This window comes from Eggerthia catenaformis OT 569 = DSM 20559 (assembly GCF_000340375.1).
Classification (GTDB): domain Bacteria; phylum Bacillota_I; class Bacilli_A; order Erysipelotrichales; family Coprobacillaceae; genus Eggerthia; species Eggerthia catenaformis.
This window is the reverse complement of sequence record NZ_KB446649.1, coordinates 179,681-278,396: the sequence shown is the minus strand read 5'-3', so window position 1 is coordinate 278,396 and position 98,716 is coordinate 179,681. Positions and strand designations below refer to the sequence as shown.

The 98,716-nt window shown below is 32.2% G+C and carries 100 protein-coding genes, 6 tRNA genes, 1 pseudogene and 2 other annotated features (1 of these 109 only partly in view); of the genes and pseudogenes, 90 read left to right on the top strand and 17 right to left on the bottom strand.

The annotated features are described in order from the left end of the window. Positions 1-261 (top strand): Cna B-type domain-containing protein (locus HMPREF9943_RS08535; protein ID WP_004803997.1); only part of this gene is annotated, 261 nt, incomplete at its 5' end. Positions 262-402: 141 nt separating this feature from the next. Then, positions 403-1,455, top strand: coding sequence for a PTS sugar transporter subunit IIC (locus HMPREF9943_RS08530; RefSeq protein WP_004803995.1), 1,053 nt, complete (start codon positions 403-405; stop codon positions 1,453-1,455). Here HMPREF9943_RS08530 and HMPREF9943_RS08525 read toward each other — a convergent pair. Then, on the bottom strand, positions 1,450-1,983 hold the full coding sequence (locus HMPREF9943_RS08525) for a hypothetical protein (RefSeq protein ID WP_004803994.1): 534 nt from the start codon (positions 1,981-1,983) through the stop codon (positions 1,450-1,452). The genes HMPREF9943_RS08530 and HMPREF9943_RS08525 overlap by 6 nt on opposite strands. Positions 1,984-2,096: 113 nt before the next feature. Between HMPREF9943_RS08525 and HMPREF9943_RS08520 the strand changes: the two genes are divergently transcribed. The 3 genes from HMPREF9943_RS08520 to epsC are packed head-to-tail and all read left to right on the top strand — an operon-like array spanning position 2,097 to position 4,449. Beyond that, a complete protein-coding gene (locus HMPREF9943_RS08520) occupies positions 2,097-2,399 on the top strand; it encodes a PTS sugar transporter subunit IIB (protein ID WP_004803991.1) in 303 nt (100 codons plus the stop codon). 57 nt (positions 2,400-2,456) lie between these two features. Next, positions 2,457-3,473: an MmcQ/YjbR family DNA-binding protein gene (locus tag HMPREF9943_RS08515; RefSeq protein WP_004803990.1), complete on the top strand. Its 1,017-nt coding sequence runs from the start codon at positions 2,457-2,459 to the stop codon at positions 3,471-3,473. A 43-nt stretch (positions 3,474-3,516) separates the two neighbouring features. After that, a complete protein-coding gene (gene epsC / locus HMPREF9943_RS08510; protein ID WP_004803987.1) occupies positions 3,517-4,449 on the top strand; it encodes a serine O-acetyltransferase EpsC in 933 nt (310 codons plus the stop codon). 33 nt (positions 4,450-4,482) lie between these two features. On the opposite strand, the gene HMPREF9943_RS08505 is transcribed toward epsC, so the two are convergent. Then, the gene (locus HMPREF9943_RS08505; protein WP_004803985.1) at positions 4,483-5,892 is read right to left on the bottom strand and encodes an aminopeptidase; all 1,410 of its coding nucleotides are present in this window, start codon (positions 5,890-5,892) and stop codon (positions 4,483-4,485) included. A gap of 209 nt (positions 5,893-6,101) precedes the next feature. On the opposite strand from HMPREF9943_RS08505, the gene HMPREF9943_RS08500 reads away from it, so the two are divergent. The 14 genes from HMPREF9943_RS08500 to HMPREF9943_RS08440 all read left to right on the top strand — a co-directional run bounded on the left by HMPREF9943_RS08500 (position 6,102) and on the right by HMPREF9943_RS08440 (position 17,116). Beyond that, entirely contained in the window at positions 6,102-6,398 is a 297-nt protein-coding gene (locus HMPREF9943_RS08500; RefSeq protein ID WP_004803984.1) for a hypothetical protein, read from the top strand. Between the two features lie 61 nt (positions 6,399-6,459). Beyond that, complete coding sequence (locus HMPREF9943_RS08495) at positions 6,460-7,656, top strand: class I SAM-dependent rRNA methyltransferase (protein WP_004803982.1); 1,197 nt, start codon at positions 6,460-6,462, stop codon at positions 7,654-7,656. Beyond that, positions 7,653-8,063 carry a PTS sugar transporter subunit IIB gene (locus HMPREF9943_RS08490; RefSeq protein ID WP_004803981.1) on the top strand — a complete coding sequence of 137 codons (411 nt, stop codon included), beginning with the start codon at positions 7,653-7,655 and terminating at the stop codon, positions 8,061-8,063. Before HMPREF9943_RS08495 ends, HMPREF9943_RS08490 begins: the two co-directional genes overlap by 4 nt. A gap of 79 nt (positions 8,064-8,142) precedes the next feature. After that, positions 8,143-9,909, top strand: coding sequence for an ABC transporter ATP-binding protein (locus HMPREF9943_RS08485; RefSeq protein ID WP_004803978.1), 1,767 nt, complete (start codon positions 8,143-8,145; stop codon positions 9,907-9,909). Next, positions 9,902-11,698, top strand: a complete 1,797-nt coding sequence (locus HMPREF9943_RS08480) for an ABC transporter ATP-binding protein (protein ID WP_004803977.1) — start codon at positions 9,902-9,904, stop codon at positions 11,696-11,698. Before HMPREF9943_RS08485 ends, HMPREF9943_RS08480 begins: the two co-directional genes overlap by 8 nt. A 42-nt stretch (positions 11,699-11,740) precedes the next feature. Continuing rightward, on the top strand, positions 11,741-12,592 hold the full coding sequence (locus tag HMPREF9943_RS08475; RefSeq protein WP_004803974.1) for a patatin-like phospholipase family protein: 852 nt from the start codon (positions 11,741-11,743) through the stop codon (positions 12,590-12,592). Then, entirely contained in the window at positions 12,589-13,050 is a 462-nt protein-coding gene (locus HMPREF9943_RS08470) for a hypothetical protein (RefSeq protein WP_004803971.1), read from the top strand. The genes HMPREF9943_RS08475 and HMPREF9943_RS08470 overlap by 4 nt, the downstream gene beginning before the upstream one ends. 10 nt (positions 13,051-13,060) lie before the next feature. Next, positions 13,061-13,867, top strand: coding sequence for a macro domain-containing protein (locus HMPREF9943_RS08465; protein ID WP_004803968.1), 807 nt, complete (start codon positions 13,061-13,063; stop codon positions 13,865-13,867). Continuing rightward, positions 13,860-14,132 (top strand): hypothetical protein, encoded by a 273-nt coding sequence (locus tag HMPREF9943_RS08460; protein WP_004803965.1) that lies wholly within the window; start codon positions 13,860-13,862, stop codon positions 14,130-14,132. The genes HMPREF9943_RS08465 and HMPREF9943_RS08460 overlap by 8 nt, the downstream gene beginning before the upstream one ends. Before the next feature lie 38 nt (positions 14,133-14,170). Further along, positions 14,171-15,016 carry an undecaprenyl-diphosphate phosphatase gene (locus HMPREF9943_RS08455; protein WP_004803963.1) on the top strand — a complete coding sequence of 282 codons (846 nt, stop codon included), beginning with the start codon at positions 14,171-14,173 and terminating at the stop codon, positions 15,014-15,016. Positions 15,017-15,076: 60 nt separating this feature from the next. Then, a complete protein-coding gene (locus HMPREF9943_RS08450; protein WP_004803962.1) occupies positions 15,077-15,409 on the top strand; it encodes a hypothetical protein in 333 nt (110 codons plus the stop codon). A 1-nt stretch (position 15,410) separates the two neighbouring features. After that, entirely contained in the window at positions 15,411-16,448 is a 1,038-nt protein-coding gene (locus HMPREF9943_RS08445; protein WP_004803959.1) for an alpha-amylase, read from the top strand. A gap of 135 nt (positions 16,449-16,583) precedes the next feature. Further along, positions 16,584-16,841: a hypothetical protein gene (locus HMPREF9943_RS10310; protein ID WP_004803957.1), complete on the top strand. Its 258-nt coding sequence runs from the start codon at positions 16,584-16,586 to the stop codon at positions 16,839-16,841. Next, the gene (locus tag HMPREF9943_RS08440) at positions 16,838-17,116 is read left to right on the top strand and encodes a Dabb family protein (RefSeq protein ID WP_004803955.1); all 279 of its coding nucleotides are present in this window, start codon (positions 16,838-16,840) and stop codon (positions 17,114-17,116) included. The genes HMPREF9943_RS10310 and HMPREF9943_RS08440 overlap by 4 nt, the downstream gene beginning before the upstream one ends. A 70-nt stretch (positions 17,117-17,186) precedes the next feature. Here the strand turns inward: HMPREF9943_RS08440 and HMPREF9943_RS08435 are convergent, their stop codons facing one another. Beyond that, positions 17,187-17,978 carry a Cof-type HAD-IIB family hydrolase gene (locus tag HMPREF9943_RS08435; protein ID WP_004803953.1) on the bottom strand — a complete coding sequence of 264 codons (792 nt, stop codon included), beginning with the start codon at positions 17,976-17,978 and terminating at the stop codon, positions 17,187-17,189. Positions 17,979-18,121: 143 nt separating this feature from the next. Here HMPREF9943_RS08435 and HMPREF9943_RS08430 point away from each other — a divergent pair, with 143 nt between their 5' ends. From HMPREF9943_RS08430 to HMPREF9943_RS08390, 9 genes are all read left to right on the top strand, one after another. Next, the gene (locus HMPREF9943_RS08430) at positions 18,122-19,084 is read left to right on the top strand and encodes a sugar ABC transporter substrate-binding protein (protein ID WP_004803951.1); all 963 of its coding nucleotides are present in this window, start codon (positions 18,122-18,124) and stop codon (positions 19,082-19,084) included. After that, positions 19,084-20,400 carry a sensor histidine kinase gene (locus HMPREF9943_RS08425; RefSeq protein ID WP_004803949.1) on the top strand — a complete coding sequence of 439 codons (1,317 nt, stop codon included), beginning with the start codon at positions 19,084-19,086 and terminating at the stop codon, positions 20,398-20,400. The genes HMPREF9943_RS08430 and HMPREF9943_RS08425 overlap by 1 nt, the downstream gene beginning before the upstream one ends. Further along, positions 20,393-21,067, top strand: coding sequence for a response regulator transcription factor (locus HMPREF9943_RS08420; protein ID WP_004803948.1), 675 nt, complete (start codon positions 20,393-20,395; stop codon positions 21,065-21,067). The genes HMPREF9943_RS08425 and HMPREF9943_RS08420 overlap by 8 nt, the downstream gene beginning before the upstream one ends. Then, positions 21,060-22,352, top strand: a complete 1,293-nt coding sequence (locus tag HMPREF9943_RS08415) for an ABC transporter substrate-binding protein (RefSeq protein ID WP_004803947.1) — start codon at positions 21,060-21,062, stop codon at positions 22,350-22,352. The genes HMPREF9943_RS08420 and HMPREF9943_RS08415 overlap by 8 nt, the downstream gene beginning before the upstream one ends. Positions 22,353-22,481: 129 nt before the next feature. After that, complete coding sequence (locus HMPREF9943_RS08410; RefSeq protein WP_004803945.1) at positions 22,482-22,910, top strand: PTS sugar transporter subunit IIA; 429 nt, start codon at positions 22,482-22,484, stop codon at positions 22,908-22,910. Between the two features lie 17 nt (positions 22,911-22,927). Further along, positions 22,928-23,422 carry a PTS sugar transporter subunit IIB gene (locus HMPREF9943_RS08405; protein WP_004803944.1) on the top strand — a complete coding sequence of 165 codons (495 nt, stop codon included), beginning with the start codon at positions 22,928-22,930 and terminating at the stop codon, positions 23,420-23,422. Positions 23,423-23,436: 14 nt separating this feature from the next. Next, on the top strand, positions 23,437-24,270 hold the full coding sequence (locus HMPREF9943_RS08400; RefSeq protein WP_004803942.1) for a PTS mannose/fructose/sorbose/N-acetylgalactosamine transporter subunit IIC: 834 nt from the start codon (positions 23,437-23,439) through the stop codon (positions 24,268-24,270). Between the two features lies 1 nt (position 24,271). Next, complete coding sequence (locus tag HMPREF9943_RS08395; protein WP_004803940.1) at positions 24,272-25,108, top strand: PTS system mannose/fructose/sorbose family transporter subunit IID; 837 nt, start codon at positions 24,272-24,274, stop codon at positions 25,106-25,108. Between the two features lie 17 nt (positions 25,109-25,125). Then, on the top strand, positions 25,126-25,407 hold the full coding sequence (locus HMPREF9943_RS08390; protein ID WP_004803938.1) for a hypothetical protein: 282 nt from the start codon (positions 25,126-25,128) through the stop codon (positions 25,405-25,407). A gap of 23 nt (positions 25,408-25,430) precedes the next feature. Here HMPREF9943_RS08390 and HMPREF9943_RS08385 read toward each other — a convergent pair whose 3' ends face one another. Further along, positions 25,431-25,736 carry a hypothetical protein gene (locus tag HMPREF9943_RS08385; RefSeq protein WP_004803937.1) on the bottom strand — a complete coding sequence of 102 codons (306 nt, stop codon included), beginning with the start codon at positions 25,734-25,736 and terminating at the stop codon, positions 25,431-25,433. Between the two features lie 127 nt (positions 25,737-25,863). On the opposite strand from HMPREF9943_RS08385, the gene HMPREF9943_RS08380 reads away from it, so the two are divergent. Continuing rightward, entirely contained in the window at positions 25,864-27,132 is a 1,269-nt protein-coding gene (locus HMPREF9943_RS08380; RefSeq protein WP_004803935.1) for a M15 family metallopeptidase, read from the top strand. 23 nt (positions 27,133-27,155) lie between these two features. Here HMPREF9943_RS08380 and brxF read toward each other — a convergent pair whose 3' ends face one another. The 3 genes from brxF to HMPREF9943_RS08365 all read right to left on the bottom strand — a co-directional run bounded on the left by brxF (position 27,156) and on the right by HMPREF9943_RS08365 (position 28,960). Beyond that, positions 27,156-27,575 (bottom strand): BREX-3 system P-loop-containing protein BrxF, encoded by a 420-nt coding sequence (gene brxF / locus HMPREF9943_RS08375; RefSeq protein ID WP_004803933.1) that lies wholly within the window; start codon positions 27,573-27,575, stop codon positions 27,156-27,158. A gap of 131 nt (positions 27,576-27,706) precedes the next feature. Continuing rightward, entirely contained in the window at positions 27,707-27,913 is a 207-nt protein-coding gene (locus HMPREF9943_RS08370; protein ID WP_004803931.1) for a cold-shock protein, read from the bottom strand. A 408-nt stretch (positions 27,914-28,321) separates the two neighbouring features. Continuing rightward, on the bottom strand, positions 28,322-28,960 hold the full coding sequence (locus HMPREF9943_RS08365) for a hypothetical protein (RefSeq protein ID WP_004803929.1): 639 nt from the start codon (positions 28,958-28,960) through the stop codon (positions 28,322-28,324). Between the two features lie 516 nt (positions 28,961-29,476). On the opposite strand from HMPREF9943_RS08365, the gene HMPREF9943_RS08355 reads away from it, so the two are divergent. From HMPREF9943_RS08355 to rplT, 8 genes are all read left to right on the top strand, one after another. Next, positions 29,477-30,694: an aminopeptidase gene (locus HMPREF9943_RS08355; protein ID WP_004803926.1), complete on the top strand. Its 1,218-nt coding sequence runs from the start codon at positions 29,477-29,479 to the stop codon at positions 30,692-30,694. An 80-nt stretch (positions 30,695-30,774) separates the two neighbouring features. Then, entirely contained in the window at positions 30,775-32,370 is a 1,596-nt protein-coding gene (locus tag HMPREF9943_RS08350) for a peptide chain release factor 3 (RefSeq protein WP_004803924.1), read from the top strand. Further along, entirely contained in the window at positions 32,367-32,999 is a 633-nt protein-coding gene (locus HMPREF9943_RS08345; RefSeq protein ID WP_004803922.1) for a phosphatase PAP2 family protein, read from the top strand. Before HMPREF9943_RS08350 ends, HMPREF9943_RS08345 begins: the two co-directional genes overlap by 4 nt. A 50-nt stretch (positions 33,000-33,049) precedes the next feature. After that, positions 33,050-34,144, top strand: a complete 1,095-nt coding sequence (locus HMPREF9943_RS08340) for a glycerate kinase family protein (protein ID WP_004803920.1) — start codon at positions 33,050-33,052, stop codon at positions 34,142-34,144. Beyond that, on the top strand, positions 34,131-34,946 hold the full coding sequence (locus tag HMPREF9943_RS08335) for an RluA family pseudouridine synthase (protein WP_004803919.1): 816 nt from the start codon (positions 34,131-34,133) through the stop codon (positions 34,944-34,946). The genes HMPREF9943_RS08340 and HMPREF9943_RS08335 overlap by 14 nt, the downstream gene beginning before the upstream one ends. Positions 34,947-35,120: 174 nt before the next feature. Next, the gene (gene infC / locus HMPREF9943_RS08330) at positions 35,121-35,675 is read left to right on the top strand and encodes a translation initiation factor IF-3 (RefSeq protein WP_004803916.1); all 555 of its coding nucleotides are present in this window, start codon (positions 35,121-35,123) and stop codon (positions 35,673-35,675) included. A gap of 12 nt (positions 35,676-35,687) precedes the next feature. Then, positions 35,688-35,882, top strand: a complete 195-nt coding sequence (rpmI, locus tag HMPREF9943_RS08325; protein WP_004803913.1) for a 50S ribosomal protein L35 — start codon at positions 35,688-35,690, stop codon at positions 35,880-35,882. A gap of 12 nt (positions 35,883-35,894) precedes the next feature. Next, positions 35,895-36,251 (top strand): 50S ribosomal protein L20, encoded by a 357-nt coding sequence (gene rplT / locus HMPREF9943_RS08320; protein WP_004803910.1) that lies wholly within the window; start codon positions 35,895-35,897, stop codon positions 36,249-36,251. A gap of 338 nt (positions 36,252-36,589) precedes the next feature. Here rplT and HMPREF9943_RS08315 read toward each other — a convergent pair whose 3' ends face one another. Next, positions 36,590-37,213 carry a DUF4230 domain-containing protein gene (locus HMPREF9943_RS08315; protein ID WP_004803908.1) on the bottom strand — a complete coding sequence of 208 codons (624 nt, stop codon included), beginning with the start codon at positions 37,211-37,213 and terminating at the stop codon, positions 36,590-36,592. Positions 37,214-37,312: 99 nt separating this feature from the next. Between HMPREF9943_RS08315 and HMPREF9943_RS08310 the strand changes: the two genes are divergently transcribed. The 7 genes from HMPREF9943_RS08310 (at position 37,313) to pheT (ending at position 43,765) form a co-directional block, all read left to right on the top strand. After that, positions 37,313-37,972: a M48 family metallopeptidase gene (locus tag HMPREF9943_RS08310; RefSeq protein ID WP_004803907.1), complete on the top strand. Its 660-nt coding sequence runs from the start codon at positions 37,313-37,315 to the stop codon at positions 37,970-37,972. Then, positions 37,969-38,685: a TrmH family RNA methyltransferase gene (locus tag HMPREF9943_RS08305; protein ID WP_004803904.1), complete on the top strand. Its 717-nt coding sequence runs from the start codon at positions 37,969-37,971 to the stop codon at positions 38,683-38,685. Before HMPREF9943_RS08310 ends, HMPREF9943_RS08305 begins: the two co-directional genes overlap by 4 nt. A 9-nt stretch (positions 38,686-38,694) precedes the next feature. Further along, positions 38,695-38,973 (top strand): acylphosphatase, encoded by a 279-nt coding sequence (locus HMPREF9943_RS08300; RefSeq protein WP_004803901.1) that lies wholly within the window; start codon positions 38,695-38,697, stop codon positions 38,971-38,973. A 12-nt stretch (positions 38,974-38,985) separates the two neighbouring features. Then, entirely contained in the window at positions 38,986-39,720 is a 735-nt protein-coding gene (gene srtB / locus HMPREF9943_RS08295) for a class B sortase (RefSeq protein WP_004803900.1), read from the top strand. Beyond that, the gene (locus HMPREF9943_RS10105; protein ID WP_004803898.1) at positions 39,721-40,071 is read left to right on the top strand and encodes a diacylglycerol kinase family protein; all 351 of its coding nucleotides are present in this window, start codon (positions 39,721-39,723) and stop codon (positions 40,069-40,071) included. Positions 40,072-40,109: 38 nt separating this feature from the next. Continuing rightward, positions 40,110-40,307 (top strand) — a binding site (T-box leader). Between the two features lie 33 nt (positions 40,308-40,340). After that, positions 40,341-41,375, top strand: a complete 1,035-nt coding sequence (gene pheS, locus HMPREF9943_RS08285) for a phenylalanine--tRNA ligase subunit alpha (RefSeq protein WP_004803895.1) — start codon at positions 40,341-40,343, stop codon at positions 41,373-41,375. Between the two features lie 2 nt (positions 41,376-41,377). Further along, positions 41,378-43,765, top strand: coding sequence for a phenylalanine--tRNA ligase subunit beta (gene pheT, locus HMPREF9943_RS08280; RefSeq protein ID WP_004803893.1), 2,388 nt, complete (start codon positions 41,378-41,380; stop codon positions 43,763-43,765). A gap of 10 nt (positions 43,766-43,775) precedes the next feature. Here the strand turns inward: pheT and HMPREF9943_RS08275 are convergent, their stop codons facing one another. After that, the gene (locus tag HMPREF9943_RS08275; protein WP_004803892.1) at positions 43,776-44,903 is read right to left on the bottom strand and encodes a nucleotidyltransferase; all 1,128 of its coding nucleotides are present in this window, start codon (positions 44,901-44,903) and stop codon (positions 43,776-43,778) included. A 126-nt stretch (positions 44,904-45,029) separates the two neighbouring features. On the opposite strand from HMPREF9943_RS08275, the gene HMPREF9943_RS08270 reads away from it, so the two are divergent. The 12 genes from HMPREF9943_RS08270 (at position 45,030) to HMPREF9943_RS08215 (ending at position 56,227) form a co-directional block, all read left to right on the top strand. Continuing rightward, entirely contained in the window at positions 45,030-45,548 is a 519-nt protein-coding gene (locus HMPREF9943_RS08270) for a YceD family protein (protein ID WP_179191057.1), read from the top strand. 12 nt (positions 45,549-45,560) lie between these two features. Continuing rightward, positions 45,561-45,734: a 50S ribosomal protein L32 gene (gene rpmF, locus HMPREF9943_RS08265; RefSeq protein ID WP_004803888.1), complete on the top strand. Its 174-nt coding sequence runs from the start codon at positions 45,561-45,563 to the stop codon at positions 45,732-45,734. A 134-nt stretch (positions 45,735-45,868) separates the two neighbouring features. Beyond that, positions 45,869-46,297, top strand: a complete 429-nt coding sequence (gene mraZ / locus HMPREF9943_RS08260; RefSeq protein ID WP_004803886.1) for a division/cell wall cluster transcriptional repressor MraZ — start codon at positions 45,869-45,871, stop codon at positions 46,295-46,297. A 1-nt stretch (position 46,298) separates the two neighbouring features. Continuing rightward, positions 46,299-47,246, top strand: a complete 948-nt coding sequence (gene rsmH, locus HMPREF9943_RS08255) for a 16S rRNA (cytosine(1402)-N(4))-methyltransferase RsmH (protein WP_004803884.1) — start codon at positions 46,299-46,301, stop codon at positions 47,244-47,246. Further along, a complete protein-coding gene (locus HMPREF9943_RS08250; protein ID WP_004803882.1) occupies positions 47,233-47,544 on the top strand; it encodes a hypothetical protein in 312 nt (103 codons plus the stop codon). The genes rsmH and HMPREF9943_RS08250 overlap by 14 nt, the downstream gene beginning before the upstream one ends. Then, complete coding sequence (locus tag HMPREF9943_RS08245) at positions 47,531-49,666, top strand: penicillin-binding protein (protein ID WP_004803880.1); 2,136 nt, start codon at positions 47,531-47,533, stop codon at positions 49,664-49,666. Before HMPREF9943_RS08250 ends, HMPREF9943_RS08245 begins: the two co-directional genes overlap by 14 nt. Positions 49,667-49,724: 58 nt before the next feature. Next, positions 49,725-50,696 (top strand): phospho-N-acetylmuramoyl-pentapeptide-transferase, encoded by a 972-nt coding sequence (gene mraY / locus HMPREF9943_RS08240; RefSeq protein ID WP_004803878.1) that lies wholly within the window; start codon positions 49,725-49,727, stop codon positions 50,694-50,696. Between the two features lies 1 nt (position 50,697). After that, positions 50,698-52,041 (top strand): UDP-N-acetylmuramoyl-L-alanine--D-glutamate ligase, encoded by a 1,344-nt coding sequence (gene murD / locus HMPREF9943_RS08235; RefSeq protein WP_004803874.1) that lies wholly within the window; start codon positions 50,698-50,700, stop codon positions 52,039-52,041. Positions 52,042-52,064: 23 nt separating this feature from the next. Further along, the gene (gene murG / locus HMPREF9943_RS08230) at positions 52,065-53,147 is read left to right on the top strand and encodes an undecaprenyldiphospho-muramoylpentapeptide beta-N-acetylglucosaminyltransferase (RefSeq protein WP_004803871.1); all 1,083 of its coding nucleotides are present in this window, start codon (positions 52,065-52,067) and stop codon (positions 53,145-53,147) included. 1 nt (position 53,148) lies between these two features. Then, on the top strand, positions 53,149-54,060 hold the full coding sequence (gene murB, locus HMPREF9943_RS08225) for a UDP-N-acetylmuramate dehydrogenase (protein ID WP_004803869.1): 912 nt from the start codon (positions 53,149-53,151) through the stop codon (positions 54,058-54,060). A gap of 5 nt (positions 54,061-54,065) precedes the next feature. Further along, on the top strand, positions 54,066-54,872 hold the full coding sequence (locus HMPREF9943_RS08220) for a cell division protein FtsQ/DivIB (protein WP_004803867.1): 807 nt from the start codon (positions 54,066-54,068) through the stop codon (positions 54,870-54,872). Between the two features lie 38 nt (positions 54,873-54,910). Further along, positions 54,911-56,227, top strand: a complete 1,317-nt coding sequence (locus HMPREF9943_RS08215; RefSeq protein ID WP_004803865.1) for a replication-associated recombination protein A — start codon at positions 54,911-54,913, stop codon at positions 56,225-56,227. 566 nt (positions 56,228-56,793) lie between these two features. On the opposite strand, the gene HMPREF9943_RS08210 is transcribed toward HMPREF9943_RS08215, so the two are convergent. Continuing rightward, complete coding sequence (locus HMPREF9943_RS08210) at positions 56,794-57,363, bottom strand: nitroreductase family protein (RefSeq protein WP_004803863.1); 570 nt, start codon at positions 57,361-57,363, stop codon at positions 56,794-56,796. 237 nt (positions 57,364-57,600) lie between these two features. On the opposite strand from HMPREF9943_RS08210, the pseudogene HMPREF9943_RS09960 reads away from it, so the two are divergent. From HMPREF9943_RS09960 to HMPREF9943_RS08160, 10 genes and pseudogenes are all read left to right on the top strand, one after another. Then, positions 57,601-57,750, top strand: a pseudogene (locus tag HMPREF9943_RS09960) (winged helix-turn-helix transcriptional regulator); the annotation flags it as partial. 19 nt (positions 57,751-57,769) lie between these two features. Then, entirely contained in the window at positions 57,770-59,161 is a 1,392-nt protein-coding gene (locus tag HMPREF9943_RS08200) for an ROK family protein (protein ID WP_004803859.1), read from the top strand. A gap of 1 nt (position 59,162) precedes the next feature. After that, on the top strand, positions 59,163-60,047 hold the full coding sequence (locus tag HMPREF9943_RS08195; protein WP_004803856.1) for a hypothetical protein: 885 nt from the start codon (positions 59,163-59,165) through the stop codon (positions 60,045-60,047). Between the two features lie 74 nt (positions 60,048-60,121). Further along, positions 60,122-60,197: transfer RNA gene (locus HMPREF9943_RS08190), tRNA-Val, on the top strand. Between the two features lie 19 nt (positions 60,198-60,216). Next, positions 60,217-60,292: transfer RNA gene (locus HMPREF9943_RS08185), tRNA-Thr, on the top strand. Between the two features lie 5 nt (positions 60,293-60,297). Continuing rightward, a tRNA-Tyr gene (locus HMPREF9943_RS08180) sits at positions 60,298-60,381 on the top strand. A gap of 10 nt (positions 60,382-60,391) precedes the next feature. Next, a tRNA-Gln gene (locus HMPREF9943_RS08175) sits at positions 60,392-60,467 on the top strand. A 7-nt stretch (positions 60,468-60,474) separates the two neighbouring features. After that, positions 60,475-60,550: transfer RNA gene (locus HMPREF9943_RS08170), tRNA-Lys, on the top strand. A 9-nt stretch (positions 60,551-60,559) separates the two neighbouring features. Next, positions 60,560-60,633, top strand: a tRNA-Gly gene (locus HMPREF9943_RS08165). 595 nt (positions 60,634-61,228) lie between these two features. Continuing rightward, positions 61,229-61,867: a hypothetical protein gene (locus tag HMPREF9943_RS08160; protein WP_004803855.1), complete on the top strand. Its 639-nt coding sequence runs from the start codon at positions 61,229-61,231 to the stop codon at positions 61,865-61,867. Between the two features lie 216 nt (positions 61,868-62,083). Here HMPREF9943_RS08160 and HMPREF9943_RS08155 read toward each other — a convergent pair whose 3' ends face one another. Then, positions 62,084-63,694 carry a transposase gene (locus HMPREF9943_RS08155; RefSeq protein ID WP_004801298.1) on the bottom strand — a complete coding sequence of 537 codons (1,611 nt, stop codon included), beginning with the start codon at positions 63,692-63,694 and terminating at the stop codon, positions 62,084-62,086. A 552-nt stretch (positions 63,695-64,246) separates the two neighbouring features. On the opposite strand from HMPREF9943_RS08155, the gene HMPREF9943_RS08150 reads away from it, so the two are divergent. The 5 genes from HMPREF9943_RS08150 (at position 64,247) to HMPREF9943_RS08130 (ending at position 70,321) form a co-directional block, all read left to right on the top strand. After that, positions 64,247-64,534 carry a hypothetical protein gene (locus tag HMPREF9943_RS08150; protein WP_004803854.1) on the top strand — a complete coding sequence of 96 codons (288 nt, stop codon included), beginning with the start codon at positions 64,247-64,249 and terminating at the stop codon, positions 64,532-64,534. A 381-nt stretch (positions 64,535-64,915) separates the two neighbouring features. Further along, on the top strand, positions 64,916-65,599 hold the full coding sequence (locus tag HMPREF9943_RS08145; RefSeq protein ID WP_004803853.1) for a hypothetical protein: 684 nt from the start codon (positions 64,916-64,918) through the stop codon (positions 65,597-65,599). A 12-nt stretch (positions 65,600-65,611) separates the two neighbouring features. Continuing rightward, entirely contained in the window at positions 65,612-65,881 is a 270-nt protein-coding gene (locus HMPREF9943_RS08140) for a hypothetical protein (protein WP_004803850.1), read from the top strand. Between the two features lie 2,238 nt (positions 65,882-68,119). Next, complete coding sequence (locus tag HMPREF9943_RS08135) at positions 68,120-69,433, top strand: APC family permease (RefSeq protein ID WP_004803845.1); 1,314 nt, start codon at positions 68,120-68,122, stop codon at positions 69,431-69,433. A gap of 54 nt (positions 69,434-69,487) precedes the next feature. Continuing rightward, positions 69,488-70,321 carry a YitT family protein gene (locus HMPREF9943_RS08130; RefSeq protein ID WP_004803843.1) on the top strand — a complete coding sequence of 278 codons (834 nt, stop codon included), beginning with the start codon at positions 69,488-69,490 and terminating at the stop codon, positions 70,319-70,321. A 33-nt stretch (positions 70,322-70,354) separates the two neighbouring features. Here HMPREF9943_RS08130 and HMPREF9943_RS08125 read toward each other — a convergent pair whose 3' ends face one another. Beyond that, complete coding sequence (locus tag HMPREF9943_RS08125; RefSeq protein ID WP_004803841.1) at positions 70,355-71,635, bottom strand: glucose-6-phosphate isomerase; 1,281 nt, start codon at positions 71,633-71,635, stop codon at positions 70,355-70,357. Next, a complete protein-coding gene (locus tag HMPREF9943_RS08120) occupies positions 71,632-72,015 on the bottom strand; it encodes a CvfD/Ygs/GSP13 family RNA-binding post-transcriptional regulator (RefSeq protein WP_004803839.1) in 384 nt (127 codons plus the stop codon). Before HMPREF9943_RS08120 ends, HMPREF9943_RS08125 begins: the two co-directional genes overlap by 4 nt. Before the next feature lie 100 nt (positions 72,016-72,115). On the opposite strand from HMPREF9943_RS08120, the gene HMPREF9943_RS08115 reads away from it, so the two are divergent. The 6 genes from HMPREF9943_RS08115 to hpf all read left to right on the top strand — a co-directional run bounded on the left by HMPREF9943_RS08115 (position 72,116) and on the right by hpf (position 76,768). Beyond that, positions 72,116-72,727, top strand: coding sequence for a peptidoglycan recognition protein family protein (locus tag HMPREF9943_RS08115; protein WP_004803837.1), 612 nt, complete (start codon positions 72,116-72,118; stop codon positions 72,725-72,727). Positions 72,728-72,774: 47 nt separating this feature from the next. Then, on the top strand, positions 72,775-73,821 hold the full coding sequence (locus HMPREF9943_RS08110) for a Cna B-type domain-containing protein (protein ID WP_276324492.1): 1,047 nt from the start codon (positions 72,775-72,777) through the stop codon (positions 73,819-73,821). 186 nt (positions 73,822-74,007) lie between these two features. Then, a complete protein-coding gene (locus HMPREF9943_RS08105; protein ID WP_004803833.1) occupies positions 74,008-74,244 on the top strand; it encodes a NifU family protein in 237 nt (78 codons plus the stop codon). 196 nt (positions 74,245-74,440) lie between these two features. Further along, the gene (metK, locus tag HMPREF9943_RS08100) at positions 74,441-75,589 is read left to right on the top strand and encodes a methionine adenosyltransferase (protein WP_004803831.1); all 1,149 of its coding nucleotides are present in this window, start codon (positions 74,441-74,443) and stop codon (positions 75,587-75,589) included. After that, positions 75,586-76,128, top strand: a complete 543-nt coding sequence (locus HMPREF9943_RS08095; RefSeq protein ID WP_004803828.1) for a GNAT family N-acetyltransferase — start codon at positions 75,586-75,588, stop codon at positions 76,126-76,128. The genes metK and HMPREF9943_RS08095 overlap by 4 nt, the downstream gene beginning before the upstream one ends. 109 nt (positions 76,129-76,237) lie before the next feature. Further along, positions 76,238-76,768 carry a ribosome hibernation-promoting factor, HPF/YfiA family gene (gene hpf / locus HMPREF9943_RS08090; RefSeq protein ID WP_004803826.1) on the top strand — a complete coding sequence of 177 codons (531 nt, stop codon included), beginning with the start codon at positions 76,238-76,240 and terminating at the stop codon, positions 76,766-76,768. 80 nt (positions 76,769-76,848) lie between these two features. On the opposite strand, the gene mnmL is transcribed toward hpf, so the two are convergent. Beyond that, positions 76,849-77,781 carry a tRNA modification radical SAM protein MnmL/YtqA gene (gene mnmL / locus HMPREF9943_RS08085; protein WP_004803824.1) on the bottom strand — a complete coding sequence of 311 codons (933 nt, stop codon included), beginning with the start codon at positions 77,779-77,781 and terminating at the stop codon, positions 76,849-76,851. Positions 77,782-77,822: 41 nt separating this feature from the next. Between mnmL and HMPREF9943_RS08080 the strand changes: the two genes are divergently transcribed. The 6 genes from HMPREF9943_RS08080 (at position 77,823) to HMPREF9943_RS08055 (ending at position 88,828) form a co-directional block, all read left to right on the top strand. Then, positions 77,823-79,523: an ATP-binding cassette domain-containing protein gene (locus tag HMPREF9943_RS08080; RefSeq protein ID WP_004803822.1), complete on the top strand. Its 1,701-nt coding sequence runs from the start codon at positions 77,823-77,825 to the stop codon at positions 79,521-79,523. Beyond that, a complete protein-coding gene (locus HMPREF9943_RS08075) occupies positions 79,523-81,340 on the top strand; it encodes an ATP-binding cassette domain-containing protein (RefSeq protein WP_004803820.1) in 1,818 nt (605 codons plus the stop codon). Before HMPREF9943_RS08080 ends, HMPREF9943_RS08075 begins: the two co-directional genes overlap by 1 nt. Positions 81,341-81,377: 37 nt before the next feature. Beyond that, positions 81,378-81,575, top strand: a binding site (T-box leader). 38 nt (positions 81,576-81,613) lie between these two features. After that, on the top strand, positions 81,614-84,010 hold the full coding sequence (gene leuS / locus HMPREF9943_RS08070; protein WP_004803818.1) for a leucine--tRNA ligase: 2,397 nt from the start codon (positions 81,614-81,616) through the stop codon (positions 84,008-84,010). A 243-nt stretch (positions 84,011-84,253) separates the two neighbouring features. Continuing rightward, positions 84,254-85,006, top strand: a complete 753-nt coding sequence (locus tag HMPREF9943_RS08065; protein WP_004803816.1) for a DeoR/GlpR family DNA-binding transcription regulator — start codon at positions 84,254-84,256, stop codon at positions 85,004-85,006. A 572-nt stretch (positions 85,007-85,578) separates the two neighbouring features. Next, the gene (locus HMPREF9943_RS08060; RefSeq protein WP_004803815.1) at positions 85,579-87,939 is read left to right on the top strand and encodes a glycyl radical protein; all 2,361 of its coding nucleotides are present in this window, start codon (positions 85,579-85,581) and stop codon (positions 87,937-87,939) included. Next, a complete protein-coding gene (locus tag HMPREF9943_RS08055) occupies positions 87,896-88,828 on the top strand; it encodes a glycyl-radical enzyme activating protein (RefSeq protein WP_004803813.1) in 933 nt (310 codons plus the stop codon). The genes HMPREF9943_RS08060 and HMPREF9943_RS08055 overlap by 44 nt, the downstream gene beginning before the upstream one ends. Before the next feature lie 24 nt (positions 88,829-88,852). On the opposite strand, the gene HMPREF9943_RS08050 is transcribed toward HMPREF9943_RS08055, so the two are convergent. Next, positions 88,853-90,514, bottom strand: a complete 1,662-nt coding sequence (locus tag HMPREF9943_RS08050) for a glutamine--tRNA ligase/YqeY domain fusion protein (protein ID WP_004803812.1) — start codon at positions 90,512-90,514, stop codon at positions 88,853-88,855. Between the two features lie 52 nt (positions 90,515-90,566). Continuing rightward, a complete protein-coding gene (locus tag HMPREF9943_RS08045) occupies positions 90,567-91,202 on the bottom strand; it encodes an HAD hydrolase-like protein (RefSeq protein ID WP_004803810.1) in 636 nt (211 codons plus the stop codon). An 83-nt stretch (positions 91,203-91,285) separates the two neighbouring features. On the opposite strand from HMPREF9943_RS08045, the gene HMPREF9943_RS08040 reads away from it, so the two are divergent. Genes HMPREF9943_RS08040 through HMPREF9943_RS08030 form a run of 3 tightly spaced genes read left to right on the top strand, consistent with a single transcriptional unit; the run spans position 91,286 to position 93,091 of the window. Further along, positions 91,286-91,771, top strand: coding sequence for an SseB family protein (locus tag HMPREF9943_RS08040; RefSeq protein WP_004803808.1), 486 nt, complete (start codon positions 91,286-91,288; stop codon positions 91,769-91,771). 12 nt (positions 91,772-91,783) lie between these two features. Next, on the top strand, positions 91,784-92,434 hold the full coding sequence (locus HMPREF9943_RS08035) for a nitroreductase family protein (protein WP_004803806.1): 651 nt from the start codon (positions 91,784-91,786) through the stop codon (positions 92,432-92,434). Positions 92,435-92,458: 24 nt separating this feature from the next. After that, positions 92,459-93,091 (top strand): hypothetical protein, encoded by a 633-nt coding sequence (locus tag HMPREF9943_RS08030; RefSeq protein ID WP_040402831.1) that lies wholly within the window; start codon positions 92,459-92,461, stop codon positions 93,089-93,091. A 35-nt stretch (positions 93,092-93,126) separates the two neighbouring features. Here the strand turns inward: HMPREF9943_RS08030 and rpsD are convergent, their stop codons facing one another. Further along, positions 93,127-93,732 (bottom strand): 30S ribosomal protein S4, encoded by a 606-nt coding sequence (gene rpsD / locus HMPREF9943_RS08025; RefSeq protein WP_004803801.1) that lies wholly within the window; start codon positions 93,730-93,732, stop codon positions 93,127-93,129. 313 nt (positions 93,733-94,045) lie between these two features. On the opposite strand from rpsD, the gene HMPREF9943_RS08020 reads away from it, so the two are divergent. The 4 genes from HMPREF9943_RS08020 to HMPREF9943_RS08005 form a co-directional block, all read left to right on the top strand. Then, a complete protein-coding gene (locus HMPREF9943_RS08020; protein WP_004803800.1) occupies positions 94,046-95,788 on the top strand; it encodes a septation ring formation regulator EzrA in 1,743 nt (580 codons plus the stop codon). A 75-nt stretch (positions 95,789-95,863) separates the two neighbouring features. Then, the gene (locus HMPREF9943_RS08015) at positions 95,864-97,000 is read left to right on the top strand and encodes a cysteine desulfurase family protein (protein WP_004803796.1); all 1,137 of its coding nucleotides are present in this window, start codon (positions 95,864-95,866) and stop codon (positions 96,998-97,000) included. Between the two features lie 2 nt (positions 97,001-97,002). Next, positions 97,003-98,205 carry a tRNA uracil 4-sulfurtransferase ThiI gene (gene thiI, locus HMPREF9943_RS08010; protein WP_004803795.1) on the top strand — a complete coding sequence of 401 codons (1,203 nt, stop codon included), beginning with the start codon at positions 97,003-97,005 and terminating at the stop codon, positions 98,203-98,205. Positions 98,206-98,288: 83 nt separating this feature from the next. Continuing rightward, positions 98,289-98,716: the 5' portion of an acetate/propionate family kinase gene (locus tag HMPREF9943_RS08005; RefSeq protein WP_004803793.1), read on the top strand. Its footprint extends 790 nt past the window's final position; only the first 428 of its 1,218 coding nucleotides appear in the window; it begins with the start codon at positions 98,289-98,291; its stop codon lies off the right edge, out of view.

Sequence of the window (98,716 nt, the reverse complement as noted above, 5' to 3'; positions counted from 1 at the left end):
GAGAACGGTAAGGAGATCAGGTATACGGTTACTGAGGATAAGGTCAAGGGCTATGAGAGTGAGATTGACAGCAGCAATGCAAAGGATATTAAGATCAAGAACACGCATAAGCCGGAGAAGCCTAAGACTCCAGATAAGCCTAATGAGAAGCCAAAGAAGCCGGACACGGGAGATCATTCAGACATCATGATGCAGATGATCATGATGATGGGATCACTTCTTGGAATAGCACTTATCACAAGAAAGAGAATTAAAGCTTAATCTTAAACATGATAATGAAAAATACCGAACATTTTTGATATGTTCGGTATTTTCTTTTAAAAGAGTTTTTGCTTATTGTATTTTAAATTCTTATATGTTATATTCATGACATATGTCAAGACATATAAGAAGGAGAATTTTATGAGAAATTTTTTTAAGAAAAAGAATATTGAAATATCATTGAAACGTTATGGAATAGACGCTTTAGGAGCAATGGCACAAGGTTTGTTTGCTTCCTTGCTGATAGGTACTATTATAAGCACTTTAGGAACACAATTGAATATTCCTGTTTTAAAAACTATAGGAAGTTATGCTATGAATGCTACCGGAGCAGCAATGGCTATTTCTATAGGATATGCTTTAAAAGCACCTGCCTTGGTTTTATTTTCATTAACTGCGATAGGAATGGCTGCAAATACATTAGGAAATGCTGGAGGACCTTTGGCAGTTTTATTTGTAAGTATTTTAGCGACTGAATGCGGTAAGCTTGTATCTAAAGAAACAAAAATTGATATTATAGTAACTCCGGCTGTTACTATTTCTGTAGGCGTTCTATTAAGCTTATCTTGTGCCACTTTTATTGGAAAGGCAGCAGCTTCAGTAGGAACAGCAATTATGTGGGCTACTGAGCTTCAGCCATTTTTAATGGGTATTATAGTGTCTGTTATTGTCGGTATAGCACTGACATTGCCAATCAGTTCAGCCGCTATCTGTGCAGCCTTATCTTTAACCGGACTGGCTGGTGGAGCAGCTTTAGCCGGCTGTTGCGCTCAAATGATTGGTTTTGCGGTTATGAGTTTTAAAGAGAATAAATGGGGAGGATTGTTTGCTCAAGGGATTGGAACCTCTATGCTTCAAATGGGAAATATTGTTAAAAAGCCGATTATTTGGCTTCCTCCTATTATCGCTTCAGCAATTACAGGTCCCCTTGCAACATGTTTATTTAAGCTTAAAATGAATGGTGCTGCTGTTTCCAGTGGAATGGGGACTTGTGGTATGGTAGGACCTATTGGTGTTTATACCGGCTGGATACATGATATTGCTAAGGGAGCAAAAGAAGCGATTACTATATTTGACTGGATCGGACTATTACTCATTAGTATTGTTCTTCCGGCAGTCATTACATATATAATTGCTAGAATATTTAAAAAATACCATCTGATAAAAGATGGTGATTTAAAACTGGATTTATAATGGTTGTTTAAGGGTTAGAAAGTCATAGTTTAAAGATACCTGAGTAATAGAATAATAGGCTTTATTTAAAGCAGTTAAATCAAAGACTAGAGAGTTATCCTGTTGTTTATATCCATGAATAAGTGTTAAGAAATCATGATTATCAATTAAACAGGAATAGTGTAAAGCCCAGGAAAGATTATGATCAGTCTTTTTGATTATCAGTTGTTTAGAATGATTATTTAAAGCCATAATCATAAAATAAGCAGCTATTGTCTTTTTTAACAAATCAGCATTTTTAGAAAGAATATATTTCTTTGATTGTTTATTAAATAGAATCTTAAGATCATTTTCCAAATAATCAATAGTCTGATAGGTATAATCAAGATGTTCCAACTCATTCAAATAATCGATAATAATATTTATAACTTTTATACCGTTAGCACCTAATCTTTTTTTAAAGCCATCCAGGTTATCATTACATTCACCGGTATTAAGTTCATGATATAAGTCAAACATCATTTTAACTTGTGGATTATAAAAATTCATACAAATCTCCTTTTTATCTACAATAATATAAAATTTTAAAAAATAAGCAAGAAAAAGAAGTATTCAAACAATAAACATGTTAGAATAATAGTAATAACAGGAGGATATGGGATATGAGAATATTGTTGTGCTGTAAAGCAGGTGTGACTTCTAATATGTTTGCGGCCGCCTTAAAAGATGAAGCATCAAAGAAAGGACTGGAAGTCTTAGTGTGGGCAGCGGCAGAAACAGCTGTTGAATATTCTATTAATCAGGCAGATATTGTGCTGGTAACACCACAGTTAAAAAGCTCACTTTCTAAGTTTGAAGATCTGGCTGATGGAGAGACACCGGTCTTACTGATTAGTGATGATGATTTCACACAGTTTAATGCAGAAAAAGTATTAAAGGAAGCACTGGATGCAAAGAAAAAATGAGATTGTTGAGAATTTTTGGGCTATGCCTGAAAATTCTCTGCTTTTAAGGAGTTAAATATGCGAGTTGAAGAAGAACTGTTTTTAAGATTAGTTCCTATTACAGATCGATTAATCAAATATGGATTTTCTTTAGATAAGGGTATTTATTCTTATGAAAAGAATATTATGAATAATGAATTTAAAGCAGAAATATTGATCAAAAAGGGTAAGGTTTATGGAAAGGTTATTGATTTATTTTCTGAGGATGAATATATTCTGATTCATCAGAATCATCCGGGAGTCTATGCTTTAAAAGTTAGAGAAGCATATATAAAATTATTAGATGACATTGCCTTTCATTGTTTTAAGAAGACACATTTTATTTTTAACCAATCTAGAGAAATAGAAGAGTATATTAAGGATAAATATCATAGAGAACCTGATTTCTTATGGGATGATGATAAAAACGCTGTCTTTCGTCATGAAGATCATAAGTGGTTTGGTATTATTATGTCAGTTGATTATTCTAAATTTATTCAAAAAACAGGATTGTGTGAGGTATTAAATATTAAGATTAATCCATTAGATAAAGATGAATTGCTTAAAGCAGGTCTTTACGAAGCTTATCATATGAATAAGAAATCATGGATTTCTATTATTCTTGATGGAAGTATTTCTAATCAACTGATTTATCAGCTGATTGATCAGTCTTATCGCTTAACGGATTCTCATAGAGAGGAAATTAAAGAATGGATTATACCGGCTAACTCGTCATTCTTTGATGTAGAAGAGTATTTGGATGCCCATAAAAGAGCAGTGTGGAAACAGTCTAAAGGTATTCAAAAGGGAGATATTCTCTATATTTATTTAAGTGCTCCTTATTCATGTATTATGTATCAATGTTTAGTTATAGAAGATCATGTAGAAAATGCTTTGGAATCCCATCATATGGGAATATATATTGATATAATTAAGAAATATAAAAAAGGAGATTATTCATTCTCATTTATAAAGAACTATGGTGTTAAGGCGGTCAGGGGACCAAGAAGTATGCCTAAGATATTAAGTGAAATTATTAATAAACAAAAGATTTGAAGCTTTCTTTCTTTTTTTATATACTGGCTAAGAGGGGATTTACATGGATAATAAAATTAATGACATAGTTAATCTGATTTTAGATGACTATCATAAAAGTGATTCAATTATTAATACAGCTGATTTTTTTGATCAGCCTGATACAGATATTATTATTAATATGATTGATAAACTCATTCAGATTATTTTTCCCGGATTTTTTAATGATCGTAAATATAAATTTTATAATTTATCTTCACAGCTGACAGTTATTTTGGAAGATGTTATGTATACAATGACAAAACAGATTGCCATAGCAATTAGACAACTTCCTGAATATCAGGAATGTGAGCAAAGATGTATTGATGAAAAAGCAGAAAAATTAAGTATTGAATTTTTTAAACAGCTTCCTAATATCAGAAAATATACAGAAACAGATGTTGAAGCAGCTTTTGATGGTGATCCCGCAGCTTTTAATAAAAATGAAATTATTTTAGCTTATCCGGGATTATATGCGATTACAGTTAATCGTTTAGCTCATGTCCTTTATACACTTACTATACCAATATTACCTCGTATTATGACAGAACATGCTCATTCTTTGACAGGTATTGATATTCATCCCGGAGCAGTATTGGGAAAGTATTTCTTTATTGATCATGGAACCGGCATCGTGATTGGCGAAACAACAATTATTGGAGACAATGTAAAAGTATATCAGGGAGTTACTTTAGGTGCTCTTTCTACAAGAGGAGGGCAGAAGTTAAAGAATGTCAAACGTCATCCTACAATCTGTGATAATGTGACTATTTATTCGGGCGCTTCTATTCTAGGTGGTGAAACAGTAATAGGAGAAGGCTCAACAATAGGTTCAAATGCTTTTATTACACAATCCATAGATTCACAATCAAAGGTGTCTATTAAGACGCAAGAATTGAATATTCGTTCAGGAAAGAAGGATCTGGATGATGATCAAAATTGGTTCTATATTATTTAATATAGTAAAAAAACAGGTACAAACACCTGTTTTTTAATACATATCTTTTAAGAATGCTTTATAGCCTTTAACAGCTTCATAAATATCAGCTTTACTTGATACTTCACAAGGTGAATGCATACATAGCACTGCCAGACCTGCATCAATGACTTCCATGCCATAATTTGCAGTAATATAGGCAATAGTGCCTCCTCCACCAATATCAACTTTTCCTAATTCAGCTGTCTGGAAAGCAATCTTATGAGAGTCCATTACATTTCTTACTTTAGCCATATACTCAGCATTCGCATCATTGCTTCCTGATTTACCTCTGGCTCCTGTAAATTTATTGAAAACAAGCCCTTTGCCTAAGAAAGCAGCATTTTTAATTTCAAAGGCATTCGCATATAAGGGATCATAGCCGGCACTGACATCACTTGATAACATAGTTGAGTGGGCAAGGCAGCGACGAACGGAGATATCTTTTGTATAGCCCATAAGATTTAAAATTTCAGCTGTTGTATTCTCAAAGAAACGTGAATGCATACCGCTGGCACCGACACTTCCTATTTCTTCTTTATCTACTAATAGAGTACATCCGGTTCTTTTAAGATTATTGCTTTCCAGCATCGCAAATAAAGAAGTGAAAGCACAGATACGATCATCCTGACCATATCCTAGAATCATGCTTTTATCGAACCCTAGATCTCTTGCTTTTGAAGCAGGAACGAGTTCTAATTCAGCAGATAAGAAATCGTCTTCTTCAATATCATATTTTTCTTTCAATAGCTTTAAAATATTAGCTTTAATAGGATCCTTTTCTTCATCCTTTAATAAAATAGAACCGACCAACAAATCAAGATTCTCGCCTTCAATAACTTCAGAAGCTTTCTTTTGTAGCTGTGAAGCAGATAGATGAATAAGCAGATCAGTAATAGTGAATACAGGATCATTATCTTCTTCACCAATGCTTATATTGATAACTGTTCCATCTTTTTTAACAAATACACCATGCATTGAAAGAGGGATTGTAACCCATTGATATTTTTTAATTCCTCCATAATAGTGAGTATCTAGATAAGCAAACCCTTCTTTTTCATAAAGGGGATTCTGTTTCACATCAATACGGGGAGAATCAATATGAGCACCTAATATATTCATTCCCTTTTCAATATCATCTTCACCTAAATGATATAAAGCAACTGTCTTTCCGTTATAACAGGCATAGATCTTATCACCTGCAGACAGCCGCTTATTTTCTTTGATGGCTTCATCTAAATTAATATAGCCATTTTCCTCAGCCATCTTAATAATAAGAGAAGCACATTCTCTTTCTGTCTTTCCTAGATCAAGACATTCTTTATAACGCTCTGATATTTTATTCATTTCTTTAATATCAGCATCATTATAGTTTTCCCATAAAGTTTTTCTTTCCATTTTAACAATTCCTTTCATATCAATCATTTTAAACATTTACCTTATTGATTTCAACTGATAAGATAATAGTATTATTAAGTATCGTTGCTTTATGAGTTACTAGACCGGACTATAGTGATAATTAAGTAAAAACAAAAGAAAGTGAATGTTGAAAGATTTAATCATAATGCTTCTTTTAGACAGGATTTGATGGTTTTGTATTTACAAAGTATGATCAGACAGGAGGAACATATTCTGTGATGATTTATACTTTACATGTGTCTGTTCATAATTTTGCAGTTCTTTTAGATTATTCAGATTTAAGTGAAGCTAATCAGTCAAGTGTTTATATAAGTCAGTTATCACAGAGAAAGAGACCTAAAAAATTATCTAAAGAAGAAAAAGATATTTTAAGTCTGTCTTATTTAGATAAGATAACCGAACTACAGACAGAGCTTCATGAATCGAAACTGAATCCTCCTATTATTTATGTTCCTGAAGAATTTACTGATAGCAGTGAACCTGAAATTTATGATGAAAGGAATTATCAGTAATTGATAATTCTTTTTCTTTAGAAAGAAATAGTGTATAATCGTGAAGAAATGAGGTAACAGGATGAGTCTAGTAACATTAAAGAAGAATGAAGGTCATAGCGTGAAGAATGGAGGATTATGGATTTATAATAATGAGATAGAGAATATTTCAGGAAGATTTATAAATGGCAGTATAGTAGATGTAGAAGATTATGATCATCGATATATTGGTAAAGGATATATTAACCAGAATTCAAAGATTAGAATACGCCTTTTAACGAGAAATAAGGATCAGAAAATAGATGATGATTTCTTAAAAATGAGAATTCGGAAAGCATGGGAATATCGTAAGAAAACCGTAGATATATCAAGCTGTCGTATTATTTTTGGTGAAGCAGACTTTTTGCCTGGATTTGTTGCTGATAAGTTTGAAGATGTATTATCTATTCAGTCGCTTACATTAGGAATGGAAGCACTAAAGCTTAAATTAACAGCTTTATTAAAAGATGTTTTATTAGAAGATGGAATAAAAATCAGAGGTGTTTATGAACGTAGTGATGCCAAGGAACGTACTAAAGAAGGATTAGAAAGAATAAAAGGATTTATTGGTGAAAGCTTTGATACCAAGGTAAAGATTAAAGAGAATGGTATTTCTTATATTGTTGATGTGGAAAATGGACAGAAAACAGGGTTCTTTTTAGATCAGAAATATAATAGACTTTCTATTCATTCAATAGTAAAAGATAGCGATGTACTTGATTGTTTTACTTATATAGGTACTTTTGCTTTAAATGCCGGAGCGGCAGGAGCGAAGAGTGTATTAGGAATAGATGCCAGTGATCTTGCGGTTTCTCTAGCAAATAAGAATGCTAAGCTTAATCATTTAGAAGATAAGGTAAAATTTGAAGTTCACGATGTTTTTGATTATCTTCCTGAACTAATTAATGCAAAGAAAAGCTTTGATGTGGTTATTTTGGATCCTCCGGCATTTACTAAATCAAAGAATTCCATTAAAAATGCTATGAAAGGATATCGTGAGATAAATCGAGAAGGATTAAAGTTGGTAAGAGATGGAGGATATCTGGTAACATGTACATGTTCTCATTTCATGGATAATGAAAGTTTTAAGAAAGCTATTTACCAGGCTTCAAAGAGTATTAATAAACGTTTAAGACAGGTGGAATTTAGGCAGCAGTCACCGGATCATCCTATATTATGGTCAGCAGATGAATCATCTTATTTGAAATTTTATATTTTTCAGGTAGTGAATGAAAAATGATACGAATGCTTATTTGTTGCGGGGGAGGTTTTTCTTCCAGTTATCTCTCTGTTAGAATGCAGAAAGAAATAAAGAATAAGCATTTGGAAGACTATTATCAGATAGATTTTCAGAGTTTTTCTTTAATTGAAGAAAAGATGGATAACTATGATGTTATTTTGTGCTGTCCACATCTCAGAATATCTTTAGAAATATTCTTAAAAAATCATAATTCTACGGTTCCATTTTACCTTATTCCTCCTCGGATGTATGGCAGAATGGAACTGGATGAGATAGTAACAGATGCTTTAGATATTATAGATTTATTTAAAAATAGATCTGCTAATCCGGTTTATTTTCCGAGTGAAAATAATATTTTAACAGTAAAAAGATATAAAGCTTATCATCATGTTCATAAGGGCTTTTAAAGCCTTTTTCTTTTTATGTACATTTTAAGACAAATCAGAATGTCTATGATAATATTATGAAATAAATGAGGAGAAGATTATGGGGTTTAAAAATAAAGTATCACTAATTATGAATTTTATTAAAGGTAGTAAAAGATATTTTATAGCGGCAGTAATATTTGTATCACTTGCTTCTTTATTTGATTTGATTAATCCTAAGATTATTGGTTTTATCGTTGATTCTATTATTGGAAATAAGCCTTCTTCTATGTCATTTATATCAGTAAGTTACTTTAAGTCTCATTTTTATATGCTTGCCTTGATAATTATCTTTATTGCCTTAATAGGTGCATTATTCAGATATCTATTTAATCTGACAAATTCTATTGGTGCAGAAAGATTTACTGAGAATACGAGGAATAAATTATTCTTTCATATCCAGCATTTACCTTTTAGCTGGTATAGTAAAAATAGCACAGGAGATATTATTCAAAGATGTACAAGTGATGTAGAAACAATAAAACGATTTCTTTCTGAACAGCTGACAGGTATGTTTAGAATTATTGTTATGCTTATCTTGTCTCTTTATTTTATGACTCAGATTTCTTTTTTGCTGACGGCGGCGGCAGGAGTCTTTGTTCCTGTGATTGTGTTGTATTCATTATTTTTCCATAATAAGATTAGGAAAACTTTTGAAATTGCTGATCAGCAGGAAGGAAAGCTATCCTCTATTACTCAGGAGAATCTGACAGGGGTTCGTGTTGTTCGCGCTTTTGGCAGAGAAAAATATGAGAAAGAACGATTTGAAAAGCAGAATGATATCTATACCAATGCATATATGAAACTATCAGTTATCTTGTCAGCTTTCTGGGCAATGGGTGATGGTATTTCAGGTTTACAGGTCATGACTGTTGTTATATTAGGTGCTGTTTTTGTGATTAAGGGCTCTTTAACTGCCGGCAGTTACATTGCTTTTATTTCTTATAATGCGATGCTGGTATGGCCGGTAAGAAGACTGGGACGTGTTATTTCAGAAATGAGCCGGGCAGGTGTTTCTATTGAGCGTATTCTTTCTATTATGAATTCACCTCTAGAAAGCGCTCAGCTTCATCCTATTAAGCCTTCATTATTTGAGGATATCTCATTTCATCATGTTTATTTTAAATATGCTCCTGATCTTCCTTATGTCTTAAAGGATATTAATTTTACAATTAAAAAAGGATCTACTGTGGGAATACTAGGAGGGACAGGGAGCGGTAAATCTACATTAATGTATTTATTGGATGCTCTTTATTTGCCTTCTCAAGGTTCTATCACAATAGGTGGATATGATCTATCCGCAATTGATCGAAGTTATTTGAGAGAGAATATCGGAATGGTTTTACAGGAACCTTATTTATTTTCACGTACAATTGAAGAAAATATACGTATTGCTAAGAGGGAAGCAAGTACTGAAGATGTAAGAAGAGTTTCTCGTATTGCCTATTTAGATGAAGCTGTTCATCACTTTTATCAAGGTTATCATACATTTGTAGGTGAAAGAGGAGTTACATTATCAGGCGGCCAGAAACAAAGAGCTGCTATTGCTCAAATGATTATTAGAGAATCTCCTATTATGATCTTTGATGATTCTTTATCTGCAATTGATAGTGAAACAGATAAAAAGATTAGGGAAGCATTAGAAACAAAGATGGATAATGCAACGGTTATTCTTATTAGTCATCGAATCTCTACTTTAAAGAATGCTGATCAGATTATTGTTTTAAATCATGGTGTTATTAAACAGATGGGAAATCATAAGCAATTATCTAAAGAAAATGGAATTTATCAGCAAATCTGTAATATACAGGAGGGACATTATGAATAAACATCCATATTTTGGTATACCGGCTATTCTTGTTTACCTCAGAAAATATTATAAGGCAATGATAGAAATGATTATATTGGGGATATTATCGTCTGTTTTAGATAGTGTTTATCCTTTATTTAATCGTTACGCTTTAGACCATTTTATCGGCTTAAAGACATTGGATACAATTACTTATTTTACTATTCTGTATATCTTTTTATTAGTGATACAGGTTATTATTAATTATGTTTCGAGTTATCTTTGTGCAAAATTGGAATTGGATGTAGGCAGAGATTTAAAGAATATATCTTTTAGTCATTTACAGAAATTATCTTTTTCATATTTTAATACCAATAATATAGGCTATATTCATGCAAGAGTAATGAGTGATACAGATCGTATAGGAACGGTAGTTTCATGGCGATTAATGGATTTTGTTTGGAATTTTGCTTATATCTTATCTGTCTTTATTGTAATGATGATTATTAATATCAGATTAGCTTTTTACTTATTTATGCTCATTCCTGCTTCTGTTTTATTAATTATGTTTCTTCAGAAGCATTTGATTGCTTTAAATAGAAAGATAAGGGAGATCAATTCAAGAATATCGGGCAATTTTAATGAGGGTATTATGGGAGCAAAGACAATTAAGACATTAGTGGCTGAAAAAACTATTCAGGATGATTTTGAAGAAGATACTTTAGAAATGCGTAAGACAAGTATTCATGCAACTCATTATTCAGCTCTTTTTACGGCGACAATCACGATTATGTCGTCTATTGCTTTAGCTGTTGTCTTATGGCAGGGAGGACTTCTTACTAAAGAGAATCTTATGAAAATAGGGACTTTATCAGTTTTTATGTCCTATGCTTTAGGTATGATAGAACCTATTCAATATATTATTGAAGTTTTCTCATCATTGATTCAAACTCAGGCGAATATTGAACGATTTACATCATTAATAGACACAAAGAGTGATGTTATAGATAGTGAAGAAGTAATTAAGAAATATGGTGATATTTTTAATCCTCATCAAGAAAACTGGGAAGATATTAAAGGAGATATAGAATTCAAAGATGTTTCATTTCGTTATCCGGATAGGCAAGAGATGATTCTTGAACACTTTAATCTTAAAGTGCCTTATGGGACTCATGTTGCGATTGTAGGAGAAACAGGAGCAGGCAAGTCAACATTGGTTAATCTTGTCTGTCGCTTCTATGAGCCAATCAAAGGACAAATTCTTATTGATGGCAGAGATGTTAGAGAGCGTTCACAGGGATGGCTTCATTCTCATATTGGCTATGTTTTACAGACACCTCATTTATTTTCCGGAACAATTAGAGATAATTTAAAATATGGCTTGCCGGATGCGTCTGATCAGCAAATTTATCAAGCATTAGAATTAGTCAGTGCATCCCGGTGTGTAGAGAAAATGGGTAATGGTTTAGATGCAGAAGTAGGAGAAGGAGGAGAACTCTTATCTACGGGAGAGAAGCAACTTCTTTCTTTTGCGAGAGCTATTCTTGCGAATCCTACTATATTGGTGCTGGATGAAGCTACAGCTTCTGTAGATACAGTTACTGAACAGGCTATTCAAAATGCGATTAGTAAAGTTATTAAAGGTCGTACATCTTTTGTGATTGCTCATCGTTTATCAACAGTAGTCAATGCAGATATTATTTTGGCAGTTAAGGATGGGAAGATTATTGAATCCGGAAAGCATCAGGAATTGTTAAAAAATAAAGGCTATTATTATAGGCTTTATACATCACAATATCAGGAAAAACTTACACAAGAAGTCCTATAGGACTTCTTGTGATATGATACCAAATAAATGGAGGAAATGATTATGATGGGATTAGTCTTGGAAGGCGGTGCAATGAGAGGAATGTTCACTGCCGGGGTATTAGATGTTATGATGGAAAGTCAAACGGAAGTAGATGGTGTTATAGGAGTAAGTGCCGGAGCAACATTTGGTTGTAATTTTGTTTCCAGACAGATTGGGCGTACAATTCGTTATAATAAGAGATTTGCGAAAGATCCGCGTTATTGCAGCTATCGCTCATTAATCAGAACAGGAAATCTTTATAATGCTCAATTTTGTTATTATCAAGTACCCATGGAATTAGATCCTTTTGATCACTATACATTTAAAAAGAATCCAACATCTTTCTATTGTGTAGCTACACAGGTGGATGGAAAGCCTCTTTATCATTTATGTAAGGAAGGCATTGGAAAAGATCTTCTTTATATTCAGGGATCTGCCAGTATGCCTGTTTTTGCAAGACCTGTTAAAGTAGATGATAAGGAATTATTAGATGGAGGAATCAGTGATTCTATTCCTTTAGAATATTTTGAATCTATTGGCTACAACAAAAATATTGTCGTATTAACACAGCCTCGGGACTATCATAAAGAGCCTTATGAACATATGAATATTATGAAAATGTTTCTAAAAAAGCAACCTGAATTAATTAGTCTATTAGAAAATAGGCATATCCGTTATAATAGACAAGTAGAATATGTTCAAAGTCAAAAAGAAGCTGGCAAGGCTTTTATTATCCAGCCGGAAGAATCATTGAATATAGGCCCTATTGAACATGATCCTAAAGAATTAGAAAGAGTTTATCAAACAGGGCGTAATGTGATGCAGAAACATATGGATGAACTTAAAGAATTTATGAAAAGAGATTTATTATGATATTTTATGATGCAGAAAATAATCATTGCAGACAAACAGCTTTTAAACTAAAAGAGTATTTTAATCAAGAAATTATAGATATTAGAGAATGTTTAAATAATCAAAAATTTCAGTTTTATGAAGAGAATCATTTAGGGTTTATTATTCCTGTTGAGAAAGTTACTTTTTCTAATGATATTGAACTGTTCTTTAAAAATCTTAATATTCAGACAAATAGTTATCCCTATACTTATCTTATTGTCTGTTATAATCATACAACAGGATCTATTGGTAAAGATGTAAATACCTATATGAAAGAAAAGAATCTTGCTTTATGGGCTATGTATGGATTAAAAGATGAACATATAACAGATATACTAACGAATATAAAAGCTAAAAAAATAGGAAACTATTTAAAAAACAGTCTTCCTTCGATCCTTTCTATAGCTTTAAAAGCTTATTTAAAACATCGTAAATAAAGGAGATCTTATGGAATTAAAAGAAGCTATTAAACAGTTTAAAAAAGAAACAACACAAGATAATATGTTAGTGGTATTAGATTGTTTAAAACATCATTTAGATACTTATTATTTAGTGCCTGTAGAACTACCGGATCATATGATTGATGATTCAGTTAATCAGGGTGATATTATTAAAACGAAGGATCAGACATCTTTAAAAATAAAGACATTCGTTTATCAGGATATGCAGGCTTATCCTTTGTTTTTAGATAAAGAAAGTGCTTATCAGCAAATGAAATCTTCTTTTTTAGAAGTTTCTTTGAGAAATATATTAGAGGCTTGTATGAAATATACAAATGGTGTAGTCATTGATCCTTATCAGGACTCACTTTATCTTCCTCTTTCTTTAATAGAAATGATTATTAAGCCTAAAGTACCTAACAGCCGTATATTCTTTAATGTAGGTGCTATAGAAGATTTAGAAGTACAGTCAAGGGTCTTTATTATTGATCAGAGTGATAGACTGAATGAAGGAGAAGCAATGATAAATAATCAGGATATTCAGATTCTTCTCTCTGATAAAGAAGAGTTTTTAATTGGTGACAGTTATATAAATGCTTTAGAAATTGCTAAGCATAACAATATTCATTCTCTTGCGATTCCTTTTCTTAATACTTTTAATTTACATCAGGCGATGGCTTTATGTCTCATTACTATTTCTAAATGGCTTAATGAAAATAAGGACTATAGTTTGGCAGTTATTATTAATTTAGATAATGAAAATCTTTATCATGAATTTCAGAAATTCTTAAAGAAAGGAATCTCACATGGATAATTTTTATAAAGATATAACTATGAATTTTAAATGTCCCGAGGTAGATAAAGATGATTTATATAATGCTTATATATCACTATTATCGCAGGTGAGTGCATTAACTCAGATTTTAGAAGAACAACATATTGATTATAGAGATAATATGTATCAGAGAATGTCTTTAACATTAAAAAACAGAAAGCCGGAACTTATATTGGCAGGTCAAATGAGCTTAAATGCCTATTTAGAAGATATTCAATTATCTAAAATAATTGAAAATGGATGAGGGAATTGCTATTATATGAAAGATGGGAGTATAATTATATGATTAAAATATTAATATCTATTTTATTTGGAATTGTTGAAGGCATTACCGAATGGCTGCCTATCAGCTCAACAGGACATATGATTTTATTAAATAAGTTTATTAGTCTAGAGACAGTAACTTCAGCTAAATTTTATAGTATGTATGAAGTTGTTATTCAATTAGGAGCTATCCTGGCAGTTGTGGTTATTTTCTGGGACAAGATATGGCCATTTCAAAAGTCTGATGAAACACAAAAAGGCATTAAAAAGTATGTTAAAATGCCGATTATTGATTTATGGCTCAAAATTATTTTAGCTTGTCTGCCGGCAGCGGTCATTGGCTTAGCTTTTGATGAATTATTTGAAAAATGGTTCTATAACTACTGGTGTGTAGCTATTGCTCTAATAGTATTTGGGATAGCTTTTATTATTGTTGAAAATAAAAATGAAGATCATAAACCAAGAGTCAAATCATTAAAACAGTTAAATGGGAAAACAGCTTTAGAAATAGGATTCTTCCAGCTTATTGCTGCAATATTTCCGGGAACATCTCGTTCCGGATCTACAATTGTTGGTTCTTTAATGTTAGGTGTTTCAAGAACCACGGCAGCTGAATTTACATTCTTTTTAGCTATTCCTGTAATGTTCGGTGCCAGCCTCTTAAAAATTGTTAAATTTGGATTTGCTTTTTCAATGAGCGAGATTGTTGTTTTATTGACAGGAATGCTCGTAGCGTTTTTGACAAGTCTTATGATTATCAGGTTCTTAATGGATTATATTAAAAAACATGATTTTAAAATCTTCGGCTACTATCGTATAGCTTTAGGTGTTATTGTATTATTATATGGTATTTTTTTAGGGTAAGATTTCTTATCCTTTTTTTTACAGAAGAAATTATGTTAGAATACATGAGGAGGATAACTCATGATTAATAAGATTATACTAATAAGTGAGCATCATTCAAGAAAAGAGGAGATTATCTTATCAGATGCTATATATTGCAATGATTATCTTATCACTTCTGATAAGATAAAAATAGAAGCTATTAAAACGATTATTTATCAGGCAATTACAGATACTTTATTAATACCGATGAAGCCATATCATGGATTATGGTCAATAGAAATAATCACTGATCATGAAGTTATTAGAGAATCAGGGAGCTTAGACGGTTTATCATATCTTGATTTAGATGTGACCGGCTATATTAATGAATTACTGGAAAGTGATTTATTATTATTTGGGGAGAATGAATAGAATGAAACATAAAGTGATGATACAGTATTTTGAGTGGTATTTAAATAATCAACCACATCTATGGAATATTCTGAAAAAAGAAGCAAAAAAATTATCAGATAAAGGGATAACAGCAGTATGGATGCCTCCCGCCTATAAAGGCATAAGAGGCAATCAGGAGGTTGGATATGGAGTTTATGATGTTTATGATTTAGGAGAGTTTCCTTCTAAAGGCTCTATTGAAACAAAATATGGAACAAAAAAAGAATATTTAGAATGTATTGAAGCATGTCATCAGGCGGGATTAAATGTTTATAGTGATATAGTTCTTAATCATAAGATGGGGGCTGACAGCAGTGAAAAAGTACAGGCTTATGAAGTGAATCCTGTTTTGCGAGAACAAATTATTTCAGATTTAGAAACAATTGAAGCTTATACCGTTTATACATTTCCGAAACGTCATGATAAGTATTCCACTTTTCATTGGAACTGGGAATGCTTTAATGGAACAGATTATGATGGATTAAATGATAGGCATAGTAATTTTTTATTTGAGAATAAAGAATGGAATCATGAAGTAGATGATGAGAATGAAAATTTTGATTATCTAATGGGTGCGGATTTAGATTTTAGTGTTGATAAAGTGATTGAAGAATGTAAAGAGTGGGGACTATGGTACTTAAATACTTGTCATAATGATGGTTTTAGATTAGATGCGGTTAAACATATCTCTGCTTATTTCTTTAAAGACTGGCTTTCTTATTTAAGAAAACAGACAGGAAAAGAGTTATTTGCAGTAGGTGAATACTGGCATGGTGATATTAATCATCTGCTTCATTATTTAGATGAAGTGGATGAATCATTATCCCTCTTTGATGTCCCTCTTCATTATAATCTTTATAATGCTTCATCAACAAATGGATCATTTGATATGCGTACTATTTTTGATCATACTTTAGTCAGCTGCAAAAGCAACCATGCAGTTACTTTTGTAGATAATCATGATACTCAGCCTTCTCAGGGATTGGAATCATTTGTTAAAAGCTGGTTTAAGCCATAGGCTTATGCATTAATATTATTAAGAGATGAAGGATACCCATGTATATTCTATGGAGACTATTATGGCATACCTTATAGTCAGATTGAATCAATAAGTCCAATTATTGATGAGATGCTTGCATTAAGAAGAGACCATATGGCAGGAGAAAGACATGATTATTTTGATCATCCTGATCTTATTGGTTGGAGCTATGAGGGTGAAAATAATGATGGCTTTGTAGTTATTATGACCAATGCCGCAGGCGGAACTAAGATCATGTATGCAGGCAAGCAATATAGCGGACAATTATTTACTGATGGCAATCATGATATTCTTATTAATGAAGATGGATCAGGAGAATTTATCTGTGATGATGGCAAGCTTAATATATATAAAGTAAAGGAGACTGTATGATCAGACATATTGTAGCATGGAATTTAATTGATAAAGATGCGGGATTAAAGATTAAAAAAGATTTAGAAGGACTTAAGGATAAGATTGATTATCTTAAAGAGATAACGGTTTATCTCAATTCTTGTTATACAAGTGATAGGGATGTTGTATTAAGCACTTTATTTGATGATGAAGAAGACTTAAAAAGATATGCTTCAGATCCTTATCATTTAGAAGCTGTTTCTTATATTAAAACAGTTACTAAAGATCGTTTGGCTTTAGATTATCAGGAATAAAAAAGTAATCTCAGATGAAGTGAACTCTCCGGTTGAATAACCGGAGAGGGGTACTACAAAGGATTACCTTTTAAATAATATTGAGTTTTTTTAAAGCATAATAAATACCATCTTCATTATTGCTTTGAGTATGATTTTTAATAATCTTTTTTAGCTCATCGGGAGCATTATCCATTAAAAAAGGATATCCTGCGCATTTAAGCATTTCTTCATCATTAAACTGATCTCCAAAAGCAATAGACTTTTTAATATCTATCTGTTTTATTTCACATAGTTTTTTGATAGCATAGGCTTTATTAACACCTTTAGCATTGATTTCAAGAAGAATATCAGAAGATTGTGAAATAGTTACATTATCAAACAGATCTTGAAGCTTGCTTTGAATAGAAAGAATACTCTTAGGATTACACATTAAAAGAATCTTATTTACATCATTTTGAATATTTTCAAGAGATCCTTGAGTACTCAATGCTTCAACAATTCTTTCTTCATGTTTGACTCTAGGATCATTTTTATCTTTAACAATCCATTGATCCAATGAATAAATATTCCATGTACAATCCATTTTATTATTTTCAAGATAAGTAATAATTTGAGAGGCATAATCCTTTGAAAAGCCTTGATTATAAATAATAGTTCTATTATGATCAAGAATCAGCCCTCCGCTATAACAAATAATATCACAATAAATATTATTCTTTTCAATAATCGGATAAATGCCGGAAGGACTTCTGGCAGATACAATCACAAAAGGAATATTCTTGATTTTAAGAGTGTGAAGAGCTTGCATAGTAAGTGGGGTAATCTGATGATGATCATTTAATAAAGTGCCATCAATATCACTAAAAACAATTGTTTCCATAGTCAATCTCCTTTTCATTTATTGTATTTGATTTATTGAATATATCAATAAATCAAATAAGAAATATGACAATTATTTATGATTAATGACAATTGTCATATTAATTATGTGATATTATGAAGAGGGATTAGGAGGGGAATTAAATGAATATAAAAAAATATACAATAATATTCTGGAGTATCTTAAGTTTTATTATTGTAAGCATTATATTTGGTTGTTATAGATATCTTCCGGTATTTTCTAAACAATACAAGATCGGTGCTACTTATATGACTATGAATAATTCATTTTATACAGCTCTTAATGAGCAGGTGGTAAAGAAAGTCAGTGAGAATAGCGATATTCTTTATACCAGGGACCCTGCTTTAGATTCTGCCAGACAGGCTAAGCAGATCAGAAAATTAGTTGATGAAGGGATTGATGGATTGATTATTAATCCGGTAGATGGAAATGATAAACAGATAAATGCGGCTGTTGATTATGCTAAAAAGAAACATATTAAGATTGTTATAGTAGATTCACAGCTGTATAAGAATGACAGTCCTGATACAACCATTTTATCTAATAATTATGATGCGGGTGTGTTATGTGCTAAAGATATGATGAAAGAGGTGAAATCTGCACACATTCTTCTTTTAGAACATCGATCAGCCTATTCAGCAGTGGATAGAATCAGGGGATTTGAAGATACTATTAAAGGAAATAAAAACTATCATATAGCGGCTAGAGCAGATTGTTTAGGGCAGACAGAGTTGGCAATGCCTAAAGTTCAGGAAGTGATTAAAAAAGGGATTTCTTTTAATGTTATTATGGCATTAAATGACCCTAGTGCATTAGGAGCCCTAGCTTCTTTAGAGAATAATAATCTTCATCACAAGGTCTATGTCTATGGAGTAGATGGATCACCTGATGTTAAAAGATTACTAAAGGAAACAAGCTATGTTCAGGCAACAGCTGCTCAGTCACCGCTAACAATGGGACAAAAAGCTATTGAAAGTATTTATAAGTTACTAGCTTCCAAGAAAGTCAGTCGTCAGATTATTGTTCCGGTATCACTTATTACAAGAAAAATGATTAATGATTATGATATTTCAGGGTGGCAGTAATGAATATCACTTATAGCAGAAAAAGACTGGAATTTGTCAGAAAATGCTTGATGGTTTTAAACTTTGCAGCCGTTATATACAATACATCACTATTTTTATTCTGTACAAAATATATTCTTGCTTCTCAAAGAGCTCATTCTCTTCTGGAAAATTTAAGTGCTGTTCCTTCCTCACCAATTAGAATGTATCTAGGTTCAATGAGTCTATTTGCTTTATTAATGATTATTATGATTGGGAAAGGGGTTATTGCGAATCGAGAAAGCAGACTATATAGTTATCTGACATTTGCTGAACTGGTACTTGCGATTTGGATGCTTTTTATCATGTATGACTGTTATAGCGGTATTATATTATTTGTATTTATGGATATCTTCTATACTGCCAGTGATAATAAATACTGGCTTGCTTATGTTGCAATCGGATTTGGAATGCAGTTGATTGCTAATTATCAACTGGTCTCTATTGTCTTAAAAATGCCGTCATTAGATGTTTATATTGCTTTTCTTCCTCAAAATATCAGATTATTTCTTTTATTTATCAGATATTTTATTGATTCTCTGAATATTGTCTTATTCATTGCTTTTCTGGTTATTTACTTATTAAATTCATTAGAAGAAAAGCAGCATATTGAAGAAGAGTTAGCTATGGCTTCACAAGTTAATGCGGAATTAAAAAATTATGTTGCTTTAACAGAAAAGATTGCTGAAGATAGAGAAAGAAAAAGAATTGCAAGAGAAATACATGATACTCTCGGTCATGCCCTTACCGGGATAGCCGCCGGTGTAGATGCTGTTTTGGTATTATTTGATATTGATCATGAACGTGCTAAGCATCAGCTTCAGCTAGTTAGTCAAGTAGTCAGAGAAGGAATTGGTGATGTGAGAAGATCATTAAATAAATTAAGACCGGGAGCATTAGAAGAAAGAACCTTAAAAGATGCTTTAAATAAGATGATTGAGGAATATAAAAATCTTTCTAAGTTGGATATTGAATTATATTATGAATGGGATCGTGTTGATTTAGAAATCACTAAAGAAGATATTATATTTAGAGTTATTCAGGAATCTATTACTAATTCTTTAAGACATGGTCATGCTAAAAAAATTGAAATACAGATGTTTAATACAGATGATCTATATTATATTACTATTCAGGATGATGGTATTGGCTGTGCTGAGATACAAGATGGTTTTGGTCTTACACAAATGAAAGAGAGATTAGCAATTATAGGAGGTAAAGTATCTTTTTATAATATGAATGGTTTTAGAACCATGGTAGAAATTCCTAAAATGAAAGGAGAAGATAAAGATGATTAAAATACTGATTGCTGATGATCAGGCATTAATAAGACAGTCATTAGAAATTGTTTTGGCTGCTTATGAGAATATTGAAGTTATAGGCAGTGCCGGCAATGGTTTTGAAGTTTTAGAACAGCTGGAAAAAGAAAAGCCGGATGTTATATTGATGGATATTCGTATGCCTAAAATGGATGGTGTTGTCTGTACTAAAACAATTAAAGAAAAATATTCTCAGATTAAAATTATTATACTAACAACTTTTGATGATGATGAATTTGTATTCAGTGCTTTAAAATATGGAGCATCCGGTTATCTTCTTAAAGGAGCTTCAATGAATGAACTTTATCAGGCTATTTTAAATGTCTATAATGGTGGGGCAATGGTAAATCCTGATATTGCTACTAAGGTATTTAAGCTATTCTCTCAAATGGCACAAAGTGATTTTACTATTCAGGTAGATGAAGAGAGTATTAAGGATCTTTCGGAAAATGAATGGAAAATTATTCAGCAGATTAGTTTTGGTCATTCTAATAAAGAAATAGCAGCTCATCTTTATTTATCTGAGGGAACAGTAAGAAATTATTTATCAGGTATTCTTTCTAAACTTAATTTAAGAGATCGTACACAACTTGCCATCTGGGCAGTACAAACAGGTGTAACTGCAAGGAGCTTTAAAAATGATTAAGCATATGAAAAATAAATTGATGATAGCTTGTCTATGTACAGTTTTTTTTATTGCAGGTCTGATGTATTTTGATCCCGGCAGAAAGAAAACAATCAGAGTAGGTTTTTATGTAGGTTCTTCCTGGAATGTTCCGGAAGGAAATAGCTATCATATTATTCAAGAAATTATTAAGAAATATGAGCAGAAATATCCTCATGTTAAAGTTAGTTATGAAGGGGGCATTACTAAGTCTGATTATTCTAGATGGCTTTCAGAAAAAATTATTTCAGGATATTCCCCGGATGTCTTTATTATTCCGGAGGGAGACTTTAATCTTCTATCTAGTACAAAAGCATTAGAAAACTTAGACAATTATTTAAAAACAGACTATGGTATTAATAGAAGAAATTATTTTGATACATCCTGGGAATCAGGAACGTATGATTCAATCCAATATGCTTTACCTTTTGAAAGTAATCCGGTTATGATGTGTGTCAATAAGGATTTATTAAAGAAGGAGAATATTCAAATTTCATCTTCATGGAATATGGATGATTTTTATAAGATCTGTCAGAAAATGACAAAGGATACTAATAATGATGGTATTATTGATCAGTATGGTCTATGCGGCTATAGCTGGCAGCAGGCTGTTTCTGCCTATGGAGCGGAGTTATTTGATTCCGGAGGAACACAGGCGTTTTTTAACAGTCAGAAAGTGAAATATGCACTTACAATGTATTCTAAGATTAAATCACTTTCTAAGCAGTATAATGTTACATCAGATGATTTTGACAAAGGTCATGTTGCTTTTATGCCTATGAGCTTAGCTGAATATCGAACATATAAGCCTTATCCATATCGTGTTTCTAAATACTCTAAGTTTTCATGGGACTGTATTCCTATGCCTTCAAATAATCATAACAAAGGATTACTTAAAACATCATTGGTTGCAATATCAAGTAATTCATCTTATAAAAAAGAAGCATGGGAATTTTTAAAGCTTATGTCTTCTGATAATGATATTCAGCAGAATTTGTTTGAAACATCACAAGGTGTATCAGTATTAAAAAGTGTAATGAATTCTCCTCAAACAAAATCTTTTCTTAAAAGATCAGCTTTTGAAGAGAAATCTTTAGATATTAAGACTATTAATACTATTATGAACAATACCAAAAATGAACCTAAATTTAAAAAATATGATGAACTCATGAGAAAAGCAGACTACTATATTACTAAATCTTTAGATGATAATAGTTTAGAACTGGAATTATCAGAGATTCAGCGTATTATTACAAATAATCTTTAATCAGATGATAAATGTCATCTGATTTTTTAATTTTTATAACATTTATCATCTGAATATTATGACTTTTAATACTTAGATTAAAAAGTTGGGTTTGTTAGTATTTAAATAACAGAAAGGGGGAGGATGCATATGAAATATTTAGTCCTGGTGAGTCATGGCGATTTTGCTGAAGGTCTTAAAACATCATTAAGTATGTTTGCATCAGATAAGATCGATCAGGTGATTGCTTTAGGCTTGAAAAATGGACAGTCAGCTGATGATTTTGCAGAAACATTTAAACAGGCAATAAGTGTCTTAAATCCTGAAGATACCTTAGTGCTTTTAGCTGATATTATTGGCGGTTCACCATTAACATCTGCCTTAAATGTATTATCTGATCTAAGCAGACTGGAAGGGACAAGAGTGATTGGCGGAATGAATCTGCCAATGGCATTAACAGCAGCTATTACAAAAGATGTTCTTGAAGGAGATGCTTTTGTATCTGGTGTTATTCAGGAATCTGTTAGTGGGATACAGGAATTTAATGTTGTAAATGAAACAAATGAAGATGATATTTAAAGGGGAGATGGTGGATAATGGCAATTTCATTTGTAAGAATTGATGATCGTATGATTCATGGACAGACGGTTACAAGATGGTCTAAAGAGTTTCCGTGTACCGGTTTGATTGCTGTCAATGATGCAGCAGCAAACAATCAGGTATTAAGTCAGGCATATAAGAGTGCTTCTGAAAAAAAGACTTTTGTCTGGACAAAACAGCATTTTAAAGATGTTCAGGAAAAAGTTATAAATAGTAAGGATCAGTATTTTTTAATTACTAAGAATCCGATAGATATGAAAGAGATTTTAGTAGATATGAAATTCATTCCTGATCAAGTCAAAACAGTTATTGTTGGTCCTTGTAATGATCGTCCGGGAGCAGTAAAGCTGGGGAATAATCAGTCGATTACACAAGAGGAAGCGGATGCTTTAGAGGCAATATCTCAGTCCGGATACGCTATTAAGTTTTCATTAATTCCCGATATCTCAATAGGGACATGGGATGATTTTAAAAGTAAGTTTGGTTATTAGAGGAGGAAAATATTATGACAATTAGCTGGTTACAGGCCGGTTTGCTTGGCTTATTTGCTTCATTAGCATCAATGCCGGGTATGGGCGGTACATCTATTGGTAACTATACACTAGGACGTCCTTTAGTAGGAGGTTTAGTATGTGGTCTTATATTAGGTGATTTAAAAGCAGGTATTTTATGTGGTGTAGCAATGCAGGTAGTATATATTGCTTTGGTAACTCCGGGAGGAACAGTATCAGCAGATGTACGTGCAATCTCTTATATTGGTATTCCTCTGGCAATGGTTGCTATTAAATCTCAAGGGTTGGATGCTAATACAGCAGCAGCGGCAGGATTAGCGACTTCTATGGGAACATTAGTAGGAACTGTAGGTACAGTCTTATTTTATGGAACAGCTACTTTAAATCTAGCCTGGCAGCATATTGGATGGAATTCTGTTGAAAAAGGAGATTTTAGAAAAGTTTATTTAGTAGATTATGTCCTTCCTTGGATATCACATTTTCTATTCTCATTTATTCCTACACTTATTATGTGTAAATTAGGAGCAGATGCTGTTACAGCATTAAAAACAGCATTACCTATGGATGGTATTGCCATGAAAACATTATTTACAGTGGGAGCATTACTTCCATGTGTCGGAATTGCTATCTTATTAAAACAGATCGTTGAAACGGCGACTGACTTTATTCCATTCTTTGTTGGTTTTACATTGGCGGCTTCATTAAAACTGAATCTTGTATCATCAGCGGTTATTTCATTAATCTTTGCATTGCTTTATTACAAATTAGAAATACTCAAAGTATTAAAACCATCTGTTGCAGTAACTGAGGAAGAGGAGGATATTTAAGATGACTGAAAAGAAACTTACAAAGAAAACATTATTAAAATCTTTCCATCATTGGTATTATGGAAACCTTACTTGCTTTACTCAGGAACATATGCAGACTTTTGGATATTTAGCATCAATGCTTCCTATTATTGAAGAGTTATATGATAATAAAGAAGATCAGAAAAGATCTGTGAATACATATACAGCATTCTTTAATACAGAACCTCAGATCGGTGCTATTGTGGTTGGAATTACAGCCGGATTAGAAGAAGCACGTGCTAATGGATCAGAGGATGTTGATGATGAGACAATCAACGGTTTAAGAGCAGGTCTAATGGGTCCATTAGCCGGTATTGGTGATTCTTTGATTGTTGGAACATTAATTCCGGTATTATTGGGAATTGCTTTAGGATTATCTACCGGCGGGTCTCCTATAGGAGCTATATTCTATATTATTGTATGGAATTTACTGGCTTACTTTGGAATGAGATTTGCTTATTTTAAAGGATATGAACTTGGCGGTAAAGCAGTTGAGTTCTTAGTTGGTCCTCAAGGTCAGGCAATCAGAAGAGCAGTTGGTGTTGTTGGCGGTATGGTTGTTGGTGCAGTTGCAGCAACATGGGTATCTGTTAAAACATCATTTGTCTTAAAAGATAGTGCCGGAAAAGTATTCTTAAATCTGCAAAATCAGTTAGATAGTGTTTATCCGGGCATGCTGACAGCAGGAGTTATTGTATTTTGCTGGTGGTTAATGGCAAAAAAGAAAATTTCACCAATTAAGGTTATGCTATTATTGGTTGTGATTGCATTGATTGGTGTACTTGCAGGATTCTTTAATCCAGGTCTTAAATATTAATAAAGGAGTTAAAACTTATGACTGAAAGAGAAATAAGAGGCTATCATGAAGAAATAGATTATCAGAAACGTATGCTAAGCAATCTGCAAAGGTTTATGACTCTCTCTGTATTATTTTCGACAACAGGCATTGTTCTTATTTATTTCTTCCACTCGTTATCTTTGCTTATTACAATACTTGGAATAATATTACTGGTCATAGGTGTGATTTCTTCATTAGTTTTTGGCTATGGTATCTATAAAGGACAAAAAAATATTGATAATCTTATCAATATTTTTAAAGAAAAATTAAATGATTAAAAAAGAAAGGGAAGAATAATCTATTATTCTTCCTCTTCTTTTTTTTCTTTATTTTTCTTTTTTCTTCTTATATTTACTATAATGGCACAAATAATAATGACTACAAGCACAGAAGCTGATGAAATATAGAAAGTATTCATTAAAGCAGGTACTTTAAATAATTTTGTATACTCTATAAGGCTTCTAACACTAATTGCAATAGCCATACCGCTAGAAGCTGCACCTGCTAGTGCCAATAAAGCTTTAGCCCACTTAGGAAGCATTTCAGTAAATAAGATATCAATCGCAAGAACGCATAATGCAATAAATATGCTAATAACAAAACGCATAGGGATTCCTCCTTTAGTCTTTTATTAAAGTATCATAATTTAGACTGCTTTGCAATAAGCATTTTTATATAGAAATATTTTATAACATGTGTTATAAATAAAACTAAGATTATGAGGTGATTATTAAATGTTCAAAAGAAATAAAAGAAGCTATTCCTATAGTGCCTATGGCTATGGAAGAAAACGAGGACTTAGAATAAAATGGAATCGTATAATTCCGGCAGGTATTGCTGTACTTGCAATACTGGTGATAGTAGTAGTTTTTAATCTTTCACGTATCAGGCTGGCTTTTAAGGGCTATTCATTTTCTCAACAGTCAGAAATCCTGGAATTTACTAGTGATAAGATAAATATGATATTAAGTTATGATAAACTGGATCATATTAAAGATTGGATTAGCCATGGCACAAAGGTTAAGTACTATGATGATTATGAAAAGTATATAAAAATACATCAGGATCTGTCTCCAAAAGATGTTGTAAAAACAGTAGATAATATTATGGCTAATTATATGTCAGGACTAAAGGAACTGGGATATAGTGAAAATAATGTTTGGGATGTATTGAAAACCGCAAGTATTGAAGATTTGGAATATTTAATCAGTAAACAGTATTCCTATAGTACTATTAAGCCTTATATGTCTGTATATGGCTTTAAGTTTAAAGATATGGAACAGTATATTAAAGCCTATGCATCTTCTCAGAATTATAGCTATGCGGTTCTTACGACAACTTATCCATTTATTATTGATGTAAGTAAAATAAAGTCTTCTTATACTATTCAGAATCCAGCTGAATATTTAACACTAGTTAAAAAAGGATTACTGCTTCCTTCAACTTATGAACCTAAGGATTTAGTTACACCGGATAAGAAATACACCGCTTATAAGATGAATAAGGATCAGCCGTCTGATTATCAATTAAGAAAAGAGGCTTATGAGGCTTATACACAGCTTTATAATGATGCTAATAAAGAAGGATATACAATCTTATTAAATAGTGCCTATCGTTCTTATAAAACTCAGCAGAAACTGTATCAGGAAATATTAAATAAGTATGGAGGACTCTATGCTAAAGAGCATGTTGCTCAGCCGGGAATAAGTGAACATCAGACCGGCTTAGGTGTGGATTTTACATCACAGTCTGTAGTAGATAAGAAAAGACTTGTCTTTGGAGATACTAAGGAATATCAGTGGGTAGTTAAGAATTGTTATAAATATGGTTTTATTTTAAGATATAGAGAAGGAACATCAAAGATTACAGGTATATCTCATGAGCCTTGGCATTTTCGTTATGTAGGCAAACAGGCTGCTAAGATTATTCATGAAAAAGGATATACTTTAGAAGAATATTGTCTTTATTATAATAAGCTTCCAAAAATTAAAGAAAACAAATAAAAAGGGCTCCTTAGCCCTTTTTATTATACAATAATATATCTAAATGAACCATCTAGAGGATAGATTTCTTCCTGACCATTGACAATATGAGTCAGCTGACCATCTTCGATGAATCCGTTCCATGTTGTTACAACCATCACATCTTTACTTAAATCTTTAATTAAATCCATTAATTCAGTATCCTTTGATGCTTTATAGAATGCCTTTTTATTATCTAGAAGCAATACATCAAAACGATAGCTTTTTAAAAAGTCTTTCATCGTTTTTTTCAAGTCTTCAGTATCAGAGGAGATAATCTTGGAAAAATCAAGAATAGGGATACCTGTATTACTTGAATATTCATGAATGATTTTAGATTTACCGCTTCCTGGCTTACCTATAATAAGCACCAGTTTGTTTCCTTCCTTAGTGGCTGTTTCAAGTGTGTTTAATAAATTGTCCATTTTGGTTGTTAACCTCCTTATGTAATTTTATCTATAATTCTATTATAAGGGCTTGCAGAGAGAAAACAAAGGAAAATTTTAAATAAATGAAAAATAAAAAGAAGGAAGCTCCTTCTTTTTATGATTTATGATTATTCAACAACTGTTACATTAGAAGCCTGTGGTCCACGATCACCTTCAACAATATCAAAGCTTACTGTCTGACCTTCTTCTAATGTTCTGAACCCATCACTGTTAATTGCTGAGTAATGAACAAAGATATCTTTGCTCTGATCCTCAACGGTAATGAATCCATAACCTTTATCTGCCTTAAACCATTTTACTTTACCTGTAGTCATACTTGCTACCTCCTATAAACTTGCCAATACACAACTTAACTTTTTATCCCCGTATTACTTTCATAATTTAGACTATAGTATTGCCTATGTATAGCTAAAAAGAGTATATCATAGAAAAATATATCTGACAACAAAATTGTTGATAACAAAAAAAGCTCTATGTTATTATGCAATAGATGTGAAATATATTCTGTATAAAAAGGGCTTAAGTCATGAAAAGTATAACACAGAATAATGCATATTCTTCCTCATGAACTGAAAACAAAAATTCATGAAGAAAAAAAGAAATTTGATGAGTAAATATATAAAAATTTCCTTACCTGTTTTCGGAAAGTCAGTCTATTGGAAAAAGAAATCTGTTGCCGAAGGTTGTTTCGGCAACAGATTGATATTTACAAACGTATATAATTAAGTATACATACTATTTAAATTGAATGTTACACTTAATTTTCTGGAACCTCCCATGCCGGAAACATATATAGTCACGTCTAGTATTGAATATGGAGGCATAGATGACATATACAATCCGTAATCATCACTTACAGATTTGCTCCAGCTTGAAACTGTAGGATAAAATATACCACCTTCACCTGAACCGGGATTCCCCCAGCTAACCCTTTTGTTAGCAGCATAAAAATATCCCTTGTTTATGACAGAACCTGTTACACGGGTAATCTTCACATCTGATCCCTTTAAATACCATCTTAGACCTGTAGTAATTATTATATCACTGTCTATAGTAGCTGAGCCATTTTCTTCTTTTCGTGATTTTATTTTTTTATCAAAAGTGCTTTCCAAGTATTTGGCTAAACTGACAGTAGCTTCAGAGTTTCTTTCTATAGACTTTATACCAAGAACACTCTTACTTGCTTGTGGAATCTTAAAAACTGTATTTCTTATTTCTTTCTTAAAATTCCATGTTTTATTAGAATCCGGATCAGTAATAACGATCAATAATATCTTAGAATAATTTTCTGCATTAACCGGAACAATCATAAAGCAAAAGAATAAAGCGAAGGAAATAAATCCTGCAAATATTTTTTTCATAATATCTTCTCCTACTTATTTTTGTCAAAAATTATTATTAAATTATAAATCCACAAAATAATGAATAAGATATACTGTCCAATCTTTGTTACAAATATCCATAAGTTATGGTATATAGTATTCATTAAATACATATAATGAGCTTCATAATAAAAACGGTAGAAAATCATTATTAAGAATAATATTAAGATAATAATTGAAAAAATCAAACGTTTCTTCTTAATCATGTGCATCACCTCAAATATAATATTAGTTATCCAATGCTTTTAACTCCACATTACAACCATCCCCTTTATCAAATAACTATCTTTAGAATTATTATATATTATTTTTTATTTGAATAATATAATATTTAAAATAATTAAAATAAAAAATTTGTAGCTTTACAATAGATGTGAAATATATTCTGTATAAAAAGGGCTTAAGTCATGAAAAGTATGACACAGAATAAATACAGGATATTTACTTTGAAAATAAGAAAGATCTTAATAAAAAATGAAAAGGAAGGATAATCAAATGTTAGAGAAATATGCCGGACTAATAGTGAGAAAAGGTGTTAATCTTCAAAAAGATCAGATACTTGTCGTTACCGGTGATGTCTGTAATCATCGGCTTGTAAAAGCAATTGCTAAAGAAGCATATCAGATAGGAGCAAAAGATGTTATTCCTTATTATACTGATGATAAGATTTCTTTATTAAGATATGAGCATAATGAGAGAGAATATTTTAAAGAAGTACCTTTATATTTATCGGACTTAAGGAATGAATATGCTAAAAAGAATGCCGCTGTTATTATGGTCACATCAGAGAATCCTGATTTGTTTAAAGAGATTGATCCATTAAAAATAAGTACCCATTCTATCGCCATGCATCAAGCATGCAAGCTATTCTATGATCATTTAGATATGATGATTGATCGGTGGTGTATTGTGGGAGCATCTTCAATTGAATGGGCAAATAAGGTCTTTCCTGAAATGAGTGATCAAGAAGCATTAGAAGCACTGTGGCAAGCTATTTATCATGCCTGTAAAGTAGATCAGGATGATCCTTTATCAGCATGGGAAATACATAGACAGTCATTTACTGAAAGAATCAATTATCTTAACAGTTTGCAGTTAGAGACATTATATTATCAGAATTCTTTAGGTACTTCATTGGAGATAGGAATGAATTCGGGTTATTTATTTGCCGGAGGAGGAAGCTATACAGCTGATGGTATCTATTCTTTTCCAAATATTCCTACTGAGGAAATCTTTACATCTCCTAATTATAAGAAAGCTAATGGAATTGCTTATGCTTCTAAGCCTCTTAACTATCATGGAACATTGGTTAAAGATTTCTTTATTGAATTAAAGGATGGAAAGATTATTAACTATGATGCTAAAGAAGGGAAAGAAGTCTTAAAAAGTATTATTGAGACAGATGAAGGATCACATTATTTAGGAGAGATAGCTTTGGTACCTTATCATTCTCCTATCAGTGATATGAATATTTTATTCTATAATACATTGTATGATGAAAATGCTGCCTGTCATTTAGCTATCGGTAAAGGATTTAGTGAATGTATTAAAGATGGTTTATCAATGAATAAGGAAAAGCTAAAAGAACAGGGTATTAATGATTCTTTAACACATGTAGATTTTATGATTGGAACAGAGGATTTATCTATTAAAGGAAAAACTGTTCAAGGAGAATGCGTTGATATCTTTGTGAATGGTGATTTTGCTTTTTAATGATGTTAGTAAAATTATTCTATTTACTAAATTGACAAATGAATATTTATTCTTTAGAATTGACAAAGCTGGAGGTTACTATGTCAGAATTCACAGATAAAGTAAAAAAAAGACGTACATTTGCGATTATTTCTCATCCTGATGCCGGTAAAACGACATTGACTGAAAAGTTTTTATTATATGGCGGAGCTATTGCTGAAGCTGGAATGGTTAAGGGCAAACAGAATATGCGTCATGCTGTATCGGACTGGATGGAAATTGAAAAACAGAGAGGTATTTCTGTTACCAGTTCTGTATTACAGTTTAATTATCATAATTATTGCATTAATATCTTAGATACACCGGGTCATCAGGATTTCTCAGAAGACACTTATCGTACTTTGATGGCAGCTGATTCAGCTGTGATGGTGATTGATGCTTCCAAGGGTGTCGAAGATCAGACCAGAAAGTTGTTTAAGGTCTGTGCAATGAGACATATTCCTATTTTTACTTTTATTAATAAATTGGATAGAGAAGCGAAAGATCCTTATGAACTAATGGAGGAAATAGAAGCAGAGCTGGGAGTAGAAACATGTGCTGTCAACTGGCCTATTGGCAGTGGTAAACAATTTAAAGGTGTTTATGAAAGAAAAAATAAACAGGTTATCTGTTTTAGTGCTGTTGATGGATATCGGCGAGAAGTAAAAGAAGATATTAGAGATATTACTGATCCATCAATTAAAGAGCTACTAGAAGATAATCAGTATGAAATACTGATGGATGATGTTGATTTATTAGATGGAGCAGGAGCTGAATTTGATTTAAATAAGATTAGAAGAGGAGAGCAGTCTCCTGTCTGTTTTGGGTCAGCTCTTACTAATTTTGGTGTAGAACCATTTCTTCAGCATTTCTTAGATTTTTCTATGCCGCCATCTCCTCGAATGAGTGATATTGGTGAAATAGATCCTTTATCAGAAGATTTCAGCGCATTTGTTTTTAAGATTCAGGCAAATATGAATTCAAGACATCGTGATAGAATGGCTTTTATGAGAATTACATCAGGAACCTTTGAAAAAGGTATGGAAGTCTTCCATATGCAAGGGAATAAGAAGATTAAGCTGAATCAGTCCAAACAGCTTTTAGCTGATGACAGAGAAGAAATTAAAGAAGCTTATTCAGGGGATATTATTGGAATTTTTGATCCGGGTATATTCTCTATCGGTGATACATTAACAGTACCATCAAAGAAATTTAAGTTTGAAGGTATTCCTACATTTGCTCCTGAACATTTTGCATCAATCAGAAATAAAGATACAATGAAAAGAAAGCAATTTGTTAAGGGAGTAACTCAAATTGCTCAAGAGGGAGCTATTCAGATCTTTACTGATATGGGTGGAGGAATGGAACAGATTTATGTAGGTGTTGTAGGGGTTTTACAGTTTGAAGTATTAGCTTATCGTTTATTAAATGAATATAATGTTGAAATTGTAAATACACCGCTTTCTTATCAGTATGTTAGATGGATAGAAAATGAAGGATTAAATTTGAAAGCATTAAATCTCTCTTCTGATACTAAAATTGTTGAAGACTTAAGAGGAAGAAGTTTATTATTATTTAGTAATCAATGGGGAATTAACTGGGCAGAAGATAAAAATAAGGAACTTATACTTACGGAGTTTTCAAAAAACATATCATGAGAAAATATCATTTAAAATACTGGTGGACATTACTATATTTTGTTGTTTATCTATTAGGTTTTTTCTTAATAGAAAGATTGACCGGAACTGTTGTTCATGATCTTACAACATCATTTGATAGACATGTTCCCTTTATTTCTCATTTTATTTATTTTTATTATCTTTGGTTCCCATTTATCTTCTATACTTTTGTAAGACTCTTCTTCGATTATAAAGAAGACTATCTCAAAATGATTACTTTCTTATATACAGGAATGACTCTATTTGTTTTAGTCAGTGCTGTTTATCCTAATGGATTAAGTATTAGACCTGTCTTGGTTCATCCTAAGAATATTTCTGAATATCTGGTATCTCTTATTTATATGGCAGATACACCTACTAATGTTCTTCCTAGTATTCATGTTTATAATTCTATTGGCATGGCAATTGCTATTTATTCTGTTAAAACACTGCCTGTTTACGAAAGAGTAGGTTCATTGTTTTTAGGAATAATGATTACTATCTCAACTGTTTTTGTAAAGCAGCACGGTATTATAGATGTGTTATCTGCTTTGATTCTGGCATATATTATGTATGTGATTGTTTATAAGAAAGAGTTCTATTTTTTGAAACGAAACGAATCTGTATAGGTTCGTTTTTATTTTGCTTAAATTATGATAATATAAAATAGGGTGATACTATGAAAATACTAGCAGCATTTGACTCATTTAAAGAAAGTATGAGTGCAATAGAAGCAGGAGAAGCTGTTAAGAAAGCATCTTGTCATACAGTTATTATTAAAGCATTAGCTGATGGGGGAGAAGGAACTATGGATGCTGTTAATGATTATTTGAAAGGTAATATTCATACGGTAGAAGTAACAGGTCCGTTATTTGAAAAAACATCAGCAAGACTGTCTATCTGTAATGATCTGGCAATCATTGAATCAGCTCAGGCATGCGGTCTTGATTTATTAACAGAAGAAAAGAAAAATGCTCTTTTAACAACAACCTATGGAGTAGGAGAAATGATTCTCTATGCATATAATCATCAAGTTAGAAACTTTATGATTACTTTAGGTGGATCATCGACTAATGATGGTGGAGCAGGCATGCTTTCAGCTTTAGGTATTCGTTTTTATAATAAAGAGAAGCATCTTATGATCCCGACAGCTCGTTCGCTTAAAGATATTGATGAAATTGATCTTTCTGAATATCTTCTTAAGGACTGTCACTTTATAGCAGCATGTGATGTAACAAATCCTTTAACCGGAATAGAAGGAGCTACATATATTTTTGGACCTCAAAAGAAAATAAAAAAAGAAGATCTTCAAGAAGTAGATAAAGGAATGAGTCATTATGCTGATAAGACTGCTTATATTTTAAATAAAGATAATCGTGCTTATCCTGGAGCGGGAGCTGCCGGAGGATTAGGCTTTGCGATAGTCTCTTATTTAAATGGTCAATTAAAATCAGGCTTTGATATGGTAGCTTCCTATACTTGTCTGGAAGAAGCTATTAAAGAGGCAGATATTATCTTTACCGGAGAAGGAAAAATGGATCGGCAGACTCTACAAGGCAAAACACCTTTTGGTGTTTTACAGCTTGCTAAAAAATATCATAAGAAAGTGATTGCTTTTAGCGGTAGAGTAGAGGATAAAGAACTTCTTTTAAAAGCCGGATTTGAGAATGTTTATTGTATTAATCATGAAGATCTTCCTTTAAAGGAATTGCTAAAGAAAGGAAAGGATAACCTCTATTTAGAGGTTAAAAGATATTGTGATGAATACCTATAAAGTAAAAGAAAACACCAATGTACTTAATTATTTAATGATATTGGGATATAATAAAACAAAGGCAAAAGCTTTATTAAAATACCGACAGGTTCTTGTGAACGGGAATCCGGCTGTATTTAATACAGCTGTTGCTATGGATGATACACTTACTATTATAAAGAATAAAGAGTCATCTTTAGATATTATATATGAAGATAAAGACATACTTGTGATTAATAAGCCTAGTGGCTTATTAAGTGAGAGAACTGCTCATGTACATGATAAAACAGCATTTATGTATGCAAAAGACTATTTAAGTAAAAAACATGAAACAGTTTATCTTGTACATCGGTTAGATAAGGAAACGAGCGGTGTGCTGATGTTTATAAAAAACAAGAAACTTTATGAAGAATTAACATCTCACTGGAATGATTATGTTACAACAAGAAGCTATATAGCAATAGTGGAAGGCTTACTTAAAGAAGAAGGGAAGATTGATAAGAGTCTTTTGGAAAATAAAGGACAAACAGTTTATATCTCAAAAGAAGGAAAAAAAGCTATAACTTTATATAAATCATTAAGCTATAATAAAAGCTATTCTTATATCCATCTTCAGTTAAAGACAGGAAGAAAGAATCAGATTCGTGTACATATGTCTTCAATAGGACATCCTGTTGCCGGTGATAAGAAATATGGAGCAAAGTCAAATCCAATCAAACGATTAGCTTTACATGCTGACAGATTTGGCTTTGTTCATCCTTTTACTCATCAGAAAATGGAATTCTATGCTCCTGTTCCTGAATCTTTTAAGAAATTTAAATAGAAATAGCTTGACTTTATAAATTATTTGGTATAAGTTAAACAAGTAAATAAATATAGTGGAAAGAAGAAGTACCCCTTCTCGCCCGATTGATGAAGTCGATGGGCAAATGTCACTAAGAGAGAAACTCTTGAGGATAAGTGGGTACATTATGTATCCGCTTTTTATTTGATAAGTATGGAGGTGGCTTTTATCAGAAAATTTGACAGAACAAAACCTAAGAAAGCAGAAGACCCAATCAATGAAAATATTCGCTTTAAAGAAGTGTTAGTTATTGATTCTAATGGGAATCAGTTAGGTGTTATGAACAGAAATGAAGGAATCAATAAGGCTTATGATCAGGATTTAGATTTAGTGTGTGTCGCACCTAAAGCTAAACCGCCTGTTTGTAGAATTATGGATTATGGAAAATATCGCTTTGAACAGCAGAAGAAAATAAGAGAACAGAAAAAGAATTCTAAGGCTGTTTCTTTAAAAGAAACACAACTTTCGCCTACTATTGATGTTCATGACAAAAATGTAAAATTAAAGAGAACTATTAAGTGGCTGGAGGATGGAAGCAAGGTTAAAGTTGTTGTTAGATTTAGAGGACGTCAGTTGGCTCACATTGATATTGGGCAAAAGATTCTTGATGATTTTGTTGCTGAATGTGAGGAATACTGTAATGTTGAAAAGCCAGCAAAAATGGAAGGCAGAATGCTGATTGCTATTCTGGCTCCAAAGAAAAAGTAGGAGGATATATATATGCCAAAAATGAAAACACACAGTGGTCTTAAGAAACGTTTAAAAAAGACAGGTAGCGGTAAGTTCAAACGTGGTCATGCTTATGTTTCACACTTATCTCACAATAAGACTCATAAACAGAAAAAGCACTTAGCAAAAGCTGCACTGGTGCATCCATCAGATATGAAGAGAATTAAAACTCGTTTAGGTAAGTAAGGAGGAGCAAAAATGGCTAGAGTAAAAGGCGGATATACTACAAGACGCAGAAGAAAGAAAATATTAAAGCTTGCTAAAGGTTATTTTGGAAGCAAACATGCATTATATAGAACTGCTCATGAACAGGTCATGCATTCATTAAAATATGCATACAGAGACAGAAGAAATTTAAAGAGAGAAATGAGAAGATTATGGATTGCCCGTATCAATGCGGCAGCAAGAATGAACGATTTATCTTACTCAGTATTAATGCATGGCTTAAAGCTTGCTAATGTTGAAATCAATAGAAAAATGCTATCAGAAATCGCAATTGCCGATCCTGAAGGATTTACGGCAATCTGTAATAAAGCTAAAGATGCTTTAAAATAAACAACTGAAGATTAATCTTCGGTTTTTTTATTTCTCAGTATAAAGAACAGAATTTACTAAAATAGAATGCCGGAAGAGAGTCTATTAGAGAAATATCTTGATGAGTGTTCAGGAGGACAAAGACAGAGAATAGCTATTACAATAGCACATACTCAATGATGAACCTACAGACAATTTAGATTCAAAGAATCCCCATATTTAAAGATGGCAGTATTGCTGAAACAATCGAAGAGGATCTTTATCACAGAAGTAATGTTTTTATAAGAGTGTAGATATTAATTCAGCAGAATCATAAAAATTATTTATAAAGTAAGAGTCATACCATGGTGATATGACTCTTACTTTGTAATATATTTAATTTTATATTCTTTAAGATTATATAGTTTTCCAATAAATCCTTGAATAACAGGCTTAGCATTTTCTTGCGCATTCTTTAATAATCCATTTGCGATTGCATCTTTCTGTGCTCTTTTTTTCATATTTTTGAAAGCTATATTATTTTCTTTAAGACGAATACGAGTAAAAATACCGTTCTGCTCATGATAAATTTTAAGTGAATCTTCCTTTACCTCAATACTTAGTACTTTGGCTTTAGGAATAGTTACTTTAATTTCTTTATTATTTTCACTAACTGAACAAACAATATTTTTAAAATCAAATCCCGCTTTAATAATTGTATCATAACTGTAAATATATTTTGTTTGAGTGAAAGGTATTGTTATTCCAAAAAGATCAACAGTTTTATCAGCGACATCAACAGTTGTTACATAAGCTGACTGAGTAGCTAATTCACCAATGTTTTCAAAACCTAATTTTGTTGATTTTGAATCAGTAAAGAAAACTTTCTTAATACCTATTGCTCCTATACTTAAAATAAAAACCAATGCAATCACAATAATGCCTTTAATACCGATAGATTTAATAAAGGAACCGATCTTTTTTAGTATCTTCTTTATATTCATAATATCCCCCTTAGATATATTATATATAAGTTTAATATTTTTAGGAAGATGAATAATAAGATGTTTTGCATTTTTTAAATTTCTTAATATAATAGATTTATGAATAAAATTAAATTGAATGGACAAGAATACGATTGTCTTATAAAATATAAGAAAATAAAATCTATGACTGTTAGAGTTATAGGAGGGAGATTAGAGGTAAGTGTTCCTAATCAGACATTATTAGCAGATATTGAATCTTTTCTTATCAAGAATCAAAATAAGCTCATTAATGCTTTGGAATCCTTTGAACCTTATTATGATTTAAAAGATAATGGCTTTATTATTCTTTTTGGAAAAAAATATTCTATTAAAGTAAGAGATCTTGGCAAAAATGAATGTTATTTTCATGGTCATTATCTTTATATTTATACCAAAAATATTAAAAAAGCAGTCAATGATTATCTCAGTTCTTTGTTGTTTGATTATATTGATAATAGAATTGATGAATATCTTTTAAAGGATTTTCATTTTAATAAACCTCAGATTATTATTAAATATTATAAATCAAGATGGGGAAGCTGTTATTATAATGAAAATAAAGTAAGTTTTAACAGTACTCTTGTTCATCTCAGAAAAGAGATTATTGATTCAGTAATTATACATGAGCTATGTCATTTTATAGTATCTGATCATTCTAAATCTTTTTATCAAGAAGTCTATCAGAGAATGCCTGACTATGATATAAGACATGCCTATTTAAAAGGAAAGAATATATGATTATTACATCACTATCTAATCCTTTGATTAAGAAAATCATGGGATTAAAAACAAAGAAGAATAGAATTATAAATCATCAGTATTTGGTGGAAGGTAAGCATATGGTAGAAGAAGCACTTTTATCAGGAGTGGTGGATGTGGTGATTACAACTGATAAGAATGTAAAGGATGCGACAATAGTAAATGAAAATATAATGAAGAAGATTGCATTTACAAAAAATCCGCAACCTTATATGGCTATTTGTCATAAGCGCAAATCTTATTTGGATACAGAAAACAAAAGAACATTGATCTTAGATGATATTCAGGATCCCGGTAATTTAGGAACACTGATAAGAACGGCTCTGGCATTTGGGTTTAATCAGATAGTTTTATCAGAGGATACTGTTGATGTATATAATGATAAAGTTTTACGAGCTACTCAGGGAGCTATTTATAGAGTGAATATTGTAAATGGGGCTTTAGAAAGAATTATACCGGAACTTCAAAAATCAGGTGTTTATGTAGCGGCTTCCACTCTTGATGATGCATCGAATATAGATAACATAGAAAATTATGATAAAATGGCTATTGTATTAGGGAATGAAGGGAATGGCATGCATGCTCATATTATTGAATTATGTAATCAGTCTCTTTATATACCTATTAGTAATATGGAATCTTTAAATGTTGCGATTGCTGGCGGTATTATTATGTATAAATACAGAAAGTAGGTTATTCATATGATAAGAAGACATTATTATTTTAGTGGAATGGTACAAGGTGTAGGTTTTCGATACAGATGTTTAAGTATAGCTGAAAGTTTGAAATTAAGCGGATGGGTAAGAAATATGTACGATGGAAGAGTAGAAGCAGAAATACAGGGAGAGGAAGCTTCTCTAGATGAGTTTCTTTATCAGATTCATCATCAGCCTTGGATATCTATTACTGATATTGAAATAGAGAATAGAAGTGTTGTAAAAAATGAAAAGGGCTTTAGAGTAGTCTATCGTGTACAATAGAGGAGAAATAGAATGTTTGATAAAATAAGAAAAGTATTGCTTATAGTATGTGTTGGAGTATTTTTATATGCTTCTTTTAACTTGGGAAAGATCTTCTACGATTATTATCAGGTTGATAAACAAACAGAAGAGATTAAAGATGAATATGTTAAGCCTAAAGAGAATAAGAAATCAGTGGAAAATCCTTTAGAAAGAAAAATTGATTTTGTATCATTAAAGAAAAGAAACAAAGATGTTGCAGGATGGATTTATATTCCCGGAACAAGAATTGATGAAGTAATTTTGCATGGAAAAACAAATGATACTTATATTCATACTACGATTGATAAGAAATATAGCTTTGCGGGTGAAGTTTTTATGGATAGTATTAATAAGCCTGACTTTACTGATTCTCAGACTATTATTTATGGTCATAATATGAAAAACGGTTCTCGTTTTGCAGCACTTAGAAAATTTTCTAATAAAGAGTTTTTTGATAAGAATCCTTATGTTTATATTTATTTGCCTGATGGCTCTATTTACGTTTATTCAGTATATGTAATTAAAAAAGTTAATGCTACAGAAGATAAGTATTATACAAATAATGTGGATTATAATAAGTATATCAAACAGCTTCAGTCAGGAGCTGTACATACAAGAAGTGTTTCTAATAAGAAAGCGCCATTAGTTTTACTTTCAACATGTGTAGCTGCTTCCGGGGAAGCAAGATGGGTAGTGGGCGGACGCTTAGAAAAGGTTGTGAAATAAATGAAAGGACCTTTGTATAAAAGTTTTTATTATGCTTTTAATGGTATTGGTGAGACTTTTAGAAGAGAACGTAATTTTAAGATTCATATAATATTTATGGTTGCGGTTATTATCTGTGGGATTTATTTTCAGATAAAGATGTATGAGTGGCTGATTTGTTTTCTTTTATTTGCTTTAGTGCTTTCTTTAGAAATAGTGAATACATCTATTGAAGCAATTGTCGATTTAGCTAGTCCGGATTACCATCCTTTAGCAAAGACAGCTAAAGACTGTAGTGCCGGTGCTGTTCTAGTATCGGCTATCTTTGCAGCTGTTATTGGACTCATAATCTTTATACCTTATATTTTATAAGTAAGTCTTGTCATAATAAAAAAAATAGCTATAATATAGGTAATGCGAAGATAAGGATAAGTAAATAGATATTTTATTTTAAGAGAGGAAACGATTGCTGAGAAGTTTCTAAATGATTATCTATTGAATTCACCTTGGAGTGCGATTAATACTCGCCGTGATACTGCGTTAATGTGAATTAAGAGCGTATATGATATACGAATTAGGATGGTACCGCGATTATTGTCGTTCCTAAAAGGAACGGCTTTTTATATTTTAGGAGGATAATCATGGATGAATTAATAAAGATAAGAGAAGAAGCGTTAAAAAAGCTTTCTGAAGTTCAAAACTTAAAAGAGCTAAATGATTTAAGAGTTCTTTATCTTGGCAAAAAAGGACCTATGCAGCAGGCTATGAAGCAAATGAAAACAATGGCTCAGCAGCAGAGAGCTGAATTTGGCAAGGTTAGTAATCAAGTTAAGAAAGATATTAATGATTATATTGAAAATACAAAATTAAGATTAGAGGAACTTGCGGTTAAGGCTAAACTTGCCGGAGAAGATATTGATATTTCTTTACCTGGCTATAAGCTTCCTCAAGGTTCTTTGCATCCTCTGACAATTGTTAAGGAAGATCTTGAAGAATTATTTTTAGGTATGGGATATGAAGTAGCAGAGGGTCCGGAAGTTGAAAGTGATCATTTCAATTTTGAATTGATGAATCTGCCTAAAGGGCATCCGGCAAGAGATATGCAGGATACTTTCTATATTAATGAGACAACTTTAATGAGAACTCATACATCTCCTGTTCAGGCTCATGTTATGTTAGCAAAGGGAGGTAATCAGCCTATTAAGGTTATCTGTCCGGGCAAGACTTATCGCCGAGATGATGATGATGCTACTCATTCACATCAGTTTATGCAATGTGAAGGTTTAGTGGTAGATAAGAATATTTCTATGGCTGATCTGAAAGGAACATTAGAAGTCTTTGTTAAGAAGATGTTTGGTGAAAAAAGAGAGATACGCTTAAGACCCTCTTATTTTCCCTTTACTGAACCATCAGTAGAGGTAGATATCAGCTGTGGACATTGTGGTGGAAAAGGATGTTCAATGTGTAAAAAAACTGGTTGGATTGAAATCTTAGGAGCCGGAATGGTTAATCCGCATGTTTTAGAAATGTGTGGCTATGATTCTAAAATTTATCAGGGATTTGCTTTTGGAATTGGCTTAGAAAGAGTAGCAATGTTGAAATATGGTATTGAGAATATTAGAGATTTCTATAACAACGATTTAAGATTCTTAAATCAGTTTGCAGGAGAGGAATAATTATGCTGGCAAGTTTAAAAGTATTAAATCATTATGTAAATATCGAAGATCAGAATCAAGAAGAGTTAGCAGAAAAGATTACACGTTCCGGTCATGAGGTAGAAGCTTCTTATCCTTTAGCACAAGCAACAAAACTTGTGATCGGATATATTAAAGAATGTATAGATCATCCTGATAGTGATCATCTTCATATATGTCAGGTAGAAATTGCTCCTGATACAGTGATACAGATTGTCTGTGGAGCACCTAATGTAGCTGCCGGACAGAAGGTTTTAGTGGCTTTACCGGGCTGTCAGATTCATGGCGGAAAGATTTCAGCAGGCAAGATTCGTGGTGAAGAATCTAACGGTATGATTTGTTCTATTGCTGAATTAATAGAAGATCAAAGACTCTTAAGAGATGAAGATAAAGCAGGTATCCATGTTTTAGATAAAGATGCTCCAATAGGAGAAGATGCTTTAAAATATATGGGATTAGATGATTATGTTCTTGATATTGGATTAACACCAAACAGATCTGATTGTATGGCAATGACATCTCTTGCTCATGAAGTAGCGGCTATTTTAAAAAGAGATGTTGTTCTTCCGGAAGTTAAGAAACATAATGAATTAAAAAGTGATATTAAAGTTTCTATTGAAACAGAATTATGCCCGTTTTTTGGGGTAAAACTGGTTAAAAATGTGGTTACTAAAGAATCACCCGGATGGCTAAAAAATGCTTTACTGGCAAGTGGAATAAAGCCTATTAATAATATTGTTGATATTGCTAATTTTGTAATGCTGGAAACAGGACAGCCTATTCATATGTATGATTATGATAAGCTGTTAGAAAAGTCTTTTGTGATCAAGACGGGATTTCATACAAAAGAGAGAATGCTTGATGGTGAAGAATATGAGATATTAGAAGATGATGTAATTGTATCTGTTGATCATAAGATTGGATGTATTGCCGGTATTATGGGATCAAATGATACGAAAATTGATGAGAATACAAAGAATATTGTGATTGAAGCAGCTACTTTTGATGGTGCGGCTTTACGTAATACTGCTAGAAGGCTTAATCTTTTAACTGATGCTTCTCAACATTATATTAAAGGAGCTATAGATACAGCGAATACCTTATATGTATTAGACCGCTGTACTGATTTGCTTATAGATGTTGCTTGTGCAAAAGAAGTCTATGAAACTGTTTCACAGGGTGAAATCAAATCTCCTAAAGTAGTAGAAACAAGTGTTAAGCGTACAAATAGTCTATTAGGAACAGAGTTCTCTGAAAAAGAAATTGCAGAGATCTTTGATCGCTTACAATTTCCTTATACATTAGAAAATGGCAGATTTAAGGTTACTATTCCAACATATCGTAATGATATAAGTATGGATGCTGATTTAACTGAAGAAGTTGCACGTCTTTATGGCTATGATAATTTGCCTTCAACATTACCTGTTATGTCAATGACAAAAGGAGTTTTAACTTCTAAACAGGCAAAAGAAAAGATGCTGAGATCATTATTATCATCATTAGGATTACATGAAACACTGACATATACCTTAACTTCACCTTCAGCAGCCAGAGATTTTAATTTCTTCCATGATAATCATCAGGTCTCACTGATGAGTCCGCTAAGTGAAGAAAGAAGCATTGTAAGAAAGTCTCTTATCCCTTCATTGTTACAAACAGTTGCTTATAATAATGCTCATTCAAATAAAGATGTTCATCTGTTTGAAATTTCTAATACTTACTCAGCACCTGAAACAGAGGTTTCACAGCTTGCAATTGTATGCAGCGGTATATATACTGATGTTCCATGGCAGAATATTCATAAAAAAGTAGATTTTTATTTAATGAAAGGTTTTGTCGAAACAATCTTTGAAAAATTAGGTATTAATGAAAAACGATATACATTAGAAAAGATAGAACCGGATCATTTATCTTTACATCCGGGCAGAAGTTGTTATATTAAGTTTGGTAAAGAGCTTGTCGGTGTTATTGGACAGATTCATCCATCAAAAGAAAAAGAATATGATATTAAAGAAACATATATAGCTGAATTGAATCTGACAAAGATTTTAAGTTTACGTACAAGTGCATTAAAAATAACACCTATTCCTCAATATCCTAGTGTTTCTAGAGATCTTGCGGTGGTTGTAGATAAGAAAGTGCCTGCATATGATCTTGTGTTAGCAATTACTAAGAGTACTAAGATCTTAAAGTCTGCATCTATCTTTGATGTTTATGAAGGAGAACATGTCGGAGAAAATAAGAAATCTATTGCGATATCACTACTTTTTGAAGATCCATCAAGAACACTTGATGATCAAACAATTAATAAAGCTATTGAAAATATATTGGAAAGAATTGCAAAAGAATTTAATGCGAAACTAAGACAGTAAAAAGCATCCCCTACTGATGGTAGGGAATGCTTTTATTATCCAGTTCAATAATTTGAGGATCTATTATTGAGAGAAGCAGTGAAGCTTTTCTTTCAATAATATAGAGCGGATCATTATGGTTTAATATCTTTGTGGTAAGGGGTAAATCAAACTTTGTTTCTCTTAAATATTTTTGACCTATATGGTTAAATGCTAGAGGTCTAATCTGAGAGAAGTGCATAGCTTCTTTAATCTGTTCTTTGGTATTGTTAAGGAGGGTATGAACAAGCATTCTTGATATGCGGCTTCTAGTATAACGTTTACTGCTAAGGGAAGTAATGAGATCATCCATAGAAGATACAGACATGATCTGTTTCTTTAAGAGATTATCTATTCCTTCATCAGCCAGATGAATATCTTCCAGATGGTTATGGGTTAAAACTGTATATTTTAAGTAAGGAAAAAACTGATTAAAATCAAATAAACTATCATTTTTATAGTATTGATATCCGGGAAGTTGAGAATAAACATCCTGATTATTTTTGAGTGCTTTACGTAAAGCTGTAGCACTGGATACTGATGAAATAAGTGAACTATGATAATCGTTTGTACGTTTAATGCAATGAGGCATAATCGGATAGTTATGAGAGATAATCTCTTTAACATAGGCAAGTCCCAGAAGATCATTTGGTGTTCTGATTTCTTTGTTCAGTAAATGATTTAATGATTTGTTACAGGCATCAGGATAGCGATATCCCTCTGACATATATTGTTTTATAAGCTGATTGTATGTATCAGGATGTTTATTGATAGCATAAGCAATAGAAGTAAAAGTTTTAATATTTCCATCTTCACTGCCAAACACTAAATCAGTTACATGCATTTTATTAAGCAGATAAAGTGCACTATAAGCAAAATAATCAGCTGATTCAACACTCCATACAATAGGTAATTCAATCACCAGATCTGCTCCATTTTCAACCGCAATCTTAGAACGTGTCCATTTATTAATAATTGCCGGTTCTCCTCTTTGCACAAAAGCACCGCTCATTACAATAATAGTAACATCAGGATGAATCATTTCTTTAGCTTTTTGAATATGATAAGCATGTCCTAGATGAAATGGATTGTATTCTGCGATAATACCTAATATTTTCATAAATTCACCTCTTATATAGTTTATCATGATATGAGAAAATATGTAGTGTAAATCATCTGAATTTGATGATTTTATTATTGACTTATATCTTTTTATTCATTATAATTGTTCATGCAGTTATAGAGGGTGACTATTTTGAAGTGGAATAAAGCGTGGCTGATTAAACAATCAAATGGAGAATTTGACTTTAAGGAATCGCTTGAATTCCCTGAAGAAATGTTCTATAACTTATCAAGTATCAATGGATTAAAGAACATTGAAGCAAGTGGACGTGGTCGTTATGTTGCCCAGGATGAACGACTTTATGTTGACCTTCATATTAAAGGAATAATGATTGTTCCTTGTGCTATTTCAAATGAGAATGTAGATTATCCTTTTGAAATAAACGAAATAGAAACATTTGCTTTCTATAAGCTTGATGAAGAAGAAAACTTTATAGAAGCAAAAAAAGATGTAGCGGATTTGACACCGGTTATTTTTACAGAAATAATGTTGGCTGTTCCGATGCGTGTTGTGAAAGAAGGGGCAACAATGAAACGAAGCGGTCAGGGATGGCAGGTTCTTGATGAAGCGGATTTAAAAGCAGAAGATGATTTTATTGATCCAAGACTTGCAGATCTTAAAGATTACTTTAAGAATAAATAAGGAGGTAGAACTATGGCAGTACCAGCAAGAAGAGTATCAAGCACAAGAAGAGATAAGAGAAGAACTCACGACAAGTTAAAAGCACCTACAGTTGTTAGATGTAAAGAATGTGGGGAAATTAAACTTGCTCATAGAGTTTGCCCACATTGTGGTTCATACGATGGTGTAAAAATTAAGAATGTATAATCAAAAGATAGCGGAAGCTATCTTTTTTTTACCTTTTTTTCTGTTTTTTCTATACATTAGTGAAATAAGTTGTTATAATAGTGGCATGAAATGTCAAAATATGTCATACAGAAGGGGAAAAGTGGTGAATTAAAGTGTTCTTTGGAGAATTCAGACACAATTTAGATGCTAAAGGAAGATTAAGCATACCGGCCAAGATGCGTAATCAATGTACAAACACTGTTTATGTGACACGAGGCAATGATGGATGTCTGAATGTCTATAATGAAGAAGGCTGGCAGAAATATTATGAATCTCTTTCTAAGCTTCCACAAACCAAAAAAGATGCACGTGCTTTTTTAAGATTAGTGACATCGAGAGTCAGTGAATGTGAATTTGATAAAATGGGCAGAATTAATATTCCGGCTGTTTTAAGAAATCATTCTCATATTGAAAAAACATGTGTCGTGGTTGGAGTAGGAGACCATATGGAAATATGGAATGAAACAGCGTGGGATCAGTATTATGCAGCTCAGGATGAATCGTTTGATGGATTATCTGAATTATTAGGTGAAGGAGAATAAGATGTTTAAACATAAGACTGTTCTGCTTAATGAAACTGTTGATATGCTGAATATTAAAGAGGATGGTCTTTATGTGGACTGTACACTTGGCGGAGGCGGTCATAGCTCCTTGATCTTAAGCAAGCTTAATAAAGGGCATCTTTACTGTTTTGATCAGGATGATGAAGCTATTGTTTCAGCCAATGAGAAATTAGCTAAGATTTCAGATCATTTCACCATTATTCATGCAAATTTTAAAGATATAAAAAAAGAATTAGCAGCAAGAGGAATATTTAAAGTAGATGGTATTATTTATGATTTAGGTGTTTCATCACCACAGTTTGATCATGCCGATAGAGGATTTTCTTATCGAGAGAATGCTAGGTTGGATATGAGAATGAACCGCCGGCAGTCATTAACTGCATATGATGTTGTTAATAAATACAGTTATGAGAAATTGATAGGTATTTTATTTAAATACGGTGAAGAAAAATTTTCCAAAAGTATCGCTAGACATATTGAAAGGGAAAGAAAGATCAAGCCTATTGAAACAACATTTGAGCTATCTGAAATCATTAGAAAAGCCATTCCTGCCAGAGCAAGAAGAACGGGAGGTCATCCTGCTAAAAGAACATTTCAGGCAATTAGAATTGAAGTTAATGATGAACTTAATGTTTTTGAAAAATCGTTACATGATGCTTTATCTTTATTGAATGTAGGGGGAAGAATAGCGGTTATTACTTTCCATTCTTTAGAAGATAAGATAGCTAAATATACTTTTAATGAAGTATCAAATCAGAAAGAACTGCCTAAACAGATAGCAGTTATTCCGGATTATTTAAAGCCATCATTTATTAAGGTGAATAGGAAACCTATTCTGGCAAGTGAAGAAGAGTTAGAGAACAATCATCGTTCTCATTCTGCAAAATTAAGAGTGATTGAGAGGATTAAAGAAGATGAAAAAAAATAAGAAAAAACAGCCTAAAATATGTATATTTGCAAAGAGATTATTTCTATTTTCAGTATTATTGCTGATTGGGTGTAATGTCTTTTTAAACTCTTATGAAATTCGCCTGAATGCTCAAACAAAGACAGCACAGAATGAAATCTCAGCTTTAAAGTCAGATATTGATGGCTTGAAAATGAAAAAGCAAGAACAGGTTTCTTTTGCGAATATAAAGAAAGTTGTTTCAAAAAAAGGATATACTTACCAGCAAAGTCAAGTAGCTACTACTGTAGTGGGTGTGAAGAAGAATGCAGAAAATTAGAAGAAAAAACCGTTATGCAAAGATTATGCTGGGAATCTTTGCATTTCTTGTTTTTATACTTAGTTTTAATGTTGTTTATCTGGTAACAACCGGAAAGACTTTGCTGAGTCAGCAGAATATCAGGGATTACTCAAAAGTATCAGCAAGTTCTAAAGTGACTGAAACTATCCAGGCTTCACGTGGAACTATTTATACGAGTGATAATGAGATTGTGGCAGCAGATGTTAAGAAATATAATATTTATGCTGTTTTGTCTGATACTAGAAAAAGTGCTTCCGGTAAAAAAGAATATGTTGTCAATAAGAAGAAAACAGCAAAGATACTTGCTGAAAATATTAATTTATCTTATGAAGCTATTTTAGATAAGTTAAGTAAAAAAAGCTATCAGGTGGAATTTGGGAGTGCCGGTAAGAATCTATCACCGATAGTTAAAGAAAGGATAGAGAAATATAAGCTTCCAGGTATAGAATTTACTGAAGTGACTTCTAGAAACTATCCATATAAAGATTTTGCATCTTATGTGATAGGTTATGCAAATGTGGCAGATGAAGCTGACCCTTATACAATTACCGGACGTATGGGACTTGAAAAGAGTTATAATAACTGGCTTTCCGGTAAAAATGGCAAGAGAACTTATTTGACTGATAATAATGGAAATCTTGTTCCTGACGGTGTTATTTCAAAGACTGATGCAACCGCCGGTAATGATGTTTATTTAACTATTAATAGTCATTTACAAAGTGAATTAGATTCTTGTCTTAAAGAATTTGTTGAAAAAGCAAAGCCAACACAGGCGACTGTAGGTATTATGGAAGCTAAGACAGGTAGAATTTTAGCTGTAAGTAACTACCCTTCATTTGACCCTAATAAACGTGATTTTAAATCTTATAATGATATTTTTCTTAATACAGCAGTCGAACCGGGATCAGTATTTAAAGCTTTTGTTTATGGTAATGCGTTAACTGATAAGGTCATTAAGACATCAGATACTTATATGTCCGGATCTTTTAATTATCGTAGTGCCGGTAAGATAATTGCTACTATTCATGATTATAATCAAGGAAGAGGATGGGGGAAAATCACTTATGGTGAAGGTCTAAAGCATTCTTCAAATACAGCTATCTGTAATATTCTAATGAATCATACAGATATGAAATCTTTACTTCAGGATTACAAGGATTTGGGCTTATTTCAGTCAAGCAGTATTGATGGTATGTATTCAGGCTCGGGTGTTGCCGGCTTTGATGGCAAAACTAAATCTTTAGAATATGTGACGACCGGTTTTGGACAAGGATCTACTACAACTGCTTTACAATTGTTGAGAGGCTATTCGACATTTGCGAATGATGGAAAAACTGTAGAACCATACTTTGTTGATAAGGTTGTTAATCCTAAAACAAAGAAAATAGTCTATCAGGGAAAATCAGTTTATTCTAAACAGATCTTTTCTTCATCAGCGGTCAAGCAGATGAAATACCTTTTATATACTGTTGTTAATGGTGAGCATGCTACAGGATGGCGTTATAAGAGTGATGAGATAGAAATCATAGGTAAGACAGGAACAGGGCAGGTTGCTGTTAACGGAAAATATTCTGAAAAACTTTATACTCATTCATTTGTAGGCTTAGCACCATATAATGATCCAACAATTGAGATTGTAATTTGGTATCAGAATGAGACAGGTGGATTAAAATATAGTGGTGATCTTGTAAAAACAATGATGAAATCTTCATTAAATCTTTTAAAAGGTAATTCAAAGGAAGTTAAGAGTTCACAATACGAATTAGAAAGTTATATCAATCAGTCATCAGATTATGCTAAAAAAATATTATCTGCTCATGATATTTCACCAATTATTTTAGGAAATGGAAAAACAATTATTAAGCAGTATCCTCAAGCAAAAACAACGGTTTCATCAACTACCAAAGTTATGCTTTTAACTGATGGTGATAAGATCGAAATGCCATCAATGATAGGATGGAGCCGTAAGGATGCAGAAGCTTTTGCCTCTTTAGCAGGAGTAGAGATTGAAGTCAATGGTGTAGGGTCTATTTATGAACAGTCAGTAAGTAAGGGAACAATTCTTAATTCAAAAGTAAAGATTAAGGTATCAGCAAAGTAAATTTGTAAGTATGCTAAAAATATGGTATATTACAAACAGTTAAAAGAGGGGAGAAATTATGATCTTATTACAGCTGATGCTTGGATTTACAGTACCTTTAATCATCGTAATGGCAACTATGCCAAAAGTAATTCCGATTTTACACAAATTAAAGTTTGGACAGGTAGAAAGAGAAGAAGGATTAGCTTCACATAAAGCTAAAGGCGGTACACCTACAATGGGCGGTGCTGTCTTTATTCTAGCAGCACTAAGTGTATATGCTTTAAATATTAACTATTTGCTTAATCCTTATGTAAATCTATTTAGTTTTGTACTTTTAGGATATGGATTAATAGGATTTATTGATGATTATCTGATTGTGGTTAGACATAATAATGAAGGACTTAAGCCTCTTTATAAATATGTTTTACAGTCTGCCTTGGCAATAGGCTTCTATTTTCTGGCAAAGAAGTTTTTACCTAACTTTTCTACTGAAATTATTCTTCCTATTAGTAATATTAAAATTAATTTAGGAATACTTTATCCGGTTCTTGTTTATTTTATGTTTACTTCTGAAAGTAATGCAGTTAATTTAACAGATGGTCTGGATGGCTTGGCAACCGGTCTTGTGATTGTTGCAATGGCACCTTTTACTATTTTTGCATTAAGTCAGGGACTTTACCCGGCTGCTGTTGCTTCAGCAGCATTACTTGGAGCCTTGGCGGGCTTTCTCTATTTTAATTATAATCCGGCTCGTATTTTTATGGGTGACTGCGGTTCATTGGCTTTAGGAGCGGTTCTAGCTGCTCTGGCAGTATTTACAAAGCAGGAACTATTATTGCTTATCATCGGAGCAGTTCCATTAATAGAAACATTATCCGTTATTATTCAGGTTGTTTCTTTTAAAACAAGAGGAAAGCGTGTTTTTAAAATGGCACCTCTTCATCATCATTTTGAAATGATTGGATGGAGTGAGCTAAAGGTTGTTACTATATTTTGGGGTATCGGTTTTATTGCCGGTATTATAGGTATTTTACTGGGAGTCTTCTAATATGGAATTAAAAGATAAAAAAGTACTGGTTTTAGGTTTAGCAAGAAGCGGTAAGGCGGCAGTTCGTCTTTTACAGCATTTCGGTGCTAAAATTACTATCAATGAGTCAAAAGAAGCTTCTTTAATAGAAGATTACGAGAATTATATAAGTCAGGGAATAGAAGTTGTATCAGGCGGTCAGCCTGAAGAACTCTTTGATCGTGATTTTGACTTTGTAATAAAGAATCCGGGTATTAATTACCATGCTCCTTTTATACTTAAATTAAAACAGCGAGGAATTCCTGTCTATACTGAAATTGAATTGGCTTATCAGATGGCCTTACCACAGAACTACATTGCAGTGACCGGTACAAATGGCAAAACAACAACAGTTTCACTGATTTATGAAGTTTTAAAAAGACATCATTCAGCTGTTCATATATGTGGTAATTATGGCATACCTTATTGTGATGTTGTATTGGATTATAAGCTTTATGAAAATAGCGGACATGACGTTGTTGTTGAAATGAGTAATTTTCAGCTTATTGATATTGATTTATTTCATCCGCATGTTTCTTCAGTATTAAATCTTACGCCTGATCATTTAGATTATATGGATTCACTAGATGAATATTATGCGTCTAAGATGCGTATTTATGAAAATACTGATTTGCAGGATATCTATGCTTTGAATCTTGATGATTTTACATTACAGGAATATCTTAAAAGATATCCTGTTCCCTGCAGTGTAGAGACATTTTCTGTCTTACATCATGCAGACTGTGAACTCATTAATGATATTATCTATTATAAAGGAGAACCGGTTATTGCCAGGTCTGATATTAAGATTGTCGGTCTTCATAATGTTTCAAATATTATGGTGAGTATTATTGCATTAAGACATGCAGGCTTATCTTTGCAGGATATCAAAGAAGGAATATCCTTATTTCATGGGGTAGAACATCGCCTTGAATTTGTTAGAGAGGTAAAAGGTGTTCAATACTATAATGATTCTAAAGGTACAAATACTGATGCGGCGGTTATTGCGATTAAAGCGTTTGATCATTCTGTCATCTTATTGATGGGTGGCCATGAAAAGGGTCTTGATATTAGGGATGTGGCTCAATATAATGATCGTATTAAAATACTGATTACTTTTGGAGAATCAGGAGAACGTTTTGCGAAAGATATGAATCATCCTCATACTTATATATGTGAACATATGAGAGAGGCTGTCATCAAAGCTTCACAGCTAGCAATCGAAGGAGATATAGTGCTCCTTTCACCATCAACAAGTTCATTTGATGAATTTAAGAATATGGCTGAAAGAGGTAATGTCTTTAAAGAAATGGTTAAGCAGCTTTAAGCTGCTTTTTTAGGAGGATATATATGAAAGTAATTGTATCTGCAGGGGGAACAGGAGGACATTTATATCCTGCTCTGGCATTAGCTGAATATATAAAGAAACAAGATCCGGAAAGTGAATTCTTATTTGTAGGAACAACAGATCGCTTAGAAGCTGAAATTGTACCATCTTTAGGATATCCTTATAAAGGATTAAAAGTAAAAGGAATGGTTGGTAATCCTTTAAATAAATTGAAGAATGCTTTTATTTTTATTAAGTCATTACATACCAGTAAACAGATTTTAAAAGAATTTAAGCCTGATATTGTTGTAGGATTTGGAGGATATCCTAGTGCTTCTATTGTTTTAGCAGCCAGTTTTAAAAAGATTAAAACAATGATTCATGAACAGAATTCTATTATTGGCTTAACAAATAAAATTCTTATTAAGAGAGTGGATGAAATTATTTGTTGCTATGAAAAAGCTTATCAGGCTTTTCCTAAAGAAAAAACAAAATTATTAGGAAATCCGCGGGCTCAGGCTGTTCATGAGACTGAACTGACTGATATTCATGATCTTTATAATGTAGATAAAAAAAGAAAAATAGTCGTTATTGTCATGGGATCTCTTGGTTCTGCAACAATAAATGATCTTATGAAAAAAGCTTTGGAAAAATTTAATGGTTTATCTTATGATATTATTTACGCAACAGGAAAAGCCCATTATGAAGAGATGAAAACATTTTCTTATCAGAATAATATTCATATTGTTCCTTATATTGATGATATGCCAAGTGTTTTATCTTCATGTGATTTATTAGTGACAAGAGGCGGTGCAACCACGTTGGCTGAAATTACATCTTTAGGAACACCGGCAGTCATTATACCTTCACCTTATGTTGTTGCGAATCATCAGGAGTATAATGCAAGAGAACTATGTGATCATGGTGCTGCCGAGATGATTTTAGAAAAAGATTTAACTGCCGAGAACTTATTTAAAAAGATTAATAATCTGATGATACATGATGATCTTCGTATACAGCGAAAACAGGCTTCTATGGCTTTAGGCAAGCCACAAGCCTGCCATGATATCTATCAGGAAATATTAAAACTGATAAAGAGGAATTAAAATGAAGTATCAAGTGATTTATCAGGATTTGTTGAATATGAATCCTGGTACAGTTATAAAAAATGAACCGATGTATAAGCATACAACATTTAAAGTAGGTGGTCCTGCGAGACTGTATGTGGAAGTAAAAGATCTTTCATCATTGAAACAATTGATTTCATATTGTCATGAATTTCAAATTCAATTCATGGTAATTGGAAAAGGCAGCGATCTCTTATTCTCTGATCGTGAATATGATGGGATTATTATTAGCCTTAATGCTTTTAATAAAGTAGAATTCAATGGTAATCAGATTAGAGCTCAAGCCGGAGCAGGTCTTGTTGCTTTAGCCTATCAGGCAGCAAAAACAGGGTTATCAGGATTTGAATTCATGGGAGGGATTCCCGGGACCATTGGCGGCGGTCTGTATATGAATGCCGGAGCTTATAAATATGCTTTTGCTGATGTTTTTACATCTGCTCATGTTTTAAATGAAAATAATGAGATTATTGAATTAAACAAAGAAAATATGCAGTTTGGCTATCGTCATTCTATTTTGCAGGATCATCCGGAATGGATTCTAATAGACGCTTTATTTACAATGACATCTAAAGATCCCGCTTCTATTAAAGCAGTCTTAGATAAGCGTAAAGAAAGACGTATGGCAACTCAGCCTTGGAATATGCCTAGTGCAGGGAGTGTGTTTAGAAATCCTGAAAAAAAGTCGGCATGGCAATATATTGATGAGGCGGGATTAAGAGGATATGAAATAGGAGGAGCACAGGTTTCTCCAAAACATTCTAATTTTATTGTGAACAACGGTTATGCCAGCGGTAAAGATATATTGGAGCTGATTACTCATGTAGAGAGTACAGTTTATAATAAATCAGGTATTCATTTAGAAAAAGAAGTTATATTAGTAAACTGGGAGTAATAGATATGATATTCAACAAAAGAAAGGAAAAAGAAGAAACTGCTGATTATTATCATATTTATGATAGTGATCCTAGAAAGACTTATCTTCTTAAAAAGAGACAGAAGAGAAGAAAAAAAAGAATAATATTATTATCTCTGTTTCTGGTATTATGTTTAATCACAAGTTTCTTTATAAGTGATTTATCAAAAGTAAAGACAATTAAAATAAAAGGAAACTCAGTTATTTCTGATTATCTGATTATTCAGAGAAGTCAGATTAAAACTTTAAAAACAAACTATCTTTTTCTTAATACAAAGAGTGTTAAAAAAGAATTAGAAACAATGGGATTGGTTAAAAAGGCATCTGTTAAAAAGGATTTAATAGGAAATGTTCTTATTACTGTTGAAGAAGCTGAAATCATTGCTGTATGTCAATTGAAGAAACAGACATATATTATTGATGAACTAGGTAATGTAGTAAAAATAGGAACAAATTATAAAGTAAAGAATACAAATGGCTTACCAAAGCTTTTTAACTTTGATAAATTATCGGTTGTAAAAGCATTTGCAAAAGCTTATATTAAAGTTCCCACTATAATTAAAAATGCGGTTAGTGATGTTATTTTTAATCCATTACGTGCTTATCCTAATAGAGTTAGACTGATTATGGATAATAATAAAGAAATACATATTAATATTGAAGATATGGAACAAAGACTAAAACATTTTGACTATGCCGCTTATCTGACTGAATATAAAGATGATTGTATATTTTCTTTTGAGGGAGGAAATATATATATAAAAAAAGCAAAGACAAATAAGCATAGATAATCTATGCTTATTTGATATTTTATTGAAAGGAGCAAGCTATGGATATCTTTGATTATATGACACATGAAGAAAAAGAGAAGAATCTTCCTTTAGCAGCCAGGATGCGTCCTGATACATTAGAAGAATATGTAGGACAAAAGCATATTATTGGAAAAGATAAATTATTATATCGGGCTATCAAGGCAGATCAGCTTGGCTCAATTATTCTTTATGGACCTCCGGGTGTTGGCAAAACAACATTAGCTAGAGTAATTGCTAATACAACAAGTGCTGATTTCAGGCAGGTTAATGCAACAACCGCAGGTAAGAAAGATATGGAAAATGTTATTCATGGAGCTATTCATAGTTTCTCTATGACACAAAGAAGAACCATTCTCTTTATAGATGAAATTCATCGCTTTAATAAAGCACAACAAGATTATTTGTTGCCTTATGTAGAAGATGGAACTGTTATATTGATTGGAGCAACAACTGAAAATCCGTATTTTGAAGTGAATAGTGCACTTATTTCCAGATCACGTATTTTTGAATTAAAACCTTTAGATAAAGAAGATATATTAGAGCTTCTTTATCGTGCAATTAATGATCGGGAAAAAGGAGAGGGAACTAAAAAAGTTATTTTAGAAGAGGATGCTGCTTCATTTTTAGCTGATATGGCTGATGGTGATGCCAGAGGAGCACTTAATGCTTTGGAACTGGCAGTTCTTACAACAGAAAGATTAGAAGATGGATTTATCCATATTGACCTTTCTGTTGCTCAACAGTGTATTCAAAAGAAAGTTATTCGTTATGATAAGACAGGAGATAACCATTATGATACAATCTCCGCTTTTATTAAATCAGTAAGAGGGAGTGATCCTGATGCGGCAATCTATTATCTGGCGAGAATGCTGGAGGCAGGAGAAGATGTTAAATTCATTGCCAGAAGGCTTATTGTACTGGCAAGTGAAGATATTGGTAATGCAGCTCCTCTAGCAATGACAATTGCTTCATCAGCAGCTGCTTCAGCAACAATGATAGGGATGCCCGAAGCACGGATTGTTTTAGCTCAGGCAACAGCCTATCTGGCATGTGCTCCTAAGTCCAATGCGGCTATTATAGGTATTGATGAAGCAATACAGAAAGTTAGAGAAACAGGCAATTTAGCGATTCCTTCTTATCTGCAGGATGCTCACTATAAAAATGCCGGTAAACTAAATAGAGGAAAAGGATATAAATATCCTCATTCTTATAAAAATCATTATGTTTATCAGCAATATCTTCCTGATCTTATTAAAGATGAAAAGTTTTATCATTTAACAGATAATGGACATGAAGCAAAAATGAAGGAGTATTTAAAAAGCTTAAAGAAATAGTTTTTAAAAACAGCTCTATTTTAATAAAAAAAGAGCTGTTTTTTACAATCTTTGTAAATATTAAAAAAATTTAAAATTTTACTTGTAAACGTTTTCAAACTATGCTATATTTTAATCAGAAAAGAAGAAAAGATCTTCTTTAGATAAAGATACTTCAGTAAGATTACATGTGAATGATGTCAATTATGCATAGGCTACAGATCTAAAAAAGAGGAATGTTACTGAAAAATAAGAAACAGCAATCATTAATATGTGAAATATTAATGGTGGGAATCTTATAATAGGTAACAAAAATCAATGCTTAAAGTAAGAGAAGCGTATTCACAGCAGTAATTCAAAAGTGATGAAGATAAGAAAAGAATTTTGGAAAACTGCTGATGAAAGTTTGAAGGTTGAAGACTAAGGCAAGAAGCAAAAAAAGCTTTACAAGAACTGTCTGTAAGAAAAAAGAAGCAGGCGATAGTTTAAAGAAAGCTAAAAGGACTGTAGGATGTAATCGGATGGAGTATCTTTTTAGATACTTTTAAAGCTTAAAGGAGAATTTATTAAATTCTCCTTTAATAATCTTATTTGACAATAGTAACTCTTTTATTAATGTTTTCTTTTTCTTTTTCATCCGGTAAAGTATCAATACCTCCAAAAGGCATCTGAGCAATTAACTGGTAATATTCAGGAATATTAAATAGAGCTTTTACTTTTTCATCAATAACCGGATTATAATGCTGTAAGTTTGCACCAATTCCTAGCTCTCTTAATGCACTCCAAATATTAATCTGAAGCATACCATTTGATTGCTGTGCCCATATTGGAAAGTTATCAGCATATAAGGCATATTGTTCCTGCAATCCTTTAACAATTTTTGTATCTATAAAATATAGGATTGTACCGGCAGCGGCTTTAAAGCTGTTAATTTTTTCTCTGCTAACTTTTCCTTCAAAAGCATCATAAATGGTATCCCATAATAAATCCTGTTTTTCCCCTAAAGCAACTAAGACTTTCTGGCTTTTCATATTAAATGCATCAGGAACGTATTCTACTACTTCCTGAATAGTCTGAATGACCGCTTCTTCATTGACTGGTAATTGTTTATTTAATGAATAGATACTTCTTCTTTCTTTTAATCCTTTTGTAATCATTGTTTTTCTCCTTAAATAGTAATTCTTATCAAAAAAAGTATACTTTAATTTTCTGACTTGCTTAAAATATAAGGCGATATTATACTAAATACAAGAGAAATGCTTTATTAAAAAATGGAAAAGGAGAGTACCGGAATGAATAAAGAATGCTTATCTGATGGTTTTAAAAGATTTAATCAGATAGAAAAGGAAATAGAAATGACACAGGCTACTTTATCTACATAATTAAAAAGCCGGGAAAAAAATAAATTGATTTGTCTGACTGTTTATCCTGAAGTACCTTTAAGAGTAGAGTATTCATTAACTGATATTGGTAAAGAGCTAAGGCTCGTATTAGAAAGTATTGAAGCTTTTGGAAATAAGTATATTAGTTATTTAAAGAAATAATATGTTCGGAGAGAAGAAAATGATTAGCTTAGATTATAGAAAATGGATTAAAGAACATCAGAATACAGAATATTCTATTAATGAGATATCAGATAATACTATTGAATTAAAAACAGATTATGGAGTATCTACTATTCAGTTTACTGATATTGATAAAAGCACATTAGTAGAATTTACAATCGTTTCGTTAAAAGATGAGAATATTAAGTTTTATCTTCATTTTGAATTAAAAAATATTGATCATGCCAAGCAGCTGTACCGGGAAATGATTGATACTTTATTAAAATTAAAAGAGGAAAAAACCTTACAGATTTTATTATCATGCTCAGCAGGATTGACAACCTCTATGTTTGCTGAGAATTTAAATGAATCAGCTAAAATGCTTGAACTGGATATGCATTTTGATGCTGTTTCTTATTTGAATATTTATCAGGAAGCAACAAAATATGATGTTATATTATTAGCTCCACAGATCGGTTATATGCTTCATCGTATTCAGGAGAGCCTGACTGACAGACCTGTTCTTCAAATACCAACCGGAGCCTTTGCTTCTTATGATACCTTGACAGTTATTAATTACATTAATGATGAGGTGAAAGCATTTAAAAATAAACAGAAGAAAAAGACAGTATCATGTCATTGTAAGGAATCTACAAAAGCATCTATTCTATCTTTAGTTATGATGCCAAATACTGCCCAGACACGTACCTACTATCGTTTATATAAGGGGAATACAATTATTGATTCTAATTTGATTATTAAGCCTTCTTTTGATATCTATGATCTTTATGATATTATTGATACAATTTTATTAAGGTATTCACATATAGATTTAATAGGAATTGCGATTCCGGGTATTGTGGATGAAACAGAAAAGATGCGTTATTTAAGATATCAGGAAGATGAAATAGATATTAAAAATGAATTTGAAAAACATTATGGAATAGAAATACTGGTATCAAATAATGCGAATGCGGCAGTAATGGGATTCTCATTAGAGCATCCGGAGTATTCTGATATTCTTTTCCATACACAGCCCTTTGGCTATCATGCCGGCGGACAGGGGATTCTGGTTGATAAGAAGATCGTAAAAGGAAGAAAAGGTTTAGCAGGAGAAATCAAATTTTTTATAGAGCGCATGCAGCTTTCTGATAAGCTGCATAACCTTCCTTGGACACAGGAGGGAGCCCTAGAACTTGTATGTGCAGGTCTTCTTCCGTCATTATGTACTTTAGCTCCTCAGGCTGTCGCTATAAGATCTCCTATGACTCCTGACATGAATGAAATAAAGAAGAAATTATCCTCTTTTATCCCAGAATACTACCTTCCTGATTTTTATTTTATTAAAGAAGCCAGTCCTTATATGCTGGATGGCATTACAAAGCTTTGTATTGATTATTTGGATAAATAGTATGAAAAAGATTATTCTATTATTTTTAATAGGCAGTTTATTCGGCTGTATTTCAGAAAAGAAACCTGACTTAAGCATTTATCAAAAAGGACTGCAAGAATATAAAAGCTATTCAATAGATATTCCGGGGTTAAATACTTCATTTGTTCCTCAAGGGCTTACTATGATGGATGATTATTTTATTGTCTCATCTTATGATAAAAATAAAATAAAGAATTCCACTCTTTATATGATTCATAAAGATACAAAGAAAGTTATTGAAATCAGTCTTTATAATAAATGCCATGCCGGAGGGATATCCTATAATAAAGATAAGAAAGAACTTTATATTGCTGATTCATCACAGCATTGTATTCAGATCATCAGCAGACAAAGACTTCTTAAAGGCTTAAATACACATCATGTCCATTATGACAGTCTTTTAAAAACTCAAGTGAAGCCAAGTTTTTTAGCTTATGATAAAGGGTATATTTATGTAGGAAAATATAGTGAAAAAAGATATGAAGATTTAGAAATCATTTCTACAAAAAACAAATCATCCTCACTTATAAAAGGATTTCTTCCTTATTATACGCAAGGTATTATTTTTGCTTCTAGACATCATAAAGACTATATTCTTTATTCATCTTCTAATGATTCAAGAAAGCAGGATTATTCTAGGCTTTATATAAATCAGATAGATAGAAGGACTATGAAATCTTTAAAGAAAAGAGCTTTTATAGATATTTATCAATGTTCTGAAAACATGTATGTAGATGAGGATAAATTGTATATTATTTATGAAAGTGGTGCTAAGAGTTATCGCTTTTTAAAGAATGTCAAAGCAACTGATAAAATCTTAGCCGGAAAACTAAGTGATTATCTTGAGTATTATAATTATTTATAGCACTAATCAACAAATTATGAATTAAAGATTGACAGAGAAAAGAGTAAATGATAATATTAAAAGGCATTCAAGAGGGGAGCTTAGCTCAGTTGGGAGAGCGTCTGCCTTACAAGCAGAGGGTCAGCGGTTCGAGCCCGTTAGCTCCCACCATAAGAATGCACGAAGATATGCCGGCTTAGCTCAATTGGTAGAGCAACTGACTTGTAATCAGTAGGTTGTGGGTTCAATTCCTATAGCCGGCACCATTTTCGGGGAGGTAGCGAAGTGGCTAAACGCGGCTGACTGTAACTCAGTTCCTTTTGGTTCGATGGTTCGAATCCGTCCCTCCCCACCATTTCTTATGTTGGGGTATAGCCAAGCGGTAAGGCAACAGACTTTGACTCTGTCATTTCGCTGGTTCGAATCCAGCTATCCCAGCCATTTTAATGACTCGCTAGCTCAGTCGGTAGAGCATCTGACTTTTAATCAGAGGGTCAGGAGTTCGAATCTCCTGCGAGTCACCATCTACCTATGCGGGTGTAGTTCAATGGTAGAACCCCAGCCTTCCAAGCTGATTACGTGGGTTCGATTCCCATCACCCGCTCCATTTTTATTAATCGAACATAACTATTAATACAATTTTACTTTAATAAGATCATTTAAGGAACGAGAGCATCTCGTTCCTTTTTCTTTTAAGAAACGGAAGTCTTCATTAGTTCATTGCTGCATATAAGTAATGCTTCTTTATCTCACTTATGTGCAGCAATGTTCCTAGCGAGGAACAGTCAGCTGATCTTTAAAAATTATATAGTAGCGTTAAATACAAGTGTACATGCAGAGAGAAGATCATTTAAGTAATTGCCGGGACATTCATTCAAGAAGATTTTACATACTGAAGGAACGAGCGAAGAAAAAGAATTATCAATGTGCTTGATAAACACAGTCAGTGACCTGCATGGTCGGTCGTTCGCCAAGAACGATTGATAAATATATTAAGAAAATCAAAGGAACCGATGAAGCTGCTAAAGCAGAAAATAAACCCAATATCTAACAGATCTATTAGGCGTTCTTTGTAAATATTCCTTGAAAAAAGCCGAGATCTTTATGAAGCTTAATAAAGACTCTGCCGAAGGTTTGTTTGAGGATTACAATACCCTGGCAGGAAGCTTAAAAAATAAACTAGAGTTCATGGAGGATAAATTATGAAAAACAAAAAAATTATTGCACTGGCAATGGCAGTCATTATGCTTGCCGGATGTAGCGGCAAGAAAAAGGCTGACACATCAAAGGCAAAGGATACTCAGGCCAAGACTGCTCAGACAGAAACAGCCAATCAGGAAGAAAAGAAAGAAGAAACAACAGCTCCACAAACTAACAGTGGAACATCAGAAAAGAAGCCTACTACAGCTTCAAGCTCTAGTACTTCATCTAGTACAAGCAGGAAGGCTGAGACTGTAAAGGCTACTAGCAATAAGCCTAGTACAGCTTCAAGCTCTAGCTCAGGTAAGAAGGCAAGCACACCTGCTAAGACTTCTACACCGGCTAAAAAACCTAGCACAAGTTCAAACAAGCCTGCTTCTAAGCCATCTAAGCCTAACAAGCCTTCAAAGCCAAGCAAGCCTGCTACTCATACTGTAACATGCGTAGTATGGCTTAAGGATGATCAGACAGGAAAGGAATATATTATTCACAAAGAGACAGCTACCTACACAGGAGACGATGACTTTGCAGCAAGAAACAAGGCTTCCAGAGCTGCGGCAACTTGGGGACATAATCATGCAGATGAATATATAGAAAAATATAATATTGGAAGTGGAAATTGGGGAACTAGATTTCAATAATGTATTGATTAAATAGTAAATATATGAAGGGGCTGACCCAGTAAAGTGATTTTTGTTAATCACTGAGCTGGTGTCAGTTCTTTTTCTTTATTATCTGATACTCATTTTATCAATTCTATTTATTGATGAGAAACCACATAAAAAAACACCCTTTTTTGGGCGCAATATCCCTATACTGTTGTGAAAAGTCATTTTTCAGGTGTGATTATCTTTTTTCTAGCAGGCCTGTTTGCACTCTAACCTGGCTTTGCTTTGTATCATATTATGGTACTTCCTGATATTGAAGCCGATTGCGAGCATGTAAAATTCAAATTTTACATTGGAATTGCCTCTTCGACGTAATCTTTCATATCCATAATCCTGTTTAATAATTCCAAACGTACCCTCACTATATATCTGTCTTGATTGCATTAACTGCTTACCGACAGATGTATGAATAGCTTCATCAACGTGATCGTGAAAATCCTCGAGCTTCTTGCATACAGTCATTGTTCTATTTCCCAAAGCTTTGCTACACTTACTCTTGAAAGGACAGGTACTGCATCCATCACATTCACATTTGATATTTTCCTTGTCATAAAGCCCACGCTTCTCAACTCTACGACTTACAGGATTAAACACATGACCTTCAGGACATACAAAAAATCCATCGTCATTTCTTTTTAGATGTCTCTTGAAGTATCGATTTTTCTCGGTTACTTTTTCCTGCTTTTTATAAATTCCTGAGTACTTGATGTATCCATATTCAATATCGTTTTCTTCACAAAAGCTATAGTTGTCATAGTCCCCATATCCGGCATCACAAACCACGATAGAAGGATACTTTCCATAATGCTTCTTATACTTCTTTAAAAAAGGAATGAAAGTAGGAAGGTCATTACCGTTAGATGTAATGAGAATGTTTCTGATAAATCCACTGCTGATGCCAAGCTGTACATTGTATCCGGGCTTGAATATATTGGTATGATTGTAATAGTCCCACTTCATATGCATGAACGTAGCGTCCGGATCAGTTTTTGAAAAGCTGTTACGATCACCTAATATGTCAAAATGTATCATATACTTATATATCTTGATACATAGATCCTTTAACTCATCATATAATCTCTGGATTTCCTGCTTTCTATAGCCACGTCCAATAACCATCTGAATTCCCTGAGCCTCCATATATTTTTCAATACAATCAGCGATTTTAAGCATATAGGCAGGATTAGGCTCTCTTATTTGGGAATAGAATATATCAATGCCGTTGGCTTTAAAGAATTTGTTTAACTTCTTGATAAGATTCATGAATTTCTTCCATGTTCTTTCATAGTAGCGTTTTGTAGCTTTTTTCCATACGAAAGTATTCTTGTTCGCGTTTGCTTCAAACTTAGATCCATCAATAGTCAGAATATCTGCAACCATGTCAATTCTGTCATCATTTTCTATGAATTTATTAAGTTCATAGAAAATATCTTCAATTGGCATAAGAAGGTCATTGTGCATAAAACGCTGGAAACTTGAGTGACCGATTGATACGTTTCCGGTAAAGAATTTATATCTAATATCTGAAATAGTTTTATTTTCCAATTCACGTGTAGAAATATAACCGTCTTCAGCGAATCCCAACAAAATACATCTTAATAATTTCATTGGATCATGCCCATGTGATTTGCGGTTATTGAGATTAACATATTTACCAATGTTTATCCTTTCCGTAATCTCAATAACGGTACGTGCAAGATCATCCTGAGGCACATCTTTCTCGAAAGAAATAGTAAAATCGAGTAGCGCATAGGTCTGAAATACGCTATAATCTTTTTTGTATACTGTTGTATTAGTCATATAAACATTATACAAAAAAATGCGTCGGATGTCTCCGTCGCATTTTTATTTTTAAGCTACTCAGTTTTATTTAACCGGGTCAGCCCCTTTTTTGTTGCAGAAATGTACTAAAGGAGGTGATGCCTATGATTGCATCTAAAAGCTTATATCAATGTATATAAGTAAGAAATTAAATAAGTTTAACAGACACGAGAGTGTCTTTTTTGATTTTCATGAAAACTAAAAATAGAAATAAGAAAGGAATATATTTTATGAAACAAATGATTAAAAAAGGCTTTGCAGTATTCATGACTGTTCTCATATTAACAATCAAAGAAATATAATCAGAAAATAAACCTATCAGGATAGGACACATCTTCTGCCCTTTTACTGTTTTTACTGATTATCAAAATATATATCAGTAGTATACAAAAAAGCATTCAGTAAACAGAATCAAACAAAATAAAAATACGGCAACATTGCTGTAAAGAAAGGAATGAAAATTACTCATCAGCTGATCGCATAGGATGAGATAGAAATAAAGGTACAATTCAAAGGAGGATAAGTCATATCATGAAGAAAGGTATAAATAAATTTCTAAAAATTAGTGTCGGAGCCGGAGGAAAAATATTTATGAATCCTGAAGATTTAATTAAAGGGGTGACGAGTCAAGAGAATATCATTATTATTGATCCGGAAAAAGATGTCCCGGAAGAAAAGTATGAATTAAGTTATGCTGATTTTAAATCTATTATTTCCGTTTGGTCCAATTTTAATAATAGTCATATCTCTGCACTATTGATTAAAATTCAAAATTTGGATCACTTTATATGTTCTCTACATTATATTACATCTTGCTGAAATGATAATTATCACAAAATTTCAGCTTGTATCATTCCATGCATATTCTTTATTATTCTTTTTAATTAGTATAGTCATACTCTTGATTTGCTTAATAATTCATGTAAGCATTTATATAGGAAGAAAGAGAATGGAAAGGTAATAGAGATATGGAAAAAGAAAGGAATGACTTTCTGTATTTATAGAGAAATCACTTCTTTCTTTTTATTTTTTCTGAATAACTGCTCTTGGAAATTGACTTTCAGTAATTTTTATAAGTATTGCTATTTATTTTGACTTTTTATTTATTGTCGTGGATAATGATAGTAGAGATAAAACGGAGGAAAATATTATGAAAGAAGTTTTAAGAAAATCATTAGTATTAGGTATGTCATTAGTATTATGTTTTTTTCTGTTTGTAGTGTCAGTGCGACCGATCCGATTGCCAAACTAATCATTTTTTCAACGCTGGAAGATAATCATTCTTGGATTGTCATCGAGAATCTTACAAATTCAAAGTTAAGGATAGGAAATTATAATATTGGCGGAAAAAGAAGCGTCTCACTGGGGACGTGGGGAAATATTAAACAGCATAAAGGGATTTGGTATAATTTAGAGGCACATTTGCAATACAAGGCAAATAACAATGGACAGAGTAGTGCGTTTTCTTCGCATGTTTCTGCCGGAAAGGGTTTAACAAGTAAAGATACAAAGAGTCTGAATACTTGTTTGTTCTCTATTAACAGATGGAGTTATATTGATAATTGCTCATATTTTGCAAAATCTATATGGAATAGTGTTGCTAAAACAAAATTAAGTGGTGGAAATATAGTGGATACTCCATCTGGATTGGCAAAGTCAATAAAATCAAAATTAAGCTATTATACCACTAATAGAAAATTAGATGCTAAAAATAAGGATTATGTATATTATCACACATCTAAAGGAAAAACTTCATACCCTGATTTTGAGTTTATTAATGGATCAAGTTCTTCGTCGTTTGGAAGCAATAAGGTGAGAAGCCGGAAAGAAAATTCAAATGGGGAATTACATATTAATAAAAACTATTATACAAGTTTTAACTAAAGGAGAAGCTATATGATATCATGGATTTTAAGTGTTCTTTCAATTTTGATTTTGGTTTTCAGCATAAAGTTTCATTTCAAAAAATCGATATGTTTGTCTCTTTTTGGAATAAATGCTTTACTTTTAATTGTTACGTTCTTTGTTTATTCCAAAGCACCTGGAACAGGTGCTTCAGCTGCTCCTGTACAGGCATATGGGCTCAAAGCTATATGGATACCTTTATTATTCTTCATAATTTCATTAATTATCATATTTTTTGTTCAAATGAGCAGAAAGAAGTAAAAAAATTTGTTTTGTACCGACCTCTAAAATGATATTAGAAATTTAAGCATAGAGGTCGGTATTTTTATAGGAAAATGATGATAAACAGTAAATTATAAAATGGTTGAATTTTATTGTTTCCTTTCTAGGGAATCCGGTTATTTCAAAGTTGATGTACTTTCAGTTTCAGAAAGTTCTTTCCATTTTTCTTTTTCAGGATTCCCCTGATCTTTTCATTATTAAACAGCTTCTTCCATTTTGTAGGTATCATGCTTATTTTGTTCTGATAATGATAGGCAGTATCATGGTTCTTCAGATCACATTGTGAGGTTCTGAAATCCTCATGATAATAGCTATAGCCGTTTTTATCCTTTTTCCTGCTGTAGAGAATTTTTGCCTAAATATTTATAAAATATTGTTAAGGTTCTTTATATCGCTTAATTTTGCGTTTTTATAGGCATTCTCTTGTATCAGTTAGATTGCTCTACAATTGCATCCATCAGGGTGTTGACGGCAACATTGCCATCACGTATATTTTCCCGGATATTCCACCATCTGGAGGTAGTATCAGTCTTGCTGATGGATTTAGGAAGGCTATCTAAAGTGCTGAGAATATCTTCATAATTTTAGACACTGTCGGCATATCAGCACTATTATTGCTGAGATATGCAGCATAGGAGTGTCTAAAGTCATGTATTCTTATTTGTTTTTGATTTTGTTACCTGTAGTATGCTTTAAAGGATTAATAATGACAGATACAAAAGCTGATTTGAAGTCACTAACATTTCTGTATTTTTTTGTAATATGATTTTAATTCATTCAACATCAGCAAAGGCAGACTTAATTGCTATATGGAGTTTTCTATGCTATTGGATGTCGCATTTAATTTATAATTCATCAAATAAAAAACGTAAACGCTTTCTTTTTTGAAAAAAGTAATATAATAAGTATAAATAAAGATGTTTTGTATGCTCATAAGCAATAAGAGACTGTTTGAATAGAGTCATAAATAATAGTTAAATTGTTCATAAAAAATGTTGACTATATATAGAATTTCATTTAACTATAAATAATAAATTTATAAATTCTTCAAATTAATTGAGCTTATAGGAGGTGATTAAAATGGTATATTTAATATTTCATCATTCGATAGGATGATGGGAAAGATATACTATACTGTTTACTATAAAATTTGAAAAGAAAGGAGAAGTATAATCTTAATTTGGTTATACCGGAGTTATTATGAAAAAATCAAAAATGATTGGTAGTTTGATAATGATTTTATCTTTAGTTTTATTCGTTTCAGTTCCTGTTTTTGCTAACATTAGCGTAAATAAAGGCAGATATGATTAAATTTACGGAACTCACTTATATAAGTATATTTAAAACTATACTTCCTTACCTTATATTATCATTGATTTGTACTTATATATTGATAATATTAAAAAAACAGAAGCTATTTTACTTACTCATAGGTATAGAGCTTATTATTATATTTTTTGTTCAATATAGTACTATTTCATTTTCTGTTATAACTTTTATGGAATCTAAGGAATTCATAATTATACTTAATATGTTAGTAATTATAGGTATATACTTATTGATTCCATTAAGCTCAATATTATTGAAAACAATATTGAAAAAATTTCAATAATTTGAGTGTATATTAAGACTGGCTGTAAGAGGTCAGTCTTTCATACTATTGTATAAATTTAAGGTATAATATTATAATGAAGCCGAGCTAAGCAATAAAACTCAGAAAATAAAATATTTAATTTATTCAAGTTTATAAAAAGCCTAAGAACCAAATAATTTCCAGACTTTTTTGTCATGTTAAGCTTTATTTCTTCTATGCATAATAATAAAAGCAAGTGCTATGAAAATAACATCTATCAGTATAATTAAAGGTATAAATTCAGAACCTACATGTAAATTATTTGTTTTATATATAAATAATCAATCCTAATTGCATAATAATATCTATACCAAATAGACTAAGCCAATACTTTTTCTCCAAATTAAATATGATAGAGATTAATAGGATGATGATGGGTGCAAATCCTATAATATTCATGATAAGACTTAATGATTTTGTCATAATTATTTTTCCTCTTTATTAGCTTATTAAGATTTATATATCTAATCTAACTACCTCATATTTGAAATGATATTTCAATTGAATGAAAGAAAATAATTTAATATCTATAAGTTTATAGGTTATGTTATAATATTTGAGGTTTATTATAAAAGGGGAATGATATGAATAATAGTGTATTAAAGAAAAACTTAGGTATCACAACAGCTATTTCTATAGTAGTAGGGTGTGTTATCGGATCAGGCATCTTTTTTAAGCCACAGGCTATATATAGTGCTACTCATGGGGCACCGGGATTAGGACTTATAGCCTGGATTATTACCGGTATTGTGAGTATATGCGGAGCTTTGACTTTTGCGGAAATCGCTATTATGTTTCCTAGAACCGGGGGCATTGTTACTTATTTAAAAGAGGCATTTGGTGAAACAATAGGTTTTTTAGCAGGATGGATTCAGGTTCTGGTTTTTTATCCGGCGATGATTTCTGCTTTAGCTGTTGCTTTTTCTAATCAGCTGTCATTATTTTTAAAAACGGATCAGTATATTATAGTGATTGCGATAGGATGTATCATTATTTTAGCAGGAATGAATAGTCTTGGTTCAAAGCCTGCAGGAAGATTACAGATTATCTTTACAGTATCAAAGCTTATTCCTATTGTTTTATTAATAATTTTTGGGTTTATTAAGGGTCAGAATGATGCGCCCTTGTTTTCTCCAATGATAGGAAAAGATATTAATACTGTTGTTGTATTGGGCCAGTTAATGGTTTCTGTTTTATTTGCTTTTGAAGGATGGACAGGAGTAGGGGCTATTGCCGGCGAATTAAAGAATCCTGGTAAAGATCTTCCTCGTGCTATTATTGGTGGTGTCTCTATTATAATGGCTATTTATCTCATTATTAATATTGCTTATTTAAAAGTTATTCCTGCTTCATCACTTGCTTTTTTAAAAGCTCCGGCAGCGGCTGTTGCGATTAAGCTGTTTGGAAACATTGGAGGAAAGATTATTGCAGTAGGTATTATGATTTCAGTATTTGGTGCATGTAATGGATTTTTAATGTCAGGATCCAGAGTTGCTTTTGCGATGGCACAGGAAGAAACATTGCCTTTTTCCTCATATTTATCTAAACTTAATAAAGACAAGGTTCCTTTTTATTCTATTTTTCTAGTTGCTTTAATAGGTATTATTTATTCCATTAGCGGACAATTTAATCTTCTTACGGATTTAGCTGTATTTTCTAGCTGGCTGTTTTATACATTAACATTTATAGCAGTTATTAAATTAAGAAAAGATAAGTCATTTATTAAAAGAGAATATAAGGTCCCTTTTTATCCTATTATTCCACTTATTGCTGTAATAAGCGGTTTATTTGTAGTTATTAATCAATTATTCTTATCAGGTATACGCTCAACAGTATTATCATTTGCTTCTTTGGGAGTTCTTTTATTAGGATATCTTTACTATAAACATTTTAATTAATGCTTGTTTCATTGTTCATACTTCATTATACTTGTTACATGGAGCTGAAAAAATATGAAAAAGAGTATACAGTATTTAGAAATTATTATTGGCTGTCTATTAACAGCAGCAAGCTTTGGGCTATTTATTCTTCCTCAGAAATTTGCGGCAGGAGGAATTACCGGCTTAGGTATTATATTAAGTTCTTTTATTCCTTTAAAACTATCATTAATTATTTTATTATTAAATACCTGTTTGTTTCTAAGCGGATGGATCTTTATTTCTAAAGAATTTATTTTAAAGACAGCGATCACTTCTTTTCTCTTTCCTGTCTTATTAGAGTTTTTTAACCGGATTACTTTTTTTAAAGAAACAGCAAGTGACCCTTTATTAAGTGCAATAATTGCGGGTGGAATGTTAGGCCTTGGAACGGGTCTAATATTAAGAGGAAATGGCAGCTGTGGAGGATTTGACACATTAGGTGTTATTTTACATAAGTATTTTAATCTTAACCTTTCTATTATTATGTATGTCTGTGATACTTTAGTTATCTTATTACAATATCATAATTTAATGAAAACAATCTATGGTATTTTTGTGATTATGATCTGTTCCCTTATTGTAAATAAAGTACTAACTTATGGACATGCTCAATCAAAATTATTAATTTTTTCTCATCAATATGAAAGAATCAGAGAAGAATTACTTTTTAGTCAGGATATTGGATTAACTTATTTAAAAAGTGAAACCGGCTATTTAAGAAAAGAAATGATGGTTATTGCTGCTATTGCACCTTACTCAAAAATCAATGCGATTAAACAATCAATCTATAAGATTGATCCTGATGCTTTTGTAGTTATTGAGGATGTTCATTCAGTGTTAGGAAAAGGATATACAATCAGTCGTTAAAAAAACACTATCTCATTTAAGAGATAGCGTTTTTTAATAACCCGGTTTGCCAAGCAATTTAAACATATTCTTTTTATAAACTTCAACCCCCGGCTGATTAAATGGATTAACGCCTAATAAGTAAACACTTAAAGCACATGCTTTCTCAAAGAAGTAAACCATAAATCCAAAGCTTTCAGCATCCATCTTATCAATAGTAATCTGAATGTTAGGAACATTTCCTGCATTAGCATGAGCATCTACTGTACCTTCTAATGCCTTTTTATTAACATAATCTACAGTTTTACCGGCAAGATAGTTTAATCCGTCAAGATTATCTTTATCACTAGGAATATCTAAGTCTAAAGCCGGTTTTTTAACTTTAAGAACTGTTTCATAAAGTATTTTAGATCCTTCCTGAATAAATTGACCTAATGAATGAAGATCTGTTGAGAAAGTTCCGGAAGCAGGGAAAATACCTTTATTTTCTTTGCCTTCTGATTCACCGAATAGCTGTTTCCACCATTCAGCAGTTTGCTGAAGCTGTAATTCATAAGTAACAAACATTTCTGTACTATAGCCATCTTTATGGAGAATCTGTCTGGCAACACCATATTTATAAGCATCATTTGTTTCAATATTAGCATCATTATACTGATCCTGTGCTTTTTTAGCACCAGTCATCATAGCATCAATATCAATGCCTGCAAAAGCAATAGGGAATAGTCCTACAGCTGTTAATACTGAATAACGTCCGCCAATATCATCAGGTACTACAAATTCTTCATAGCCTTCCTGATCAGCTAGAGTTTTTAATGCACCTTTATGAGCATCGGTTGTTGCAACAATTCTTTTTGAGGCAGTTTCTTTTCCTTTTATTTCTTCAAGTAATGTTTTAAAGATACGAAATGCTACTGATGTTTCAGTAGTGGTACCGCTTTTTGAAATAACATTAATACCAAATTCTTTATCTTTAACATAATCTTTAATTTGAGCAAGATATGTAGAAGAGAAAGTATTTCCGATATAAATAATCTCTTTATTACTAGCCGGATATAAGCCGTTAATAGCTTCAATTGCCGCTCTTGCTCCTAAATAGCTTCCGCCAATGCCACATACCAACAACACATCAATTTCTTCTGATAATTCTTTTGCTTTCTTTTTGATTCTCAAGGCTTCTTCTTTATCATAGTCTGTAGGTAAATTGACCCATCCTAAGAAGTCACTGCCAGCTCCAGTCTTATTGTGAATCATGTTGTGAATTTCCTGGACCTTGTCTTTGTATGAAGCAAGATCTTCTGATAATTTAGCCTGAGTTAAATCTAATTGGATCATATGTCTTCCTCCTTATTAATGCCTCTTTCGATCCATTGAGGCAATATTGTTTCTAATGACTGAAAACCTTTAGGAGTCTCTTTGATGGGTGCACGCTTAAAAGAAATATGTCTTTTAAAACGACGCTTATTGTATCTGTTCAGTGCTTTTAAAGATAGTTTTGCCTGTCCGGTATCCTTATCTATATCTAATACTTTAACATGAACAGTTTCGCCTACTGTAACAAAATTATTTACATCAGCAACAAATCGATCAGATATTTCTGAAATATGAATAAGACCGCTTGAATGATCATTCAGTAATGCAAATGCTCCATAAGGCTGAATTCCAGTGATTGTGACGGATATGATGTCACCTGCATGAATTTGCTGATAGTCCATTTACTACCCTCCAATCGCCCCAATTATAGCATAAATCATTACTATATACTATGATTTTTCAAAAAAATCAGAATGTGTTATAGTAAATTTGGTGATTAAAATGAAAAAATTAAAAAAAGTAATTATTTTTATAGCAGTAATTGTTTTAGCAGGAAGTGGAATTTATTATTATTTGATAAGGCCGGTGAATAATACTATTACAAAATATAGTGCTGAAGACTTAAATATTTCTTATCAGCCTCTTACTAAAAATCCTTATTCAAGATCAGGGAAGCCTTTAAGAAGAGTTGAAGGAATAGTTGTTCACTATACAGCTAATCCCGGTGCATCAGCAAAGAATAATAGAGATTATTTTGAGAATCTGAAAAGTACACATATTACATATGCTTCTTCTCATTTTGTGATTGGTATTAAAGGTGAAATTATTCAATGTCTTCCTTTAAATGAATGGTCTTATGCTTCAAACCACAGAAATAAAGATACTATTTCTATTGAATGCTGTCATCCATCTCGTGATGGTCATTTCACAAATGCTACTTACCAGTCATTAGTTAAATTGGTTCAGTCACTCATTAATACATATCACTTAAAAGTGAATCAGGTTATTAGACATTATGATGTAACAGGTAAACTTTGTCCGCTTTATTTTGTCAAGAATCCTTTGGAATGGAAGAAATTTAAGGGAAGATTAAAAGACTATCATTTATTTTAGAGATAATATATTAAGATATTTTCTTCTTACTATAAGAGAGATAAGCAATAAGTAAGAAATGGGTTAGTAAAAAAAGTGATTCTGTCCAAATTATGTTATATAGAGAATATAAAGATGAGAATGAGGATGGAGATATTATTACAAAGACTGAACTTGTAAAGACGGTCAGATTATCTAATAAAAATGGCTGGAAACACATTTTTAAAGGCTTAGATAAATATTATATTTATGAGGATGAAATAGAAATCAATAATGAATATGTCACTAAATATGAGTATAAATACTATATAAAAGAAGCACCTATAGAAGGATATGATACAACAATTACCGGAAATTCTGATGAGGGATTCGTAGTCACAAACAGGTATATTAAACCTGAAAAGGTATCGGTTGAAGGATCAAAAACTTGGGATGATAAAGGTAACCAAGATGGAAAACGTCCTAATGAAATTACAATTAATTTGTTAAAGAATGGTAAGAAAATAGAAACAAAGAAAGTTACAAAAATTGACGGCTGGAAATGGAAATTTGAAAATCTTGACAAGTGGGAAAACGGAGAAGAAATAAATTATACGATTACAGAGGAAAAGGTAGAAGGCTATCAAACAGAAGTAAAAGGATTTAATCTCAAAAATTCTTATACACCTGGAAAAACAAGTGTGCAGGTAACCAAGGCTTGGAAAGATAAGAATAATCAAGATGGAAAAAGACCTGAGACAGTAATAATCAAACTGCTGGCTGATGGAAAAGAAACAGGAAAGACAATAACTTTGACAAAAGCAAACAACTGGACAGGAAGTTTTACATACCTTGATGAATATAAGGCAGGCAAAAAGATTGAATATACAATCAAGGAAAAGGATATTGCAAATGGATATACAAGTACTGTTACAGGAAATGTAAAAGAAGGCTTTATAGTTACTAATGTAAGGATACCGAAAACACCGCCTGTAAAGCCACAAAAAGATTTACCAAAAACAGGGGACAGATTAAATCTGAGCTTATATCCTAATCTGATAGGATTATCAGTTTCTATAATGGTATTACTTGAAATATTGAGAAGAAAAAAGAAAAGAAACGGGGATTGCGGATAGAAATTTGTCAATAAGCATTTTTATAATCTTTTATTTGATGAAAAATAATAATTAAATATATATTATGTATCAGGAGGATATTTTACGCCAAAGTGAAGAAGTCCTCCTTTTTATTCAAGAAGCTGTTATAGCATATTGCTTTTACTTTTTTATCAATGTGCTATAATAGTCTAAGAGGTGAAGCTGATGGATAATTTAGTTAGTATGGAAGATCAGGCTCGTACAGTTATCAGTAAGATAAGACCTTATTTACAAAGAGACGGTGGAGATATAGAGTTTGTGATGCTTCAGGATGGAGTTGTTTATGTACAGCTTTTTGGTGCATGTCAGGGATGTGGACTGGTTGACGTTACTATTAAAGATGGTGTTGAACAGATTATGTTGGAAGAAGTTCCCGGTGTTGTAGAAGTACGAGTTGTATAATTGTACAGACTGTGGTATATTATAAAAAATTAAATAAAAAAAGCTCTTATTAAGAACCACAAAGGTGCGGACCGTTTTAAAGTGGTGGCAACCCTCATAGAAGAAGGTGCCTGAACCAAGCAGATTTATCTGAACAATAAGAGGAAGCTAGGCTTTCCTCTTGAAAGCTTTTTTTGTTGGAAAAGAGGAGAAAGAAATGAAAAATAAAATTTTATTTACTTCAGAATCAGTATCTGAAGGGCATCCAGACAAAGTCTGTGATCAAATTAGTGATGCTATCTTGGACGCTTGTCTTGCCCAAGATCCTAACTCACGTGTTGCCTGTGAGGTTTTCGCAACTACAAATTTGGTTGTTATTGGTGGAGAGATTACAACGACAGCACAAGTTGATTATGAAAAGACAGCCAGAGATGTTTTAAGACAAATTGGTTATATCCATAATGATTTAGGTATTGACTGTAATCATTGTGAAATTAAGATTGTTATGGATACTCAATCTCCTGATATTGCAATGGGGACTAATAATGAAGCTGGCGGCGCAGGAGATCAGGGAATTATGTTTGGCTATGCTTCTAATGAAACTAAGAATTATATGCCTCTTCCCATTGATATGGCTCATGAACTGGTAAGAAGAGCCAGTGAGAAGAGACATTGTGGTGAATTTAAATGGGCAAGACCTGATATGAAATCACAGGTAACTGTTGATTATAGTGATCCCAAACACCCTTACATTGATACGATTTTAATGTCTATTCAGCATGATCCTGATTTTAATGAAACAGAATTTAAAAATTATATTAGAGAAGAAATCATGAAAAAAACAGCTGAAGAATTTGGTATGAATACTGATTTTTGTGTTCTTATTAATCCGACTGGACGTTTTGTGATAGGCGGACCTCATGGTGATACAGGTTTGACGGGACGTAAGATTATTGTTGATACTTATGGCGGATATGCAAGACATGGCGGTGGAGCCTTTTCTGGAAAGGATCCTACTAAAGTTGATAGAAGTGCAGCTTATATGCTTAGATATATTGCTAAAAATCTGGTTGCTGCTAAGCTTGCTTCCAGATGTGAATTGCAAGCCAGTTATGCAATAGGAATGAAAGAGCCTACATCTATTTATATTGAAACATTTGGAACAGAGAAAGTCTCTAAAGATATTATATTACAGGCTATCAAGAATGAATTTGATTTAACGCCTGCAGGTATTATAAAAACCCTTGATTTAAGAAAGCCAATTTATCTACAGACAGCTGCATATGGTCATATGGGCAGAGATGATATTGATGTTCCTTGGGAGCATCTTGATAAAGTTAATGTTTTGAAGGAATATCTGAAATGATACATTTACAGACGTTAACATCAGCAGAAGATTTAGCTTTCTTTGAGAAAGTTAATCTTCTCTTTCCTGAAGAAGAAAGATTTGAAATAAAAGAATTTTTAGATGCTCAGGATAAAGGACTATTAAATATTTATAAGATTGTGGCGGATTGTCCTATAGGCTTTAGTGTTATCTCAGTGGATGAAGAAGCTGTATTTATATTTTATCTTGCTTTTGATAAGGAATTTCAAAGTCAGGGTTATGGAAGTGAAGTATTAAATACTTATAAAGAGTTATTTAAAGATAAGCAACTTATTTTAGAGGTGGAAAAAGTAGATAATAAAACACCATTTGAATCATTAAGAATGAGAAGAAGACGTTTTTATCTTAAGAATCATTTTCATTTATCACATTATGAAACTCATTTTAAAGGAGTGGATTTTCAGGTTATGTGTACAGGAAAAGACTTAAAAGTGCAATCTTTTAAAAGTATTTTGTCTGCTTTATCTCAAATGGGCTATATACCTGCATTAACACAGCTTAAAGTACAAAAGAAGTAAGATGTTTCCATGGATTTATTTTCTATGGAACTTTTTTAATAAAAATACTTATTAGAGTTATCAAATGAATGAGAGTGTAGTATAATATACATATAAAGGAGGTGTACTTATGAAAGTGAATTTAAGAGGAAAGAATATCGAGATTACTGATTCTATTAAAGAAAAGGTAACAAAGAAGCTTTCAAAACTTGATAAGTACTTAATTGCAGGAGAGGAGATTGAGGCTAAAGTCTTAGTAAGGACGTATCCGTATGGACAGAAAATAGAAGTCACAATACCTACCAGGCTTGTTTTACTAAGAGCTGAAGAAACAAATGAAGATCTCTATGATGCAATTGATTTAATCATTGACAAGCTGGAAAGACAGATCAGAAAGAACAAGACAAGACTAAGCAGAAAAAACAAAGATAATAAGCTGGCCTTCAATGTTGCTTCACTTGGTGAACTGCCGGAAGTAGAAGAAGATGAAGTTGTTAAGACAAAAGCAATCAGTCCTAAGCCAATGGATCTTGAAGAAGCAGTTATGCAGATGGAGTTAATTGGACATTCATTCTTTGTTTATGAGGATGTCGAAACAAATAAAGTAAGCGTAGTTTATAAACGCACTCATGGCGGTTATGGCTTGCTCGAAACTGAATAAGAAAATAAGTCACACAAAATGTGTGACTTTTCTTTTTATGTGAGTAATTTTATAAAATTCTGAGAATATAAAGATAAGGGCTATAAGAGATCACCTTGAATAATATGATGAGCAGCCATATATTTATCAATATCATTTAAGATTGTTGTTTTATTTCCAGACCATTCCGGCTTAAAAAGATCATTGCCGGGAGCATCTCCTGTTAATCGTTCGATTACAATCTGAGCAGGAAGATATTCCAGTTGCTTCACTATCAGATGAATATAATCATCTCTAGTTAGTAAAGGAAAGGGATTTTTTAGATATTGCTGGTATAAGACAGAATGATAAGTTAAATAAAGGGAGTGAATCTTAATAGCCTGTATATCCATTTTTCCTATTTCTTTTGCGGTTTCTACCATCATATTTATGGTTTCATAGGGTAGGCCATTGATAATGTGAACACAGACATGTAAATGATGTTTTCTAAGCAGGTTAAGTCCATTTTTGAATTCTTCAAATGTTTCCTGCCTGTTAATAAGAGAAGCAGTCTTATCATGAATAGTCTGGAGCCCTAGTTCAACATAGACATCTTTACGGGTATCTAGTTCTTCCAGATAAGAAGCTATTTCTTCAGTAACACAGTCAGCTCTTGTTGCGATTGCGATGCCGGCTACTTCATCTAAAGTTGCAAATGGTTCAAAGCGCTTTTTTAAGCTATCTAGAGGAGCATAAGTATTTGTGAATGCCTGAAAGTAAGCAATGAACCTACAATCAGGCCATTTATTTGATATCATGACTTTCTGTGACTGAAATTGTTCCATTAAAGACTGATTGATATCGCCGGCAAAGTCACCTGATCCCAATGAAGAGCAAAATGTACATCCTCCATAAGCTTTCTTGCCATCTCTATTAGGACAGGTAAAGTCAGCATTTAATGATGCTTTAGCAACTTTGGTATGGTATTTCATTTTTAAAAAGTAATTGTATGTATGATAACGTTTGTTGTCGAGTGAATAGGGGAATGGATTCATGAAAAACACCTCGCTGCCATTATAACAAAAAGGAGAAGTCTATGCTAGTTATTGAAGATATCAGTTTCAGCTATGATGAGTCTCAAATTATTGAGCAAATGAATTATTCTTTTCCTGCTACTGGAATGATAGGTATTACAGGAAAAAGCGGATGTGGAAAAACGACATTGTTGTATCTTATTGCCGGATTGCTAAGCCCGCAGGAAGGGCAAATTACTTATTGGGGGAAAAGAATAGATCATAGATTTTTAAAAGAACATATATCTTTTATTTTACAGAATCATGATTTACAAAATGCTTTAAATGTTAGAGAGAATATTAAGCTTGCCTGTCGAATTAATAATTTGAAGATTGATAAGAATGAATTTAAGAAAATAGTTGATCGATTAGAAATCAGTCATTTATTAAAAAAGTATCCTTATGAATTGTCAATAGGACAAAGAAAGAGAGTTTCTATTGCTCGGGCATTGTTAAAAAAGTCCGCTATCATTTTATGTGATGAGCCAACAGGTGCTTTACATGAAAAGCAGTGTCATGAGGTAATGAGTTTATTAAAAGAGTTGTCACAGCATAGCTTAGTAATTATTGTTTCTCATTCATCTTCACTTTTAAAAAAATACTGTCAGACTCTTGTAGAAATGAAGGAAGGAAAACTTATCGGAGAAAAAATGAGGGAATCCGGTCATGAGATGATAAGAAGCATTCATTCATCTCAATCCTTTTTTCCAATTATATTAAAAGAAGTAATTCATGATTATCGGCATATCATTTCACTAATATTTTTTCAATGTCTGATTTTGATTTCTTTTTTTCTGATGAATGCAGGATTAGAAGGAGTGCAGCAGGCAATAGATGATAATTTTAGTTCACATCCGTTAAAAAATATAAGCCAGATTGAAAGGAAAGATGGAAAGTTTTTTTCTTTTTCTCAAGGAAGAGCTGCTTTTAATAGCTTATCTATTATAGCTGATGCAAAAATATTCATTCTTCCGGAAAATACAAATCATATAAAATTGTCAAAAGGAAAAATCAGAAATGAAGCAGATTGCTGTATAGTTTCAGCTGCTTATTATAAAAAGCATCCTGTTAATATATTAAAAATAGAAATAGATAAGCCTATTTATTTAAAAGTAACAGGAGTATTGAAAGCATCCTTTTTTTCAAAAGAGGAAATTTATTTAACACCTTCGTTTACTAAGAACTATCCTCAATACTATTCACAGTCAGTTTATGAAGTAGAAGGAAACTATTGGGATGTAAAAAAACAGTATAGAGATTATATCATTAATAATGATGCTGAAAATGAAAAAGAAAGCTATCTGAATCTGATTAAAATAGGAAAGATGATTGCAGGAATATTCATGACAGTTAGTCTAGCTGTTTCTATCCTTCTGCTGATGATTGTTTTTAAAGATAGGTATATTCGTCATCTTCACAGTTATGCTCTTTATTTGTCCTTAGGGGTTTCAAAGATAAAATTACGAATGATGCATGTTTTAGAGAATATGGTTATCGGTATTATTATCATTGGCTTATCTTTGGTAATCAGTATTGTGAGTATTTATTCCATTAATATATTAAACCCTCTTTATGATTATTATCATTTTTATTTAAAATCTCCTAATATTCTTTTTGTTTTAACTGTTGTTATCTATTTATGTGTATTGGCTTTTATTTCTTTTGTTCAGTTTAAAAGCTTAACCGACGATCATGCTGTCCGGCTTTTAAGGGAGGAAGATTAATGCTTACAATCAAGAATATTAATAAGAGATATTATAATCTTGCCGTATTAAAGGATATATCCATATCATTTCCTGATTATGGCTTTGTTTCTATTGTAGGAGAAAGCGGATGTGGGAAGAGCAGTTTACTAAATGTGATTGGCGGTATAGATAATGAATATCAAGGATATATTTATTATCAAGGGAAAAAGATAAATAATTTGATTAGAAAAGGTAAAACTTCTTATATTTTTCAATCTTTTCATTTGATTTCTTTTTTAAAAGCAAATGCGAATGTTAGACTTTATGATTTTTTTCATCATAGTTCTTATAAGGAAAACAAGCAATTTCGAATATCTTCTTTTAAGAATCTTAAGCCTGCTTTATTATCATTGGGACAAAGACAGCGTATTGCGATTTTAAGAAGTTTATATTTTGAGCCGGATATTATTTTATGTGATGAACCAACTGCATCATTAGATAATGAAAATATTCAAATGGTTATGAAGGAATTGAAAAGATTATCTTATAGCAGATTGATTATTTTTGTTTCTCATGACAGGGAACTTGTGGATAAGTATAGTGATGAAATCTATCAGATGAATGATGGAGAGATTGTTGACCACAAAGTAATAAATCATCCTTGCAAGGAAAAGAAGGAAAGCAGCTATCAGCAGAAATATCAGCTTTCTATTATTAAATTAACAGCTTATCTTATTTCCTCGATGAAGAACAGACTGTTGGAAATGAGTCTGTCTTTAATTATTGCAATGATTTCTATTATGCTGATGTTTACTTGTTCGTTTTCATTTAGATCTATGCTAAATGGTTATATTCAGTCGATGTTTCCACAATCAGCGATTAGCTTTAAGACGGGTAATGTATATCGTGACTTCCATGAAGTTAAAGCTATTGAACATGTTTTCTATTATCCTAATGAATACACTTGTTTAGGGTTATCATTTGAAGCTGATCATTATATAAAAAATAGCACACTTTATATTCATGATGAAACTGGTGCTGCTAAGAATATTATTATTGGCAAAGCGGTAATGTCACATGATGAAATTGTTCTCCCATATCCAACTGCTAAAAAGCTGGCAGCAAATCTGAAACCGGAAACACTTATTAATAAAACGGTTTATGCCTATTATAAGTACCGGAATCAGGTAAAAGGGTATCCATTGAAGATTGTAGGAATCAGCAGCCAGAAACCTGATTATGATGCATTCTATCAAAAAAAGTTTGCAAATATTGAGCATTTGAAAGTATTGTTTAAGAAAGATATTTCTTCAAATATCGGGATACTTTACTATCAAGATGAAACTGATAAAGTTTTAAGAATGCTTAATAAGACTTATCCTAGTATGCAGTTTAAGGTGGTCGGTGAAAAGACCAGAAATTCAATGAATAAGACAATGAATATGATTGAAATCATCTTGCTTATTTTTTCATTACTGGCAGTCCTTTCGTCATTGGCGATGATTCATGAGATTATTAAATTGCTTATAAGTAATATGAAAAGAGACTTTTCAATCATGATGTGTTTTGGAGCAAGATATTCACAGATTATAAGAATGTTCATGTATCTGATAGATTTTGTATTTATTTTGAGTGGAAGCATTGCTTATATGGGTTTTCAGGTGATTCTTGGTTTATGTAATGAAAAGCTTATACCATCTTTACTTCATATCCAATTCAAGCTTATACCAAATAACAAACTTATTTTTTCTATTTATGCTTTTATTTTTATTCTTGTATTATTAAGTGGGATGATTCCGATGATTTCGATTTTAAGAATGAATATTTCTGAGGGGATAAAAGGCACTTCTACTTGAAACTTAAAAAAACTTATGATAGGATGATTGGGTAAAAGAAAAGTCAATGAACTGGAATAGTAATAGATTTATTTCTTAATAGAGACCTCATGGGTGGTGAAAATGAGGAAGAGATAGCTATGAACTCGCTAGGGAGATGCTTCTATGAAAGTAGATGACGTTACTCGCGTTAAGAGAAGATAAGAGCATGATATCTTCATGAACTAAGGTGGTACCGCGGTCATTCGCCCTTAGGTTTATGAAGATTTTTATTATTAAGGAGGATCATCAATCATGTCATATGACCACAAACAAATAGAAACAAAATGGCAGCATTATTGGGAGGAGAATCAGACTTTTAAGACAGATACAGCTGATTTTTCAAAACCTAAGTATTATACTCTAGATATGTTTCCATATCCATCCGGACAAGGACTCCATGTCGGACACCCTGAAGGCTATACAGCTACAGATATTGTGACAAGATATAAGCGCATGCAGGGATTTAATGTTTTACATCCAATGGGATTTGATGCTTTTGGACTGCCTGCTGAACAATTTGCGATTAAAACCGGGCATCATCCGGCTGAATTTACTTATAATAATATTGAGAACTTTAAGCGTCAGATCAAGTCTCTGGGATTCTCTTACGACTGGGATAAGCAGATTAATACATGTGATCCGGAATATTATAAATGGACACAATGGATCTTTAAAAAGCTTTATGAAGCCGGTCTTGCCTATGTTGCAGAAATGCCAGTAAACTGGTGTCCGGAATTAGGAACAGTTCTTGCGAATGAAGAAGTTATTGATGGAAAGAGTGAAAGGGGAGGTTATCCTGTCTATCGTAAAATGATGAGACAGTGGGTTTTAAAAATTACGGAATATGCTGAAAGATTATTAGATGATCTTGATGAAGTTGATTGGCCTCAGTCAACAAAAGAAATGCAGAAAAACTGGATTGGGAAATCAATCGGTGCTGATGTTGTATTTAAAATTAAGGATACGAATAAGGAATTTACTGTATTTACAACACGCTGTGATACATTGTTTGGTGCGACTTACTGTGTTATGGCTCCGGAGCATCCATTTGTAGATGAGATTACTTCTTTTGCACAAAAAGCGGCAGTTGAAGCTTATAAAAAAGAATGTGCTACAAAGTCTGATTTACAGAGAACTGATTTAAATAAAGATAAAACAGGTGTATTTACAGGAGCATATGCAATTAATCCGGTTAATGGGAAAGAAGTGCCAATTTGGATTTCAGATTATGTTTTAATTTCTTATGGAACAGGAGCAATTATGGCGGTTCCGGCTCATGATACAAGAGACTATGAATTCGCCAAGAAATTTCATTTGCCAATCATTCCGGTACTAGAAGGCGGCAATGTAGAACAGGAAGCTTATACTGGTGATAGTCTTCATATTAATTCAGAGTTCTTGAATGGACTTGGCAAAGAGGAAGCTATTCATCAGATGATTATCTGGCTTCAGGATCATCATTGCGGTGAAAAGAAAATCACATATAAATTAAGAGACTGGCTATTCTCTAGACAGAGATACTGGGGAGAACCAATTCCTATTATTCACATGGAAGATGGTACAACACGTACAGTAGATTTATCTGATCTTCCATTAGAATTGCCGGCCACAGATAATTATCTTCCAAGCGAAGATGGAGAATCACCTCTTGCAAGATGTACTGACTGGCTAAATGTAGAAATTGACGGTGTAAAAGGAAAAAGAGAAACAAATACAATGCCTCAATGGGCAGGAAGCTGCTGGTATTATTTACGTTATATTGATCCTCATAATAATAATGAGATCGCTGATAAGAAATTATCTGATCATTGGTTGCCGGTAGATTTATATATTGGCGGTGCAGAGCATGCTGTTCTTCATTTATTATATGCCAGATTTTGGCATAAGTTCCTTTATGATTTAGGGGTCGTATCTTCTAAAGAACCGTTTCAAAAATTATTCCATCAGGGAATGATATTGGGACCTAATGGTGTTAAAATGTCTAAATCAAGAGGTAATGTTATTAATCCTGATGAAATTGTAGAAAATTTTGGAGCAGATACATTAAGAGTTTATGAAATGTTTATGGGACCTTTAGATGCCTCTAAGCCATGGTCTACAACAGGAGTTGAAGGATCTAGAAGATGGCTTGAGCGAGTTTATCGATTATTTGCTGAATCAAATAAATTAACTGATGAGAATGACGGATCATTAGATTATATCTATCATGCTACAGTTAAGAAGGTTACCGGAGATTTTGAAAGTTTAAGCTTTAATACTTCTATTTCACAGATGATGATTTTTGTGAATGAGGCTTATAAAGCAAAAACTGTCTATAAGCCTTATGCTGAAGGTATTATCAAAATGTTAAGCTGTATTGCACCTCATATAGGTGAAGAAATGTGGAATAAACTTGGACATGAAAGTACTCTGGCTTATGAACCATGGCCGGTATATGATGAAAGTAAGCTTGTAGTTGATGAAGTGGAAATGGCTGTTCAGGTTAATGGTAAGCTTAGAGGTAAGATTACTGTTAATAAGGATGAAGATCAAGAAACAGTAAAAGTAGCAGCCTTAGCATTAGATAATGTTAAAATACATACAGAAGGCAAAGATATTAAGAAGATTATTGTGGTCACAAATAAGATTGTTAATATTGTGGTTAAATAAAAAAGCTACTATATTGATATGTACCCTCTTTACTGGACACCCAGTAAGGAGGGTATTTTTTAATGTCATATTTAATTTTACAATTCATCATATAATGATTTTATTAGTGGATTATTCCATGATTCAATATATATAATTATATTTAAGACATAATCAATTAGTAATATTAAAAATAAATAGTTTTATTAATTTGTATTGTTTATTATTGATTTTAATGCCATAATAATAAAAGAGGTGAACATTATGCTTCAGCAGGAAAGACATAACCAGATATTAGCTAAGCTTAATTTGGAAAGACAGGTAACAGTTAAAGAGTTAAGCAGGATCTTTCAGGTAACCGAGGATTGCATTCGAAAGGACTTAAGAGCACTGGAAAAAGAGAATAAATTGAAGAGAACCCATGGCGGAGCGGTTTTAACACGCGTTAATCTTCATACTCTTCATGTCAATGATCGCAGGAATATAAGAATAGAAGAAAAAAAGACTATTGCCTTAAAGGCTGTTGAGCTTATTAAGCCGGGAACAGTCATATTTTTGGATATATCTACCGTAGCATTGGAAATTGCCAAGCTTATTTACCAAAGAAATATGAATATTACCGTTGTTACTAATATGATTGATATTATGGAAATATTTACAAGGGAATGCTCAATACAGCTGATTTTTTTAGGAGGCAAGCTTAACCATTCCGGAGATGGCTTTGTAGGCTCATTAACTATAGATCAAATTCAAAAATATAGATTTGATATGGCGTTTTTAGGAGCGGTAGGAATAGATGTAGAGGATAAAACAGTTTCTACTTATGATGCTGATGATGGAATAACTAAGAAAGCCGTTATTGCAGCAAGCAGGCGCAGCTATTTAACAGCTGAGATAATAAAATATACATTGGATGGCAATTTTATTTATGCTTCCTTGGAGGATTTTAGTAGCTATATTGGTGAAAAAGAATTAAATGATCACATAAAACAGAAAGTACCAATTCAAATTATATAAATCTTTTATAGACTGTTAAAACTGAAAAGTAAAAATGGATTTATGTTATTTATCTAAGTTTTCTATTTTTTGCTTGACAATCAAAAGTTGAAGATGAAATCCTGATTTTATATAATATGTGAAGAAAGCTATGATTGAATTAAAGCAGAGCTACATAATTAAAATTTTCATTAGGTTATTGCACAACAGATAATGAAAATCCTTATCAATCTGAATCTATTATATATGAGCTTGGCATAGGATGTGGAGCAAACCATTTGGTTTCTATTACCCATTTCTCAACAGAGGTTTCAGATTTCCATAAGTTTAAAAAAAGGTTTATAAGCATATTGTAATGAAAATAGAAAGCGATCAGACAAAAACTCTCAGCTATTTATTAGACAGAGAGTTTTTTTATATATGCAATTATATGCTCAGATAGCAAAAGATCATTATGAATAAATTTTGAATTAATAAAGTATTATTTATTATTATATTTTATTGAAATAAATAATTATATTATTATTTTTTATTAAAAAATATTGTATTAAAATTAATAAAAAGTTATAATAAAAAAGAAAGAGGAAAAGAACATGAATAACTTAAAAATGACTGAAAGAATTGATATATTAAAAGATAGAATGTTAAGTTCACCAAGATATGTGTCTATTGAACAGGCTCGTATTATTACTCGTATTTATAAGGAAAATGAAAATTTTTCTGTTTCTAAAAAACGTGCCTTATCTTTAAGAGCATCTTTAGAGGAATTAGAAATTAGTGTAGAGAAAGAAGAGATGATTGTAGGAAATAGAACAAAAGGAGTCAGATACGGTGTAATTTTTCCTGAAAGCGGATGTTCATGGATAGATAGAGAATTTGAAACTTTGCCTACAAGACCGCAAGATCAGTTTTTAGTAAATCGGGAAGATATTAAAGAATTTAGAGAAAGTATTTATCCTTATTGGAAAGGGAGAACTCTAGAAGATGCGATTAAGAAAAATGATGGGAAACATATTGAATCTATTAGTAAAGTTGTTAAGATTAATCAGAAAGATCATGCTCAGGGTCACATTTGTCCAAATACCGGATTGTGGCTTGAGAAAGGACCAAGAGGGCTTATAAAAGAGGCTCAAGAAAAATTAAAAACATGTTCTAAAGAAAATAAAGAATTCTATGAATGTGTTATTATTGTGCTGGAAGGGGCTTGTCATTTTATGATTAGATACCATGATTATATAATGAATATGCTGGATCAGATAGATAATAAATATCATGCTTCTTTAAAGCAGGCTGCTAAAAATTGTTTAAATTTATCAAAAAGGGAGCCACATAATTTTTATGAAGCTGCTCAGTCTGTATGGTTCTTGTTTGTGATATTACATATGGAATCTAATGCTTCTTCTTTTTCTCCCGGCAGAATGGATCAGTATCTCTATCCATATTACCAAAAAGATAGGGAGAAGGGTTTATTAAGCAATCAAGAAGCATTAGAAATACTAGAATGCTTATGGCTCAAGTTTAATCAGATTGTTTATTTAAGAAATCAGAATAGTGCTAAATATTTTGCCGGGTTTCCTATTGGCTTTAATATTGCGATAGGAGGAGTTGATGAGAATAGAAAAGATACATATAATGAATTATCATTATTAATGCTTAAGGCACAATATCATTTAGGATTGCCTCAGCCTAATTTATCTGTCAGACTTAATAAGAATACATCGCATGAATTCATGCAGGAGGCTATTAAAGTAGTAGCCAGAGGCAGCGGGATGCCACAGTTTTTCAATGATGAAGCTATCATTGAACCAATGATTAATAATTTAAAAATTGAAAAGAAAGATGCTTTAAATTATGCGATTGTAGGATGTGTAGAACTTACATCACATGGTAATTCTCTTGGCTGGTCCGATGCAGCTATGTTTAATTTAAATAAAGCATTGGAACTGACGTTGAATAATGGAAGATGCTTATTAACAGGTAAACAAATGGGATTGGATTTAGGTAATATAGAGACTTACAAAACATTTGAAGAATTAGAATCAGCTTTCTCAAAACAGATTGATTATTTTATTAATGAAATGATTAAAGCTGAAATAATAGTAGAGAAAGCACATCAGGATTATCTTCCTACAGCTTTTCTTTCTTCAGTAATTGATAATTGTATGAATAAAGGTATAGATGTAACTTGTGGCGGAGCAAAGTACAATCTATCAGGAATACAAATGATTCAGATTGCTAATCTTGCTGATTCATTAGCAGCGGTTAAAGAATTGGTTTATGATCGAAAAGAGATTACTGCTCATGAATTACTGGAATCTTTAAAAGCAGATTTCAAAGGACATGAAATTACCCAGACAATGCTTTTGAATAAGGTACCTAAATATGGTAATGATATTAAATGGGTAGATAATTTAGGATCAAAATGGGCAGGATATTTTAAGGCTAAATTAAAGGAATATCAGAATTATCGAGGAGGTCTTTATCATACCGGTATGTATACTGTTTCTGCACATGTACCAATGGGAGAGAATGTAGGAGCTTCTCCGGATGGCAGAAATGCTTATATGCCGCTAGCTGATGGAGGAATGTCACCGGTCTATGGCAGAGATATGGAAGGACCGACAGCAGTCTTACAGTCAGTATCAAGAATGAATAACTCTTATACTACAAATGGAGGGTTATTAAATATGAAATTTCTGCCGGAGTTCTTTCATACACAGACAGGAATGATGAAGTTCGAAAATTTCTTAAGAGCTTTTATTGATTTAAAGATTCCTCATATTCAGTTTAATGTAGTAAGAAGAGAAGATCTTTTAGATGCAAAAATACATCCGGAAAGACATCGATCACTTACAGTCAGAGTAGCCGGTTATACTGCTTATTTTGTAGAATTGGCAGGAAAGCTGCAAGATGAGATTATTGAGCGTACAGCCTATGAAGACATTAGTATTTGATATTAAAAGATTTGCGATTCATGATGGCTCAGGATTACGAACAACAGTATTTTTTAAAGGATGTCCTTTAAGGTGTAAATGGTGTCAGAATCCTGAAGGATTAACATTTAATAAAAGACCTATTTATTTTAAAAATAATTGTATTCATTGTCATAGATGTGAAAAAGCATCTTTTGAGAATCAAATGATTTATAAGAATGATCGTCCTTATTTTAACCTCGATTATAAAAAAAACTTTGATAATCTTATCAAAGCCTGTCCGGCAAATGCAATCAGATATGACAGTCAGGAATATACATTAGAGGAATTGCTGGAAAAAATCAGGCAAGATCAGGTTTTCTTCAGAAATGATGGCGGTGTAACCTTTTCTGGAGGAGAACCATTAGCACAAGGAGATTTTTTAATAGAAATATTAAAGAAATGTAAACAGGAAGGTATACATACTGCGATTGAAACCACAATGTATGCTTCACTAGACTATATTAAAAAAATACTCTCCTATTTAGATTTGATTTATATTGATCTCAAACTATTTGATGAAATGGAACATAAACAGTATACAAATGTTTCATCAAATATCATCAAAGACAATATTAGATATATTCTGACAAGCAGCCATAAAGATAAAGTCATTATAAGGACACCTCTGATACCTTATATCACCGCAAATGATAAGAATATTAAGAATATTGCTTCCTTCTTAGTCTATCTTTATTCTGATGTAAGATATGAATTATTAAACTATAATCCATTAGGATTATCAAAGTATGAATTGCTGAATCTGGAATATGAATTAAGCAAGAATTATAGGATGTTTAATAAAGACGAAATGGAACATTATTACAGGATTGCTGCAAAAGCCGGCGTAAAGAATTTGATTAGAGAATAAAAGATTGCTGTTATCAGCAATCTTTTACTTAGGTAATTTAAATGATGATTTCATAGAAGCTATTCTATTGAAGATAGGATGATCGGCAGTAGAATCCTTTGGATCAATATTAAAAAAGCCTTTTCTGACAAACTGGAAAGAATCTCCAGCCTTATAGTTCTTGATATTCTCTTCAATATAGGCATTATGAATAACGGTTAATGAATTTGGATTTAAATTGACACTGCCATCTTCATTATAAACACCTTTTTCTTCATCAACTAACTGTTCATAAAGACGAACTGTAACCTTTTTTGAATGGTGAGCAGATACCCAGTGAATAGTACCTTTTACTTTTCTGCTGTTAAATCCGGATCCGCTTTTAGTCTCCGGATCATAAGTACCATGGATCACTGTTACATTACCGTTATCATCGGTTTCGTAACTTGTACAAGTTACGAAATAAGCATTCATTAATCTGACTTCATTACCAACAAAGAAACGATAATATTTTTTTGGAGGTTCAATCATAAAATCTTCTCTTTCAATATAAAGCTCTTTTTCAAACGGTATTTTTCTTGAACCTAATTCAGGATTCTCTACATTATTAGGGGCATCAAGATATTCCGTCATCTTTTCAGGATAGTTATCAATAATAAGTTTAATAGGATCTAAGACAGCCATTAAACGTGGTGCCTTAGGTTTTAAGTCATCTCTGATACAATATTCCAGCATTGCATAATCGGCAGAAGAATTACTCTTAGTCACAGATGTCATTTCCATAAACATCTTTAATGATTCCGGAGTAAATCCTCTTCTTCTTAAGGCGGCAATTGTAACTAGACGAGGATCATCCCAACCATCAACAATCCCTTCTTCAACAAGCTTTTTAATATATCTTTTTCCTGTAACAACATTTGTCAGATATAGTTTAGCAAATTCAATCTGTTTAGGAGGATGAGGATATCCTAATTCTTCAACAACCCAGTTATAGAGAGGTCTGTGGTCCTCAAATTCTAATGTACAAATAGAATGGGTAATCCCTTCAATGGCATCCTCAATAGGATGAGCAAAGTCATACATTGGATAAATACACCACTTATCACCTGTATTATGATGAGTAACATGAGCAACACGATAAATAATAGGATCTCTCATATTAATATTAGGAGAACTCATATCTATTTTAGCACGTAATACTTTTTCACCATCCTTAAATTCATCGTTTTTCATTCTTTCAAATAAATCTAAATTGTCTTCAATAGATCTATCTCGATAAGGTGAATTCTTACCGGGTTCAGTTAATGTTCCTCGATATTCTCTAATCTGCTGAGCAGTTAAATCATCCACATAAGCTTTTCCCTTTTTAATCAGTTCAATTGCTGCTTTGTACATATCATCAAAATAATTGGATGCATATCTGATGCCTCCTACATATTTAGCACCGAGCCACTCAACATCTTTTACAATACTATCCACAAATTCAGTATTTTCTTTTTTAGCATTTGTATCATCAAAACGCAAATGAAAATCACCATTATATTTCTGTGCCAATCCATAATTTAATAAGATACTCTTAGCATGTCCGATATGCAGATATCCATTAGGCTCCGGTGGAAATCTTGTAACAACCTTTGCATATGTACCATTCTCTAAATCTTCATCAATAATTTTTTCTATAAAATTCTTACTTATGTTTTCTTCCATTTTTTTACCTCTAAATCTTTCTGCCTATTTTATCAAAGATTATTCTAACAGTCTATTTAAAGCTGATAATTTCATCTAAAAGTTCTTCCGGTGTATGCACAATGGTGATTGCACCGGCTTTTTTCATTTCTTTTGGGTTTCCATATCCCCATGATACACCAATTGTAGGAATAGAGTGAACATTAGCGCCTAATACATCATAAATAGTATCACCAATCATCAGCATCTTATCAGTATCAACATGAGTCTTTAAATAGGAGATAACATCATCTTTACTGCTTCTTTTCTCATCCATTGTAGCTCCGCAAATCTTAGTAAAATAAGGAGATAGTTCATAATGATCTAAAATCTCAATCGCAATTTTTTCCGGCTTACTGGTAGCAACAAAAAGATTATAGTTTTTCTCTTTGAGTGTTCTAAGAACATTTTCAATTCCCTGATAAGGATGATTTTCAAACTTTCCTACAGTTAAATATCTTTTTCTAAACAGTTTTACTGCTTCATCTAAAGAACTTTCCTGAATACCAAACATTTTAAATGTTTCTATTAATGGAGGTCCTACAAAGACCTTTAATTGTTCTTGTGTTGCATGAATATTAAAATGTTTTAAAGCAATATCTGCACTCTTGATAATTCCTTCGCCACTATCTGTAAGAGTACCATCTAAATCAAATAATACTGTTTCCATCTATTAACCTCTTTTAGATTTAAGTATGCCATAACTCTTTTATTTTATCAATAAATTCGTATAATTATAGGTGAGGTAAAACTATGGAACAAAGGAACTTAGATAATAGAAGAATAGAGTTATTGTTAGATTATTTAAATAATCAATCGAATGAAGATTATTATGAAGAGTTATTTACTTATGTTGCTGAATCGAGTTATTTTTATGTTCTTGTCTCTTTTTCCAAAAGACCTGTAGCTCAAAAGGATGGTAATTATTTATTACAGAATGACACAAATATTTCTTTTCCTGTATTAACGAATTCTAGGGGAAAATACTATCCGGTTTTTACGAGTCTTAAGGAATGTGAAAAATGGGTTGAATATGATGTTCATAAAGCAACAGTATTAACATTATGTATTGATGATTTTATTGATATATTAAATAGAGATACTAAGGGAATGGGTATTGTGATTAATGCATTTAATCAGTCTTTTATTATATCCAAAGAGATGCTTATTCACTTAAAGAAAGTAAGAGATCAAAATCACCCTATACATAGGCATACAATCTTTGAACACTTAAAATAAGGAGATACTAAAATGGATATTCTAGAGATTATGAGACAAAGACATAGTGTTAGACGATATAGTGAAAGAATTATAGAGGAAGAAAAAAGAGCGGTTTTAGACACTCTTGCTCAAAAGATAAATAAGGAAAGCGGTATGCATATTCAGATTATCTATGATGAACCTAAGTGCTTTCGTTCAATGAGGGCTCATTATGGTAAATTTTCAGGCTGCTGTAATTATATTTCAATTATCGGAGTGAAAGAAAAGAATCTTCAGGAAAAAGCCGGGTATTATGGTCAGCAAATAGTACTCAAAGCACAGGAGCTGGGATTAAATACCTGCTGGTGTGCGATGACTCATGGTAAAAGTACAGCAGTTATTTCTAAAGGAGAGAAGGAGGTTATTCTAATAGCATTAGGCTATGGATTAAATCAGGGATATCCTCATAAGAATAAAGCATTGCAAGAAGTCTCTAATTTGACTGATCATGATTTGGAATGGTATCAGCGAGGCATGGAAGCAGTGATGCTGGCACCTACTGCAATGAACCAACAAAAGTTTTATTTCACTTTCAGTAATAATAGAGTTATTGCAAAAGCAAGGGGAGGATTTTATTCAAGAATAGATCTTGGTATTGTCAAATATCATTTTGAAGCGGCTTCCGGTCATCGTGTAGGATAATATATTTTAATGAAAGGTTATTATATGAATAATAAATTAATAGAAATAATAAGGAATGATAATGAACTTAATACTTTATTGATGCATGAATGTGATATTTATTTTTATCCTTGTAGCCAAGAAGTACAATTCAGTAATAATCATGAAGTATATTCCATGGTCTGTAAAGCCTTTGCTGGAGATTCCAGTGGCGGTGAATATGTGTTTCTTGAAGATCACAGTATAGGCTTTATCAGCAGTGAAGGTGAGATCGGAAGAGTCGCAGAGAATCTGGAGGATTTATTAACTTTTTTGCTTCATGCGGGATATATTCTTGATTTTAATTGTAAATATCTTTACAGGAATCAAAATTTTTTAGGGGCATACTGTAATGGCTATCTGTTAAAAACAAGAAAGGACTATCAATCTGAAAATAGAGATTGGGATGAAGTTCGCAGTACTATTGCAAAACAGTTATCACTTTCTTTTGATCCAAATGGATTAATAGACTTAGCATTGAAATTTTATAAAGCAGCTTCAAGAATGCCTTTATTTAGTTGTAAATATGATGATAATGGTGAAGAATTTACCTGTGATTCTATTTTATCTGATATTATGGGAATGTGGATGTTTGAAATCGCCGGTATAAGCAAGGATGAGTTTGACAGATATAAATAAAAAAGAACATACATGTTGTATGTTCTTTTTTGTCATTAACCAAGTCTGTTATAGTACTCAACGATTAACTGTTCGTTGATTTCCTGATTTAATTCAGATCTTTCAGGTAATCTTAAATATTTACCGCTTCTCTTTTCAATATCCACTTCAACAAATCCTAAAGTAGAAGCGTTAGCTTCTAAGGCGGCTTTGATGATTTCCAACTGTAAAGATTTTTCTCTTACAGATACTGTATCACCGGGTTTAACCTGTGCTGATGCAATATCAGTTTTTTTACCATTTAGTAAAATATGACCATGATTGACTAACTGACGAGCCTGTCTTCTAGTAACCGCAAATCCCATTCTGTAAACAAGGTTGTCTAAACGAGATTCAAGTAAGAATAAGAAGTTGCTTCCTGTAATACCATCCATTTTATTTGCTTTATCAAAAGTATTATGGAACTGTTTTTCTCCTAATCCATACATATGTCTTACTTTCTGCTTTTCAGCTAACTGTAATCCATATTCAGTTAATTTGTGTCTGCCCTGACCATGCTGGCCTGGAGCATAAGGTCTTTTATTTAATTCTTTTCCATTTTCCAGAATTGAAAATCCAAGTCTTCTTGATTTCTTCCATACTGGACCTGTGTAACGTGACATGACGTTTCCTCCTTATTGTATATTTGCAATAAGTAGAGCCATAGTTCATCTTAAGTATGTTCCCACAAAGTTTTTCTCCTGCGGTAAAGATACTAGACATCCTAATGTTGAAAACATAGAAATTAAGACTGCTATGTACCGCTACGCAATACTGCAATTTGTATTATACATCTTTAGCAGTCTTTGTCAATAAGAAGAAAATTGAAAGGATTCACTTTTTCCTAGGAAATTCAAGCTATTTTAAGATTTACTAATGAAATAGCTTTTGTTTTATGATAATATTAATATATTAGATAAAAAGGATGGGTGCATTATGGAACAAATAACTCAGTTCATTGCAAGAGTAGGCATCAGAAATATTGCGATTGTAGGTGTCATTATTATATTATTAATCGTTGCAATTCTTATTTATAGATCATTAAGATTGAAAGTATATAGACAGACTATTGTTGAATTAGAAAATAAAATTAATGGTATTAAAACTTTGCCTATTCAATATCGTTTAGGAAGAGTTAAAAGTATTGCTAAAAATATGGCCGGTGTTGCAAAAGAATATGAAGAGTTTGTTAAAGATTATGATAGTCTTCAAGAATTTCAGAAGAATGAATTAGGTGTTCTTGTGAATGATGTGGATGAACAGCTTTTTTATGGTAAGTTGTCAGGTGCTAATAAGAAACTTAATGAACTGACGATAATGGCTAATAAATATGAAACGGATTCAAAAGAATTATTAGCACGTATTGAGAAAGTTACTGAAATAGAAAATGAACAGAGAATAGAGATTATCAGAGTTAAAGAGAAATATCGCAGTGTTCAGAGTCAGTATGATTCTATTAGAGGAAAAGTAGAAAATTATGTTCCCGAAGTTGGAGAAATATTTAAGAGTATTGATGAGGATTTTGTGAAGCTTGAAACAATGATGAATAATCAGCTTTTCTCTGATGCTAAAGAATTTACCGGTGAAATAGAAGCTCGTATTGATCGTTTATCTAATAATATGAAGGAATTGCCTTCTTATGTTTCAGTAGTTACTCATTTATTACCTAAGAAGATTAAGGATTTTGAATTGGTAATGAAAGAGCTGGAAGAAGATACTTATGCTTTGGAAGCAATGAATGCGATTGAAAGGCATGATGAGATTGTCAATCAGCTTGAAGAAGCAAGAGAACTTGTTAAAGCTGTTAAGATTAAAAAGGCAGGAGAAAATCTTGAAACTTTAACAGATAAGATTGAATCTTTAGTTATTGATCTGAATGCTGAAAGAGAATCTTATAAAGCATTTAAGAAAAACTGGGAAGAGGCTATTAAAGTATATGAAGAGACTCATGATCGCTATGAACAGTGTATGAAGGATTATCAGCAGCTGGGAAGTTACTATGTGATTAATACTGATGAAGTTACGATTGAAGAGAATAATCGCCAGTTTACGATTCTTTACGATTCTTATAAAGAATTGGAAGATGAGATATTATCCGGAGATTTTGCTTATAATGATGCTCTTGAAAAAATTTATTCTTTATTAGAACGCATTCCGGAACATATCGACTGTATTGAAAAATTTGTGAGTCAAAGAGATGTTTTCTATAAGACAGAGTCAAAGGCTATTGAAGAATTAGAGAATATCAATATTGTCTTATTAGAGACTAAATCTGAGATTAAGAACCATCATTTACCTATGATTAATGATTCCTATAAAGATTATATTAAAGATTCATATAAGAAAGCAGAAGAAATTCAAGAATTCAGAAATCAAAGACCTGTTCAGCTTGAAATATTGACAAGTAAAGTTGAAGGAGCCAGAGATGTTATTTATAAGCTTTATGATAATGTTCATAATTTGATTGTAACTGCACAGATGGTAGAAGAAGCGATTGTTTTTGGCAACAGATTCCGCTCAACATTTTTAGAAGTAAATACTGAACTTACAAAATCAGAAGTACTATTTAGAAATGGAGAATATACTGAAGCACTAACAACCGCAATTGATGTGATTGAAAAAATTCAACCGGGCAGTTATGAGAAACTGATAAAAAAACAGGAAGCACAATCAGTTTAAGGCATCTAAGGATGCCTTTTATAGATTTACCACAGACTATGTTTTGTGTATAATACTCACAAATGGGGTGAAAGAATGATTTATTTAGATTATGCGGCAACAACACCTTTAAATAGAGATGTTTATGAAGCATATATAAAATTATTAAAAAACTATTTTGCGAATGCCGATAGTGCTTATTCATTAGGATATCAGGTTAGCGGCTTAATAGAAAAATCTAGAGAGCATATAGCATCGATGCTGAAAATTCAGCCTCAGGAAATCATTTTTACCAGCTGTGCCAGTGAAGCAAACAATATGGCTATTAAAGGTGCTTGTTTTCAATATTCAAATAGAGGAAAGCATATCATTACTACAAAAATTGAACATTCCAGTGTAGATGCCAGCTTTAAGCAAATGGCTGAAGTATTTGGTTTTGAAGTAGATTATTTAGATGTAGATAATCAAGGGATGATAGATTTACAGGTATTAGAGAATATGATCAGGGAGGATACTATTCTAGTAAGTACAATGTATGTTAATAATGAAATAGGTTCTATTCTTCCGGTATCTTTGATAGCTGATATTATTCATAGAAAGAACCCTAAGACTCGATATCATGTTGATATGGTACAGGCATTAGGGAAAATACCTATCAATTTAAAAGGTATAGATTTAGCTTCATTTTCTGCTCATAAGATTTATGGATTAAAAGGAAGCGGGCTTCTCTATAAAAATCATCGTACTTTACTAATTCCTTTAATTACTGCCGGTCAACAGGAATATGGATTAAGAGGAGGAACAAGTGATAGTGCTAAAGATATTGTTTTTGCGAAAACATTAAGACTGGCATTAGAAGCTCAGCAGGAACATTATGATTATGTAATTGAGTTAAATCAGTATTTAAGAGAAGAACTGAAAAAAAGAGAAGCTGTTTTTATTAATTCTCCAAAGAATGCTTCTCCATATTTATTAAATTTTTCAGTACCTCATTATAAGCCTGAAGTACTTGTTCATTATTTAGAAACATCAGATATTTATTTATCAGCAAGAAGTGCCTGTACATCTAAAAAGCAGGATATTTCCCATACTTTACAAGCTACAGCTATAAATGAAGAGATAGGATTAAGCGCTTTACGCTTGTCTCTTTCTCATTTAACGCAAAAAGAAGAACTTAAAATATTTATAAAAGCATTAGATCAAGCATTAACAGAAGTTAAGAAACAGAGGTAATTATGTATCCTAATCATATATTGGTCAGATTTGGTGAATTGACTACAAAAGGAAAAAACAGAAAAATCTTTACTCAAAGATTATTAAAGAATACGAAGGAAATATTAAAAGAGTATAAGCTATTAACATATCAGTTGGTTTATGATCACTTATATATTATGCTAAATGGTGAAGATTCAGATGAAGTTACAAATAAGCTGAAAACTGTTTTTGGCATACATTCTTTTTCAATCTGTTATAAAACTGCAAGCAGTATGGATATTATTAAAGAAATAGCCTGTCGGATTATTGATGAAGATGAAGGGAATACTTTTAAAATAGATACTAAAAGAGCTGACAAAGATTTCCCGCTGACATCATTGGAAATGAATAAAGCTATCGCCGGTTATGTTTTTCATCATACGAAAAAAGAGAATCTAAAAGTAGATGTACATAATCCGCAGATCAGAGTTAAAATAGAATTAAGAAAAGATTACACATATATTATGGACAATGTGATTAAAGGTGCTGGAGGATATCCTGTAGGTGTAGGAGGGAAAGCTTTACTAATGCTTTCTGGAGGGATAGATTCTCCGGTTGCCGGCTATTTGATGATGAAAAGGGGAATTGATATAGAATGTATTCATTATGCATCTCCGCCTTATACTAATGAAAAAGCCAGAGAGAAAGTATTGGATTTAGCTGACGTGATGAAGAATTTCACTCATGGCAGGATAGCGGTACACATTATTCCTTTTACGGGACTTCAGTTATCTGTTTATGATCATTGTGATGAATCTTATGCTATGACAGTTATGAGACGTATGATGTATCGTATAGCTGAAAAAGTATGTGAGAAAAGACATATTCAGGCAATTGTGAATGGTGAATCAGTAGGTCAGGTTGCTTCCCAAACATTAGATTCTATGAATACGATTAATTCAGTTATTAGGACACCGGTAATTAGACCTGTTGCCTGTTTAGATAAATTGGAAATTATTGATCTAGCAGAGAAAATAGGAACTTATGATATTTCTATTAGACCGTTTGAAGACTGCTGTACTATTTTTACACCTAAAAGACCTGCTACTAAGCCTAAAAAGTATAAAGCAGAAGTTTATGAAAAAGCATGGGATTTTATGTCACAGATAGAAGAATGTGTTGAGAATATGGAAACTATTGTGATTGATGAACATTATAAGAATGAAGAAGAGGATTTATTCTAAAGAACTGGAAACACTTACAAAAAGAAGTTGAAGAACGAAACACTTTCTAGTAAAATAAACATGTTGACGAAGGAGGAAGAATCATGACTAAAGTAATGTCAGTAAATGCTGGGAGTTCATCATTAAAATTCCAGTTGTTTGAAATGCCTGAAGAAAAAGTGATATGTTCAGGTATTGTAGAAAGAATAGGATTAGAAATGGGAGCTTTTTCTATTAAGCATAATGATCATAAAAAAGAAGTTCAACAGCCGATTACAGATCATGGAGTGGCGGTTGATTTATTACTAAAGGCATTAGTAGCAGAAAAAGTAGTTACCAGATTAGATGAAATAGATGCAGTTGGACATCGTATTGTTCAGGGAGGACCCTATTTTGCTGATAGTGCTATTGTTGATGAAGATGTAGAAAGGAAAGTAGAAGAATTAGCTGAATTGGCACCTTTGCATAATCCTGCTCATCTTATCGGCTATCGTGCATTTAAAAAAGCTTTGCCCGGCGTTAAGCATGTTTT

Bases quoted from the DNA above. Each gene is read 5' to 3' on its own strand.
- rpmF (WP_004803888.1), top strand. From the start codon at position 45,561: ATGGCAGTACCAGCAAGAAGAGTATCAAGCACAAGAAGAGATAAGAGA.
- HMPREF9943_RS08415 (WP_004803947.1), top strand. From the start codon at position 21,060: ATGATTAAGCATATGAAAAATAAATTGATGATAGCTTGTCTATGTACA.
- murB (WP_004803869.1), top strand. From the start codon at position 53,149: ATGAAGTATCAAGTGATTTATCAGGATTTGTTGAATATGAATCCTGGT.
- srtB (WP_004803900.1), top strand. From the start codon at position 38,986: ATGTTTGATAAAATAAGAAAAGTATTGCTTATAGTATGTGTTGGAGTA.
- HMPREF9943_RS08450 (WP_004803962.1), top strand. From the start codon at position 15,077: ATGATTAATAAGATTATACTAATAAGTGAGCATCATTCAAGAAAAGAG.
- HMPREF9943_RS08385 (WP_004803937.1), bottom strand. From the start codon at position 25,736: ATGCGTTTTGTTATTAGCATATTTATTGCATTATGCGTTCTTGCGATT.
- HMPREF9943_RS08370 (WP_004803931.1), bottom strand. From the start codon at position 27,913: ATGACTACAGGTAAAGTAAAATGGTTTAAGGCAGATAAAGGTTATGGA.
- murD (WP_004803874.1), top strand. From the start codon at position 50,698: ATGGAATTAAAAGATAAAAAAGTACTGGTTTTAGGTTTAGCAAGAAGC.
- infC (WP_004803916.1), top strand. From the start codon at position 35,121: ATGGAGGTGGCTTTTATCAGAAAATTTGACAGAACAAAACCTAAGAAA.
- HMPREF9943_RS08020 (WP_004803800.1), top strand. From the start codon at position 94,046: ATGGAACAAATAACTCAGTTCATTGCAAGAGTAGGCATCAGAAATATT.
- HMPREF9943_RS08480 (WP_004803977.1), top strand. From the start codon at position 9,902: ATGAATAAACATCCATATTTTGGTATACCGGCTATTCTTGTTTACCTC.
- HMPREF9943_RS08140 (WP_004803850.1), top strand. From the start codon at position 65,612: ATGATATCATGGATTTTAAGTGTTCTTTCAATTTTGATTTTGGTTTTC.
- HMPREF9943_RS08275 (WP_004803892.1), bottom strand. From the start codon at position 44,903: ATGAAAATATTAGGTATTATCGCAGAATACAATCCATTTCATCTAGGA.
- HMPREF9943_RS08200 (WP_004803859.1), top strand. From the start codon at position 57,770: ATGATTAGCTTAGATTATAGAAAATGGATTAAAGAACATCAGAATACA.
- HMPREF9943_RS08215 (WP_004803865.1), top strand. From the start codon at position 54,911: ATGGATATCTTTGATTATATGACACATGAAGAAAAAGAGAAGAATCTT.
- HMPREF9943_RS08195 (WP_004803856.1), top strand. From the start codon at position 59,163: ATGAAAAAGATTATTCTATTATTTTTAATAGGCAGTTTATTCGGCTGT.
- HMPREF9943_RS08115 (WP_004803837.1), top strand. From the start codon at position 72,116: ATGAAAAAATTAAAAAAAGTAATTATTTTTATAGCAGTAATTGTTTTA.
- HMPREF9943_RS08495 (WP_004803982.1), top strand. From the start codon at position 6,460: ATGAGTCTAGTAACATTAAAGAAGAATGAAGGTCATAGCGTGAAGAAT.
- HMPREF9943_RS08525 (WP_004803994.1), bottom strand. From the start codon at position 1,983: ATGAATTTTTATAATCCACAAGTTAAAATGATGTTTGACTTATATCAT.
- leuS (WP_004803818.1), top strand. From the start codon at position 81,614: ATGTCATATGACCACAAACAAATAGAAACAAAATGGCAGCATTATTGG.
- mraY (WP_004803878.1), top strand. From the start codon at position 49,725: ATGATCTTATTACAGCTGATGCTTGGATTTACAGTACCTTTAATCATC.
- HMPREF9943_RS08440 (WP_004803955.1), top strand. From the start codon at position 16,838: ATGATCAGACATATTGTAGCATGGAATTTAATTGATAAAGATGCGGGA.
- HMPREF9943_RS08490 (WP_004803981.1), top strand. From the start codon at position 7,653: ATGATACGAATGCTTATTTGTTGCGGGGGAGGTTTTTCTTCCAGTTAT.
- brxF (WP_004803933.1), bottom strand. From the start codon at position 27,575: ATGGACAATTTATTAAACACACTTGAAACAGCCACTAAGGAAGGAAAC.
- mnmL (WP_004803824.1), bottom strand. From the start codon at position 77,781: ATGAATCCATTCCCCTATTCACTCGACAACAAACGTTATCATACATAC.
- HMPREF9943_RS08355 (WP_004803926.1), top strand. From the start codon at position 29,477: ATGTTAGAGAAATATGCCGGACTAATAGTGAGAAAAGGTGTTAATCTT.
- HMPREF9943_RS08400 (WP_004803942.1), top strand. From the start codon at position 23,437: ATGACAATTAGCTGGTTACAGGCCGGTTTGCTTGGCTTATTTGCTTCA.
- HMPREF9943_RS08530 (WP_004803995.1), top strand. From the start codon at position 403: ATGAGAAATTTTTTTAAGAAAAAGAATATTGAAATATCATTGAAACGT.
- HMPREF9943_RS08015 (WP_004803796.1), top strand. From the start codon at position 95,864: ATGATTTATTTAGATTATGCGGCAACAACACCTTTAAATAGAGATGTT.
- HMPREF9943_RS08250 (WP_004803882.1), top strand. From the start codon at position 47,233: ATGAAAAAAAATAAGAAAAAACAGCCTAAAATATGTATATTTGCAAAG.
- HMPREF9943_RS10105 (WP_004803898.1), top strand. From the start codon at position 39,721: ATGAAAGGACCTTTGTATAAAAGTTTTTATTATGCTTTTAATGGTATT.
- HMPREF9943_RS08305 (WP_004803904.1), top strand. From the start codon at position 37,969: ATGATTATTACATCACTATCTAATCCTTTGATTAAGAAAATCATGGGA.
- HMPREF9943_RS08155 (WP_004801298.1), bottom strand. From the start codon at position 63,694: ATGACTAATACAACAGTATACAAAAAAGATTATAGCGTATTTCAGACC.
- HMPREF9943_RS08055 (WP_004803813.1), top strand. From the start codon at position 87,896: ATGAGATTATTGAGCGTACAGCCTATGAAGACATTAGTATTTGATATT.
- HMPREF9943_RS08430 (WP_004803951.1), top strand. From the start codon at position 18,122: ATGAATATAAAAAAATATACAATAATATTCTGGAGTATCTTAAGTTTT.
- HMPREF9943_RS08395 (WP_004803940.1), top strand. From the start codon at position 24,272: ATGACTGAAAAGAAACTTACAAAGAAAACATTATTAAAATCTTTCCAT.
- hpf (WP_004803826.1), top strand. From the start codon at position 76,238: ATGAAAGTGAATTTAAGAGGAAAGAATATCGAGATTACTGATTCTATT.
- HMPREF9943_RS08125 (WP_004803841.1), bottom strand. From the start codon at position 71,635: ATGATCCAATTAGATTTAACTCAGGCTAAATTATCAGAAGATCTTGCT.
- HMPREF9943_RS08410 (WP_004803945.1), top strand. From the start codon at position 22,482: ATGAAATATTTAGTCCTGGTGAGTCATGGCGATTTTGCTGAAGGTCTT.
- HMPREF9943_RS08340 (WP_004803920.1), top strand. From the start codon at position 33,050: ATGAAAATACTAGCAGCATTTGACTCATTTAAAGAAAGTATGAGTGCA.
- HMPREF9943_RS08210 (WP_004803863.1), bottom strand. From the start codon at position 57,363: ATGATTACAAAAGGATTAAAAGAAAGAAGAAGTATCTATTCATTAAAT.
- HMPREF9943_RS08095 (WP_004803828.1), top strand. From the start codon at position 75,586: ATGATACATTTACAGACGTTAACATCAGCAGAAGATTTAGCTTTCTTT.
- HMPREF9943_RS08455 (WP_004803963.1), top strand. From the start codon at position 14,171: ATGATTAAAATATTAATATCTATTTTATTTGGAATTGTTGAAGGCATT.
- HMPREF9943_RS08145 (WP_004803853.1), top strand. From the start codon at position 64,916: ATGTTTTTTTCTGTTTGTAGTGTCAGTGCGACCGATCCGATTGCCAAA.
- pheT (WP_004803893.1), top strand. From the start codon at position 41,378: ATGCTGGCAAGTTTAAAAGTATTAAATCATTATGTAAATATCGAAGAT.
- HMPREF9943_RS08040 (WP_004803808.1), top strand. From the start codon at position 91,286: ATGGAACAAAGGAACTTAGATAATAGAAGAATAGAGTTATTGTTAGAT.
- rsmH (WP_004803884.1), top strand. From the start codon at position 46,299: ATGTTTAAACATAAGACTGTTCTGCTTAATGAAACTGTTGATATGCTG.
- HMPREF9943_RS08505 (WP_004803985.1), bottom strand. From the start codon at position 5,892: ATGATTGATATGAAAGGAATTGTTAAAATGGAAAGAAAAACTTTATGG.
- HMPREF9943_RS08080 (WP_004803822.1), top strand. From the start codon at position 77,823: ATGCTAGTTATTGAAGATATCAGTTTCAGCTATGATGAGTCTCAAATT.
- HMPREF9943_RS08335 (WP_004803919.1), top strand. From the start codon at position 34,131: ATGAATACCTATAAAGTAAAAGAAAACACCAATGTACTTAATTATTTA.
- HMPREF9943_RS08315 (WP_004803908.1), bottom strand. From the start codon at position 37,213: ATGAATATAAAGAAGATACTAAAAAAGATCGGTTCCTTTATTAAATCT.
- HMPREF9943_RS08105 (WP_004803833.1), top strand. From the start codon at position 74,008: ATGGATAATTTAGTTAGTATGGAAGATCAGGCTCGTACAGTTATCAGT.
- HMPREF9943_RS08515 (WP_004803990.1), top strand. From the start codon at position 2,457: ATGCGAGTTGAAGAAGAACTGTTTTTAAGATTAGTTCCTATTACAGAT.
- HMPREF9943_RS08310 (WP_004803907.1), top strand. From the start codon at position 37,313: ATGAATAAAATTAAATTGAATGGACAAGAATACGATTGTCTTATAAAA.
- HMPREF9943_RS08130 (WP_004803843.1), top strand. From the start codon at position 69,488: ATGAAAAAGAGTATACAGTATTTAGAAATTATTATTGGCTGTCTATTA.
- HMPREF9943_RS08135 (WP_004803845.1), top strand. From the start codon at position 68,120: ATGAATAATAGTGTATTAAAGAAAAACTTAGGTATCACAACAGCTATT.
- HMPREF9943_RS08405 (WP_004803944.1), top strand. From the start codon at position 22,928: ATGGCAATTTCATTTGTAAGAATTGATGATCGTATGATTCATGGACAG.
- HMPREF9943_RS08350 (WP_004803924.1), top strand. From the start codon at position 30,775: ATGTCAGAATTCACAGATAAAGTAAAAAAAAGACGTACATTTGCGATT.
- HMPREF9943_RS08475 (WP_004803974.1), top strand. From the start codon at position 11,741: ATGATGGGATTAGTCTTGGAAGGCGGTGCAATGAGAGGAATGTTCACT.
- HMPREF9943_RS08445 (WP_004803959.1), top strand. From the start codon at position 15,411: ATGAAACATAAAGTGATGATACAGTATTTTGAGTGGTATTTAAATAAT.
- HMPREF9943_RS08300 (WP_004803901.1), top strand. From the start codon at position 38,695: ATGATAAGAAGACATTATTATTTTAGTGGAATGGTACAAGGTGTAGGT.
- HMPREF9943_RS08485 (WP_004803978.1), top strand. From the start codon at position 8,143: ATGGGGTTTAAAAATAAAGTATCACTAATTATGAATTTTATTAAAGGT.
- HMPREF9943_RS08050 (WP_004803812.1), bottom strand. From the start codon at position 90,514: ATGGAAGAAAACATAAGTAAGAATTTTATAGAAAAAATTATTGATGAA.
- HMPREF9943_RS08345 (WP_004803922.1), top strand. From the start codon at position 32,367: ATGAGAAAATATCATTTAAAATACTGGTGGACATTACTATATTTTGTT.
- metK (WP_004803831.1), top strand. From the start codon at position 74,441: ATGAAAAATAAAATTTTATTTACTTCAGAATCAGTATCTGAAGGGCAT.
- HMPREF9943_RS08030 (WP_040402831.1), top strand. From the start codon at position 92,459: ATGAATAATAAATTAATAGAAATAATAAGGAATGATAATGAACTTAAT.
- HMPREF9943_RS08365 (WP_004803929.1), bottom strand. From the start codon at position 28,960: ATGAAAAAAATATTTGCAGGATTTATTTCCTTCGCTTTATTCTTTTGC.
- HMPREF9943_RS08045 (WP_004803810.1), bottom strand. From the start codon at position 91,202: ATGGAAACAGTATTATTTGATTTAGATGGTACTCTTACAGATAGTGGC.
- HMPREF9943_RS08120 (WP_004803839.1), bottom strand. From the start codon at position 72,015: ATGGACTATCAGCAAATTCATGCAGGTGACATCATATCCGTCACAATC.
- HMPREF9943_RS08380 (WP_004803935.1), top strand. From the start codon at position 25,864: ATGTTCAAAAGAAATAAAAGAAGCTATTCCTATAGTGCCTATGGCTAT.
- HMPREF9943_RS08245 (WP_004803880.1), top strand. From the start codon at position 47,531: ATGCAGAAAATTAGAAGAAAAAACCGTTATGCAAAGATTATGCTGGGA.
- rpsD (WP_004803801.1), bottom strand. From the start codon at position 93,732: ATGTCACGTTACACAGGTCCAGTATGGAAGAAATCAAGAAGACTTGGA.
- HMPREF9943_RS08470 (WP_004803971.1), top strand. From the start codon at position 12,589: ATGATATTTTATGATGCAGAAAATAATCATTGCAGACAAACAGCTTTT.
- murG (WP_004803871.1), top strand. From the start codon at position 52,065: ATGAAAGTAATTGTATCTGCAGGGGGAACAGGAGGACATTTATATCCT.
- HMPREF9943_RS08435 (WP_004803953.1), bottom strand. From the start codon at position 17,978: ATGGAAACAATTGTTTTTAGTGATATTGATGGCACTTTATTAAATGAT.
- thiI (WP_004803795.1), top strand. From the start codon at position 97,003: ATGTATCCTAATCATATATTGGTCAGATTTGGTGAATTGACTACAAAA.
- HMPREF9943_RS08520 (WP_004803991.1), top strand. From the start codon at position 2,097: ATGAGAATATTGTTGTGCTGTAAAGCAGGTGTGACTTCTAATATGTTT.
- HMPREF9943_RS08425 (WP_004803949.1), top strand. From the start codon at position 19,084: ATGAATATCACTTATAGCAGAAAAAGACTGGAATTTGTCAGAAAATGC.
- HMPREF9943_RS08035 (WP_004803806.1), top strand. From the start codon at position 91,784: ATGGATATTCTAGAGATTATGAGACAAAGACATAGTGTTAGACGATAT.
- HMPREF9943_RS08220 (WP_004803867.1), top strand. From the start codon at position 54,066: ATGATATTCAACAAAAGAAAGGAAAAAGAAGAAACTGCTGATTATTAT.
- HMPREF9943_RS08150 (WP_004803854.1), top strand. From the start codon at position 64,247: ATGAAGAAAGGTATAAATAAATTTCTAAAAATTAGTGTCGGAGCCGGA.
- epsC (WP_004803987.1), top strand. From the start codon at position 3,517: ATGGATAATAAAATTAATGACATAGTTAATCTGATTTTAGATGACTAT.
- rpmI (WP_004803913.1), top strand. From the start codon at position 35,688: ATGCCAAAAATGAAAACACACAGTGGTCTTAAGAAACGTTTAAAAAAG.
- HMPREF9943_RS08060 (WP_004803815.1), top strand. From the start codon at position 85,579: ATGAATAACTTAAAAATGACTGAAAGAATTGATATATTAAAAGATAGA.
- HMPREF9943_RS08160 (WP_004803855.1), top strand. From the start codon at position 61,229: ATGAAAAACAAAAAAATTATTGCACTGGCAATGGCAGTCATTATGCTT.
- HMPREF9943_RS08420 (WP_004803948.1), top strand. From the start codon at position 20,393: ATGATTAAAATACTGATTGCTGATGATCAGGCATTAATAAGACAGTCA.
- HMPREF9943_RS08460 (WP_004803965.1), top strand. From the start codon at position 13,860: ATGGATAATTTTTATAAAGATATAACTATGAATTTTAAATGTCCCGAG.
- pheS (WP_004803895.1), top strand. From the start codon at position 40,341: ATGGATGAATTAATAAAGATAAGAGAAGAAGCGTTAAAAAAGCTTTCT.
- HMPREF9943_RS08465 (WP_004803968.1), top strand. From the start codon at position 13,061: ATGGAATTAAAAGAAGCTATTAAACAGTTTAAAAAAGAAACAACACAA.
- HMPREF9943_RS08065 (WP_004803816.1), top strand. From the start codon at position 84,254: ATGCTTCAGCAGGAAAGACATAACCAGATATTAGCTAAGCTTAATTTG.
- HMPREF9943_RS08075 (WP_004803820.1), top strand. From the start codon at position 79,523: ATGCTTACAATCAAGAATATTAATAAGAGATATTATAATCTTGCCGTA.
- rplT (WP_004803910.1), top strand. From the start codon at position 35,895: ATGGCTAGAGTAAAAGGCGGATATACTACAAGACGCAGAAGAAAGAAA.
- HMPREF9943_RS08390 (WP_004803938.1), top strand. From the start codon at position 25,126: ATGACTGAAAGAGAAATAAGAGGCTATCATGAAGAAATAGATTATCAG.
- HMPREF9943_RS10310 (WP_004803957.1), top strand. From the start codon at position 16,584: ATGGCAGGAGAAAGACATGATTATTTTGATCATCCTGATCTTATTGGT.